We start from the raw sequence: 110,022 nt of genomic DNA, 5'->3' as shown, positions 1-110,022 counted from the left end.
GAACGTCGCGACCCGGCGTTCGGGGGCGTCGAACCCGCTGCACCTGACCCTGTGGTGGTCGATCGTGCCGCCGGTCCCGATGGCCGTGCTGTCGTTCGTCGTCGAGGGGCCGGACCGCATCGGGCAGGCGCTCGGCACCGCGTTCACCCGTGCGGCACTGCCGGCGGACCTCGGCCTGCTCTACATCGTGCTGGTGGCGACGCTCGTCGGGTACGGCATCTGGTCGCGGCTGATGGCCGCGTACCCGTCGAGCACCGTCGCGCCGTTCTCGATGCTCGTGCCCGTCGTCGGGGTGCTCGCGTCCTGGGTGGCGTTCGGCGAGGTCCCCGACCTGGTCGAGGTGATCGCGGGTGTGGTCGTCGTCGCGGCGGTGCTGTGGTCGTCGCGTCAGGCCCGGGCGGGTGCGGCGCTGCCAGCCGGCGAGCCCGGCGGCGAGTTCGGCGACGCTGTGCCCGTGCTCAGCCCCGGTGCTGGCGACGCTCGGCGATGATCCCGGCGAGCGCCCCGCGCAGGTGCGGGTACCGGAACTCGTAGCCCGCCTCGACCAGCCGCGTCGGCACCACCCACCGGCTCTTCAGCACGAGTTCCGTCTCGGTCCGGATCGCGAACGACCCGATCTCGAGCATCCACCGCCACGTGGGGATCCCGAACCGTCGGCCCACGGCGTCGCGGATCGTCGCCATCACGGTCCGGTTGTCCGACGGGTTCGGGCTCGACACGTTGACCGCGCCGTCGATGTCCTCGTGGTCGCGGACGAAGCGGATCGCCCCCAGGACGTCGGCGATGTGCACCCAGCTGAACTTCTGCCGCCCGCGGGTGTGCCGGTCGTGGTGGTGGGTCCCCGCCCGCAGCCGGGAGCGCGTCGGGAACCACGCGCCGTCGTACTGCGGCCCGCCGAGCCCCGCCTGCGCCAGTCGGAGGAGCGGCACCAGGGCACTGCCGTCGCCGAACACGATCGCCATCCGCAGCGCCACGCGACGGGTTCCGGGGAGGTCCACCGCGTTCAGGGCGTCCTCCCACGCCCTCGCCACCGAGACCGAGAACCCCTCGCCGAGCTCCCCCGTCGCCTCGTCCTGCGGACGGTCGTCGGCGTGCCGGTAGATCGTCGCCGTGGACGCGTTGATCCACAGCGGCGGCGGCTGCTCGCTCGTCCGGATCGCCTCGGCGAGTTCGAGGGTGGTGTCCACCCGGGAGCGGATGATCTCGGCGCGGTTGCGTCGCCCGTAGCGGCAGTTCACGCTCTTGCCGGCCATGTTCACGACCATCGCGGCGCCGTCCACGAGTTCGCGGATCCGCAGGGTGTTGCCCCACACGGCATCGCCCGTTCGCCCGACCGTGACGACCTCGTACCCCTCGTCGCGGAACGCGTCCTGGAGGTACTGTCCGACGAAACCGCTCGCTCCCGCGACCACGACGCGGCCCTTCTGGTCTCTCATCTCATCCCCGTTCTGTGTCCGGCGCGATCTCGTACCGGAACGCCCCCTCGTACCGGTACAGCGTGCCGATCACCGGCGCCGAGAGCACCAGGGACACGCGCTGCCGGTCGGCTTCGTCATCGAATCGTTCCACCAGCGTCACACGTGGTGCGATGCGAGCCTGGAGGCGCCACTCGCGTCCCAGCGCGCGGAACGTCACACGCGTGGAGACCAGGCGCAGGGCGCCCGCGTCCGGACCGTCCGCATCGACCTCCGTCCGCAGGAGCGCGCTGACGCGCCCACGCCGACCGAGGTGGTCGACGAGGCCGTCCGGTTCGGCGGTGATGGCGTCCGCCATCGTGCGGGCACCCGAGCGGAACCGGAAGGTGCGGTGCGCGCGGACGGCGACCCGCGCCTCCAGGCCGGCGGATCCGCGGCGGACGCGAGCCGGGCGGTTCTCGACGGTGAAGGGCACGTCCCGTTCCCACACCGGGAACATGACGGCGTCGCGCGCGAACCACGCGAGGACGGGCCAGAGCCACCGGCGGGGCGTGCCGACCACGGTGAAGACCCCCTCGCCGCGACCGACGTGACCGGGTGGGATCGGGCCGAAGTACGTGCGGAGCCGCGGGTGCAGGCGGGCCAGCACGTCCGGCGGCGTGCTCAGCTCGTAGGGCGACCGGGTCACGCTCCCGATCCTGGCATGTCGACCCGCCGGAAACCTACGATGGACCGCATGGGACACGACCACGGAGCGGTGCACGCGCACGGACACGCGTCCGAGCGCGCGCTGCTCGTCGCGTTCTGCATCTCCGCGGGCATCCTGCTCGCCGAGGTCGTCGGCGCCGTCGTCACCGGGTCGCTCGCGCTGCTCGTCGACGCGGGGCACATGGTCGTCGACACCGGTGGGCTCGGCATCGGCCTCGTCGCCACACGCCTCGCCCGACGCAGTCCGACGGCGCAGCGCACGTGGGGGTTCCAGCGGGCCGAGGTGCTCGGGGCCACGGCGCAGGCGGCGATCCTCCTCGCGGTCGGCGTCTACGTCATCATCTCCGCGGTGCAGCGACTGATCGTGCCGGCCGAGATCCACTCGGGGCCGCTGCTCGTGTTCGGGATCATCGGGCTCGTCGGCAACCTCGTGGCGTACGGGGTGCTGCTGCGGGCGTCGGGTGAGACCTTCACCTCACGGGCCGCACGGCTCGAGGTCCTCAACGACACGCTCGGCTCCGTCGCGGTGATCGGCGCCGCGATCGTGCTCATGGTGACCGGGTGGGAGCGTGCCGACTCGGTCGCGGCGATCCTCATCGGGCTGCTCATCCTGCCTCGGGCGATCCGGCTGCTGCGCGAGACCGCGAACGTCCTGCTCGAATCGACGCCACCGGGGCTCGACCTCGACGCCGTGCGGGGGCACATCCTCGAGCTCGACCACGTCATCGCGGTGCACGACCTGCACGCGACGCTCGTGGCCACCGGGGTGCCGAACCTCACCGCGCACGTGGTCGTGGACGACCACTGCTTCTCGAGCGCGCACGCTCCGCGGATCCTCGACGAGCTGCAGCAGTGCGTGGCGGAGCACTTCGACGTGCCCGTGGAGCACTCGACGTTCCAGCTGGAGCCGGTGTCGCACCGCCGGCACGAGCACGAGGTGCACGCGTAGCGGAGCGGGCGGTGCGGTGCGGGCGCGGCGCCGGTCGGGTCGGGTCGGGTCGGGTCGGCCATGAGTACGTGGGCGCTCGGTGCGTGCGCATCTTCCGACATTGCGCCAGACGATCGACGCGTGGAACGTCGGAACATGTACACGCATCAGATGCGCGTGCAGGATTCGACACGGCACCAGTAGATCGACAGGTGGAACGTCGGAACGTGCACACGCATGCGTCACCCGAGACCGAGACCGGGCTGAGCGCGCGGGCGCGGGTCAGCAGCCGTCGTCGCGTGTGGGGTAGGCGGTGATGACGCGCTCCGTGGTGGCGGAGACGATGACCTTGACGAAGGGCTCCTCGGCGGGGCGGGATCCGTCGTCGAACCGCACGGGTGCGGCGTAGCAGACCTTGCCGTCGCCGGCGTCCTGCGGGTACCCGGTGCGAGGCGTCTCGAGGACGGTCCGCACGGCGGTGAGCATCGCGTCGTCCCAGTCCCGGGAGCCGTGACCCGTCACGACGTCGGTCCAGTCCTGGGTGTGGCGGACGCGGATGTGCTCGTAGCCCTGGCCGGAGTCGCCGCACTGCAGCACGACCTCGCCGAGCGCCGCCGTGTCGTAGCGCGCGACGCTCTCGCGACTGTTCGCACCGCACCGGTCGAGGACACCGCCGCCGGGCAGGTCGGGGCCGGCCACCGTGATCGTCACCGTGCCGTCCGCCGCGCTGCCGTCGCCCGCGGTCGCACTCGGGCTCACGGTCGCGGCTCCGCCGCCGATCACCGGGTCGTCGGCGCCGCGCTGTGCGGCGAGCGCGAGCCCTCCGGCGACGAGGCCGGCGGCCAGGACGGCCACGACCCCGGCGAGCACGGAACGGTTGCGCTTCTGGGACACGCGCCCAGTATGCCGGACGGGTGTCGCGCCTCCAGGCTCGCACGGTGCGCGGTGTCAGCGGCGCGGACGGGGTGCCGCAGCACGATCGTGAGGCGCGGGCGGCCCCGGCGCGTGAGGCGCGGGCGGTCCCGGCGCGTGAGGCGTGGGCGGCCCCGGCGCGCTACGCCCGCGCGGCCAAGCGCGTCCCGGCGACGAGCGCCAGCACCACCACGAACACCACGTACCCGAGGAGCACCGGGAGCGTCGGCAGCACGAGCAGCGCAGCACCCACGGCGACGACGGGCACGGTCAGGCCGGCGTAGGCGATGAGGAACGTCGCCGCGAGGACCCCACCACGGCGCTCCGGCTCGACCAGCGCCCCGGCGCTCGAGATCGACGCCTTGAAGAGCAGCCCGACACCGGCTCCCGCGACGACACCGCCCCCGATGAAGCCGGCGACCTGGAGCAGCACGGCGGCCACGGCCAGGACCACGAGCCCGACGACGAGCAGCACCAGGCCGAGCCGGATCTGCGCCCGCTGCGACAGCCGGGCGAACACGATCTGCGACACCGCGCTCGCGGCGAAGACGCCGAACGTGGTGGCTCCCGCTGCCAGGCGGTCGGTCACGTGGAAGGTCGTCCCGAGGAAGCTCGGCGCGACCGAGGTGAAGAGGCCCTGCACCGCGAGGGCGGCGAAGGCGGCGGTGCCGGCGACCCAGAACGCTCCGGCCTTGCCCTCCGGCGCCTGCAGGCGCTGCGGGCGGTAGGCGACCGGCGAGGACGGACGGTCGACGGTCTCCGGCGCGGCTAGGACGACCACGAACGCGACCGTCAGCGCGACGACGAACACGACGTACGGCACCATCAGCGGCTGCCCGACGAACTCGGCGAGTGCGCCGCCGACCAGGGCACCGAGCGACAGGCCGCCGAGGTTCACGGCACCGGCGGCGACGCTCGCACCGGCAGCGGAGGACTGCGAGCCCGTCGCCCGGACGCGGAGCTCCCCGAGGTGCGCGGTCGCCGTCGCCGTCAGCAGCCCGACGCCGAGGCCGGTCACGAGCCGCGCGACGATGAGGCCGCTGACGTCGTTCCAGAGCAGGAAGAGCACGGCGGCGACGAGCTCGAGGGCGATCGACACGAGGATGAGCGGGCGACGACCGTGCACGTCGCTGAGGTGTCCGGCCAGGAAGAGCGCCCCGACGACGCCCACGCCGTAGGCCGCGAAGATGACGGTGGTCGTGAACGTCGGGAAGCCGTCCCGTGCCTGGTAGATCACGTAGAGCGGTGCCGGCACGGTCGCGAAGGCCATCACCGAGAGGAACGCGAAGGCGACCGCCCAGAAGCCGAAGCCGTGACGACGCCGCGTGTGGGCACGGCGTCCGCGGGGAGCGACGACGCGGTCGCCCGCCGATGCGGGAGCAGCAACGGTGGCGGGGACGGTGCCCGTCGGGGTGTCGGTGACGGTTGACATGCTCCGATGATCCCGCCGCAGGGGCATCGAGTCCAACGGATGCTCTTGATGTCACCCATCGATCCGGTCGATACTCGGAGGATGGAGACCCGGCTGCTCGAACAGTTCGTCACCGTCGCCGCCGAGGGCAGCGTGACCCGCGCCGCGGAACGGCTGTGGGCCGCGCAGTCGACGGTGTCCGCGGGGATCGCCTCGCTCGAGCGGACACTCGGCGTCCGGCTCTTCGACCGCACCGGCCGGCACCTCGTCCTCACCGCCGCCGGCGAGGACGTGCTCCCGCACGCCCGCGCGGTGCTCGAGTCCCTCGACCAGATGCGCGACCTCGCGACGGTGGAGGACGCCGACCTCCGCGGACGGGTGCGGCTCGGCATCTTCACGAGCATGGACATCGTCGACCTGACCGGGGTCCTCCGCCGGTTCCGGCAGCGGCACCCCCTCGTCGCCGTCGAGCTGATGACCTCACCGTCCGGCACCACCGGCCTCGTGCAGGACCTGGTCGCCGGGCGGCTCGACATCGCCTACACGGGGCTGCCCGCCGTGCCGAGCGGAGTGGTCGTGCACCCGCTGCGGGAGATGCCGTTCCGGGTCTTCCTCGCCGCCGATCACCGGTTCGCCGGACGCACCTCCGTCTCGCTGGCGGAACTCGCCGACGAACCCTTCATCGACACCGCGCACGGCTTCGGCAACCGGATCATCCTCGACACCGCACTCGAACGGCTCGGGATCCGACGGCGCATCGTCGCGGAGATGAACGACATGCCCGCGGTGATCCGGTTCGCGTCCGCCGGCCTCGGCGTCGGGGTGGTCCCGGACTCCGGGGTGCGACACGACGGCGCAGTGCTCGAACTCGAGGACGAGGTCGAACCCCTCCGGATCGGCCTCGCGATGCGCACCAGCCCGGAGCCGAACCGCGCGGTGCGCGCGCTGGCGCGCGACATCGTGGCTGCTCGCGTCGTCGACTGACGGTCGCCCTGGGCGTGACCCACCGGCGGACTGGAGGCGCGGGTCGTCCCCGCCACGCGCCTCCAGGCCGTCAGTCCCCCCAGATCTCCCCGACCACGGCATCGAGCAGTCCGTTCGTCGGGAAGTTGGCCTGTCGGATCATGATGAAGGTGTCGTCGCGGATGAAGACCGTCGTCGTCTGGTCCACCGGGTACGGCTCGGCCTTGACGGTCAGCTGACACATCCGACCCCCCTCGCGGTCCTCGCAGTCCCACGGGCTGTCCGCGAGCCGCTCGGCCGCTCCCGGGCCAGCGGTCCCGATGTCCATCGTGAGGCCGCTCACGTCGGCGCGCGGGTCGGCCCACTGACACGTGATCGTCGCCGCACCACCCGTCCAGACGATGTCCGGGGAATCGGTTCCCGTCGACTCCGCCTGCTGGTCGATCTCCGTCAGCGGGGTGGCCCCGAAGAACCGGTCGTAGTCGCTCGCGGGCACGGTGCCCCGGCACGTCGTCGGCAGGGTGGCGGTGGTGTTCCGGGGCGGTGTGGGCCGCGGCGTCGGGCTCGCGGTGATCGGGGCAGACGTCGGCGTGGTGGCGGACGGAGCCGGTTCGGGCTCCTGGGTGTGCACGGGTGCGGCGACGGGCTCGTCCTGCTGCGCGAGCGTCAGCGCGACGGCACCCGTCGCGGTGCCCACGGCGAGGAGCGTGACGACACCGATCACGAGGCCGGAGCGACCACGACGTCGCCTCGGACGCGGTGCGGCACGGTCGAGGACGTTCCGCTTCATCGAGACGAGCATGCGCTGCAGCTCGTCTCCCTCGGGAGGTTCAGTGTTCATCGTGCATCACCGCCTTCTTGAGTCGACGTCGGTTGCGGGAGACCCGCTGGGTGACCGCTCCCACGCTCAGCCCGAGGATCTCGGCGGCCTCGGCGTAGGAGTGCCCCTCGAGGAGGCACAGTTCGCAGATGCGCCGGTCGGTCTCGGGAAGCGAGGCGATCTCGGCGCGGACCCAGCGGAGCCGTTCACGGGCTTCGTCGTGGCCCTCCGGGGCCGCGAGGTGTTCGGGGAGCTCGTCGTTCCGGTGCTTGGCACGCTTCCGCCCGGCGTTCAGGGCGTGGTTGCGGCACACGACGAGGAGCCACGGGAGCATCGTGTCGGCGGGGAGCTCGAGGGTCGCCGCACGCTGCCAGAGGGTCAGGAAGGAGTCCTGGACGATCTCCTCGACCTCCATCCGGTCGGCGGCGATGGCCCAGGCGTAGCGGGTGAGGGTGGCGGCGTACCGGTCGAACGCACGGGCGAGGGCGCCTTTGTCGCCCTGTGCCATCGCACGGACGATCGCTTCGTCCGACTCCGTCGTCACGTCCACGTCCCACCCCCTTCACCCAGAGATGTCGGCCGGACCGGCGATCATGACAGGAGCGTCGCCGAAACGTGACGACCGGGCGTGTCGGAGCGGATGCGGGGCTGTGGTTCGGGTTCGTCGCTTCGGCGAGACGCCGCCCGATGGGTCGAGACACCGTCGGAACGGGCGGTGTCTCGGGGGTGCGGCGGTGTCTCGTGGGCGCGGCGGTGTCTCGGGGGGCGGCGTCTGGTGGACGCCGTGGGTCAGTCGTCGAGCAGGTGGGCGATGCCCGCGACCGAACGCTTCGCCGCCGCGGAGCTCGACACGAAGCCGACGACGACGATGCCCGCACCGATGCCGAGGACGATCCACCACATCGGGTGCGTCGCCACGCCGAACCCGGCCCCGACGCTCGCGACGGCACTCGCTCCGGTCACGGTGCCGGCGAGTGCGACGCCGAGGGAGACCCCGGTCTGCCGGCTCGTCGACGCCACCGCCGCAGCGGAACCGGACTGGGCGCGCGGCATGCCGGAGACGGCGGTGTTCGTGATCGGGGCGTTCACCATGCCGAACCCGAAGCCGAAGAGCACGAAGGCGACGACGAGTACCCACATCGGGGTATCCGAATCGATCGTGGTCAGGATCGCGCCGGCACCGCCGACACCGATCCCCGCGAGGACGAGCGGCACCCGCGTCCCGATCGACCCGACGAGGCGTCCGGACAGCGGGGAGACCAGCATCGTCGCGACGGCGGCCGGCAGGGTCCAGAGGCCGGCCTCGAACGGCGACATGCCCCGGACCTCCTGCAGGTAGAGGGCGTTGAGGAACAGGAACGCACCGTTCGCCCCGAACGCGGCGATCGCCGTGACGACGGCGGACGAGAACGGGATGCTCCGGAAGAACCGGACGTCGACGAGCGGCTCCGCACGACGCCGTTCGACGGCGACGAACACGACGAGGGAGGCGGCCGCCAGGACGAACAGGCCGAGCGCCGCGGGCGAGGTCCAGCCGAGCCGGGGTCCCTCGATGAGCCCGCCGACCAGCGTCGCGAGGAGCACGATGACGAGCACCTGGCCGACCGGATCGAGGCGACGCGGCTTCGGGGACCTCGACTCCGGGACGAACAGGAACGTCAGGACGATCGCCGCGACGCCGATCGGCACGTTGATCCAGAAGATCGCCCGCCAGCCGACCGTGTCCGTCAGCGCTCCGCCGACGAGCGGCCCGAGGCCCATCGACACCCCGACGACGGCGCCCCAGACGCCGACCGCGCGGGCCCGCTCCTTCGCGTCGTCGAACGTGGCGGTGATGATCGACATCGCCACCGGGTTCATCATCGAGCCGCCGACCGCCTGCAGCATCCGGAAGACCACGAGCCACCCGACACTCGGCGCCATCGAGCAGAGCAGCGAGCCGATCGTGAAGAGCGCGAGGCCGATCTGGAAGGTCCTCCGCCGCCCGATGCGGTCGGCGGTGGAGCCGGAGAGCAGCAGCAGGCTGGCGAGGACGAGCGTGTACGCGTCGATCGTCCACTGCAGGCCGGAGATGGTGCTGCCGAGCTCACGACCGATCGACGGCAGCGCGACGTTCACCACCGTGGCGTCCATCGACACGATGAACAGGCTCATGCAGCAGACCGCGAGGATCAGGTACCGGTGGCGGTACCGCTGCGGGAGGTCCGGGTCGCCCTGGAAGGGACGACGTGACGGCAGCGTGCGGGTGATGCCCGACTCAGTGGAAGTCGTCGCCGTCTCCTTCGCCCGGGGTCTTGTGCCCGCCGAGCATGTCGTTGTCGTCCTGGTCGCTCGACGTCGCCAGCTGCAGCATCGCGAGGACGACCACGACGACGATGAACGCGACGCCGAGGAAGATCACCGCGAGCTGGAGTTCACGGGTCGAGAAGAGCACGACGAGCCCGGTGAAGACCGCGACGATCGCGGAGATCCCGAGGAGCTCGACCGGGCGCAGGCGGTCGCGACGGCTGGGGGTGGTCATGCGTGTGGTGCTCCGTTCGGGGCTGCGGCCGGTGCGGCCGTTCCCCATTTGTGCGAGAGGCCGGCGATCACGTGGAAGACCGCCGTGATGGCGAGGTACGCGCCGAGCAGGCCGACGAGGACGATCGAGGCGTCGAGGATGCCGGACACCCGTTCAACTCCGCCGAGCTGCTGCGAGTAGTCAGGGGGCGTCACGAGGAACGCGACGGCGAGCAGCAGCGTGAGGCCGCCGATCGTGGACCAGTCACGGGCGAAGGGCGAGCGACGCCGTGCGCGGAGGCCCTGCGTCAGTTCGAGCGCTCCGGTGAGGACGGCCCAGGCGACGATCACCGAGATGAACGCCGGCAGCCCGAAGCCGTTGAGCGCGAAGCCGGCGACCGCTGCGATCACCGTGATCACGGCCTGCACGAGGGTGGTCCGGCGCGAACGGTCGTCCGCGGTGAGCCGCGTGGCACCCGCCAGGAGCAGCACGAGTCCGTCGACGATCGCGAACCCGCCGAACAGCACCAGGCCGTAACCTGCGGCGTGGTTGGACGAGAAGGTGATGACGAGGGCCACGATCGCGGCTGGGACGGCCCGGAGGACGGGGATCGGCCAGTACCGCGCGCGCTGGCCGGAGTCGTCCACGGAGTCGGACACGAGACCTCTTTCGGGCATGCGGATCGTGGTTCGATCCTACCGCCGGAGTGCCGCGCGACCGACCGCGTGGGGCGCTCGGCCGCTGAGGATGCTCGAACCAGGGCCTCGCTGCGCGGCGGGACGGCGCGGTTCTCGCCGCCCCACCGCGCTCCGTGGCCAGCCGGTCGGGATCCGGCCGGGATCCGGCCGGGTCGTCGTGCGGGCCAGGCCGTCGGGCGGGGTCAGGTCCCCGTGGGGTCAGGTCCTCGACGGGTCAGGTCCTCGTCGGGTCAGGTCCCCGTCGGTCCGTGCTCCGCACCCGGGACGACGTCCCTCGGGCCACGACGTCGCCGCCGGGCGAGCCACCAGCAGGCCCCGCCCGCCGCGGCCGCGATGCCACCGACGGCCGCGAGGAGACCGAGGTCCGGAGCGCCGGTGTAGGCCAGCACCCCGGTCCGGTCCGGAGCGCGCCGCGGGTCCGCCCGGTCCACGTCCGGGTCACCGTCACCGCCGTCGCCGGGTCCGCCGTCATCCGGCCACCGTCCCCGGGTCCGTCGCCGGGTCCACCGTCATCCGGCCCGCCGTCGCCGGGCCCACCGTCGTCCGGTCCTCCGTCGTCCGGCACGCCCACCTCGATCCCGACGCCCGGCGACGGATCGCCGCCGTCCGGGTCGGTCGGCGAGGTCGCGGTGGCCACGTTCACGACGTCCGATCCGTCTCCCTCGTAGTCCGGGTCGAGCACGGCCCGGATCCGGAAGGACGTCGACTCCCCGGCGGCGAGGGACGACCCCGACGAGCACGTCACGACCTGCCCGGCGGCGGTGCACCCGTCCTCGGAACCGGCGAAGCGCATCGCCGTCGGCAGCTCGTCGACCGCCCCCACGTCGTCCGCGACGGCCGGACCGCGGTTGCGTGCCGTGACGAGGTACTCGACCTCGTCACCGGGTGCGACGTCGGTCGACGGTGCGACGGACTTGTCGGTCTCGACGTGTGCCTCGGGGTCCGGCCCCGGCACGACCTCGGAGCTGGCCGTCGAGACGTTGTCCGCCTCGTTGACGTCCGACATGGTGGGTGCCGGCGAGACGCGAGCGGTGCTGTCCAGCGTGCCGGACGCCCCCTCGGGGAGTCGCCCGGTGATCGTCACGGTCGCCGCGGCGTCGCGGGGCAGGTCGACCTGCGCCGCCACGTCGCCCGTGCCCGAGGAGGTCCCGCACGCAGCGCCGGGAGCGGCAGGCGTGCCGGTCGCGGGCGCGCAGGTCCAGGTGACGTCCTGCAGGGCATCCGGCACGTCGACCTCGAGCGCGCTCGGGGCCGACGCGTTCGGACCGACGTTCCGAGCGGTGACGGCGTACTCCACCGCGCCGCCGGCGGTCACCGTCGGCGGCAGGTCGTGCTCCACCGCGAGGTCGGCCGGCTGCCAGACCCGGAGCGAGTCGACCTCGTGCACGTTGACGTGCGAGCCGGTGGCGCCGGCGAACCCGAGGCGCAGGGTGCTCGGGAGCGGTGCCTGTCCGGGCCCGTGCAACGGCACGCGGTCGAGGACCGGACGGAGCCCCCCGCCGGCGTCGACGCGGACCGTGACGAAGAGCTCGCCGTCGTCGCCCGGAAGCAGCGTCACCCGGACCGTGCGCGTCTGCGGTCCATCGGTGGCGGTGCCACCGGGAGCGCTCGCCCCCTCGACGTACCGGTAGCCGGTGACGCCGTCGCCGGAGCCCCGCACCACGACGAACTCCTCCTGCGCGCCCGGGCCGGACTGGTTCAGCGGGAGCGAGAAGTTGCCGTAGTGGTCGAGTGCGATGCCCGCGAACCCGCCGGGCATGCCGGGGAGGTCGCACCGGACACTGCCGCCCTGGTTCTTGCTCGACCGGCACGAGTAGCCGAGCGCGGCACCGTAGGCACCGACACCCTGCGGTGCTGCACCGTCGGACAGGGAGAGCAGCAGCCCGTCTGCACCGGGGTCGGCGATGTCGTTGTGCATCGCGTACTCGAACTCGATCTCGAGCCCGCGATCCGAGGGGAACGTGTCGTCGGTCGACCACGACCCGGACTGGTTCCGGACGGCGTCGGTGAGACGCAGGCGACCGCCGGCCGTCACCGCGTCACCGCTCAGGGAGCCGCCGTCCGCCGAGTCGAACTGGTTGACGTACGGGAAGCCGAGTTCCGCCGCGGTCGACGCCGACGGGACGAGGGCGGGCGCGGCGAGGACGCCGAGTGCGGTGAGGACACTGGCGACCGCCGCCGTGCGCCGCACCCGGCGTGACCGGACGGACGGGCGGCCCGCTGCCGGGCCGGTGGAAGCCGAGTCGTCGGAGGTCGCGGCGTTGGGATACGTGCTGTTGGGATCTGGGCTGGTGGGCTCTCTCATGCCCCGATCGTCGCGATCGAGCGGCACCCATCAGGCGGGCGCGGGCCGATCTGTGGATCGATGCCACGCGCCTCCAGGCTGTGGAGGAGGGACCACCCGAGAACCGGACTCAGTCGAGCCAGACCGTCGTCTCGCCGGGCAGCATGCCGTCCTCGACCGGCCCGGAGGCGACGATGACCGTCCCGGACGGCAACGGGACCGGGTCGGCGCCGAAGTTCGTGACCGACCGCCACCCGTCGTGCCGGGCGAACGCGACGACACGGGAACCACCGCCGACACCGACGCCCGAGCCGTCGACGGCGTCGATCCAGGTGAGCGCCTCGCCCTGCTGCAGTCGGCGCCTTGCCGCGATCGCGGTGCGGTACAGCGACAGGGTCGACGCGGGGTCTCCGTCCTCGGCCTCGACCGACGACGCGCCGAAGTCCGCGGGCTGCGGGAGGTGCGGGGCCACCGAGCCGAAGCCGAACGACGGCCCCGAGGTGGTCCACGGGATCGGGACACGGCAGCCGTCCCGACCCTTCACGGTGTGCCCGGTCCGGATCCACTTCGGGTCCTGCAACCGGTCGCGCGGGATGGCAGCGGCCTCGTGCAGCCCGAGCTCCTCACCCTGGTACACGTACGACGAACCGGGGAGCGCGAGCACGAGCAGCGTCGCGGCGCGCGCCCGTCGGAGGCCCCGCGTTGCGTCGAGGGCCGGAGCGGTGCCGTCGGTCATGAGCCACGCATCGGTGTCGGCCCCGAGCGGCAGGCCGTAGCGGGTGGCGTGGCGGACGACGTCGTGGTTCGACAGCACCCAGGTGCTCGACGCCCCCGACTGCTCCGACATTGCGAGGTTCCGCTGGATGATCCCGCGGAAGGCGGCTGCGTCGAACGGCGCCTCGAGCAGGTCGAAGTTGAACGCCTGACCGAGCTCGGTGGGCCGGGCGTAGAGGGCACGGCGGGGCGCCGGAGCCCACGCTTCCGCGACCGCGGCACGGGGCGGGTCGTACTCGTTCAGGACGTCGCGCCACGTGGCGAAGATCTCGTGCACCTCGTCGCGGTCGTACAGCGGGTCGGAGCCGTCGAGCGGCAGCGCCTTCTCGTCCGAAGGTCGGTACGGCGTCGAGAGGTCCTTCGCGAGCCCGTGTGCGACGTCCACGCGGAACCCGTCGACGCCCCGGTCGGACCAGAAGCGGAGGGTCCGTTCGAAGTCCTCGCGGACCTCCGGGTTCTCCCAGTCGAGGTCCGGCTGCTCGGGAGCGAACAGGTGCAGGTACCACTGGCCGTCCGGCACCCGGGTCCAGGCGCTGCCGCCGAAGTTCGACACCCAGTCGCTCGGGGGCAGATCGCCGGCGGGACCGCTGCCGTCCCGGAACACGTACCGTGCGCGCTCCGGCGACCCCGGCGCCGAGGCCAGCGCCGCGCGGAACCACTCGTGCTCGTCCGAGGTGTGGTTCGGCACGACGTCGACGATCACCCGGATGTCGTGCTCGTGCGCCGTCCGGACGAGCGCGTCGAGGTCGTCCAGCGTGCCGAGCCTCGGGTCGACCGAGCGGTAGTCGGCGACGTCGTACCCACCGTCGGCGAGCGGCGAGGGGAAGAACGGGGAGAGCCACATCGCGTCGACGCCGAGCGACGCCAGGTACGGCACGCGGCTCGTGATCCCGGCGACGTCACCGAGGCCGTCGCCGTTCGTGTCGGCGAAGCTGCGCGGGTACACCTGGTAGACGACGGCGTTCCGCCACCAGTCCGGATCGGTGGTGCGGGGCGTGCTGGCGGGTGTGCGGAGCTGGCTCACGTCGTCAACCTACCGAGGGCCTCCTGAGTCGGGAATAGCCTGACGGCCGAACGCATTGGTTGTCGCTGACACCTTTCCGTCACAGAACAGAAGGATCCCCATGACGCACGTCCTCACCCTCGTCGGCAGCCTCCGCGCCGAGTCGATCAACCGCAAGCTCGCCGAAGCGGCCGAACACCACGCCCCGGAGGGCATCGAGCTCACCACGTTCGACGGCATCGTCGACCTGCCCTTCTACAACGAGGACATCGACGGCGACGCCCCGCCGGCCTCCGCCGTCGCGTTCCGTGCCGCGATCGACGCCGCCGACGCCCTGCTCCTCATCACGCCCGAGTACAACGGCACCATCCCCGCCGTCCTCAAGAACGCGCTGGACTGGGCGTCGCGTCCGTTCGGCGCCTCCCCCATCTCGGGCAAGCCGCTCGCCGTCATCGGCTCGGCGTTCGGCCAGTACGGCGGCGTCTGGGCGCACGACGACGCCCGCAAGGCCGCCGGGATCGCCGGCGCGAAGGTCCTCCAGGACGTCAAGGTCGCCATCCCGCAGTCGGTCGTGCGCTTCGCCGAGACCCACCCGCGCGAGGACGCCGAGGTCACGCAGCTCGTGCAGGGTGCGCTGACCGCGCTCGCCGAGGCAGCGTCGGGCGCGGAGTCGGAGTCGGAGTCGGTCGCGGCGTAGGTCGCCGCGTAGGTCGTTCCGCTCGTAGGGGGTCGGATCGCGCGTAGGCAGTCGGAAAGAACGACTCCCTACGCGCGATTCGGCACACCACGCGCGTTTCGACTCCCCACGCGCGGATCGGCACCCGCGCGCGCCTCCGCGCTCCCCCGGGTCCACCTCGACAGCCTGACAACCGGGCGGGCTACCCTGAACGCCATGTCCACGCAGGAGATCACGGAAGCGTCCGGGTACTGGTTCCCCGATGACGACGCGACCCAGCGCGGCGTCACCGTGCTCAACGCCCTGCGCCGGTACCGTGCCGCCGAGACGGCCATGCGTCGCCGCACGCGCGACTCGATGGGCATGGGCGAGACCGACCTGCTCGCCGTCCGCTTCCTGTTGCAGTCCCAGCGCTCGGGGCGGGCGGTCAGCCCGAAGGACCTCGCCGCCTACCTCAAGATCTCCTCGGCCTCCACGACGATCCTCATCGACCGGCTCGTGAAGTCGAACCACGTCCGACGCGAGCCGCACCCCACCGACCGCCGCGCGCTCGTCATCACGCCGACGATCGAGACCGACGACGAGGTCCGCGCCACGCTCGGCGTCATGCACCGCCGGATGATGTCGATCGCCGAGGGACTCTCCTCCGCGGACGCCAGGGTCGTCGCCGTGTTCCTCGAGCAGATGCGCAGCGCAGTCGACCAGGTCGACCCGGCGGCCCACGACCACGTCGCCCCCGCCGAGCCCTGAGCAGCCGCGGGGGACGGTCCTCTGAGCAGACGCCCTGCCGCACCGCGTAGACCGGGCTGGTACTGGTCACCAATGCGGAAGGAGCCGATCATGCACGCATCGGACAAGCTCGCCAAGAACCTCCAGGCGGTCCTCGTGGACCTCATCGACCTGCACCTGCAGGGCAAGCAGGCGCACTGGAACATCCTCGGGACCAACTTCCGGGACCTCCACCTCCAGCTCGACGAGATCGTCGACGCAGCGCGCGAGTTCGCCGACGACACCGCGGAGCGCATGCGTGCGCTCTACGCCGTGCCGGACGGCCGCTCCAGCACCGTCGCCGCGTCCAGTCACCTCGACCAGTTCCCCGAGGGCGAGGTCACCACGCACGACGCCATCGACCTCGTGACGCTCCGCCTCTACCAGGCGACCGGCACCATGCGTGACGTCCACGACGAGGTCGACGAGGAGGACCCGACGACCGCGGACCTGCTCCACGGCTTCATCGAGCGCCTCGAGCAGCTCGCGTGGATGGTCTCCGCCGAGAACCGCGCCCCCAGCACCCCGCTGGCATCGGCCACCACGCCCGCCGTCGCGGACGCTTCGGCGCACGCGTAGGCGGTCGCATGGACCTCGGCATCCAGGACAAGACCGCGCTGGTCTTCGGTGGTGACTCCGGCATCGGCTGGAACACGGCGCGCATCCTCCTCGCAGAGGGCGCGACGGTCGTCGTCACCGACATCGACCAGGCACGGCTCGACAACAGTGCGGACCAGCTCGAGGCGGCGCCGGGCAAGCTCCACGCGTTCGCGGCGGACGTCCGGAGCGCCTCGAGCCTCGCAGCCCTGCACGACCGGGTGCGCGACGCCGTCGGCGAGATCGACATCCTCGTGCAGTCCTCCGGCGTCACCGGCGCCCAGGGGATGTTCCACGAGATCGACGAGGACGGCTGGAAGGAGACGCTCGACGTCGACCTGATGGGCCCGGTCCGCATCACGCGCGAGTTCATCGCCGATCTGCGGTCGGGCGGCTGGGGTCGCATCGTGTACCTGGTCTCCGAGGACGCCTCGCAGCCGTACGACGACGAGCTCCCGTACTGCGCCGCCAAGGCCGGGGTCCTGTCGTTCGCGAAGGGGCTGTCGCGCTCGTACGCGTCCGAGGGGTTGCTGGTCAACACCGTGAGCCCCGCGTTCATCCACACGCCGATGACCGACGCGATGATGGACAAGCGCGCCGAGGAGACGAACCAGACCTTCGACGAGGCGATCGAGTCCTTCCTCGACGAGGAACGTCCGTACATGGAGCTCAAGCGTCGAGGCGAACCGGAAGAGGTCGCGAACGTCGTCGCGTTCCTCTGCTCCGAGCTCGCCAGCTTCGTGAACGGCTCGAACTACCGGGTCGACTCCGGCTCGGTCGCGACGATCTGATCGTGGCAGCACAGCACCGCCAGGAGGCGTCATGACCGACTTCCGCTACCTCATCGTCGGCGGCGGGATGGTCGCCGACGCCGCCGCCCGGGGCGTCCGCGAGCTCGACGCCGACGGCTCGATCGGCATCATCAGCGAGGACGTCGACCGGCCGTACGCCCGACCGGCGCTCTCGAAGAAGCTCTGGACCGACCCGGACTTCAGCTGGGACGAGAAGGTCGACCTGCACACCGAGGAGACCGGGGCGACGTTCGTCCTCGGCACCTCGGTGACGGGGATCGACCGTGCCGCGAAGACCGTCACGACGAGCGACGGCGCCACGCACGGCTACGAGCGGCTGCTCCTGGCGACCGGCGGCAAGCCACGCGGCCTGCCCGGGTTGGACCCGTCGCCGCGCGTGCTCGACTACCGCAGCGCGACGGACTACCGGCGACTCCGCGAGCTCGCCGAGGCCGGGGCCCACGTGGCCGTGGTCGGCGGCAGCTACATCGGCACCGAGATCGCCGCCGGCATCGTGCAGAACGGTGCACGGGTCACGTTGGTCGACCCGGACGACGTGGTCGGCGGGCGGATGTTCCCGGACGGACTGGCGCACGCGTTCCAGCAGCGGTTCGTCGACCACGGCGTGGACCTGCGGACCGGTCGCCGGGTCGAGTCGGGGACCCAGACCGAGGACGGCGTCACGCTGACCCTCGATGACGGCTCCACGGTCGAGGCCGACGCGGTCGTCGTCGGACTCGGTATCGAACCGGCGACACAGCTCGCCGCCGACGCCGGACTCACGGTGCGCGACGGGATCGTGGTCACCTCGACGCTCCTCACCGACGACGACTCGGTGTTCGCCGCCGGGGACGTCGCCGAGTACCCGGACCGGATCCTCGGCACCCGCCGGGTCGAGCACGTCGACAACGCGCAGCAGCAGGGCCGGCAGGCTGGCCGGAACCTCGCGGACGCCGACGAGACCTACGACCACACGCCGATGTTCTACTCGGACGTCTTCGACATGGGGTACGAGGCCGTCGGGCAGGTCACGACGAACCTCCGTCCCGTCGAGGACTGGCAGGAGCCGAACGTCACCGGCGTCGTGTACTACCTCGACGACGACGACCTCGTCCGCGGGGTGCTGCTCTGGAACGTGTGGGACAAGACTGACGAGGCCCGCAAGGTCCTCGCCGAGGCGAACGCCCTCACGCCCGACATGCTGCGGGGCCGCATCGCGCCCTGATGACGCACCGGTCGCCGTGGACGTGACTGCCTGGAGGCCCGGTGCCGGTTCCGAGAACCGGCACCGGGCCTCCAGTGCGTCACGTCCAGTGCGTCAGCTCAGCCCGCCCTGCGGGCTTCGGGTGCGACCTCGTCGACGACCGCCCTGCGGTCCGCGGGGTCGACCGGCAGGTCGTCGCCGTCCGCCATCGCGACCGCGTGCGCGGACTTGGCGGCCTCGAGGGTCTGGTCGTCGCCCCGCGCCATGCCGAACAGCTCGACGAACCGCGACTTCACCAGCAGCCACGCGTCCTTCGGACCCAGCCGTGCCAGGTCGGACGCCGTGGAGTCGTCACGGACGCGCTGCAGCGAGGACACTCCGCGGTCCGGCAGCTCGTGTCCGACGTGTGCGACGGCGAGCCGCGCGACCGCGTCGGCCTGCGCGTGCATGACCGAGTGCGCACCGTCGACGACCTCGCGGAGGACCGCGTAGGGGAACACCCGCGCGAGCCGGCGGACCCAGTCCCGCGGGACCATCGCGTCGTGCTCACCACGGACGATGAGCGTGCGCGCCTGCACGTGGGCGGCGCGTTCCTCGATCGGGAACGCGATCATCCGGGGCAGCACCTTCGAGAACCAGTGCCAGCCGCACAGCGCGTACGCCGTGATCCCGTGCCAGCGGACCGCCGACGGCTCGTGCAGCGTCGACCGGAGGAACCGGAACGCCGACTGCCGGACCGTGCGCGCCTTCGAGTCGACGACCGGGCTGATGAGCACCAGGTCGGAGATGTCCGGGCGCCGCGCGGCGACCTCGGTCACCACCTGCGTGCCCATCGAGTGCCCGACCAGCACCGGGTCCACGAGTCCGAGCTCGTCGATGACCTGCTCGACCGCGTCGGCGTACCGCTCGATCGAGACCTTGCCCCGGAACCGCGGCACGCCGGCGAACCCGGGCAGGTCGAGCGCGTGCACCGGGCCGTTCTCGTTGAGGTGCGGCGCGAGCCGCTCGTAGTAGGTGGCGGCGATCCCGAGGCCGGCGACCAGCAGGAACGCCCGCTCGCCGGGCTCGCCGATGGAGCTGACCCGGACGTAGGTGCCGTCGACCGCGATCCGGTCGACCTCCACCGTGACGTCGGCGTCCTCCGCCTCGGCGAGGTGGCTCGCCGGGTCCGGGGCGGCTGCCGTGTGCTCGTCGTTCACGTGGTCTCCTCGGGTCGGGCGATCGCCCAGGATACCCGCCGGCAGGACGGCCGCCCTGGCCCCGAGCCGTCAGCCGCTGAAGGTGTTCGCGGGGAATCCGTGCACCCGCGTCGGCACCGCGAGCACGGCGCCCGAGTGCGGGTACTGCTCGAGCTGCTCCTCGGTCGCGTTCTCGCGCGCCGACCCGACGAACAGCGTCGACATCTCCGGCCCCCCGAAGGCGACCGACGTCACGTTCGGCGCGGGCAGTTCGACCGTCTCGAGGTGCGACCCGTCCGGCCCGTACCGCTCGACACGGCCGCCGCCGTAGATCGCGCTCCAGAAGCACCCCTCGTCGTCGCGGACGAGGCCGTCGTGCGCGGCCCCGACGATGAACGGTTCGAGTTCGCCGAGCTCGCCGTCCGGTCCGTACGACGCGCGGTAGATCGTCGACGTGCTCGTGTCCGTGACGTACATGACCGACCCGTCGTCCGACCACTCCATGCCGTTCGTCACGCCGAAGCCGCCGCGGAGCACGCGGGTCGTGCCGTCGGCCTCGACGGAGTAGAGCGCCGCATCGGGCTCCCCCGACGACACGTTCATGCTGCCGACCAGGAAACGGCCGAACGGGTCGCACTTCCCCTCGTTGAACCGCATGCCGGCGACCGCGTGCTCGACCCGGGCGACCTCGCGCTCGACCACGCCGTCGGGGTCGGTGACGACGACGGTGTCCCCGAGCGCGGCGACGAAGCCGCCGTCGGCCCGGGGCTGGAAGCTCGCGAGCGGGGGTGGCAACGGGACGCTCGACTCGGCCGTGCCGTGCGCGTCGGAGGTGTTCAGGGTGCCGAGCGTGATGTCCGCCCACCGGAGCCGTTCGGTGGCCGGATCCCACACGATGCTCTCGACGAGGACGGCTCCGGCGTCGGAGAACACGGTCGCGGGTCCGGTGGTGGCGTTCGCGGTCATGGTCCTGGTCTACCGTTTCGCCGGTCCGCGTCCCCCCAGGCCGGGCGCGAGTTCACGGCGTGGGCGACACCTCACGGGTTGGCGGGGCCGTGAGGTGTCGCTCAGCACGAAACCCGCGCAGCCCGGAACCCCCCGCGCAGCCCGGAAGCACCCGCGCAGCACAAAACCCGCGCAGCCCCGGAAGCACCCGCTCAGAGGCGCGCGTACCGGGCGCGGAAGAAGCTGAAGACGCCGAAGGCGAGGAACCCGATGCCGATCGCGACGAGGACGAAGACCCCGCCGGGCATGCTCCGGAGCGCGTCGAAGGCTCCGTCGAGTCCGGTCGCCTGGTCGGGGTCGCTCCGGAAGCCGGCGACCGCGATGAGCACCCCGACGATCACGACCGCGATGCCCTTGAGCACGTAGCCGACGACGCCGAGCACGGTGACGGTGCGCTCGATCGGCTGGGGCGGGCGGACGAGCAGCTTCCAGAAGGTCCGTCGGCAGCCGATCACGACGAGGCCGATGCCGATGCCGACGGCGACGGCCGCGACGAGGAGCAGCAGGAACACGCCGCCCGGGGTCGCGAGCGCCTGCGCCGCGGCGCTCCGGCTCGATCCGCTGGAGCTCTTGCCGGCGCCGAGCGCGTACGAAGCCGCCGAGTACGCGATGATCCCGTAGACGACGGCCTTCGCGACGTTCTTCAGCCGGTTGCCCCAGCCGCGGGCGCTGTCGGTCCGACCACCCACGACGGCCTCGACGACGAGTCGGATGGTCAGGGCGGCCGTGCCGATCGCGACGAGCCAGAGCAGCACGACGCCCCCGGGGACCTCGGCGATCTGCTGCAGCGCGCCGGACTGGTCGGTCTCGCCGCCGGACGACGCGTTGCCGACGCCGAGCAGGATCGCCAGGTAGCCGATGAGCAGGTGCACGACGCCGCTGCCGACGAAGCCGGCGCGTGCCATCACCTCGAACCACCGACTGTCGGCGACCCGCTTCGCTTCGCGTCCGGTCTTCCGGGCCGCCTGTTCCGCCTGCTCACTCACCACACCGAGCGTGCCCGACGGCGCGCGCCCTGTCCGGCAGGGGCCCTGGGTCCCAGCCACCTGGCGGACTGGAGGCGCGGGGCGGGGCCCGCCCCGCGCCTCCCGTCAATCGCCCTTCACGTTGACGACCTGCCGCAGCGTGTGCTGGATCGACACGAGGTCCGCCGCGTCCGCCATCACCTGGTCGATCGGCTTGTACGCCGCGGGGATCTCGTCGAGGAACGCGTCCGTGTCGCGGTACTCGATGCCGACCATGGCCGCGCGGAGCTCGTCGTGCGTGAAGGTCCGCCGCGCCGCCGACCGCGAGTACAGCCGACCGGCCCCGTGCGGCGAGGACTCGAGCGACGGCTTGTTGCCGAGGCCCTCGACGACGTACGACGCCGTGCCCATCGAGCCCGGGATGAGTCCGGCCTGACCGGCCTTCGCCTGGATCGCGCCCTTCCGGGACACCCACACCGACTTCCCCCAGTGCGTCTCGCGCTGTGTGAAGTTGTGGTGGCAGTTGATCCGCTCGAGCTCGTCGACCGGTGCCCGCAGGACCTCGCTCAGCTGGCGGACGACCCGGTCCATCATCTCCTCGCGGTTGAGGAGCGCGAAGTGCTGGGCCCACCGCAGCTCGGCGATGTAGCGGTCGAACTCCGGCGTGCCCTCGACGAGGTAGGCGAGGTCGGGGTCCGGCAGCTCGATCCACCAGCGCTGCATCATCCGCTTGGCGACCTTGATGTGCCGCTGCGCGATCTTGTTGCCGACGCCCCGGGACCCGGAGTGCAGGAACAGCCAGACGCGGTCCTCCTCGTCGAGGGAGACCTCGATGAAGTGGTTGCCGGAGCCGAGCGTGCCGAGCTGGTTCCGCCAGTGACCGTGGACGCCGTCGGGGTCGAACCCGGCGGTGGCGGCCATCGCCTCGAGCTCCGCGACGCGGGGCTCGGCGGTGGCGACGATCTTCCGGTTCGCGGCGCCGGCGGACAGTGGGATCGCGCGCTCGATCTGCTCGCGGAGGGCCTGCAGGTCGTCCGGCAGGTCATCCTTCGAGAACTGTGTCCGGACGGCGATCATGCCGCAGCCGATGTCGACGCCGACCGCCGCGGGCATGACGGCGCCGAGGGTCGGGATGACCGAGCCCACGGTGGCGCCGAGGCCGAGGTGGGCATCCGGCATGAGGGCCAGGTGCGGGAACACGAACGGCATGCGAGCGGTCGTGCGGGCCTGCTGCTCGGTGTTCTCCTCGAGCATCGAGGCCCAGCTCAGCAGCCGGTCGGTGATCTTCTCCATGGTGGTGGTCTCGCTTTCGTGACGGTCGTCGGTGACGGTCCGAGACGGGTTCCGGCTGCACGCCCGCGTCGGCCGCCGTGCGTGGCGGGACGTGGAGGGACAGCGAGACGAACGCCCCGAGCCGGGTGGGCACGGGGCGTCGAGTGACGTCGCGTGCCTACGCGGGGTAGTGGAGGGACTGCTCTGCGTGCCGTGCAGGCGACACGGGCTGCCGTTCGGGCAGCACGGCGAGCACGGCGAGCTGGAGCTCGACGCGGTGTTCGCGGTGCTGCACGGCGCTCATGCGCGGTCCTTCCGAGGTGCCCGGGACGGGCGGTCTGCCGGTGGGCAGGAGGTCGACAGTAGTGGGACACGCCCGGGCTGCACAAGTCACCCCGGGCGTGTCGCGGCGTCGCGGTCCCGGTTGGTTCCTCCTCCACAGCCTGGAGGCCCGCCCCGCGTTCTCCACAGCGGGGTACGTCCGTCTGATGGTCCGGAGCAGATCCGGGGCAGGCTGGGAGCATGACCGAACGGACCCGAGACACCCCCGACGCGACCGAGAACGAGGAGCGCACCGACGGCTACGTGCCGCTGCGTTCCTACGGCGCGATCGGCGACGGACGGACGGTCGCCCTCATCGCGCTGGACGGCCGGATCGACTGGTTGCCGATCCCCTCGATGGACTCCCCGCCGGTCTTCGCGAGCATCGTCGACGCCGAGCACGGCGGGCACGTCGCGCTCCGGCCGGCTGACGGGGACGCCCGCGCGTCGCGGGAGTACCTGCCGGGCACGAACGTCCTCGTCACGACGTGGACGACCCCGTCGGGCACCGCCACCGTGACGGACGCGATGGTCACGGGCGTCGCCGGCCGGCTGCCGTGGGCGGAGATCGGTCGCTGCGTGCAGGGCGTCGAGGGCTCGGTGGAGATGGAGTGGGCCGTCGTGCCGGGCACGATCCTCAACACCGCCGAACCGCAACGGCTCGACACCGCGAACGGCACCGTGATCGGCGTCGACGGCGTCACGATCGGGATCGTCGAACAGGGTTTCCAGCCCGTCCACGACGACGGGCCTCGGTTCTCCGGCCGGTTCCGGACGCAGCCGGACACGAAGTCGATCCTGACGATCGTCGGGACGTACGACGAACCGATCTTCCTGCCCGAGCCGGAGCGCACGCTCGAGGGGGTCGACCGCACGATCGAGAACTGGTCGACCTGGTCGAAGGAGTTCAACTACGACGGCCCGTGGGCCGACGCGGTGCAGCGGAGCGCTCTCGCGCTGAAGCTCCTCATCTTCGCACCGACGGGGTCGATCGCCGCGGCACCGACCACGAGCCTGCCGGAGGACCGGACCGGCGGCAAGAACTGGGACTACCGGTTCGCCTGGGTCCGCGACCTGGCGTACACGGTGCACGCCCTCACCCGGTTCGGCCTGCGCGAGGAGACCCACGCCGCGGTGTCCTGGGTGATGCGCACCATCGCCGAGCACGACGAGACGATGCCGATCTTCTACGGCCTCGACGGCTCGAAGGCCGACGGTGTCGAGGAGCGCGACGTCCCGGGCTGGAACGGCATCGGCCCCGTCACCGTCGGCAACCGGGCCGGCAACCAGCTGCAGCTCGGTGTCTGGGGCGACGTCTTCGAGATCATGCGGCAGTACGTGCGCGCCGGCAACGTCCTCGACCGGAAGACCGCCTCCGTGCTGCACGACCTCGCCGACGACGCCTGCCACCGATGGGTGGAACCCGACTCCGGGATGTGGGAGCTGCAGGAGGCCCACCACTACACGACGAGCAAGATCGGCTGCTGGCAGGCCCTCGACGCGGCGGTGGAACTGCACGACGCCGGGATGATCGACGGCCCCCGCGACAAGTGGGTCGAGAACCGCGAACTCATCGAGGACTGGGTCGCCGAGCACGGCTGGAACGAGGAACTCGGCCACTACGTGATGCACCCGGACACCGACGCGCTGGACACGTCGATCCTGCTGCACGCGATGTCCGCGTTCGACCGGGGTCCCCGCATGGAGTCGACCATCCGCGCCATCGAAGCGCAGCTGCAGCACGGTCCGCTCGTCTACCGGTACTCCGGGGTGGAGGACGAGGAGTCCCCGTTCGTCGCCTGCTCGTTCTGGCTCGCCGCCGCGCTGGCGTGCGTCGGCCGGGTCGACGACGCCCGATCGCTGATGGACGACATGGTCGCCCAGGCGAACGACGTCGGACTGTTCAGCGAGATGCTCAGTGCGGTCGACGGCGACTTCATGGGCAACCTCCCGCAGGGCCTCTCGCACCTGGCGCTCATCCAGGCGGCACTGACGATCGAGGAGGTCGCTGAGGCGGCCTGAACGAGGACGTCGGACGCCGGGCGCATCATGGTCTGACGATGAACGACGTCGACGCACGGATGGACCGGCTCAGGAGGGCCGCCCGCTACCGCTACCAGCAGCTCGTGGAGAGCGAGATCGAACGCGGCTCCCTCGACCCGGACGAGGTCCGCGAGGAACGTCGGCTGCTCAAGGCCGCCGACGTCGCCGCGCACGCACGGGCGCGGATCGAGGAGGCCGAGCGGCGCGGGGTGTTCGAGGGGAACCCGTACCACGGCAAGCCCCTGCCCGGGAACGACGGGCAGCACGACCCGGACTGGTGGATCAAGTCGAAGATCGAGCGCGAGGACATCCGCGGCATCGCCCCGCCCGCCCTCGCGCTGCGCACCGAGGACGCGGGACTCGACGACGCACTCGACGCACTGCCGGTGGAGCAGGACGTCCGGGACGTCCTCGACGACTTCAACGCCCGCGTGAAGGAGGCCCGCCGGCAGCTCCTCGGCGGGCCGCCGGTGGTGACACCGCTCCGGGACGTCGACGACGAGGTCGCGCGGTGGCGGGACCGTCGGCAGGAGCGCTCCGCGGCGGATGCGCGGGCCGCGGCCGAGCGGGCAGCGGAGTCCGCGAACCGGCCACGTCGGTGGTGGCGTCGACGTCGGTGAGGTGAGCCGCGCCTCCAGGCCCGGTCCCCGAGCGCGAGAAGAGGACGGCACCACGCGGTCGCGTGGTGCCGTCCTCGTCCTTGGCGTGCTGGTTACTTGATCTTCGCCGTGATGGTCGCGACGCCCACGAGGAGGTTGGCCTTGACGGCGTCGGTCTTGAAGGTGCTGTTGAGCAGCTTCGCGGCGTCACCGGACACGTGCACCGTGGTGCCGGTCAGGATGGCGTTGTCACCCTCGAGCTGGAGCGCCTTGAGCGTCCCACCGTGCAGCGAGAACAGGTAGGCGTTGGCGACGGCGACCTTGCCGTTGACGAGCACGTCACCGTAGAGCTTCGAGGAGCCCGGGTTCACGACGAAGTTCTCGAGCGTGACGGTGGTGTCGCCGGCGCTGAGCGTCAGGCCGGAGTCGTCGTGGTTGAGCAGGCCCTGCACGTACGGGCGGTACTTGCCGTCCGGCGACCAGTAGGTGACCGAACCCGAGGTGATCGGGAAGGAGACCGAACCGTCGGCGAGCTTCGCGTTGCCGGAGACGCCCGGGGTGAGCTTGAGGGCGGTCAGCGCGTCGGTGAAGCCCGAGTCGAGCTTGACGGCGGTGTCGCCGCCGAGGACCTCGGGGACCGAGGCGACGGGGCCGGGGATCTTCGTCGAGCTGGAGGAGACGGTGTGGACGGAGCCGTCGGCCTGCGCGGCCGAGACACCGAACGCTGCGCCGCCGAGGACGAGCGCGCCGGTCGTGGCGAGAGTGATCGAGGTCTTGAGTGACTTGCGCATTGGTCTTCAGTCCTTTGCTGTGATGAGCATTCCGGCGGTTGGCCGTCAGCGCGCTTCTGTGCGAACGCTGAGTACCGGCCAAACATGACCGGAGAGTGCCCTGGGCGTTTGCCCTTGTGCATCTCATTCGGCACCCCCTCCCGAACGGTTTGGAACTCGGTGAGAAGTTTTTTCCGGCCGTGCCCGTGGGCCGCTCCCTGGGCCGCTCCCTGGGCTGCTCCGTAGCTGCTCCCTGGGATCGGTTCGACCACTCCTCCGTAGCGTGGGGGCATGTCCCCCGCACTCACCACGAGCACCGACCGGATCCGCGCGATCGACGCCTGGTGGCGCGCCGCGAACTACCTCACTGTCGGGCAGATCTACCTGCTCGACAACCCGCTGCTCACGCGCCCGATCGACCCCGACGACGTGAAGCCGCGACTCCTCGGCCACTGGGGGACGTCGCCCGCACTCAACCTCGTGTACGCGCACCTCAACGCCCTGATCGCCGAGACCGACCGCGACGTGCTCTACATCTGCGGTCCGGGCCACGGCGGCCCTGCGATGAACGCCAACGCCTGGCTCGAGGGCACGTGGGGCGAGCTCTACCCGTCCATCACACCCGACCCGGCCGGACTGCAGGAGTTCTTCAAGCAGTTCTCGTTCCCCGGCGGGATCCCCTCGCACGCGGCACCGAACACCCCCGGGTCGATCAACGAGGGCGGTGAGCTGGGGTACTCACTCGCCCACGCGTACGGTGCCGCGCTCGACAACCCGGACCTCGTCGTCGCGTGCGTCGTCGGCGACGGTGAGGCGGAATCGGGTCCCCTCGCCGGTTCCTGGCAGGCGCACACGTTCCTCGACCCGGTGCACGACGGCGCGGTGCTGCCGATCCTCAACCTCAACGGGTGGAAGATCGCGAACCCGACGATCCTCGCCCGCATCCCCGACGAGGACCTCACCGCGTACTTCCGGGGACTCGGGTACGAGCCCGTCGTCGTCGACTCCGCACGGGTCGACAACGACCCGTTCGCCGTGCACGCGCTGTTCGACGGCGCACTCCGCCGCGCCATGGCCACGATCGACGACATCCAGGCAGCGGCGCGCGGCCAGGCGCAGCGTGCGGCTGCCGGTCAGCCGGCCGGTGCCGCCGACCTCCGTCCGCGCTGGCCGATGATCGTGCTCCGGTCGCCCAAGGGGTGGACCGGGCCCAAGGAGGTCGACGGTCAGCAGGTCGAGGGCACCTTCCGTGCACACCAGGTCCCGCTGCCCGCGGTCCGCGAGGACGACGGCCACCGACGGCAGCTCGAGGAGTGGATGCGCTCCTACCGGCCGGAGGAGCTCTTCGACGAGGACGGCCAGCCGATCGGGATCCTGACGACCATCCGGCCCACGGGTGAGCGGCGCATGAGCGCGGCACCGCACGCGAACGGCGGCCGCATCCGCACGGCACTCGACCGTCCCGGACTCGCCGAGTTCGCGGCCGAGGTCGGCGACACCGCGAGCGCGACGGGCACCCTGGGGCCGTGGTTGGCGGCGCTCATCCAGCGGAACCCGTCGACGTTCCGGCTGTTCGGGCCGGACGAGACGATCTCGAACAAGCTCGACGCGGTGTTCGACGTGACCTCGCGCGTGTGGCGGGCGCAGCGCGGTCCCGGTGACGAGCACCTCGGGACGCACGGTCGCGTGACCGAGGTCCTCTCCGAGCACCTCCTCGAGGGCATGCTCGAGGGCTACGTCCTGAGCGGTCGGCACGGGGTCCTCAACACCTACGAGGCGTTCGCGCACATCATCGACTCGATGGTCGGGCAGTACGCCAAGTGGCTGGAGTCGTCGACCGACATCGACTGGCGGGCGCCGGTCTCGAACCTGTCGATCCTGCTGTCGTCGCACGTCTGGCGGCAGGACCACAACGGCTTCTCCCACCAGGACCCGGGGTTCCTCGACGTCGTCGCCTCGAAGCAGCAGGACCTCGTCCGCATCCAGCTGCCGGCGGACGCGAACACCCTGCTCGCCGTCGCCGCGCACGCGATGGAGACGACCGACCGCATCGAGGTCATCGTCGCAGGCAAGCACCCGGAGCCCGTGTTCCTGTCGCTGGACGACGCGGTCGCGCACGTCGACGCCGGTGCCGGCGTGTGGGGGTGGGCGGGCACCGAGGAGTCCGTCGGACGCGTCGACATCGTGCTCGCCTGCGCCGGGGACGTGCCGACCGTCGAGACCGTGGCAGCGGCGGACATCATCCGGAAGCACGCACCCGAGGTCGGCGTGCGCGTCGTGAACGTGGTCGACCTGCTCGCACTCGGCGACCCGCGGAAGCACGAGCACCCGATGCCGGACGAACGCTACGACGAGCTCTTCCTCCCGGGGACCCCGGCGGTCTTCGCCTTCCACGGCTACCCGTCGCTCGTGCACCAGCTCACCTACCGCCGACACGGACACGACGACCTGCACGTGCACGGTTTCCTCGAGCAGGGCACGACGACGTCGCCGTTCGACATGCTCATGCGCAACGAGATGGACCGGTTCGCGCTGGCGCACGACGCGCTCTCCCGCGTCGACGCCGCGGCGCACGCCGACCTGCTCACGAAACTCTCGGACGCACGGGACGCCGCTCGGACGTTCGCGTACATGAAGGGCGAGGACCACCCGTCGCTCGGCGGGTGGGAGTTCGCGGGGTGGCCGCAGGACGAGCCCGCGTCCGGTGGGACCGGCGGTGACCCCGGAGCGGGTGAGACCGAGGGGGCAGCGCCGGGGCGCTGACCGTCGGTGGGGTCCGGTCCCGGGTTCCTTCCTCCACAGCCGGGAGGCGCGTGGCGCCGTCCACAGGACCGGTCACGCTCGACGTGTGGCCGGTCCTGTCACGTCAGGGTGGAGGACATGGACGTCGGACTCATCAGCGCACTCGTGTCGGTCTCCGGCGCCGTCGTCGCCGTGGCCGCGCTGGTGGTGAACGTCGCGGACGGCCGGGCGGGGCGGCGAAATACCGAGTTCTTGGGGCACCGCGACATGTGGTGGCAGCGTTGGTCGTGGGTCGCCGACCGGGCGACCTCGGAGGACGAAACGCAGCGCGAAGCCGCTTCGGTGATGGCCACCGCACTCGTGACGCGCGGATGGACGACGGACGACGACACCTGGGTGTTCGAAGCCCTCGAACGGTCCCGCGCGCTGCAGAAGACCCAACGAGACGAGGAAGGCTCCCCCGATGATCTCCACGATGAGTGACCGATCCTTCAAACGCTGGCTCGACTGCCTCGAGTTCACCACACCGACCCTGCTCGCGAGTCCGCACTACGGTCCGATCGTCCGAGCACGAGGAGTCGAAGAAGAGCTCCGCCAGGCCCGGATCGAGTGGCGGGAACGGCAGGAGCGGGCCCGCGCGCGGAAGCTGCGGTACGAGGCGTCCTTCGCGGACTGAGCCAGCTGCGCCAGCCAACCCGCTGTGCCGACCGCTCGTGCGTCGTGCCACGCTGGACGGGTGCGCGACCTCGTGATCCCGGCCCCGGCCCTCCCGACCGTCCCGACGTCGACGGGCGGACGTTTCCCGGTCCGTCGCGTGTTCTGCGTGAGTCGGAACTACGCCGCCCACGCGCGGGAGATGGGGCATGACCCGGACCGCGAGCCGCCGTTCTTCTTCACGAAGCCCGCCGACGCGGTCGTGGTCGACGACGCCGACACCCCGTACCCGACGATGACGGACCGACTCGAGCACGAGGTGGAACTGGTCGTCGCGATCGGCACCGGCGGGAGTGACCTCGCGGTGGACGATGCCCTCGGGCACGTCTGGGGCTACGCCGTCGGACTCGACCTGACCCGGCGCGACCTGCAGGCCGAGGCGAAACGGCTGGGCCGGCCGTGGGACACCGCGAAGGGGTTCGACGCCTCGGCACCGATCGGGGCGCTCACCCCGGCGGCCGGGGTCGACCCGACGACCGGCACGATCGAGCTGCGTGTGAACGGGGACCTCCGGCAGTCCGGCGACCTGGCGGACCAGATCTGGTCGGTGGCCGAGACGATCGCGGAACTCTCGCGGTTCGTGACGCTCGCACCGGGCGACCTCCTCATGACCGGGACACCGGAGGGAGTCGGTGTCCTCGACCGCGGCGACGTCCTCGACGGCACGATCGCCGGCGTCGGCTCCGTCCGGACCCGGATCGTCTGATCGTCCGACCTCCTGATCGTCCGACCTCCTGATCTTCCGGGTTTCACGGGTTTGTCCCGGCCCTGGGAGCCCTCGCAGGCTCGACGGGTAGCAAGGGGTCGACGCTGCGGGGGGAACTGCGGCGTCTCCAACGGGACACACCGGGCGCGACGGGGCGCGCGGACGTGTCCGGACAACGGAGGTGCGCCGTGCAGGAACACGACCTGCTCGCGACGTCCTGGACCTGGGCCGGTGACGAACCCCTCGGCGAGCGCGTCCGCGCCGTCGGGGCAGCCGGCTTCGCGGGGCTCTCGCTCTCGCTCGGCGACCTCCACGAGGTCCGGGCGACCATCGGCTTCGCCGAACTCCGCCGGGTGCTCGACGGCTCCGGGATCGTCTGGGTCCAGCTCGGCCCCCTCGAACGCTGGTGGACGTGCTCGAGCCGGACGCCCGACCAGGAGGCCGACCGAGGTGTCGTCCTCGAGGCTGCCGCGATGCTCGGCGCCTGGCAAGTGGTCGCGCGAGCGGACACCACGCTGCCCGGCATCTCGCCGGCGGCCATGGTCGAGGACTGGGCCGACCTGGCGAGTCAGGCCGCGAAGGTCGGCGCACAGCTCGTCCTCGAGCCGGAACCGTGGTCGAACCTGCCCACGGTGGAGCGTGCGTCCCGGTTCGTGGCCGCGGCCGGTCACCCGAACGGTGGACTGCTCGTCGACGCGATGCACGCGCTCCGCGGCGGCTCCACGCTCGCGTCGATCCGGCAGGGGATCGCGCCGGACACGCTCGCGGCGGTGGAGCTCAGCGACGGGCTGCTGCACACCCCGGCCGGCATGACCCTGTCCGAGGAGTCGCGCGCGGCCCGGTACCTGCCGGGTGCGGGCGCCTGGGACCTGCCGGGGTTCATCCGTACCGTGCGGGACCTCGGCTTCGACGAGCCCTGGGGCGTCGAGGTGCGGACGGCAGCGCACCGGGCGATGCCGACGGCGGACGCGCTCCGCACCGCGGCCGCGGCGACCCGAGCCGTGCTCGACGCCGCCGACGCGTACGGCTCCCCCGCTGCCCCGGCGATGCCGACCACCCCGGCGCCGACCTCGGCGGTGGACTTCGAGCCACCCGCGCACGGGCAGCACGACCGGGCCCACCGCGCCCGTCGTCGTGATGCCGACACAGGCACCCCCGCGTAACGTCGGTGGCATGACGGACCACGCACCACACGACGACGACCTCCTCCGCCGCTCGCAGGAGTCCATCGACGAGGCGAAGGCCGCCGCGGCCGACGTGACGGAGCCGGAAGAGGACGAACTCATCGACGAGGACCTGCCCGTCGCCGACGGGTCCGCGCCGGCCGACGGGCCAGCACCCGCTCCGTGACCTGCGGCCCCGCACCCATTCGGTGACCCGGACGGGTCCGACCGCACCTCAGTCGATCTCGACGACCCGGACCGTCACGTCGGCGGGGCGCTGACCGAGCACCACGGTGGCGACCTCGGCGAGCCGGTCGCGAACGGCCCGCAGCAGCGCGACCGTCGGCACGGCCCGGTCCGAGGTGAGGACGACGCGGATCCGCGCTCCCTCGGGACGGTCCTGCACGAGCACCGCGCCGCCGTCGCGCGGCACGTCGAGCACCTTGCGGACGTCCCGCACCAGGGTGGCCAGCGCCGGTCCGGGAGGCAGCACCGACCGCACGCCCGGCACCCCGAGGACCGCCTGGGTCAGCTGCCGCGAGAGGTCCCGGGTGTCGCGCGTCATGCGGTCCCTCCGTCGATGAGGTCGGCGACGCGCACCACGATCGACCGGACGGCGAACGGAGCGTGCGCGGCGAGTGCGGCCTCGACCCCGAGCCGCAACGCCTCCGCGCGCTCGTGCACGGGTCCGTCGGCGGTCACCGCGACCGAGACCTCGACGTCGACCGCCCCGCCGGGGACGGTGACGTCGCCGGTGAACCGTGTCCGTCGCACCACCAGGCCCGGGACCTCGTCGCCGAGTGCCCGCACGAGTCCGCGGAGCGCGCCCTCGGTCACGACGAGCGTCGACGCAGGGTCGTCGTCCGGCACCGGGATGTCGCGACCGGCGTGCGCCGTCGTCCGGATCGAGGTGAGCACGGCGGCGATCCAGGAGTCGTCGGCCGCGGCGACAGCGGCGGCGGAGACGTCCGTGGCGAGCAGGTCCCGCGACGCCGTCCGGAGCGCCTCGAGCCGCCCGAGCGCGGCGGCGGCCTCGGGGTCGCCCTCGATGTCCGGGCGCGCTGGTCGCCGGTCCGAGTCGAGGTAGTCGGAGAGCTCCTCGAGGGTGAAGGCACCGAAGCGTTCGTCGTCGGTCATCGCCACCCCTCCATCTGCTCGAGGACACGTCGTCGTGCCCGCGCGAGGACACCCCGGACGGTCGCCTGCGGCATCCCCGTCGCCTCGGCGATCTCGGCGTACGACGCCCCACCGATCTCGCGCATCACCCAGACCGCACGGGGTGCGTCGGGAAGTGCCTGCACGATACGCGCGAGTTCCTGGACCTGCAGCCGCGTGGCGACCACCTCGTCGACGGGACGGTCGTCGGCGGACTCCGCCACTGCCTCCAGATCGAGGTGGGGGTGACGGCGTCGGAGACGGTCGAGGGCCTTGTTGGCCGCGATCCGGAACAGCCAGTTGCGCACCCGGTCCGGGTCGTCGACCCGGTCGATGCGTTGCCAGGCCTGCAGGGCGGCTTCCTGCACGGCGTCGTCGGCCTCCCCGTCACCGTGCCCGAGGATGCGGGCGGCGTAGGCCCGCATGTGCGGACCGTACCGGCGGATGAGCACGCCGAAGGCGGCGGTGTCACCGTCGGCGCTGCGCTCGACGAGCGAGGCGTCCGACAGGGACGCCAGGGCATCAGCGTCGGTCAGGGTGCGCTCCTCGGGGAATTCCGGGTCCGGACGTGACGAACCTGCTGTTCGCCTCGTCTTCTGTACGGCGACCCGTGCGTTCCCTGATCCGGCGCACGGGTCGTCTCCACCAGGTCGAGCCGAGCTCGGTCGAGCCGACTTCGGTCGACCGGAGTTCGGTCGACCGGACCTCTCAGTCGTCGACCTCGTCGCCGAGGAAGTCCGCGTAGGTGACCTCGGACTCCGGCAGGACCGTCCCCGGATCGACCGGCGTCCGTGCCGACCGGTCCGCGGCGACGGTGCCGCGCTCCTCCGTGGTGAACGGGGGCAGGTACTTGCTCGCGCTCATGCTCGCGCCCTTTCGTCCCGGCGAACGTAACAGCCGGCGACGGGATCGCGGATGACCGGCCCGGAATCGTCCCCCGATCGAGGGTGGGACGGGGGACGGAAGTTCGCCGTTGGCTGAGCCGATGCAGACGCATGCTCAACTCTCGCGGACCACGTCGTCCGGGTCCTTGTCGACCCGCCACCCGCGCCAGGACGGCTGTCGCAACCGCCCGTCCGAGGTCCACTCCGCGAACTCGACCTCACCGACGCGCTTCGGCGTCACCCAGTGCGCGTCGCGGGCGTCGGGCCGCGGGACGTCCCCGAACGGCGAGGTCTTCCGCTCGAGCGGCGCGAGTGCGGCGCCGATCTCGTCGAGGTCCCGGTCACGGAACCCGGTGCCGACCTTGCCGACGTACTCGAGCCCGTCCGGTCCCGGCACCCCGAGGAGCAGGGAGCCCACACCGCCGGCACGTCGACCGTTGCCGGGTTTCCACCCGCCGACGACCACCTCCTGCGTCGCGTGGTGCTTGAGCTTCAACCACGCTTCGGACCGCCGCCCCTCGGCGTACTTCGACGAGCGCTTCTTCGCGACGACCCCCTCGAGTCCCTGCTGCTTCGAGTCCGCCATCGCCCGCGGCAGGTCGCCCTGGTACGCCGGGGGGACGTCGATCACGCCGCCGGGGTCGACCACGGTCTCCAGCGCCTGCCGACGGGCGTCGTACGCGAGGCGCGTGAGTTCGTGCCCGTCCGCCTCGAGGACGTCGAAGAGCAGCAACCGCACCGGCGTCTGCGCCATCGCGGCGTCCACCTCGCGCTTCTTGGTCAGCCCCATCCGGTTCTGCAGGAGCTGGAACGAGGGCCGCCCGCGGTCGTCCAGCGCGACGATCTCCCCGTCGAACACACCGTCGACCCCGGCCCGATCGCCGAGCTCCTGCAGCTCCGGGTACTGGTCCGTCAGGTCGTTGTCGTTGCGGCTGCGGAGGGTCACCGAGCCGTTCCGCACGGTGCAGAGCGCCCGGATCCCGTCCCACTTCATCTCGAACGCCCAGTCCGACGGGTCCAGCACCGGCTCACCCTTCGCCAGCGACGCCTGCATCGTCCGACGGTCCGAGGGCGCGGTGTCCGACTCGGCAGCCCCGTCGATACGGGTCTGTCCGTCACGGTCGTGACCGTCTGCCGTCCGTCCGCCACGGGGTGCGGTCGTCGGCCTGGAGGCGCGGCTCGTCCCCGCCGCGTCGCCGCCGTCCGCCAGGCGGTCCGGCTGGTCCTTGGTGCGGTGGATGAGCCAGTTCTTCTCGTCGCCCTCGCGCCCCCGACCCCGCCCCCGTGTGTGCAGCAGGGCGAGCCGTCGAGCGCCGCCGGTCCGACCGTGCAGCGTGACGATGACCTCCTCGCCCTCGCGCCACTTCTCGAGCTCGTAGGTGCCGTCGTCCCAGATGGTCACCGTGCCGCCGCCGTACTCGTCCTTCGGGATCGTGCCCTCGAAGGCGCCGTACTCGAGCGGGTGGTCCTCCGTCTGCACCGCGAGGTGGTTCTTCCCCGGGTCGCTCGGTTCGCCCTTCGGCAGGGCCCAGCTGACGAGCACCCCCTCGTGCTCGAGCCGGAAGTCGTAGTGGTCGCGGGTGGCGTGGTGTTCCTGGATGACGAACGTCGGGGTGCCGTCCTTCCGGACGGTGGGTGCGTCCTCGGGGACCGGCTCCGGCGTCTTCGAGGCGTCGCGCTTCGCGCGGTAGGCGGCGAGGCGGTCCCGGCCCGGTTGCTCCGCGTCGTTCGCCTGCTGGGTCCGGTCGCTGTCCCAGTGACCGTGGTCGTGTCTGCCGACGGCCAACGAGGCGGACGCGACCGGGTGCAGGTGGTCGCCACGGGCCTCCAGGCGCTCGAGCACCTCGTCCAGCGTGAGCTGGGCGAGCCCGCGCTCCTCCAGTTCCTTCCAGGTGCGGGGCGCCGCGACCGTCGGCCGGTCCCGGCCGCGGAGCGAGTACGGGGCGATCGTCGTCTTGTTGCCGTTGTTCTGCGACCAGTCGACGAAGACCTTGCCCTTCCGCTCGGCTCGGCTCATCGAGGACAGCACCAGGTCCGGCAGGTCCTGTTCGAGCGACTTCGCGAGTTCGTGCGCGACGTCGGAAACCTGACCGGTGGTGGCACGGCCGTCCAGCGCCGCGTACAGGTGGATGCCCTTCGAGCCGGACGTCACCGGGTACGGGTCGAGGCCCATGCCGTGCAGGACCTCGCGTGCCGCGACGGCCACCTCGACGCACTCGGACAGCCCGACGCCCTCGCCCGGGTCGAGGTCGAGCACGAGCCGGTCCGGGTTCTGCTGCGCCCCGCGGGGACCGAACCGCCACTGCGGGACGTGCAGCTCGAGCGCGGCCTGCTGCGCCATCCACACCAGGGTCGGCAGGTCGTCGACGATCGGGTACTCGTTGTCGTGCTCGGAGTGGTGGATGGTGTGGTGCCGGACCCAGTCCGGGGCGGAGTCCGGCAGGTTCTTCTCGAAGAACACCTTGCCGTCGACGCCGTTCGCCCAGCGCTTCCGGGTCACCGGACGGTCCTTCACGTGCGGGATCATCCACGGCGCCACGCGCTCGTAGTACTCGATCACGCGCCCCTTGGTCGTGCCGGTCTCGGGGTAGAGCACCTTGTCGGTGTTCGTCAGCGCGAGCCGCCGGTCGCCGACCAGGACGACCGTCTTGCGGGAGGTCGGGCTCACAGCGCCACCCCGGTCGCTCCCGCCACGGTGAGGGTCGACCCGGAGGTGTAGGACGACTCCGGTCCCGCCAGGTAGACGTAGGCGCTGCCGAGCTCGACCGGCTGCGCGGGACGGCCGAAGGGCGTGTCCTGCCCGTACGCGGCGATCTCGTCGCCGGGGTAGCTGATCGGCTGGAGCGGCGTCCACACGGGTCCGGGCACGACGGTGTTCGCCCGGATGCCCTTCGCCGCGAGCTGGCGGGCGAGCCCGTTCGTGTACGTGATGATCGCGGCCTTCGTCGCCGCGTAGTCGATCATCCGGTCCTGCGGCTGGTACGCCGACACCGAGCTGGTGGTGACGATCGCGCTGCCCGGCGCCATGTGCGGCACCGCGGCACGGACCAGCCAGAACAACGAGTAGAGGTTGACCTTCATCGTGCGGTCGAAGTCCTCGGTGCTCTGCCGGGTGATGTCCTCGTGCACCTGCTGGTGCCCTGCCACCAGGACGAGCGCGTCGAGGCCGCCGAGCTCGCTGACAGCGTCACGCACCAGCACGTCGCAGAACGCCTCGTCGGTGAGGTCGCCGGGCAGCAGCACGGCCTTCCGTCCGAGGTCGCCGACCACGTCGCGGACGGCTTCGAGGTCCTCACGCTCCTCGGGGAGCGCGTTCAGGGCGACGTCCGCGCCCTCCTTCGCCATCGCGATCGCCGCCGCGCGACCGATGCCCGAGTCCGCTCCCGTGACGAGCACCCGGTACCCGCGCATCCGGCCCGTGCCGAGGTAGCTCGTCTCGCCGTGGTCGGGCGCGGGGTCCATCGCACTCGCCAGTCCGGACCCCTGCTGGGTCTGCGCGGGGAACGGCGGACGGGGGAACTGGTCGCGCGGGTCCTGCTTGTCGAGCTGGCTCATGCGACCATCGTGCTCCCTGGCAACTCCGGGCACTCCAGCCTCCACACGGGCATCATGAGCGCATGAGGTCGATCTGGAAGGGCTCCATCGCGTTCGGGCTGGTCAACGTGCCGATCAAGGTCTACGCCGCGACCGAGACCCACGACGTCTCGCTGCACCAGGTCCACGACGAGGACAAGGGCCGCATCCGGTACAAGCGGGTGTGCGAGTTCGGCCACGAGGTCGAGTACGCCGACATCCAGCGCGCCTACGACGACGGCGACAAGACGGTGATCCTCACGGCCGACGACTTCAAGAAGCTCCCCGAGGAGCAGTCGCACGAGATCGAGGTCCTCGAGTTCGTGCCCGTCGAGCAGGTCGACCCGATGATGTTCGAGAAGTCGTACTACCTCGAACCGGACTCCCGCTCCCCGAAGGCGTACGTGCTGCTGCGGGAGACACTGGCGAAGACCGACCGTCTCGCGATCGTGCAGTTCACCCTCCGGCAGAAGACCCGACTCGGCGTGCTCCGGGTGAACGACGACGTCATCCTGCTGCAGGGGTTGCTCTGGGGCGACGAGGTGCGCGCCGCGGACTTCAAGGCGCTCGATGCCTCGGTCAAGGTGAGCGCGAACGAGCTGAAGATGTCGTCGTCGCTCGTCGACAGCATGGCCACCGACTTCGATCCCGACCGCTACACGGACGAGTACCAGGCGGAGCTGCAGCAGCTCATCGACGCGAAGCTCGAGGCCGGCGACGACGTCGACACCGAGAAGACCTTCGGCGACCGCGCTGAGGACGACGACGAGGGGGAGGGCGGCGACGTCATCGACCTCATGGCCGCGCTGCGGGCGTCGGTGGACAAGAAGCGGTCGCGGTCGTCGTCCGGGTCGCGGTCGTCCGGGTCGCGGTCGGCGTCGACGTCGACGTCGACGTCGTCCGACGAGAAGCCGGCGGAGAAGAAGCCCGCTACGAAGAAGGCCGCCGAGAAGAAGGCACCGGCGAAGAAGGCCCCCGCCAAGAAGCCCGCCGCGAAGAAGCAGGCCAGCTAGCCGTCCCGGTGCGACCGCCGGAGCGCGAGGGGGATCGACACCCAGAGCACCGCGGTCCCGACGAACACGGCAATGCCGCCGATGAGCCCGCCGACGTCACCGATCACCACGTCGAACACGAACAGCACCGTCCCGGAGAACAGCAGCGCGCTGGCGATGAGCGTCGCGAGCAGGATGCGGTTGCCGACCCGCACGAGGTCGTGCTTCTGCCGCTGCCGGAAGACGAGCCGGTGCGAGGACACCGCGGACAGCGCCACGATCGTCACGGCGGCGGCGAGCACGACCAGCACGAGGTACAGCCCTTCCTCGAGGTCGCTGAGCATCGTGAACCGCTGCTGGAACGGCAGCGTCAGCAGGAACCCGCCGAGGATCTGGGTTCCCGTCTGCACGATGCGCAGCTCCTGCTGGATGTCGGACCAGTTCCGGTCCCAGCGTTCGGTCGGGGTCTCGTGCCGACCGCGTTCGGTCTCACTCATACCGCGAACCTACCCACCGACGGCCGCGGGGTCGGCGAGGTCCGACACGAGCCGGTAACACGCCTGCGCGACACTGGACGCATGACTCCAGAAGAGCCTGGGGCCGTGTCGTCGACACCCGCGACCGATGGCCCACCCGTCACCGTCTCCATCACCCGCCTGGTCGAACCGGACCGCATCCCCGACGCCACCCGCTGGGTCCAGTCTGGTGTGAACCTGGCGAACCGCTACCCGGGGTTCCTCGGGTCGGGGTGGGTGCGCTCGCACGCGACGAGCCGCGAGTGGCACATGCTGTACCGGTTCGCCGACCACGACTCCCTCGCGACGTGGGAGAACTCCGACGACCGGCTGCGCTGGCTCGACCTGGGCCGCGACCTCGTCGTGGACGCCCGTGTCGAGAAGCGCACCGGCATCGAGGGCTGGTTCGACGTCCCGCAGGACGCTCCGGCGTCGAGCGCTCCCCCGCGGTGGAAGCAGGCGGTGAGCATCTGGCTCGGGTTCTTCCCGGTGAACCTGGCGTTCACGTACCTGGTCGGCTGGCTCGTCCCGGCGTTCGGCGCGCTGCCGGTGCTGCCGCGGGTGCTCATCACCACGCTCGTGCTCACGCCGATCATGACGTTCTGGGTGCTGCCGTTCGTCACGAAGCTCATCCGGCCGTGGCTCCTCGCCCCGCCGCGCGCGAACCGCGACGCGGCGCCGGCGCCGGCGCCGCCACCCGGCCGCTAGGGCGTCCCGAGCACCGACAGCTGGTCGAGCCGCTCGAGGATCACACCCTCGCGGAGCGCCCAGGGGCAGATCTCCAGCGCGGGCAGGTCGAAGATGTCGAGACACGCCTCGGCGACGAGCGCCCCGGGGACGATCTGGTGCGCCCGGCTCGCCGAGACACCCGGCAGCTCGGCGAGTTCGTCCACCGTCATCGCGAGCAACGACGGCAACTTCGCCCGCAGGACGGCTCCGTCGAGCGCCCGCGGGACGAGCGCCCCGGCCCCGGACGGCGCCGCTCCGCAGATGCGGGCGATGGAGCGGAACGTCTTCGAGGTCGCCACCGCACGGTCGGGTCGTCCGGCGCGGAGCAGGAGTCCGGCGTCACGGGCGATCTCGACGCGGATCTCGTGCCGGATCCGGCGGACGTCGTCCTCGCTGGGGGTCCCGGAGGCGAAGTGGGTGCGGGCCAGGCGCGCGGCGCCGATGGGCATGGACCACGCGACGTCCGGTGCTTCGTCCCCGCCGCCGGCGATCTCGAGCGAGCCGCCGCCGATGTCGAACACGGCGAGCCGCCCCGCCGACCAACCGAACCAGCGGCGGACGGCCAGGAACGTCAGCCGCGCTTCGTCGGAGCCGGACAGGACGGCGAGTTCGACGCCGGTCGAGGCCTCGACGTGGGCGAGGACCGCCTCGGAGTTCACTGCGTCGCGGACGGCTGAGGTCGCGAACGCGAGCATGTCCTCGCACCCGCGCTCCTCGGCGACGCGGACGGCGTCGGCCACGAAGGCGGTGAGGGCGTCGACCCCGGCCTCGGTCACCGCGCCGGCGTCGTCGAGGTGCTCGGCGAGCCGGAGCGGCTGCTTGAACGACGAGGCCGGCAGCGGCGCGGCGCCGCCGTGGGCGTCCACCACGAGCAGGTGGCCGGTGTTGGACCCGATGTCGAGGACTCCCACGCGCATGCGTCAACGCTAGTGGCCGTCTCGTGACAGCAGGGGCGGGCCTGGAGGCGCGGGTCAGGCCCGCAGGAACTGCTCCAGTTCCGCGGTGGTCGGGTACGAGGCCTGTGCGCCCACTCCGGTCGCGGCGTACGCCCCGACCCCCACGGCGAACCGGGCGGCGTCGACGAGGGAGTCCCCCGCCGCCAACCGGAGCGCCACGGCACCCATGAAGGCGTCGCCGCAGCCCGTGGTGTCGACGGGCTCCACCCGCACGGCGTCGATCGACACCGCATCGTCGGCACCGTCGTGCACGGTGCACCCGGCGCCGCCCCGGGTCACGATCGAGCGGGCGACGCCGTGGTCGCCCAGCTCGGCGGCCTCGTGCTCGTTCACCAGCAGGACGTCGGTGAGGTCGAGGAGCTCGGCCGGCACGGCGCCGAACGGGGACAGGTTCGTCAGCACCGTGACACCGGCCGCACGAGCGGTCCGGGCCGCGGCGAGGACGACGTCCATCGACACCTCGAGGCAGAGTCCGAGCACCCCGGCACCGTCGAAGGCGTCGGCGGGGACGTCGTCCGGGGTCAGCGTGGCGTTCGCGCCGCCGGAGATCACGATGGTGTTCTCGCCGGCGGCGTCGACCGTGATGACGGCGGTGCCGGTGGCCACGCCCTCCCGGACGGCGACGTGCGTCGTGTCGACACCGGCAGCCGCGACGGAGTCGCGGAGCAGTGCACCGTTCCCGTCGTCGCCGACCGCGCCGATCATGCGCACCGTGCCCCCGAGCCTCCCGGCAGCCACCGCCTGGTTGGCGGACTTGCCGCCGGGCAGGGTCCGGAGATCCGACCCCTGGAGGGTCTCACCGGGCTTCGGGAAGCGCTCGGTGCGGACCACCAGGTCCGCGTTGAGCGAGCCGACGACGACGATGGTGTTCAACGGACGGACTCCTTCTGCGGGGCGACGGACGTCGTCTCGGCGCTCGACGGACGCGGGATGAGGAACGACATCGCGAGGGCACCGATCGTGATCGCGGCTCCGAGGAGCATGCCACCGGAGTACCCGGCGGTGCCCGCGGACCCGCCGACCCCGAGGGCGATCTGCAGCGCCGGCAGGACGGCGAAGCTGACGCCCGCACCCAGGTTGAACGCACCGGCGTTGAGGCCCGGCAGGAACCCGGGGTTGGAGTCCGGCGAGAGCACGATGCCGAGGCCGTTGAGGATGATGTTCGCGATGCCGGCGTAGGTGATGCCGATGAGCACGGTGGCCACCACGAGGACGGGCAGCGAGTGCACGCCGACGATCGCCATGAGCAGCGTCGCGACGATGCTGCCGATCAGGCCGACCCGGAGGATCGCGCGGTAGCCGAGCGTCGGGGCGAGGCGGCCCGCGAACGGTCCGACGATCCAGCCGACGAGGGCGTAGGGCGTGAGGAACACCAGCGAGGCGAGGTCCGCCTCCATGCCGAAGCCGACGTCGTGGTTCTGCGCGAGCGAGGTCACGAGGCCGTTCACGACCGCGAAGACGCCGGTCATCGTGAGGAACGTCGTGGCGAGGAGCGCCCAGGTCCCCCGCCGCTTGAGGAACCGGGTCTCGACCAGGGGTTCCTTCACGCGGGACTCGACCGCCCAGAACACGGCGAACGCAGCCAGGGCGACGACGATCCCGCCGATGACGAGGACGGGTTTCGCCGCCCCGAGCTTGCCGGCCTCGTTGAACGCCGTGAGCAGCGCACCGACGGAGACGACGAGCGGGACGACCCCGATCCAGTCCATCCGGGTGCCCGCCGACGGCTTCGACTCGACGCCCCACACGGCGACGAGCGCCAGGGCGACGACGGTGACGACGGCGATGACCCAGAAGATGCCGCGGAACCCGAAGTTCGTGGCGATCCAGCCGCCGGCCAGCGAGTCGATGCCGGCGATGCCGCCGTTCACCGCGGTGAGCAGGCCGAGCGCGGCGCCGTAGCGCTTCGGGTCGCTGATCTCGTTGCGGAGCACGAGCAGGCAGATCGGGACGACCGGGCCGGTCACGCCCTGGATGATGCGACCGGTGAAGAGCATCGGCAGGTTGACCGCGAGCGCGGCGACGATGCTGCCGACGAGCATCACGGCGAGCATGCCGAGCAGGACGCGCTTGCGGCCGACGATGTCGGACAGGCGCGGCAGGAACAGCGAGAACAGCGCCGCGAGCGTGAAGTAGAGCGTCTGCGACAGGCCGATCGTCGCGTCGTCGGTGTTGAGCTCCCGCGCCATCGTGACGAGTGCGGGGCTGAGCATGCTCGCGTTGAGCTGGAACGCGATGCAGGCGGCGAGGAGCGCGGCGGTGAGGGCGCCGATCGACTTCTTCGTCGATGTGGTGGTCATGGTGTTCAGATCTCCGGGGTCGTGGTGGTGCCGGCTTCGACGGCGGTGGCGGCGGCACGGGGTGTCCAGCCGGTGTCGGGGGTCTCGCCGATGCGCTCGAGGGCGTCGACGACGAGGTCCCAGAAGCGGCCGTGGTCGAGCTCCATCGCGGCGCTCGTGCGGCAGTCCTCCGGGGCAGGGGCACGGAAGTCGGCGACGGTCATGCCGAGGGTCAGGGTGCCCTGCGTCTCGACGTGGATCGGGACCTTCACGGCGCGGACGATCGTGGGGTCGATGACGTACGCGACGGCGCAGGGGTCGTGCACGGGCGGGGCGTCGAAGCCCTGCGCGTCCTTGTAGGTCTGGCCGAAGAAGTCGAGCAGCTCACCGACGAACGCGGCGGGGGCGGTGCCGACGGCGGCGATGCGCTGGGCGACCTCCGGCGTGGCGAGGGCCTGGTGGGTGAGGTCGAGGCCGACCATCACGACGTCCCAGCCGGCGTCGAACACGATGGACGCGGCCTCGGGGTCGATGACGATGTTGAACTCGGCGACCGGGCTCCAGTTGCCGACGTGCACGCCGCCGCCCATGAGCACGACCTGCTTGACCCGCTCGACGATGCGGGGCTCCTTGCGTGCGGCGAGGGCGATGTTCGTCAGGCCGCCGGTCGGCACGAGGGTGACCGTGCCGGGCTCGTGCGCCATCACGGTCTCGATGATGAGGTCGACCGCGTGGCGCCGGTCGAGCTCGAAGGACGGCTCGGGGAGCATCGGGCCGTCGAGGCCGCTCTCGCCGTGGATGTCACCGGCGACCTCGATCTCGCGGAGCAGCGGACGGTCGGCGCCGGCGGCGAACGGCACCCCGGTGATCCCGGCGATGCGTGCGACGGCGAGGGCGTTGCGGGTGACCTTCGGCAGTGTCTGGTTGCCGACGACGGTGGTCACGGCGAGGAGCTCGATGTCCGGGTTGCCGTGCGCCAGCAGGAGGGCGACGGCGTCGTCGTGGCCGGGGTCGCAGTCGAGGATGATCTTCGCTGGCTGGTTCGCTTCGGACACGCGAGGTGCTCCACTTCGTCGGGGATGAGGTCTGGGCCTGACGTGGTGGGGGTCCGCACCGACGGAGGATCGGTCCCGGCGCGGCACGTCAAGCGTTTGACATCAGAACACGTCAAACGCTTGACGTCAAGTCGCTCGGTCCGGTCCACCTGCCCGGCGAGTCCGGGTCGGTAGCATCGGACCGTGCCATCCTCCGCCGTCCCCGGCCGCCGTGTGACCGCCGCGATGGTGGCCGACCGCGCGGGCACGAGCATCGCCACGGTGTCGCTCGTCGTGAACGGCAAGGAACGCGGCCGGGTCTCCGCGCCGATCGCCTCCCGGGTGCGCGACGCCGTCGAGGAACTCGGGTACGTCGTCGACCACGCCGCGAGCACCCTGGCGCGGGGCAGCGGCGACCTCGTCGTGCTCATCGCCCCGGACCTGTCGAACCCGTTCTTCGCCGAGGTGATCCGCGGCGTCCGGGACACCATCGGCGACCGCTTCCAGCTCGTGCTCTCCGTCACCGAGCGGGGCGCGCAGCCCGTCGCCGCCGACGTCCGGCGGTTCGAACGCCTCCGGCCGGCCGGGATCCTCGTCGACGCACCATCCGCCGGCGAGGCCATGACCGCCTCGGTCCCGGTCGTGCTCCTCGACGCCCCGGGTGGCGAAGCAGCCGTCAACTACGACCTCTCCCCCGGTGTGCACGACCTCGTGGCACACCTGCGCGATCGCGGGCACCGCCGGGTGGGGTACCTCGACGGGACCTCTCGTGCCACGACGTTCGGCGTCCGCCGGGAGCTCTTCGAGCAGGAGTGCGCAGCCGCCGGCATCACCGTGTCCGAGGTCACCGCGCGTGCGGACCTCACCGTGGACGCCGCGGCGTCCGCGACCGAGCACGTCATCGAGGCCTGGCAGGAGGACGACGTCACCGCCGTCGTCGCAGCCGCGGACACCCTGGCGTACGGGGTGCTCCGGACCGCCGGGCGGCTCGGGATCGCGGTCCCCGGGGACCTCGCCGTCGCCGGCTTCGACGACCTGCCGTCGTCGTCCGTCACGGCGCCGGCCCTGACGAGCGTGGCGCTGCCGGGAGCCGACCTCGGCCGGGCCGCGGCCCTGCGCCTCCTCGCGACGCTGGACGGCACCGAGATCGACTCGGTATCGCTCCCGACCCGGCTCGTGCCGCGGGCCAGCACCGGCGCGTAGCGCGCGTCGTGACGGACGACGAACTGGAGGCGCGGTGCCAGCCGGCACCGCGCCTCCAGTCCGTCGCCACGTCACCTCGCAAGACGCCGCTCGCCGGTCGAGACGCCGCCCGATCCGGCGGCGTCTCGACTCCCTGCCGGTGTCTCGGCTACCTGCCGGCGTCTCCCGGCGGCACGGATGCGTCAGGAACTGATGCATCTTCGGCCGCTGGGGCCACGCGACCCTCGCGCTGTGCACGCTCGAGCTCGTCGGCCTCCGCGCCCCCGACGGCCTCGCCGCGGGCGACCATGCCGGCTGTGTCGGAGAGCGTGATCTGCGGCAGGAACAACGCGAGGAGGAACGCCACCGCGATGAACGGCAGCAGGTACCAGAACACCGGCGCCAGGGAGTCGGCGTACGCGTTCACGATGCCGTCCTGCACCGCCTCGGGCAGCTTCGCCACCGTCGCGGGGTCGATGCTGCCCGCCGACGACGCCGCGTCGGTCGCCGAGCCGCCGGCCCCGCGGAACACGTCGGTGAGCGACGTCGTGAGCCGTGCGGTGAAGAGCGCACCGAACACGGCGGTGCCGAGCGAGGCGCCGACCTCGCGGAAGTAGTTGTTCGTCGAGGTCGCGGTCCCGACCTGGTCCGCGGGCACGGCGTTCTGCGCGACCAGGACGACCACCTGCATGATCAGGCCGAGCCCGGCGCCGAAGACGAACAGGTACGCGCAGATCAACCAGATCGGGGTGTCCGCGGCGAGCTGGGTCATCGCGAGCATCGCGATGGCGACCAGGACAGTGCCGATGATCGGGAACATCCGGTAGCGACCGGTCTTGGTGATCAGGTTGCCGGACGCGATCGAGGTCCCGATCAGACCGACCATCATCGGCAGCATCAGCAGACCGGAGACGGCGGCCGAGGTACCGGAGGCCATCTGCAGGAAGGTCGGGACGAACCCGATCGCCGCGAACATGCCGATGCCGAGCACCAGGCCGATGCCGGTGGCCAGCAGGAACGTGCGGTTCCGGAAGAACGCCAGCGGGAGGACCGGGTCCTGCGCCCGCGACTCGACCAGCACGAGGAGCGCAGCGGACACGACGAGCCCGGCGAACCAGGCCCAGGTCTCGAGGGCGTCCCAGCCGTGGTCCTTGCTGCCGCCGAACTCCGAGAAGAAGACCAGGCACGTGGTCGCCGCGGACATGAAGACCACGCCGAGCACGTCGATGCGCTTCGTCGCCTTCTTGTTCGGCAGGGTCAGTGCGAACCACGCGACGAAGAACGCCGCGATGCCGACCGGGATGTTGATGTAGAACGCCCAGTTCCAGGTGAGGTGGTCGACGAAGAACCCGCCGAGCAGCGGGCCGCCGATCGCCGACAGGCCGAAGATCGCGCCGAGCGGGCCGAGGTACTTGCCGCGCTGCGAGGCCGGCACGATGTCGGCGATGATCGCCTGCGACAGGATCATCAGACCGCCGCCGCCGAGCCCCTGCATGGCGCGGAACACCACGAGCTGGGTGAAGTCCCCGGCGAAGGCGCACCCGGCCGACGCGATGGTGAACAGCGCGATCGCGATGAGGAACAGGTTGCGACGGCCGAGGACGTCGCCGAACTTGCCGTAGACGGGCATCACGATCGTCGAGGCGAGCAGGTACCCGGTCGTCAACCAGGCCTGGTGCGCAACGCCGCCGAGCTCGCCCACGATGGTGGGCATCGCCGTCGACACGATGGTCTGGTCGAGGCTGGAGAGCAGCATCCCCGCGATGAGCGCGGAGAAGATGATCCAGATCCGGCGCTGCGTGAGGAGCAGCGGTCCGTCGGAGCCTGGGCGGGCACGCTTGGTCGTGCCCGGCGCGGTTGCGCTCATGGGGTGTGTTCCTGTCCGGTCGTGATGGCCGCTCGCATGAGGCGGAGGTTCTGGGTGAGCAGTTCGTCGAACGACGGCCCGGTGGTCTCGTCGAAGGCGTCGTCGAAGTAGGTCTCCGCCGTCACCTTCGCCAACGCCGCCGCCGCCTCGGTCACCAGACGCGCGCGGCGGTCGGACGGGTCCGACCAGCCGAACCGCTGTCGGAGCGCCGCGGTGATCCGGGCGAGCTGCACGTCGGTCGCCGACAGGAACCGTGCGACGAGGGCCGGCTCCCGTTCGAAGACCCGGCGCACCAGGACCTCGTCCGAACGGTCGATGCCGTAGCGGCGGAGCTGGTCGATCGCCAGCGCGACGATCGAGTCGAGCGGGTCGAGGTCGGCCGCGACGATCCCGCCCGCGGCGTACTCGTCGATCGCTTCGACGTCCGCGTGCAGTTCGACGCCGAGCACGGCGTCGTCCTTCGAGGCGAAGTGGTTGAAGAACGTGCGCCGGGACACCCCGACGGTCTCGCAGAGCTGTTCGATCGTGAACCCGTGCAGCCCGTGCTCGACGGTCGCCCGACGCGCCTCGACGATCATGCGTCGGCGCAGTGCGCGGGTGCGTTCGGTCGTGCTCACCAAGCAAGAATTGCACTATCAGGCTGAAAGTGCAATGAGCGTTCGGACTACAGCGCCTTCTCGAAGCAGAACGACCAGGGCATCGTGGCGATGTACGGCTCGTAGACCGGGATCCGGTCCCAGCCGGTCTTCTCGTAGAGCGCGACGGCGTCGGGCTGCTTGTCGCCGGTCTGCAGGATCAGTCGTGCGGCGCCGACCTCGCGGCCGACCCGCTCGCACTCGTCGAGGAGCGCCGTGGCCGCACCCTTGCCGCGTGCCGACGTGAGCACGATGAGGCGCTTGAGCTCGACCTCGTCGCCGAGACGACGGATCGCGATGTGCCCGACGGCCTCACCGGACTCGTCGATCGCCAGGACGGAGGTGATGACGGTCGACGGATCGACGGCGAGCGCGCGGTTCCGTTCGGCCGAGATCGCCGGGTCCTCGTCGCCGTTCGACGAGCCGTAGCGTTCGTGCATCTCGTCGTCCATGCGGGCGCGGAGCACCACACCTCGGGGGTCGTCCCAGGACACGCGTTCGATCGTGATCACGATCGACGATCCTGTCACGGATGCGACCGCCCGTGCGGCAGGCGTCAGGCCCGGAGCGCGGCGATCGGTCCCTCGCCCGCACGCAGCGCGGCGAGCACGGCCGCGGCGTCGTCGTAGACCTCGGCAGCGCCCGCTCCGCGGAGCTCGTCGCCCCCGATGCCACCGGTCATCACCGCGATGCACGTCACACCGACCCGGCCGGCGGACTCGACGTCCCACATGGCGTCGCCGATCATCACGGCGGCGTCGGCGGCGACACCGGCCTTGTCGAGCGCCACCCGGATGATGCCGGGGTCGGGCTTCGCCTGCTCGACGTCCTCCGAGCTCGTGATCGCGGTGAGCCACTCCTCGGCGTCGAGCAGTTCGCGGAGCCGTGCGAGTTCGTTCTCCGGCGCACTCGTCGCGAGCACCACGGCGTGCCCGGCCTCGGCGACCGCCCGGAGCAGGTCACGTGCACCGGGCAGCAGCCGGAGACGGGGCATCTGCTCGGCGTAGTAGGCGGAGTGGTACTGCTTGGCGGTGTCGCGCGTCTCGTCCGAGGCGTCCGGCAGCAGTTCCTCGAGCAGCTTCGCGGAGTCCATGCCGATGGCACGGTGGATCCGCCAGGCGTCGACGGACTCCCCCGCCGCCAGGAACGCGCGCCACCACGCGTCGATGTGCGCGTAGTTCGAGTCGGCGAGGGTGCCGTCGATGTCGAAGAGGACTGCGGTCGTGGGCGCGTCGGACATCACCCCATGGTGCCCGGGAGGCGCGGATCGCCTCCCAGGCACACGGTCACGTCGTCAGACGGCGATCGACTCGCCCGCCGGCAGGATCAGGACGGGCACCGGCCCGAGCCCGTCCGACCCGAGGAAGCGCGCGGTGGACTGCTGACCGACCTCGCTGAGCATCGCCTCGTGGATCTGCACGGCACGCTCCGGTGCGACGGCGCGGACGAAGTCCACGGCATCCGCCGTGTTCGTCCACGGGCCGCTGGTGGGCAGGAGCAGCGTCTGCACCGGCACGCCGGGCTCGAGGTACGCGTCGCCCGGGTGGAAGACGGCGCCGTTCACCAGGTAGCCGACGTTCGCGACGGTGGGGATGTCGCGGTGGATGACCGCGTGCTCCTCGCCGAAGACCTGCACCGAGAACGGACCCACCTCGAAGGCGTCACCGGCACGGACGGCAGCGACCCGGCCGTCGTGTGCGCCGAGCTGCTCGACGATCGCCTCGGGTCCACGGACCACGAGGGACTCGTTCGCGCCGAGCGCCGCGCGGACGGCTTCGACGTCGACGTGGTCGAAGTGCTCGTGGGTGACGAGCACCGCGACGGCAGCGCGGGCGAGGTCGGCGGCCTCGGGCGTGAACGTGCCCGGGTCGATGACGAGGGTGGCGCCGTCCTGCTCGAGGACGACCGTGGCGTGGTTGTACTTCGTCAACTCCATGTCGACAACACTACAACCGTGTTGTAGTTCCTCCGTGACGCCCCAGGTGAGGAACCGCTCAGTCGGCACGCCGGGCGACACGCTCGAACAGCTCCGGCAGCCGGGTCAGCAGGGCCCGTTCCTCGTCGTCGAGCTCCTCGCGGATGCCCGCGGCGAGCCAGTCGGTCCGTGCGTCCATGTCCTGCTGCAGCGCCTCCGACCCGGCGGCGGAGATGCGGATCACCGAGACGCGCCGATCGGCGTCGGAGACGGTCCGCTCCACGTACCCCAGGGCCGCGAGCTCGCCGACGGTGCGCGACTGCCCCTGGTGCTTCACGCCACGGCGGCGGGCGAGGTCCGCGATCGTCATCGGACCCTCACGGTGCAGGAACCCGAGCGTCGTCGTGTGCGTGGCGGGGAGCGCGTCCGCCTCGCGGCGCGCTGCGCGGACCACCCGCCCGATGGACTGCCGCAGCTCCGCGGCGAGCTCGTCGATCGGGTCCATGCCCGGAACGCTACCGCCTGACGGACTGGAGGCGCGGTGCCAGCCGGCACCGCGCCTCCAGTCCGTTGCTGGGTCACCTCAACTGCTGCGAACGTCTCCCGCTGCACCCTGCGCGTGGTCGCGGACGTCGGACGCGGCGCCCTGCGCCTCGTCCTTGACGGTCTGCGCCGCGTCCTGCGCGGTGCCCTTCAGGTCCTGCGCGTGCTCCTTCGCCACGTCGCCGAGCTGCGAACCGACGTCCTTCGCCTGCTCCTTGACCTCCTCGACGAGGGGTGCCGCCTTGTCCTTCAGCTCCCCGGCGAGTTCTTCCTCCTGCTCGGTCGTCGGCAGGAGCGAGGACACCAGCCAGCCGGCACCGAACGCGATGAGTCCGACGGCCAGCGGGTTGCCCTTGGCCTTCTCGACGCCACGCTGCGCGACGTCCTTCGCCTGCCCGGTCGCGCCGGACGCCGAACCCGAGGCACTCGAGCGTGCCGAGTCGGCCGCGCCCATCACGGACTCGCGGACACCCGCGAACCGGCTCTTCACCTTCTCGGTCTGACGGTGCGCGATCGCGGACGGGCTGACCTTGTCGGCGAGTGCGTCGACGTCGGAGCCGAGTTCGCCGCGGGTGCGTTCGATGTCGGCACGGATCTCGTCTGGGGTGCTCATGGCTTCCTCCCGGTGTTCGGCTTGAGGGTCTCGGGGACTTCCTTGGCGGTCGCGACCGTCTGCGGGGCGCCGGTGATCTCCTTGATCTCCTTGCGTCCACGCACGGCGAGGATCGCGGCGACGATCGCGTAGATGACGGCGATGATGAGTGCCGACCACGCGTTGCCGATGAGGTACCCGAGGCCCCACCACGCGGCGATCGACAGGAACAGCAGGGCGAAGACCGCGGTGAGTCCGGCGCCGCCGAACATCCCGCCGGCCTTGCCGGCCTTCTTCGCGGAGTCGGTGAGCTCGGCCTTCGCGAGTGCGACCTCCTGCCGGAAGAGGCTCGACAGGTCCTTCGACACCTCGGACAGCAGCTCACCGAGGGGCGTGGTCGCGGCCCGCTCCTCGGGGCTCGGCTCGCCGGGGGCCTGGGCGCCCGGGAACGTCTGACTCATACGCCGCTCCCGGTGCCGGTGGTGCCGGTGGTGCCGAAGTCGGTCTCGCCGAAGCCGGCCGCACCGGTCCCGGTGGTGCCGGTGCCGGTCACGTCGTCGATGGCGTCGGCTTCCTTCTCGTGCTTGACCTCGGTGGCGAGCGCCTTCGTCAGGCGGCCCGCGAGGAGCCCCGCGCCGGCGGCGATCGCGATGAACGTGCCCGGACGCTTCGCGGCGAAGGACTTCACCTCACCGAGGAGGGAGCCGGGATCGCGGCCCTCGAGGTACCCGGCGACGGAGGTCGCACGGTTCGACAGGTCGCGCACGACCTTCGACGCGACGCCCTGCTCGTCGTCGTTCTCGGCCATCCGGCCGAGCTGCTCGCCGATGCTGCGGAGGCCTCCGGCAGCGCGCTGCTGCTGGTCGGCCGCCTGGTCCTTGAGCGTGTCGGACGCCTGCCCGAAGAGCTGCTTGGCGTGGTCGGTCACCTCGGAGGCGACGTTCGACGCCTGCTCCTTCGCGGTGCCGGTGACGTTCTGGGCCTTCTCCTTGGCGTCGCCGGCGACGTCCTGGGCGGCACCCTTCGCCGCGTCGGCCTTGCCGCCGCCGGTGCTGTCGCTGCCGGCGCTGCCGGTGCCGGTGCTGCCGGTGCTGCCGGTGCTGCCACCGAGCGGTCCGCCGGTGCTGCCGATGCCGCCACCGACGCCGGCTCCGCCCGTGCCGGTGCCGATGCCCGCCGCTCCGGCCGCTGAGGGCACTGCGGGGAGCTGCTCGTCGGCGGGGATCGCGTCGAGCGGCGGGTCGTCCGGACGTGCCGCGGGGGTGGCGCTCGCGTACGAGGGGACCGTCACGCCGGGGTGGATCTCGTGCCCCTCGGCAGCGGCCGTGCGGTCGTGGATGGGCGTCCCGGCGTCGTTCCCGGGTGGGTTCGTGGTCATGGTCGGCCTTCCGGTAGTCGTCGCCACCGGTCCTGCACCGGCGGCGTGCAATCCGAACGTGCGCTTCGATCTCTGGAGCGGGTCACAGGAACTCCGGGATGCGCGGACCGGAGATCCGTTCAGCGCGGGTCCGGTTGGATCGGGGGATGCCCACCGTCTCCGTCGTCGTCCCCGTGCTGGACGATGCCGTGCACCTCCGCCGGTGCCTCGACGCCCTGGCGGCCCAGTCGGTGATCCCCGACGAGGTGATCGTCGTCGACAACGGCAGCCGCGACGACAGCGCCGAGGTGGCCTCCGCGGCGGGCGCGATCGTCCTCACCGAGCGCGTGCGCGGCATCGCCCGGGCCTCGGCTCGCGGCTACGACCGCGCTTCCGGTGACGTCATCGTCCGGCTCGACGCCGACTCCGTCCCGCCGCCCGGGTGGATCGCCGACGCACTCCGGCTCCTCGCCGACCCCGAGGTCGTCGCCGTGACCGGCCCCGGACGTCCTCGCGAGGGTGGCCCGGTCGTGCACCGGGTCTGGAACGCGGTCTACATGCGCCCGTACTTCGTCCTCATGTGGGCAGCGCTCGGCCGGCCGCCACTGTTCGGGTCGGCGATGGCGATGCGCCGCGAGACCTGGCTCGTGATCCGCTCGCGCGCGAACCGCGACGACGCCGAGGTCCACGACGACGTCGACCTGAGCATGCAGCTCGACCCGGGGTGGCGCGTGGTGGCCGACCGTGCCCTCACGGTGCAGGTGTCCGCGCGACCGCTGTCGAGCCTGTCGTCGGCCCTGACCCGGACGCGCCGCGCGTTCCACACGTTCCGCGTCAACGGGCGGCGTGCGAACCCGGTGCGGCGGTGGGCTCGTCGGTACCGGGTCACGGCACGCCAGCAGGCAGCTGCGCGCTGGACCCGGCGCTGACCGCGGCGCATCCTGCCCATCACGCGCGCAAATCCTGCCCATCACCCGCGCAATGGGAAGCCGAATCGCTCGTAGGAGGTCGGAAAGAACGACCTCCTACGAGCGGAACTGCCTCCTACGCGCGGAACGACCTCCTACGCGCGGAACGACCCCGACCCCGGCCCTGCCGCCGGCCGTGACCGCACGTGCGCCCGCTCCCCCTGCGGCCCGTACAGGCACAGCACCTCGGTGACCTCGTCCGTGACGTTGCCGATCCAGTGCGGGGTGTGGGTGTCGAACTCCACGACCTCACCCGGCCCGAGGTCGAGGTCACGCTCGCCGAGCAGGAGCCGTAACCGCCCGGACAGGACGTAGAGCCACTCGTAGCCCTCGTGGGTCGCGAGTGTCGGCTCGCCCCCGGGCGACCGCGGCGGGAACAGCTGCTTGAACGACCGCACGCCACCGGTCCGCCGGGTGAGCGGGACGACCACGCGGCCGCCGTGCATCTCCGGCTTGAGGTGCACACGCGGGTCCCCGGTCGGAGGCGCTCCCACGAGGTCGTCGAGCGGCACCTGGTACGCCCGGGCCAGCGGCAACAGGAGCTCGAGCGTCGGCTTCCTCTGCCCTGACTCCAACCGTGAGAGCGTGGACACCGAGATGCCGGTCTCCTCCGCGAGCGCGGCGAGCGTGACGTCGCGACGGGCGCGGAGCGCACGCAGTCGGGGGCCGACCGCGCCGACGACCTCAGCGGTCGTGCGCGGGGTGATCCGTTCCTCCCGGCCACGGTCGTGTGCTGCGCTGCCCATGACGGTCATGTTGCCAGACCAGCAAGGAAGTTTGCCAGTCCTGCTGGGTCATCCGCAGGATGCTCGCATGCGTGATCACTACGACGTCATCGTCATCGGCGGAGCAGCCGCCGGCCTGTCAGCAGCACTCATCCTCGGTCGTTCCAGGCGGTCGGTCCTCGTGGTCGACGCCGGCGAACCCCGCAACGCACCCGCCGAGGGCGTGCACAACTACCTCGGACGCGAGGGTGCCGCACCGCACGACCTGGCGAGGATCGGTCGCGGGGAAGTTGCCGCCTACGGCGTCGAGGTGACCGCCGGGAGGATCGTGGCCGCGTCCGCCACGTCCGGCGACGGCATCGACCCGGTCGGCTTCTCGGTCACCACCGACTCGGGCGCGGTCGTCACGGCGCGCAGGCTGGTCGTCGCCTCCGGCGCCGTGGACGTCCTGCCGGAGGTCCCGGGGCTCGCCGAGCAGTGGGGGCGCGGTGTGGTGCACTGCCCGTTCTGCCACGGATGGGAGGTCCGGGACCGGCGCATCGGCGTGCTCGTGACCACACCGTTCGGCGCTCACCACGCGCTCATGTTCCGGGCGCTCAGTGACGACGTGACGGCGTTCGTCACCGATCCGGGACTCGTTGACGACACCGCCCGTGCTGGTTTCGCGGCCCGGAGCATCACGGTGCTGGACGGTCCGGTGGCCCGGGTGCTGTCCGGGCAGTCGGGCGCACCGTCCGGGGTGCTGTCGGGAGTGGAGCTCGGCTCGGGCGAGGTCGTCGAACTCGATGCCCTCGCGGCGGCGAGCACCGCGGAGGCCCGGGTCTCGTTCTTGTCCGGGCTGGGACTCGTCGCCGAGGACCAGCTGATGGGCGACTTCCGGGTCGCGAGTGCGCTGGCGGTCGACGCCGTCGGGCAGACCTCGGTGCGCGGGGTGTACGCGGCGGGGAACGTGGCGTCGCCGATGGCCACGGTCATCGCGTCGGCCGCCGCCGGGACGCAGGCGGGGGCCGCGGTGCACGGCGACCTCGTGCAGGCGGACCTGGCGGCGGCGCTGGCGGGCGCGGGCGCTGCGGCGCGCTCGGGCGCTGCGGCGGGCTCCCGCGCGTGACGTGCGAGGTTCCGTACTCGGTGCGACTCCCGTGGCGTCTCACCGAGTACGGAACCTCGCACCACTCGCGCGGACCCTCGCACGGTGCGAGGGTCGGTCGCACCGCAGCGCGCGGCGGACCTCGCACGGTGCGAGGGTCAGTCGACGCGGTAGCCGGCCTGCGCCGCCAGGAGCGGCGCGAGCGTGTACAGCTGGTCGGCGCCGATCGTCGCTCCGCGGAAGCCCTCGAGCCGCTCGACCCGGTCGAGGTCGGCGCCGCGCAGGTCCACGTGGTCGATCCGGGTGTTCGAGCCCTCGGCCGCACGGATCCGCGTCCCGTCGAACGACACCCGGAGCAGTCGGGCATCGGCGATGTCCAGCTCGTCGATGACGCAGTCACGGAACACGACGTCGGTGAGGGTCGACCCGCGGAGGTTCACGAACCCGAGCTTCATCCCGATGAACTCGACGCCGTTGAGCCCGGCGTCGTAGAGCTCCGCGGAGCCCACGCGCCCGCCGGCGATCCGGACCTCGCGCCAGGAGCTGCTGGACGCCTTGAGCACCGGGGCGTCGAGCGTCTCGACGACCGAGTCGCGCACCCGCAGTCCGCGCAGGTCGGCGGCGTCGACGCGGAGCGTGCCGATGACGCTCTCCTCGATCTCGAGGTCTGGCAACCGCCCACCCGCGAGGTCGAACGTGCCGATGCGCTTGCCCTCGATGCGGTCCCCGGTGAGGACGTCGCCGGGGCCGGGCGCCCAGTCCTCGAGGTCGACGGGTTCGGTCAGGGTGATGCGCGGAGCGTCGGTACCGGAGGAACGTGCCATGCGTTCAGTCTGCCGGTCCGGTCCGACGTCGGAGTTCGCTGACGAGCACGTAGTCCTTCGCGGGGCCGTGCGCCTCCCACCGCACCGTCCAGTGCTCGGCGTCGCCGTCGAGCACGCCCGTGTAGGCATCGGGCGCGCAGGCGTGGTCGACCCGTTCGCCCCAGACCCAGTCGTGGAACACCCGGCCGTCGGCGAAGTGCACGGCCCAGCGGCCGTCGGGGTTCCGGCGCACGACGAGGGTCCGGGAGACCGGGGTCTCGCGGTCGGCGAAGCGCATCGTGCCCGCTTCGTCCCAGCGGACCTCGTCCGGTCCGGCGGCCGCCAGCGTGGTCGTGCCGACGACGGTGCCCGCCGCCCCTGCGCGCCGGTCGTCGACCGTCCGTCGGAGCTCCCACTCCCCCAGCAGGTCCGTCGGCAGCAGCACCGGCCCAGGCTACCCGCGGAGGGCCTCCGCCCGGGCTGACCGGTGCTCGTCGTCCGTGATGACACCCCGCCGGTGCAGGTCGTCGAGCTCGGCGAGCCGCTGCTCGAGTGGCTGCGCCGGTGCGAGCGTGTTGCTCTGCATCGCCTTGTACGCCAGGTCCTCCTGCAACGTCAGGGGGTTCTGCCCGCGGTTCGCCATCCGGGTCCCGCGGTAGATCGCGAGGGCGATCACCACGACGAAGCCGATCCCGATGACCACGGCGCCGAGCGTGATCATCGATCCGGCGATGTCGTACCCGACAGGTATCAGCGGGTTGTTGGTCTCCTCGAACGCCATTCGCGCCCCCTCGTGCTCGTGCGGTGACGAGAGCGTAGCGCGGCTCGGGTGCGCGAAGGAGCCCATCACGCGTGCAATGGGAAGCACTTTCGCGCATGGGGTGCAGGAACTTCCTGCCTCCTACGAGCGATTCCGCTTCCCACGCGCGGTTCCGCCACCCACGCGCGGAACGGCACCCGAGACCCTCACCCGCGCAGCGGCCCCGACGCGGGCACGTTCGCGCCGTCGGCGAACCCGGCGACGAGCTCGCGCAGGGCCTCCTCGGCGGTGTGCCGCGGCTCCCACCCGAGCTCCGTCCGTGCCCGATCGGTCCGCATGATCGGGACCCCCGCGGCGATGTCCACCCAGCCGGCGTCCGTCGCCTGCAGGCGGAGCCGCCAGGTCAGCGTGACGATGCCGCAGATGAGCCACAGCGGCACCCGGACGGCGCCGAGCATCCCGAACGCCCGCGCCAACCGCGGCGGGTTGAGGACGGGCGCCGCGGCGATGTTGAAGGGACCTCCGGCCCGCCGGTCGATCGCGCGCCAGTAGGCGTCGGCGACGTCGTCGGCGTGCACGGCCTGGAACACGAACGGCAGCGGCAACGGCAGGACCGCCCACCGGATCCACCGGACGATCGACATCGGCACGAACGGCCCGAGGAAGATGCCACGGATCTCGGCCGCCGCACCCCGCTGGAAGATCAGCCCGGGGCGGAGACGAGTGACGACGACGGACGGGTGCTCGGACTCGAACGCGTCCATCGCGGCCTCGTTCGCGGCCTTGTGGATCGCGTAGGTCGCGGTGGGGATGCCCGTCGCCGGCCAGGACTCGTCGACCGGGGTGCGCTTGCCGTCGACGTCGACTCCGCGGTACGCGCCGACGGAGGACGCGACGACGACCTGCGGGACACCGGCTCGGGCGACGGCCTCGAGGACGTTGTCCGTCCCGGTGACGTTCGTCCGGTACTGCGCGGGGATGTCGTGCGTCGGCTGGAGCGCCCACGCCAGGTGCACGACGGCGTCGGCGCCCTGGAACACCCGCACGAGTTCGTCCACGGCGGACCGGCCGCCGACGTCGACGGCGTGCCAGCTGGCGACGTCGTACGGCGCGACCCGGGCGTCAGGCAGCCGTCGCGCGACACCGACCACCTCGAGCCCCGCGTCGGTGCCCGCAAGACCGGCGCCCGCACGACCGTCCCCGCGCAACCGCGCCTCGGCGAGCCGCCGGAGCACGGCCGTCCCGACGTTGCCCGTCGCGCCGACGACGACGATCCGCATCAGGCGGCGGCCAGTGCGGGGTCGAGGACCACCTTCACGCAGCCGTCCTGCTTCTTCTGGAACACCTCGTACATGTGCGGGGCGTCCTCGAGGGACACCCGGTGCGTCGTGAGGTCGAGCGCGCCGAGCGGGTCCGACGGGTCCTGCACCAGCGGCATGATGTCGTCGATCCAGTGCTTCACGTTGCACTGCCCCTCGCGGATGGTGATCTGCTTGTCGAACAGCGTCATCATCGGCATCGGGTCGGCCATCCCGCCGTAGACGCCGCTCAGCGAGACGGTGCCGCCGCGACGGACGAGGTCGATCGCGGTGTGCACGGCGGCGAGCCGGTCCACCCCCGCGGTCTCGATCGCCTTCTGCGCGAGCGCGTCCGGCAGCAGTCCGGCGGCGCGCTGCGCGAACCCGGCGAACGGGTTGCCGTGGGCCTCCATGCCGACCGCGTCGACGACGCCGTCGGGGCCGCGTCCGTCGGTCAGGTCGACGAGCTGGGACACGAGGTCCTTCGACAGGTCGAACACCTCGGCCCCGTGCTTCGCGCCGAGGTCGCGGCGGACCTGCTCCGGGTCGACGGCGAGGACGCGGTAGCCGAGGTGTGCGCCGATCCGTGCGGCGAACTGCCCGACCGGGCCGAGGCCGAGCACCGCGAGCGTGCCGCCGTCGGGGACGTTCGCGTACTGCACGGCCTGCCAGGCGGTGGGCAGGATGTCGCTGAGGAACAACCAGCGGTCGTCGGGCGTCCCGTCGTCGGGCACGACGATGGGGCCGTAGTCGGCGTGCGGCACGCGGAGGTACTCGGCCTGCCCACCGGGGACCTGGCCGTACATCTTCGTGTAGCCGAACAGGGACGCCCCGGTGCCGTACTCCGTCACCTGGGTCGTCTCGCACTGCGACTGCAGGCCGTGCTGGCACATCCAGCAGTGGCCGCAGGAGATGTTGAAGGGGATGACGACACGGTCACCGACCTTGAGGTTCGTGATGCCGCTGCCGACCTCCTCGACGATGCCCATCGGCTCGTGCCCGAGGACGTCCCCCTTGTCGATGTACGGGCCGAGCACCCGGTAGAGGTGCAGGTCGGAGCCGCAGATCGCCGTCGAGGTGATCCGCACGATCGCGTCGGTCGGCTCCTGGATGGTCGGGTCTGGGACGGTCTCGACGGACACCTTCTCGGTGCCCTGCCAGGTCAGTGCGCGCACGTCGCGTTCCTCTCGTGGTCGCTTCGAGCCGGCCTGGAGGCGCGACTCACGTCACCCTCGTCGGTACGCCCCCGCCCCGTGGTGCGTTCCCAGCCGCGCCGGTCCGGTGCGTTCCTTGGCGGACGCGATCCGCGCCTCCAGGCCCGCCCGTCCGGTTCAGACGACCGGATCCGCGAGGACGGAGGCGAGCACCTGTTCGTGTTCCGCCCGGTCGCCGGGGCCGGCGCTGCCGGCCAGCATGATGAGGGACTTCCACAGCGCCCAGCCGCGCGCTCGCGACCAGGCGTCGGCGTCGAGCCCGGCGGCCTCGCGGAGGACCTGCCGTGCGTCCCCCTCGAGGAACGTCCACGCGAGCACCAGGTCGCAGGCGGGGTCACCGACCCCGCACGTGCCGAAGTCGATCAGGGCGCTGAGGCGGCCGTCCCCGTCGACGAGCAGGTTGCCCGGTGCGACGTCCCCGTGGAACCAGACCGCCGGGTGTTCCCAGCTGGTCGCGGTGGCGGCGGCCCAGACCCGTTCGCAGGCGGCACGGTCGACCGCGTTCCCGAGTGCGTCGAGTGCCGTGACGACCTCGTCGGAGTAGGCCGACGGATGCGCTCCCCGGTGGAACGAGTGCTCCCCGGCTGCCGGTCCACCGGCCGCGGGGATGCTCCGCAGCTGCCGGAGCACGGCGCCGACCTCGGCGGCGAACCGCTCCGTGTCGAGGCCGTCGGCGTGCTCAACCACGGTCCCGTCGAGCCAGCGTCGGACCGACCACGGGAACGGGTAGCCCGCACCCGGTGCACCCAGCGCGACGGGCTCGGGCACGGCGATGTCGAGCCGACCGGCGAGGTACGGCAGCACGTCCTGCTCCTTCTCGACCGCGGGGACGTACCCGGCGGCACTCGGCAGGCGGACGGCGAGGTCGTCGCCGAGCCGGAAGGTGCGGTTGTCCCACCCCTGGTGGTCGACCTCGCGCACCGGCAACCCGTCCCAGTCGGGGAACTGCGCGGCGACGAGCCGGCGGACCAGCGTCTCGTCGATGGAGGGCACCTCGGTGTGCATGCGCCCAGGTTAGGCTCCGGCCATGGCCACCGTCTCCGAGCTCCTCTCCGCGAACCTCCACGACGTCTTCGGCAACGACGACGTCGCTTCCCGCCGTGCTGCGATCGAGCGCGTCTACTCCACCGACGTGGCGTTCACCGACCCGGAGGGTGTCGTCGTCGGCTGGGACGCCCTCGAGCAGAAGGCCGCCGGGCTCCTCGAGTCGGCGCCGGCCGGGTTCCAGTTCGTCGAGGAGGGACGCCGCTACGTCTCCGAGACCCACGGGGCACTCGCGTGGGGATTCGGTCCGGTCGGGGCTCCCGCGGTCCGGGGCATCGACGTGATCGAGGTCCGCGAGGGCGTCATCGTCGCACTGACGACGGTGCTGGCGGAGCCGGACGCGGTCTAGTCCCACCGGGGTCGGGGTCAGCCGCGCAGTCGGGCCCGTTCGGACGGCGGCAGGTGCTCGGTCGCCGTGAGACGGGCAGCGGGCGTCAGGAACCGTCCGCTCCGCTCGAGGAACGCGATCAGCGCGGGCTCCGAGGCACGCTTGCCGGTCTCGCGCAGCACCCACCCGAGCGCCGACTGCACGGTGTCGCTGCGCTCCCGGACGAGTCTGCCCGCGATGCCGAGCGGCACGTCCGCGTCGCCCTGCTTCGCGAAGGCCAACGTCGCCACGACCGCGACCCGACGGACCATCGCCACGTCCGACTTCACGAGCGCGAACAGCGGGCCGGTCGAGCCGCCCACCATCGGTGCACCCACGAGCTCCTCCGCCACCAGGTCGACGAGCACGGTGTCCTCGAAGCGCTCGGCCTTCGCCGCCGACAGGTACTCCTCGGTCAGCTCCGGGTCGGACCGTTCGCGCATCGCCTGCACGAGCAGCAGCACCGCGACGAGCTGCGCGCCCGCGTCCTCGCTCCACAGCAGTGCCGAGCGTTCCCCCTCGTCGAGGTCGGCGAACTGCCGCGCGACCCTGCGGGCCGCCGGCACGTCACCGGACGTCCGCGCGAACGCCGACAGGACGGCCTCCGCATCCGCGTGGTTGCTCCCACGACCGGCCTGGAGGCGCGTCACGCGACCTCGCCGGCCGTCGCCACGTTCCGGAGTGCGGCCCGGCGACCACGCACCAGGACGATGACCGCCACGACCACCAGGAACGCGGCGAAGAGCCAGGTGCCCACCTGCGGGTCGACGAGCCGGGCGATCCACGCACCCGCCGGCGAGCACACCGCAGCGGTGATGCCGACCGTCAGTCCGATGCGCAGCTCGACCGCGCGCCGCCGGAGGTTCGCGACCGTGCCGGACAGCGACGTCGGCACCATCGTGAGGAGCGACGTCCCCTTCGCGAGCAGGTCACCAGCGCCGAGGACGACCTCGAGCCCGGGCACGATGACGACCCCGCCGCCCACGCCGACCAGCCCGGAGAGCACGCCGGACAACAGGCCGAGCAGCAGGAGCACGAGCGCTTCGACGATCCCGAAGTGCACGTCACCGCCCCGGGTCGGGACGGTGGTGAACAGGGACACCAGGACGACGGCGATGAAGCCGACGAAGATCCACGGCAGGACCCGCAGCGGGAGCGCCCGCAGGAGCCGCGCGCCGATCGGTGCGCCGACGACGCTGCCGATCGCCAGGGTCAGCGCGGCGAGCCAGTGCACCTCACCCTGCACGGCGTAGGTGATGGCGCCGACGACGGCCGCGGGGGCGATCGCCACGAGGGACGTCGCCGATGCCCGGCGCTGGTCGAGGTGCAGGAACGCCATCAGTGCAGGCACGACGACCACGCCGCCGCCGACGCCGAACAGGCCGGAGAGCACGCCGGCGACGATCCCGATCGCCACCAGCACGAGGACCCGTGCGCCGCGCTGCTCCATCCCGCCAGGGTATCCGGGCGCGACTGCGGCGGCGGGAGGGTCAGACCGCGTAGCGCTGGGTGGCCTCACGGATGGCGGCCGCGTGGAGGTAGATGTCGTCGAGGTTCTCGATGGGGTGCTTCGTCTCGACCTTTCCCTCGTCGAACAGACCGAGGTACTTCTGCTTCTTCCCGTTGAACCACAACCGGGCGATGGGCTTCCGGTTGTTGTCATCGAGCAGGACGGCGAAGTAGGACTTCTGGTCGCGGTGCGCGATGCGGTCGGGCTTGACCTCACTGCACGCGATCGCCTTGACGATCTGGTAGCCCTCGAGCTCCTCGAGGGTCGTCTCGATCTCAGTGTCACGGTCGAGGTCGTCCTCGGCGACAGCTGCACTCGTGACGGTCTCTGCTGGCGCCTCAGCTCCGACCGGTGCACTGTACGACGCACCGAGTGCCGTCTTGAGCCGGTCGTTGACCTGCTCGTTGAGGAACTGCTTCGACGCCTTCGCGACCAACGTCGTGAACTGAGTCCGTGCCTCTTGTGTGAAGCGACCGTCGTAGACGCGGGACGTGAAGAGACGGACGAAGTCCTCTTCCGGCTCGCGGAACTGTGCGGCGATGGCACGTTTGATCGAGCCGACGTACTTGAGTTCCTCGGCCGCGCTGATGACCGAGTCGAGGTCGAACACGTCCTTCGTCAGCTTGCTGAGTTCGGGGAGGAGGGTCTCGTCGATGGCGGCGAGGTCCAGTACCAGGAACGGTCGATCGTCCATCTTGTTCGGTGCGTCGAGGTCCGTGTAGAAGTTGTAGACCTCGCCGTTGGTCAGGACGGCGATGCGTGCGTTCGTGACCGAGAAGTACCGGAACAGCTGCGATGCGTGCTCGATCTTCAGCGGCTCGGTCGACTTCTTGCACTCGATGAGGATCTGCACCTCACCGTCGCGCATGATCGCGTAGTCGACCTTCTCGCCACGCTTCACACCCACATCGGCAGTGAACTCAGGCACGACCTCGAGCGGGTTGAAGACGTCGTAGCCGAGGATCGTCGAGATGAACGGCATGACGAACGCGTTCTTGGTCGCTTCCTCCGTCTGGATGGCCTCGCGCTGGTTCTGCACCTTGGTCGCCAACGCGGCGAGCCGCTCTTCGAACTCCATTGTTCCTCCCCTGGGTCACTGCAACCGTAATTGATGACCCGTCAGCATTCACGAGGGGCCGCCACCCCATTCGGGGTGACAGCACCCCAACCTATGGCATGTAGAACATCAGCGTTCAGTGATGCCGTCAGGAGCAGTAGTCGTCCTCCGGCTCGCTCGTGCTGCCGACGTACACCGTCGCCACCCGGTCACCCTCGTACGGCACCTGAAAGACGATGTACCGCTCGCCGGAGTGGACAGCCCAGAACGTGTCGCGGGTGCCGCCGACGGGGTCCTTCCGCGTCTGCACCAGGTCCGGGTAGGCGGCCTTGACCTCGTCGAGCGTGCTGCCCAGGCCGATGCCGTCGAACGTCCTCGGTCCGACGAGCTGACCAGGGGGACCGTTCTCCTGCCCGATGATGACCGAGCCGACAGCGTCTCCGGCGACGATCTCGACCACGTTCTCGCCTCCGGGCCCGTCCCAGATCCGCGCGTTCGGGTTGGGGCACCCGTACGGGTAGATCACGGCCCCCTTGTCGTCGACCCGCGGAGGCGCCGGCGCGAACCCTGCGCGGAGGGCGGCGTCGTCGGCGCCGGTCAGGCTCCCGAGCGTCGCCGGACCGACGGCGTCGGCCGAGATCGTCCACGTCGACCAGTCCGCCGCCGAGTACGGCGGCGCGGTCACAGTCGGCGTCGGGGTGAGGACCGGCGTCGGAGCGTCGACGACCGGTGCCGAGGACGGCGTGACGGCACTCGTCGGTTCACGGGTCGCGCTCGGGCTGGATTCCGGTGCTGCCGTGGGCGAGGTCGGGATCAGGCCGAGGGCCACTCCACCGCCGGCGGTACCGACGGCGAGCAGGGCGATGACCGCGATCACGATGCCGGTCCGACGTCCGCGATGCCTTCGCGATTCGGCGCGCTTCAGCACGTTCTGCTTCATCGAGACGAGCATGCGCTGCAGGTCGTCTCCGATCGGGGGTTCAGAGTTCATCGCTGCACCTCCTTCGTCGCTCGGGACCCTCGCCGTGGTGCGGGCCCTCCGGGACGGAGACCGAGCAGCTGTGCGGCCTCCGCCCATGTCCGACCGTCGACGAGGCAGAGCTCGACGAGTCGGCGGTCGGTGTCGGGGAGCGCGGCCAGGTCGTCCTGGACCCAGCGCAGCGGCTCCCCTCCGGCGACGTCGGCACCGCGCGGCCCGGCGTGCGATCGGCAGACCGCGAGGAGCCACGGCAGCAGCAGTCCGGTGGGCAGGTACAGCCCGTCGGCGTGCTTCCAGAGCGACAGCAACGACTCCTGCACGACGTGCTCGACGTCGGCGGAGGTGGCGGTGACCGCCCACGCGTAGCGCGTCAGCACCGGTGCGAACCGGTCGAACGCCGTCGCGAGCGCTGTCTTGTCCCCGGACACCATCCGGCGCACGAGGACCGAGTCGTCGTCTCTCACGGAACCCCCTTCACTTCAGGAGTGTCGGGAGAACGACGATCCTGACGAACTTCGCGGAACTTCGTGAGCAGAAATGGTCGGGTGCCCTCGAGCGACCCGACCATTTCTGCTCACGAAGCGGGCGCGGCGACGAAGCGCCTGCGCGGCGACGCCCGGCGACGCGCGAACCTCAGCGGAAGTGCAGCACCTTCAGCGGGTCGACGAGCGTCCCGCCCTGACGGACCTCGACGTGCACGTGCGGCCCCGTCGACTGCCCGGTGTTGCCGGACCGCGCGATCTCGTTGCCCTTCGTCACGATCTGCCCCGTCTTCACCTCGATCTTGCTGAGGTGCGCGGTGAGCACCGTGGTCATGCCGTAGGTCACGACGACGTAGTTGCCGTACGAGGCGTTGTTCGCGACGGCGCTCGTGACCGTCCCGGTGCCCGAGGCGTACACGGCGGTGCCGATGCCGACGGCGGAGTCGGTGCCCTGGTGGTAGCGCGGGACGTGTCCGGCGCCGCGGTCGTCGCCGTACTTGCCGGAGATCTTGGTGCTCGCGACGGGCCAGAGCAGCCCGGTGACTGATCGGGTCGACCACACGCGGGTGTCGGTCTTGCCGTAGAGGACCACGTTGCCGTCGACCTGCACGAGCAGCTGCCCGGTGCCGGCGCGGCTCGTGGCACTGGCCCACAGCGCCTTCTTCGCCGCGCTGTAGACGACGAGGTTCCCGTCCGCCTGCACGGCGGCGTACGCGTTCTTGTTGCCGGTGGTCTTCGTGGCCCAGACCTGCTTGCCGTCGACGACCTGCACGAGGACGCCGTCGGCGCGCATCGTCAGGGTGCGGGAGTTGGTGCGGTCGGATCGCAGCACGGTACCGGGCAGGATGACGTTCCCGGCGGCGATGCTGTCCTGGTAGGTCGGGAACTCGACGACGCTGTGGTTCGCCGTGTTGATCATCCGCATGGTGCCGTCGGGACGGACGCCGAAGTTCCGGCCGACCTGGCCGGCGCCGCCCCAGAGGGCGATGCGCACGTTGTTGTACACGATCGCGAGGGTGCCGTTCGCGCGGATCTGGGCGAACGCGCCGGACTTGCCGGACGTGTTCGAGGACCAGAGGACCTTGCGCCCGATCCCGTACTCGACGAGGTTGCCGTCACCCTGCATGACGAGCTGGAACTGCCCGTTGTTCGAGGTGACGGAGTCTCCGGGCCAGAGCGTCGCGCCGGCGGGGACGGTGCCCGTGTAGACGGCTGGAGCGGCGGTGGCCGGAGCGGCGGTGCCCACGAGCCCCGCGGCGACGGCGGCGAGTGCGACGACGGTCGCGAGGACCCGAGCGCGGACTGGGCGTGGGCGTGCCGTGGACGACGAGGTGCTGCGCATGATTCCCCTGGGCTGGGATCGCAGGGAGGCGATCCGGGTGGCGGTCACGCCCCTGCGCGACCGTTCGGCGACACGCCCGATACGCGCCGCCGAACGATGTTCACCTTTTCAGGGAGGAGAAACAACCCCCTTGACACCGCCTGGTGAACCCCAGTTCCGGGGGTACGGCGGCGTGTCACGGCATCTGGAAGAACTCCTTCGGGGCACCGAGGAGCGCCTCGAGCTTGTGGAACGACTGCGTCCAGCCGGCGATGTTCATGTCGCGCATCATCTCGGGGAACGGGCCCTGGGTCAGCGTGACGATCGTGCCGTCGCCGTCCTCGGCGAACTCGAGCGTGAGCGACAGCGGCGTGCCGTCCTCGATCCCGGGGATGCCGTTCGCGACCTGGGTGCCGACGATGACCCGGTTCTCCTCGATCTCCTGCAGCGTCGACGTCACGGGCGAGGTCCACTCGGGGTTGTCGTTGCTGACCATCGTGAGGTTCCAGGCGCCACCGACGCGAGCGTCGACCTCGACGGTCGCGGCGGGGACGTGGAAACCGAGCGGGCCGAACCACAGGGCGAGGAGTGCCGGGTCGACGAAGGCGCGGTAGACGTCGGTGACGGGGTACGAGAACCGGTGGGTCGCGTGGGCGGTGAACTGTTCGGTCATGACTGCTCCTGGATGTGGTGGTGGTGCGTGACGGGGGTGACGTCCGTGCGGGCGGCGAGCACTGCCTCCAGGCTGTCGAAGCGGCTGTCCCAGACGGGCTGCAGCCCGCCCAGCCACGCGCCGAGGTCGACGACGGCCTCGGGCCGGAGGCGGCACGTGCGCCAGGTGCCGTGGCGCTCACGGGTGATGAGGCCGGCGCGCTCGAGGATCCCGAGGTGCCGGGAGATCGCCGGGCCGCTGACGTCGAACGGGGCGGAGAGGTCGGTGACCGTGGCCTCGCCCTTCCCGAGTCGTTCGACGATGCGCCGGCGGATCGGGTCGGCCAGCGCGGACAGGACGTCGTCGATGCGGTCGGTGTCCACGCGGGCCTCCTTGCTGAACCTGCCGGTTAATTAACTGACGTGTTCAGTATGGGCGTCCTCCCGGCAGCGCGCAAGATGGAGTCATGCCGACGCCGAACTCCGCCTTCGTCCCGCCCGCCACCCACACCACCCGCCCCGACCTCGGCGGCACCTTCGGGATGGCCGCCTCGACCCACTGGATCGCCACGGCCACGGCGCAGTCCGTCCTCGAACGCGGCGGCAACGCGTTCGACGCCGCGGTCGCGGGCGCGTTCGTGCTGCACGTGGTGGAACCGCACCTCAACGGCCCCGGCGGGGACCTCACCGCGGTCTTCGCCACGGCCGACGACCCCACGCCGATCGTGCTCTCCGGCCAGGGCCCGGCACCGGCAGCGGCCACGCCGGAGCACTACCGCGCCGAGGGCCTCGACCTCGTCCCCGGCTCCGGCGCCCTCGCCGCGGCCGTCCCCGGAGCGGTCGACGCGTGGCTCCTCCTGCTCCGCGACCACGGCACGTGGGACCTCGCCGACGTGCTCGCCCCGGCGATCGACTACGCACGCGACGGACACCCGGTCGCGCCCGCCGTGGTGCGCACGATCACCGCCGTCGCCGGCCTGTTCCGTGACCACTGGCCCACCTCTGCCACGCAGTGGCTGCCTGGAGGCGCGGTGCCGGTCCCCGGGGACCTGGTGCGCAACGAGGCACTCGCGTCGGTCCTCGACCGGCTCGTCGCCGCCGGCGACGGCGCCGGCAGCCGCACCGCCCGCATCGACGCCGCGCGGAGCGAGTGGGCCGACGGCTTCGTCGCCGCCACGATCGACCGCTTCGTCCGGCAGCCGCACCGGCACTCGTCCGGCTCCGACCACGCCGGGGTCATCCGGGCCTCCGACCTCGCCGCGTTCCGGGCGTCCTACGAGCCCGCGACGACCGCCGAGTTCCGCGGGTGCACGATCGCGAAGACCGGCGCGTGGGGGCAGGGTCCCGCGCTCCTGCAGACCCTCCGGCTGCTCGAACCGCTCGACGACGCCCTGCTCGACCCGTCCACCGAGATCGGCGCCCACACGGTGGTCGAGGCGCAGAAGCTCGCGCTCGCCGACCGCGAGGCGTTCTACGGCGACGGTGACGTCCCCCTCGACGTGCTGCTCTCCGACGCGTACTCCGACGAGCGCCGCGCGCTGATCGGCGAGCGGGCGTCCGCGGAGCTCCGGCCCGGCTCCGTCGGCGGCGTCGCGCACGCGCTGCCCCCGGTCCGCACGCAGCACGAGGCCGAGGCAGCCGGTGCCGTCGCCGGCAGCGGCGTCGGGGAGCCGACCGTGCAGGTCGCCCGCGCCGCCGAGGTCCCGCCGGCCGCTCCCGTCGAGGACCGCGGCGAGCCGTTCGTCGCGCCGGACGGCGAGACGCGCGGCGACACGGTCCACATCGACGTCGTCGACCGCTGGGGCAACATCGTCAGCGCGACCCCGTCCGGCGGCTGGCTGCAGTCGTCGCCCACCATCCCGGAGCTCGGGTTCTGCCTCGGCACGCGCCTGCAGATGACCTGGCTCGAGGAGGGCACGGCGTCCACGCTCCGACCCGGCGAGCGCCCCCGCACGACCCTGACGCCGACGCTCGTCCTGCGCGACGGCGTCCCCGTGGCCGCCCTCGGTTCCCCGGGCGGTGACCAGCAGGACCAGTGGCAGCTGCTGTTCCTGCTGCGGTGGATCGTCGGCGGGTACTCGCCGCAGCAGGCGATCGATGCGCCGTCGCTGCACACCACGTCGTTCCCGGGGTCGTTCTGGCCGCGCACGTGGGAGCCGGCGGGGCTCGTGGTCGAGGACCGACTCGGCGACGAGGTGATCGCTGGCCTCGAGGCACGCGGGCACGTCGTCACGCGTGCCGGCGACTGGTCCCTCGGTCGGATCTCCTGCGTGACCCGCGATCCGGAGACCGGCGTGCTCGGAGCCGCGGCGAACTCCCGCGGCGGGCAGGGCTACGCGGCGGGCCGCTGACCCCTGCGACGCACTGCGCGGACCCACCGCACGACGTTCACGACCGGGTAGGCGAGCGTCAGCAGGGCGACGACGGCCATGCCGAGCGCGGCGACCCACGCCGCCTCGGGCTGGACGAGGATCCGGACGATCTGGACGACGGCGTTGATGCCGACGGCGGCGAGCACGAGTGACGCGGCGATCCGCCACACCAGGCCGAGCCGGGTGACGGGTGCCTCGGGCTCGGCGCCGCCTTCGGGCGCGGTGTACGCGAAGCCGATGTTGCCGGGGCTGGCGTTGGCGATGCTCCTCCGGAGCGTTGCCTCGTCGCGTTCCGGTGCCCGGCTCGGCTCCCGATTCACCGGCGTGCGCGGACCCACCGCACGACGTTCACGACCGGGTAGGCGAGGAAGAGTGCAGCCAGGACGAGCAGTCCGAGCGCCCCGACCCACGCGCCGCTCCCGGGATCGGTGTTGGCGTCCTGGAGCAGCGGGACCATCCGGACGAGCGCGTTCACTCCGAGCACGGCGAGCACCAGCGAGGCGACGACCCGCCAGACGAGCCCGGCCCGGGTGACGGGAGCGGCGACGGACGCACCGGCGCCTCGCTCCGGGGGGTCGTAGGGGATCCCCATCGTGACCTGCGTGCCGCTCTCGTTGCGCGGCCGCGCCACGGCCTCGGTGTGGTCGGCGTTCCCGGTCATGGCCCCCTCCTGCCCGGTGCCGGTGCGGCCCCGTGGGCTCACGATAACCACACGGGGCCGGGTCGTGCCGGAATCGTTACCGAAGCGGTCTCAGGCGGTGGGGACGACGACCGCACGTCCGGAGAGCTCGCCGGCCTCGAGCTTCCGGTACGCCTCGAGCGCGTCCGCCAGCGCGTACCGCTCGACGTCGGGCACGATCTGGCCGGCTCGGTACATCGCGACGACCTCGTGCAGGTCCGCGATGGTGCCCCAGTAGGTGTTCGTGATCGTCGACTCGTACGGCGTCGAGAAGAAGTTCCACTCGGTGGTCCCGCCGGCGATGCCGACGACCGTGAACCGCCCCCCGATGGCCATCGACGCCTGGGCGGTCGTGATCGTCGGGGTCGCGCCGACGAAGTCGAACGCGGCGTCGACGCCGCGTCCGCCGGTGATCGCACGGATGGCGGCGACCTGGTCGGGCCCACCGGGGACGGTGATCGCGCCGCGTTCGGCGGCGCGGTCCATGGCATCCTGCTTCATGTCCGTCGCGATGACGGTGGCGCCGGTGAGGGCGGTGAGGATCTGGACGGCGATCTGCCCGAGGCCGCCGAGTCCGACGACGAGGGCGTACTTGCCCCCGCCGGCGAGGTTCGGCAGCGCGTTCTTGATCGCGTGGTACGGCGTGAGTGCGGCGTCGCTGAGCGGCGCGGCGGCGATCGGGTCGGCGTCGCCGAGCGGCACGAGGTTCCGGGCGGGGACGGTGACGTACTCCGCCATGCCGCCGTCGCGACCGAGGCCGATGCCCATGTACGGGTTCGTCGCGGCGTTCTCGCAGTAGGTGTCCTGCCCCTTGGAGCAGTACGAGCAGTGGCCGCAGCCGACCGGTCCGTAGACGAGGTACGCGTCGCCCTCCGTGAAGCCGGTGACGCCGTCGCCGACCGACTCGACCCAGCCGGAGTTCTCGTGGCCGAGGACGAACGGGGGCTGCTGGGCGCCAGGGGCGCCGGCGGCGAACTCGCGGTACACGGCGACGTCGGAGTGGCAGGCGCCGGCACCGGCGACCTTGAGGAGCACCTCCCCCGGCCCGGGAGTGGGCTTCGGGACCTCCGTCAGGGACGGGAAGGTCTGGTACTGCTCGAACACGACGGCGCGCATGCGTCTCTCCTTTGATTGCCACTCACGCTACACCTGTCGTTTAAAACGCCCGATCGGATCCTGCGTCTTCCCCGAGAGCGCGTTGCGAGAACGTTCGTTCTCCGATTGACTCGGGTGCGACGGTCCCACCCGGGACCCATCCCCCACACGAAAGGAGCGGCCATGCCCACGCGCACCGCACGTACCGCCTGGAACGGCGGCCTCGAGGACGGCTCCGGCCAGGTCGAACTCTCCAGCTCGAAGGTCGGCACCTACGACGTCTCGTTCCCGAAGCGCGCAGCCGACGACGCCGGCGGCACCACCAGCCCCGAAGAACTCATCGCCGCAGCGCACTCCGCCTGCTACGCCATGCAGTTCTCCGCCGTCCTCGGCGAGGCCGGCGGCACGGTCGAGGCCCTCGACGTCAAGGCCGACGTCTCGCTCGGCCCGGACCCGGCCGGCGGCTTCCGCCTCACTGGGATCGTCCTCACCGTCAGCGGCGAGGTCGCCGGCATCGACGAGGCGACCTTCCTCAAGGCCGCCGAGGACGCCAAGGCGACCTGCCCCGTCAGCAAGGCGCTGACCGGTGTCGAGATCACGCTGCACGCGACGTTCGAACAGTAGCGAGCAGGCGCAGGAGCCGGGACCACCCGGCGGACTGGAGGCGCGGTGCCAGCTGGCACCGCGCCTCCAGTCCGTCATCCACCTACGCTGGGTGCCGTGCCCCGTCGCCTCCTCGCCACCCGGACCCACGCCACCCTCTGGCTCGGTCTGCTGGCCGTCGTCATCGGCGCCGTGCTCGTGCTCACCGCACCGCCGTCGTCGTCCGGGTGGTTCGCGTTCGCGCCGCAGTCGGACTACGCGTTCGTCGCCGGGACGCGACCCTGGCAGCTGACGGCCGGGCCGGTGCTCGTGCTCGTCGGCGTGATCGCGGCGGCGTTCACCCTCGGCCGGCTCAGTGTCCGACGGAGCCGCTGACCCGTCCAGCTGACGTTCGGACTCGCGCGCCCGCGACTGGCACCATGGCGGGATGGCCGAGCAGTTCCTCCCCGGCGTGCCGCGACCGGGGCGACCACCCCGGCCCCGCGTGCGCAACCTCGCACAGCACGACATCCGCGACGCCCGCGCACGGCTCCGCGGCACCATCTACGAGGACGTCGCGCCTGACACCCGGCCCCGCGAGCAGTACTCGCCGGTGCAGATCGTCGACTTCTGCCTCGACCTCGCCGAGGTGATGCTCGCCTCCGGTGCCGACACCCGGAGCGTCGAGACCGCCGTCGTCGCCGTGTCGACGAAGTGGAACCTGGCACCGCTCGACCTCGACTTCTCCGGCAGCTCGGTGACGATCCAGTACGCCCCGTCCGACACCCCGCCCCTGCTGAAGGTCCGGACCGTGCAGTCCGACGGCTCCGACCTCGACCGGCTGGCGCGGGCGAACCAGATCGTCGACGACCTCGTCCACGACGAGCGCGACATGACCTCGGCGGTGAGCGCCCTCGTCGCCGTGCTCCGGATGCCGCCGAGGTGGCCGACGTGGCTCGCGGACGTCGGTCTGTCGATCCTCGGCATCTCGATCGCGATGCAGGCCGGTGGCGGGTGGCGTGCCGGCCTGGGGGCGTTCGTCCTGATGCTCGGGATCATCGTGTCCGGCCGCTGGCTGACCGGGCGGGGGTTCCCGCAGTTCTTCGTGTCCGGCGCGCAGGGAGCGGTCGCGTCGGCGATCGGCACGCTGGCGATCTGGGCCGACGTCCTGCACCCCGGCCAGGCGGCGACGATGGTGGCCGCGCTCGTGGTGCTCCTCTTGCCGCACCCGTCGCTGGTGACCTGGGCGCAGGACGCGATCTCCGGGTTCCGGGCCATGGCCGTCGCGCGGGCGTTCTACATCGGGCTCGTCATCGCGGCCATCGTGGTGGGGGTGCCGGCCGGCATCGCCGTGACGAAGTGGCTGCACATCGAGGTGGACCCATCCGGCATCGTCCTGCCGGTGCTGTCGCTCTGGGCCTCCCTCGCGCTGACGGTGGTGTCGGCCGCGGCGAACTGCTTCGTGCAGCAGGCGAGCGCGCGGGTGATCCCCGTCGCCGTCGTGTTCTCGGTGGCCGCCGGCGCGGCGCTCCGCGGCCTGCGGGACCTCGGGCTGCCGCTGCTCGGGGCGACGTTCCTCGCCGCGGTGCTCCTCGGCGTGCTGTCGACGATCGCGGCGGCGCGGATGCGGACGGCGGTCGCGGCGATCTCGGTGCCGGCGTTCTGCGGTGCACTCCTGCCCGGCGTCGCGGTGTCGAACGCGCTCCTCAACTTCATGTCGGGGTCGTCGAGTGCCGCGCTGGACTTCGTCGCGGCGGTGTCCGTGGCGCTCGGGATCGGGGCGGGCCTCGTGCTCGGCGGGCTCGTGGCCACGCCGGGGGCACGACGTGCCCTGCGCCGGTCGCGGCGGGTCGTCGTGCACTCGGTGCACAACGACACCACCGCGATCCCGGTCATCCGCGACTCGGGCTACGACCCGGGCAACGGTTCGACGCCGAGGGGCCCGCGGCCGCGCTGACGCGCAGCGGCGCTGCGCGGGCGGCACGCAAGCGCGTGCACGGGCGCGGGCACGGGCGCGCGCATGCACGGGCGCGCGCGCAGACCGCCGGTCAGCCGGCGTCGGAGACGGCGCTCGACACCGCGGTGGGGGCGTCGTACTCGCCGTCGGGGATGTTCTTCAGGGCCTCGAGGATCTCCCCCTCGGCCCCCTCCTTCTCGGCCGTGGCGACGATGTCGTCCTTCGAGGCCGGGTAGTCGATGCCGCTGAGGTACTTCTGGACCTGGATCGGGTTCGCTGATGCCATGTCGGCTCCTTCCGTCGGAGACCCAACGAGTACGCCGACGCTCCTGCGAGCCGATCCGGTCACCGCGCGGAACGGCTCAGAGTTCCCAGCCGCCGTCGCTCCACGTGGAGAGCCGCCTGGCCGCCTGCGGCTCGTACCGTTCCATCCAGCCGCGCTCGAGCCGGGCGACGGCACGGTCGAACGCCGGCACGAGGTCGAGGTCCGAGCGCAGGAGCGCCTGCAGCTGCAGCCCTTCGTAGAGGGCGATGAGCTGCTCCGCGCCGCGGCGGGGGTCCATCGTGTGCGGAGCCCGTCCGACCGCGACGTCGTGCTCCAGGCCGCGCTTGATCTGCGCGAAGAACAGCTGGTACCGGGACCGCAGGTACGTCGCCATCGGGTGCTGCGGGTTCCCCGCGACGGAGAGCAGCGCCACCATGAGCCGCATGAGCGCCGGGTCCTCGGCGTTGGAGGCGACGATCGAGCGGAGGAGCTGGACGGTCGAGCCGTTCCCGACCTCACGGGTCACGTCGTCCATCCGGTTCCCGTTCCACCGGTCGACGGCGGCGAGCACGAGGCCGTCCCACGACGGGAAGTGCTGGCGGAGTTCCTCGACGGAGATGCCGATGCGCTCGGCCACCTGGCCGGCGTGGGCTTCGTGGAACGGGACGTCCCGGAGCAGGTCGACGGTCGCACCGACGATCGTGATGCGCAGGTGCAGGGTGGCGGCCGCGGCGGCTGCCGCGTGCGTGTCCGCGCTGGTGTGTTCGAGCATCGTGCCCTCCGTCGGTCCCGGACGTCCTGTCCGCGTCGCCCCGCTCGGGGGCATGTCCATCCAAACGGAGATCGGGGGACAGCAGCATCCCCGGTCCGGGTGTCGGCATGTCGGGGGACAAGCAGCGTTCGCAGCGCGTTCGCGGCGATCCGTGTGACGATGCCGGGATGACCCCGAACGACTCCACCGCACAGGGACTGGCGACCATGGCCTCGGCCGGTTTCGAGTTCGGCGGCGACCCGGACCAGGTCGCGCACGACGTCCGGACGATGTGGGAGCAACTCGGCCGACCGGTCGGTGCGTTCGACGCCGCTGCGCGGGCCATCGCCGTGCTGCCCCAGCGACCCGAGGTCCCGATCGCCGACCAGGCCCGACGTCGCGAGTTCGAACGGGCGGTCGGCATCAACCCCGTCGAGGTCGAGCTGGCAGCGGCACTCTCCGCCCGCGAGCTGCTCGAGGGGCTCGCGCGGAGCTGCAGCGCTCCCTGCTGACCGCCGACCCGCCCGACCCGCCCGCCCGTGTCCGATCCGGACCCGCTACGGCGTCGGCATGCCCCCGTCGACGTGCAGGGTCTCGCCGATGACGAACGACGACTCGCCGCTGGCCAGGAACACGTACGCCGGTGCGAGCTCGGCCGGTTGGCCCCAGCGACCGAGGTAGGTCTCCTCACCCGCGGACGGCAGCGCCTCGGGCGGCTGTCCACCGGCGGGCTGCAGGGGCGTCCAGATCGGTCCCGGTGCGACGGCGTTCACCCGGATGCCCTTCGGGGCGAGCTGCGCCGCGAGGCCCTTCGCCAGGTTGTTCACGGTGGCCTTCGTGGCCGCGTAGTGCACCAGGTGCGGTGACGGCGCGTAGGCCTGGATCGAGGTGGTGTTGATGATCGCGGACCCCGGCGGCAGGTGCGGCACGGCGGCCTTCGTGATCCGGAACGTCGCGTAGGCGTTCGTCTTGAAGGTCTCGTCGAACTCCTCGTCGGAGATGTCCTCGATCGCGGAGACGTTCTGCTGCTTGCCTGCGTTGTTCACGAGGATGTCGAGTCCGCCGAGCTGCTCGACGGCGTCCGCGACGAGCTGCTCGCAGAACGCGAGCGACGTGATGTCCCCGGGGAGCGTGACGGCCTTGCGGCCGGCGGCCTCGATGAGGCCGACGATGCGGTCGGCGTCCTCCTGCTCCTCGGGCAGGTACGAGATCGCGACGTCGGCGCCCTCGCGTGCGTAGGCGATGGCGACGGCCGCACCGATGCCCGAGTCCCCGCCGGTGATGAGCGCCTTGCGGCCCTGGAGTCGCCCGGAGCCCCGGTAGGTGTCCTCGCCGTGGTCGGCGGGGACGTTCTCCGCCATCTCGGCGTCGGTGCCGGATCCGCCGAGGTACTGCTCGTCGGGCTTCTTGTCGGCGTACATCTTCGTCGGGTCCTGCATCACGTACTGGTCAGGTCCGGTCTGGTCGTTCTGCTGGTCCGTCATGTCGCCGACGGTACGCAGGCGCGCACTCCGGTCCGCCCAGGAGTGCGTCCCCCGCCGCGCACAGCGGCCTGCGTCGACTCCGGGCAGGCACCGGGCCTGGAGGCGCGACCCACCCGACCGCGGAGGTCACGAACCGGGACCGGGCGGCTCCACCGCCGGCGTGACACGTCACCGACGAATGTCACGGTCCGGTGACGACCAGGCTCCGATTCGGTAACACCCGTCGTCCAACCAGGGTCGACGTCGTACCGTCGTCTGGTGACCTCCCGGACCGTGCTGGCGTTGAGCGCCGCCGTACTGGCCTTCTCGGCCGGTGCGTTCGCCGTCGGCGGCACCCCTGGTTCCACGCCCGCGAGCGCCGCTGCGGCCGAGATCTCGTCCGATGCGGCGGTCCACGACCAGCCCGCCCGGGTCAGCACCGCGAAGCTCAAGCGCGTCGACGCGATCGAGCTCGACGCCGAGTCGCTGGTGTTCCGCCGCGGCTCCAAGACCGTGGTCGAGGCCTCGATGCGCGACTCCGTCACGACGGTGTCGCTGCTCAACCGCCTGCTCGGCACGCCGTCGCGCACGCAGACGGCCGAGGGGGACGGCGGAGCCTGCTTCCCGTCCGGCACCACCTACACCTGGGGCGGTGCGGTCCGGGTGGCCGCACTGTCGACGCCCGCGAAGGCCGGAAACGCCGTCGAGATCCGTGTCCTCCGCGACACCGTGCGGACGCGCGCCGGGGCCGACGTCGAGCTGAGCGGGCCGGACGGCGTGCAGGTCGGCGACGACATCCACGACGCCATCGTCGACGCCCCGAAGTCGGAGCGGGTCTCGTACGGCTCGGACGACGCGCGGGCCTGGCAACTCCTGCTCGAAGCGGGCTGGTCGACCGACGACAACGCGGCAGACGACGAGACGACGGACTCGGCGGGCGGCACCAGCGGCGTCTCGGCCCTGACCGACGACACGACGGTCACGGTGCTCGGCTCCCCGATGCCGGTGCACGCCCAGCGCAGCTGCTGACCGCCCCCGCTCGCCGACGCCCGACCGTCAGACCGCCCGACCGTCAGACGCGCAGCGTCGCGACCACCGGGAAGTGGTCGCTCGCGAACCACGACTCCGGCCCGTCGTGGTCGATCACGACGCGGTCCACGCCGGTGATCCCCCGCGTGAACACCCAGTCGATGCGCTCGCCCGAGTCGACCGGCGGCTGCCAGTCGTTGAACGTCGCGGTGTGGTCGTCGGGATCGCCCGCGAGCACCCAGGCGTCGTCGTAGCCGGCGTCCGCGAACACCTGCGAGGCCGCCCCCGCCCCGGCCGGCTCGTTGCAGTCCCCCGCGACGATCACCGGCCCCTCGGTGCCGCGCAGCCGTTCGGCGATGAGGGCGGCGCTCTTCGCCCGGACCTCGTCACCGTGCGACCCCAACTCGTGATCGAAGTGGGTGGTCAGCAGCGTGAAGTCCGCGCCGTCGACGTCGAGGAAGCGGGCGTGGTTCGCCACCCGGGGGAACACGCTGTCCCAGGTGTTCGACACCGGCTCGTCCGGGGTGTCCGACAGCCAGAACGTGCCCTCGTCGGCCGGCCGCAACCGGCTCCGGCGGAAGAACACGGCGGCGTGCTCGCCCGCGGTGCCGCCCTCGCGCCCCTGACCGACGTCGCCGTGGTCCGGCAGGCCGGCGCGGAGGTCGTCCATCTGGTGGGCGAACGCCTCCTGCACGCAGAGCAGGTCGGGGTCGTGCCGACGGATGACGTCGAGGAGCACCGGGAGCCGGGCCGGCCAGTCGTGCGCGGGGTCCGGGTTCTTGATGTTGTACGTCATGAGGGTGATCGACCGCGCTGCGTTGCTCACCCCTCGACCGTACAAGGCCCCGGCACCGGGCGTCAGTTGATGCAGACGCCTTCCTTGCCGTAGGCCTTCACGTCGGTGGACGACGGCTTCGGCTCGGAGGACGCCGACTTCGACGGCTTCGCGGCGGCGGACCCGGAGCCGGACGCCGAGCTGTCCGCGGGCGTGGACGCCGCACCGCCGGCCACGGGGACCGGGGTGACCGTCTTGCCGTCGGAGCCGAGCACGAGCGTGACACCGGTGACCGCGGTGGTCCGCACGGCGACGGCACCGGGCACGACGGCGGCGACCGCCTTGGCCTGTGCCTCCATGCCCGCCGGGTACTGCACCTGGGTGGCCTTCGTCGTGTCGGACGAGCCGGGGGTGCCGACCTGGAAGCCACGGGCGGTGAGCACCTGGCCCGCGGCGCCGGCCGCACCGGTGACCCCGCTGCCGTTCAGCACGGTGACGGTCGTGGCGGCGGGCTGCGCGGCCGTCGCCTTGGTGTACTCCTCGGGCTCGCCGACGAGGTTCTGCACGAACGCGGGGAGCCCCACGGTGTCGACCTCGACGATGGACAGCGCGGAACCGTTCACGGTGATGGTCGGGGTGCCGAGCGTCGGGATCGTCGCGGACTGGATGTTGCCCGGCCGCAGGTTCCGCATCTGGCTCGCGAGGTTGACGAGGTTGGTGTCGGTCTGGATCGACCCACCGACGGCCCCGAGGATGTTGCCCATCTTCACCGGGTTGAGCAGGGTCCCAGCGGAGAGCACCTTGCGGGCCTCCTGCGAGAGGAAGTACTGCTGGCGGACGTTGCGGTCGAGGTCGCCGTTCGGCAGGCCGTGGCGCTGACGGACGAACGAGAGCGCCTGCTTGGCGTCGAGGGTGGACTTGCCCGCGGGCAGGTCGACCCCGGAGTACCGGTCCTTCGTGGCCTGGTTGAGGCAGACCTCGACCGGGCCGAGCTCCTTGACGACCTGGTAGAAGCCGAGGAGCGAGACCCGCACGTAGTGGTCGATCGACAGCCCGCTGAGGTTCTGGATCGTCTGGATGAGCAGCTTCGCCCCGCCGGTGTCGCCCCCGCCGTTGAGGGTGCCGAAGTAGAAGGCGCTGTTGAGCTTGCCCTTGCCGACGCCGGGGATGTCCACGTAGGAGTCGCGCGGGAACGAGATCATCGTCGCCTGCGAGCCGTCCTCGTTGATGTGCAGCACGATCATCGTGTCGGTGTTCGTCGCGCCGCCGTCGGACTGCGTGCTCAGTTCCGCCATCTGCTCCGGCGTCGCGTTGTCCGGCCGGTGGTCGTCGCCGACGAGCAGGATGTTCTGCGCCTTGCCGTCGACGTCGTCCTTCTTCTCGGTGGTGCCGCCGATCGCGTCGATCTTGGTGACGTTGTTCGACAGCCGTCCGTACGCGTACGCCGCGTACCCGCCGCTGAGCAGCAGGGCCATCGTGAGCACGCCGGCGACGGCGGGGAAGACCACCCCGGCCCGTCGCTTCTGGCGGCCGTGGCGCGGCGGCACGAAGCCGCGGCTACCGCGGCGCGTCGTCTGCTCGGGTTCGTTGCTCACCCCGAAACCATAACCGGAGCGCGCGAGGTGGACATGGCACCGCCCTGGAAGGTCGCCGCGATTCCGCCGACACGCGCGATGGTCTCGACGTCACCACGGGACGGCCTGGAGGCGCGGTGCCAGCCGGCACCGCGCCTCCAGGCCGTCGTCCGGTGGCGTCTCAGGACGTCAGCCGCGCGACGGGAGCAGGTGGATCGCCTCCATGGCGAGTTCTGCCGCGATCGGGTCCTTCGTCTGGACGGCGGCCTTGAGCTTGGTGAGCTCGGGCAGGATCACCTCGGCGGGGACGAGCTCGGCGAGCTCCGGCACGCGCAGCTTGAACGCGAGGCCGTCGGTGGTCGACTTGCAGAGCTGCTCGAGCGACGCGTTGCCGCAGTGGCCCGCCCAGATCGCGTAGATGTCGGCGCCGTTCTGCGCGACCTCGCCCTGGTGCTGCTTCTCGACCTGCGCGGTCACGTCGTCGAGCATCTTGACGACCTTCTTGCGCTGCGCATCGGTGAAGCGCGGGGTGGCGAGGCGTGCGACCCCGCCGTAGATGACGCCCAGCGTGCGGTACGCGTCGAGCAGTTCGTCCTTCGTGGGCGCCGCGACCCGGGTGTACCGGTTCGGGGCCATCTCGATCAGACCGGCGCGGGCGAGCTCGGCGAGTGCCTCGCGGATCGGTGTCCGTGAGACGCCGAGCCAGGCGATGAGGTCGTCGTCGTTCAGACGCTCACCCGGTTCGAGGGTCCCGTCCATGATCGCGTCGCGGATCTTGTCCTGGACGGTGTCTCGGAGGAGCTTCCGCTCGGCTGCGGGCTGCGTCGAAGGAACTGGCATACGCCCAGCGTGTCACATGTGATGGGTCGGACGCGACAGGCGCGACGGCCACCAGACGCGCCGGCCGAGGTCGTACGTCAGGGCCGGCACGAGCAGGGACCGGACGACGATGGTGTCGAGCAGGACGCCGAACGCGACGACGAACGCGATCTGCACGAGGAACAGGATCGGGATCACGCCGAGCGCTGCGAACGTCGCCGCGAGGACGACGCCCGCCGAGGTGATGACCCCGCCGGTGACACCGAGTCCGCGGAGGACGCCCTCGCGTGGACCGTGCCGCAGTGCCTCTTCGCGGACCCGTGTCATGAGGAAGATGTTGTAGTCCACCCCGAGCGCCACGAGGAACACGAACGAGTACAGCGGCACGGAGGGGTCGGCTCCGGGGAAGTGGAACACGTGGTCGAACACCAGCGCCCCCACGCCGAGCGCCGCGGCGAACGAGACGATCACGCTGCCGATGAGGACGAGCGGCGCAACGATGCTCCGGAGCAGCAGCATCAGGATGAGCAGGATGACGACGAGCACCACGGGGATGATGACCGACCGGTCCCGGATGCCGGTGTCGTTCGTGTCCACGGCCGTCGCGGTCACCCCGCCCACGATCGCATCCGGGTCGACCCGTTCGACGGCGGTTCGGATGTCGCGCACGGTCTGCTCGGCCGCGTCGGAGTCGGCGGGATCGGACAGGGTGGCCTCGAGCAGGACGTCACCCCGCGAGACCGTCGGCTCCCAGGTCGCGGCCCCTGCGCTCGCACCGGTCCCGGTCCCGCCCACCGGGGTGGTGCCGGACGGCGAGTCCTTCGACGCCGCGACGACGCCGTCCACCCCGTCGACCGCCGTGATCGCCCGCACGAGTTCGTCGATGCGCCCCTCGGCGCCGATGACCTGCGCCGGGCTGCCGGAACCGCCGGCGAAGTGGTCGGCGAGCACGTCCTGACCGTCGCGTGCCTGCGAGCTCCCGATGACGAGGTCGCTCTGCGGGACCCCGTCGGCCTTGAGCCCGACGAGACCGGTCCCCATCGCGAGGAGCGCCACCGTGCAGACGATCCAGACGGTGCGCGAGCGCCGGGCGACGAGGCGACCGACCCCCGCCCAGACGCCACGGGCCCCGGGGCCGGTCACGACGGGGTGGTCGCTGCCGTACGCGGGGCGGAGCGGCCAGAACGCGGCGCGACGGAACGCGAGCAGCAGCGCCGGCAGCAGGGTGAGGGCGGCGAGCAGGCTGAAGGCGATGCCGATCGCCGCGACGGGTCCGAGCGCCTTGTTCGAGTTGAGGTCGGACAGCAGCAGGCAGAGCACCCCGACGATGACCGTCCCGCCCGAGGCGAGGATCGGCTCGAGGCTCCCCCGGAGCGCGGCCTTCGTGGCGTCCCAGCCGGTGCGGTGGTCGCGGAGGGCCTCACGGAAACGTGACGTGTAGAGGAGTGCGTAATCGGTCGCGGCCCCGATGACGAGGATCGACAGGATGCCCTGCACCTGGCCGTTCACGGTGACGATCTCGGCCTTCGCGAGCCACCACACCACGAGGATCGACGCGCACAGGGCGAACGTCGCGGTGCCGAGCACGAGGATCGGCAGGAGCGGTGATCGGTACACGATGATGAGGATCACGAACACCGCGGCGAGCGCCACCCCGAGCAGCAGCCCGTCGATGCCGGCGAACGCCTCGGTGAGGTCGGCGGTGAACCCGGCCGGTCCGGTGACGTACCCCTGCAGTCCGGACGGCAGCGCGTCGTCGACGTCTGCCCGGATCGCCTCGACGGCGTCCCCGGTCTCCGCCGTCTGGGTGAGCGTCGCGACGATCTCGACCGCGTCGCCGTCCTCGCTCGGGATCACCGGGCTGACGCCCTGCACGTCGTCACGGTCGCCGAGCTGCGTGGCGAGCGTGTCCGCCGCGGCGCTGTCCGCCGCGGTCAGTCCGGTGTCGCGGGAGAGCACGATGATCGCGGGTGCACCCGAGGCCTGCCGGAACTCGGACGAGCGCTCCTGCACCTTCGTCGCGTCGGCCGATGCGGGCAGGAACGAGGTCTGGTCGTTCGTCGAGACCTCGGAGATCTTCCCGAAGTACGGGCCGCCGACGGAGGCGATCGCGAGCCAGGCGACGATGACGAGCGCGGGGAGGACGATGCGGAGGAAGCGGGACACGACCGTGAGCGTACTCCAGTAGTCAGCATGCTGACTACCCGACGAACGGGTGGAACTGCGCCCGTAGACTCAGCCCCATGGACGACGCCCCCGACGGCTGGCCCCTCGGCCGCCTCCTCTCGGCAGCGGCGCGGGCCGTCGAACGGGACTGGGACGAGCGACTCCGGGCGATCGGGCTGCCCCACGCCGCACTCATCGCCATCGACATCCTCATCCGCACCGGCCCCACGGGCGCCGACACCCTCGCCCGGGCGGCGCGCGTGCAACCGCAGACCATGTCGCGCACCCTCGAGCGGATGGAACGCGACGGCCTGGTCGAGCGGTCCCCGCACCCCGAGGACCGACGACGACGGATCGTCACGGTGACCGAGCACGGTCGTCAGGCGTGGGAGACCGCCCGGCACATCGAGCGCGACGTGCTGCCCGACGACGCAGCCCTCCGGGATGCGCTCACCACGCTGCTCGAACGGAGCGGGTCATCGCGTAGCCGATCCACTGGCGTGTGATATTCCGCATGCGGTAGGCTGACCTGGTCGGTACCAGGACCGACCCGACCCGCAGGAGCCCCGATGTCTGAGCGCCGAGCCGCCCGCCGAGCCGCCGAAACAGCCGAGGGGACCGCAGCCGTCCCCGCCCCCGGAGGACCGTCCCGGAAGCGGAAGCGCCCCTTCCTCGTCGCGGTCGTCGCGACGCTCGGCTCGCTCGTCGGCATCGCCGCCGTGATCGCCGTGGTCGCCAGCGTCTTCGTCGGCGGCCTCGCCCGCAGCTACGACGCCGGCAAGGACGTCATCGCGGACCCGTTCCCGAGCGGCTCCCGGCCCGCCGCCTCGAAGGGTGCCGAGAACATCCTGCTCATCGGCTCGGACTCGCGCGGGACCCGCGGTGCGGACGGGGAGCGCGCCCCTGACGGTCGCTCCGACGCCCTGATGCTCGCGCACGTCCCCGCGGACCGGAAGGGCGTGTACCTCATGTCGATCATGCGCGACTCGTGGGTGGACGTCCCCGGACACGGCAACGCGAAGATCAACGCCGCGTACTCCTGGGGCGGCGTGCCGTTGACAGTGCAGACCGTCGAGCAGCTCCTCGACGTCCGCATCGACCACGTCGCCGAGATCGACTTCGAGGGGTTCAAGGGAATGACCGACGCGCTCGGCGGGGTCACGGTGAACTCGCCGACGGCCTTCTCCGCGCAGGGGCACGAGTACACGGCGGGCGCGAACCGCCTCGACGGCGACTCGGCCCTGGCGTTCGTCCGCGAGCGACACGCCTTCGCCGACGCCGACCACACGCGCGTGCGGAACCAGCAGGCGTTCATGCGCGGGGTGCTCGACGGTGTGCTGTCACGGGGGACCATCACGAACCCCGGTCGCATCCAGGACTTCGTCACCGCCACGAGCGAGCACCTCGCCGTCGACGCCGGCCTGGACTTCCCGACCCTGATCGGTCTCGGTTGGTCCCTCCGCGACGCACGCACGGACGACCTGCACACGTTCACGATGCCGACTGCCGGCGGTGGGACGTCCCCGGACGGGCAGTCCTACGTCTCCGTGAACACGCTCGCCGTGCAGTCGCTCTCCCAGGCGCTGCGCTCCGACGACGTGCCGGCCTGGCTCGCCGACAACCCGCAGTAGCGACGACCCGCAGGAGCGCGGCCACGCAGCACGACGCCCCCGCGACCGATCGGTCGTGGGGGCGTCGTCCTGTGAGATCGGCGGAGCGATCAGGCCGGGAGCTGCAGCTTCTGGCCGGCGTACACGAGGTTCGCGTCGTCGATCGTCGACGTGTTCGCGGCCCAGAGGTGGTTCCAGCCGCCGTCGATCCGGAGCTTCGTCGCGATGCTGTCGAGCGTCTCGCCCGACACGATCGTGTACGTCTTGCCGCTCGTCTTGACCGGGGCCGGCTTGGCGGGGGCCGCCGGAGCAGCCGGAGCAGCCGAGGCCGCCGGGGCGGCGGGGGTCGCCTGCTGCGGGGTGGTGGCCGGTGCGGCCTGCTGCGGTGCAGCGGCCGGCGGCGCCGCCTGCTGCGTCGCGGGCGCCGGTGCCGGCGCTGCGGCCTGCGGTGCGGCACCCGCGGTGCCGCTCAGGCCGAGCTTCGCGGAGCACGCGGGCCAGGCGCCCCAGCCCTGCGAGGCGAGGACGCGCTCGGCGACGGCGATCTGGGCGGAACGGCTCGCGGAGGCCGGGTTGCCCGCGCCGCCGTTCGCCTGCCAGGTGCCGAGGTTGAACTGCAGACCGCCGTAGTAGCCGTTGCCGGTGTTGATCGCCCAGTTGCCGCCGGACTCGCACTGTGCGAGGGCGTCCCAGGTCGAGCCGGCTGCCGCGTTCGCGGGTGCTGCCGCGAGGCCGACGCCGGTCGCGGCGATGCCGGCGAACGCCAGGCCACCGACGATGGTTCGGGTACGAGAAAGCTTCTTCATGTTGATTGCTCCACCGGGACCACGGACCGGGCGTCGTGTCACCGACGGTCGGTCGCCACTGCCCGTCCCGACCGATCGCGGTCGAGTCGTGGGGTGCGCCTCCGGGGGCAGTGGTCTCGTGCCGGCGGCGCCTCGGTCGGCCACCATAGGAAACTCTTGACTGTTATCAAACCGAGACAAACGGTTCTACCCATCAGTGCTATGTCCCCCGACGCTGATCCTGTACGCGCCGATCCCCATGCGCGAGGCGATCACGGCGTACCCGGGTACGTCACCTTGGCAATTCCCTGGCAATGACGGACTGGAGGCACGTGGCGGCGGTGATCCGCGCCTCCCGTCCGCCTCTCGGTCACCCCCGCGACAGGAGCGTGACGGCTTCCAGGTGGCCCGTCTGCGGGAACATGTCGAGCACCCGCGCGCGCCGGAGGCGCAGCGACGGCATGCGTGCGAGGTCCTTCGCCAGCGTCACCGGGTTGCAGCTGGAGTAGACGACGTGCTGGACCTCGGACTCCTCGAGCCAGGTCGACAGCGTCTCGCCGATGCCGCGTCGGGGTGGGTTGACCACGACGAGCTCCGGGACCGCGTCGGGTCGTGCACGGAGCGCGTGCTCGGTGGCGTCGTCAGCGGCGAACCGGAGACCCTCGAGGCCGGCCTCGCGCGCCGACTGCTTCGCGGAGCGGATCGCCTCGCGACTGGTCTCGATGCCCGTCACCGCACGGTCCGGGCGCGCGGCGTGCAGGGCGAACCCGCCGACGCCGCAGTACAGGTCCCACATCGACGCCGGAGCCACCTCGTCGATCCACGCCGACGCCTGCGCGTACAGCTCGCCGGCGACGCGGGTGTTCGTCTGGAAGAAGCTCTGCGGGCGGAGGTGCATCGTGACGTCGCCGAGCCGCATCGACAGGGTCTCCTGCGCGGTGAGCGGGATCTCGCGGTCGCCCTCGGTCACGGCCTTGTGCTCGGACAGCAGGTTCGCGGTGATGACGACCGCGTTCGGCAGGACCCGGCGCAGCGCGTCGAGGTGTTGCCGGAGCCGCGGCAGCTGTCCCTCCGAGCGCAGGACGAAGCGCACCATGAGCTCCCCGTCGGGCGACTCGGTGACGAGCACGTACTTCAGCTCACCCCGGCGGGACGTGACGTCGTACGGGATGAGCCCCGCGTCCGCGATGAAGTCCGCCAGGATCGGCAGCGCGTGCTGGATGCCCGGCGTGCAGATCCCGCAGTGACGCAGGTCGACGCCCCGCTGTCGGTGGTCGAGGATCCCCACCGTCGGTTGCTGCACGGTCCCGCCGACGACCATCTTCGCCTTGTTGCGGTACGCCGACTCCGGGCTGGTGATCGCGGGGAGCCACTCGACGGCGGTACCCGTCACGTCGAGGGCCGCATCGCTCGCGGCGCGGAGCAGTTCGCGCGTGCGGAGTTCCTTGTCGAGGACCTGATCGGCGTACGGCTGCCCCATGAGCGTGCACGAGCGGCACACCCCGCGGTCGAAGTAGTCGCACTGCATGGCCGAGTCAGGATACGGCAGCGGTGCGCCTGGTCGTCAGTCGGCTGCGGCGTCCCGTGTGGTCGTGGCGATCCGGTACACCGACGTCGTCGCCGCGAGGAAGAGCGTCGTGCCGTCGTCCCCGCCGAAGCAGAGGTTCGCCACCGTCTCCGGCACGGCGATCTCCGCCACGCGGGCACCGCTCGGGTCGAACACGACCACACCGCGGTGCGACGACGACCAGACGTTGCCGTGCACGTCCACGCGGATGCCGTCGGGGGCGCCCTCGCCCGGCTCGAGGCGTGCGAACACGCGCCCGTTCTTCAGTCGTGCACCGTCGCGGTCGTACGCGCGGATGACGGGCTCCTCGGCGGAGGAGCTGGCGATGTGGAGGACCCGTTCGGACGGGTCGAAGGCCAGCCCGTTCGGCTCGTCCAGGTCGACCGCCACCGGCCGGAGGTCCTCGCCGTCCGGGCCGCACACGAAGACCCAGTGGTCGCCGTACTCCCGCTCGCCCGGGTGGCCCTCGCGTGGCTGGGTGATGCCGTAGGCCGGGTCGGTGAACCAGACGCTGCCGTCCCGCGACACGACGACGTCGTTCGGGGAGTTCAGCCGGACGCCGTTCCACGCGTCGACGATCGGCGTCACGGTACCGTCGCGGTCTCGCTCGACGCGTCGGAGTCCGTGCGAGCACTGCACGACGCTGCCGTCCCGGTCGAGGGTGCGCCCGTTCGTGAACTCGACCCCCTCGGCGTACGCGTCGACCGCACCGGTGTCGGCGTGCCACTGCAGGATCCGGTCGCCGGGGATGTCCGACCACCGCAGGGTCCGGCTGGCCGGGATCCAGCACGGGCCCTCGGCCCAGGTGCTGCCGGTGGCGATCCGCTCGAGCGCGGTCGGATCGGGGACGAGGTCGGTGGGACCCATGTGCACTCCTTCGGACGCCAGCAGCCTATCCACGGTCCGGCGCGGTCCGGTCGATGATCTCCAGCATCGCCGACGCGGCACCCTCGGCATCGCCGTCCGCCACGGCGTGGGCCAGCCGGACGTGCAGTCCGACGTCGTGCACGTCCGGACGGATGCTCGCTCGTTCGTCGAGCGCGCGGGTGGTGACCCGTCCCAGTCGGATGAAGAACGCGTTGCCGGACAGCGTCAGCACGCTCCGGTGCAGCTGACGGTCGGCCTGGAGGAACGTGGCCGCGTCGTCGACGGCCGTCCACTCGGCCATGGTGGTCGCGCTCGCGAGCAGCTCCGTCACCGGGTCGGGCAGGAACAGGTCCGACAGGGAGCCGGGCTCGTGACGCCGGACTGCACGCCCCGCGGCGACGGCCTCCGCGGCCGCCGCGGCGGCCGCGGGTTCCACGGCACGCCGCACGGCCCGCACTTCGGTGAGGACGCGCGCCCGGTCCGGTCCGTCGAGCCGCCAGCCCAGCACGAGCGGATCGGTGACGTCCCACGACCCGGCGGGCTGGACGACGAGTCCCGTCCGGCGTCGTGCGGACAGGAGGCCGCACCCGACGAGCACGCGGACCGCCTCGCGGACGATGCTCCGGCTGGCACCCGTCCGGACGACGAACCCGTCGATGCTGTCCCGGTGGCCGACCGGCAGGACGCCGGCGACGATGGCGCTGCCGAGCTCGTCCCGCACCCGGTCGAACGTGCTCGTCATCCCTGGGACACAGGGCGTCCCTGGGACACAGGGCTGACCACGAGCTCGTCGACGCGCATGTACGGCGGCGCCTCGAGGACGAACGACACCGTGCGGGCGATGTCCTCCGGCTGCAGCATCACCTGGCGCGCAGCGGCGTCCGGCACCGACGGTCGCTGGTCGAGGAAGTCGGTGGCGACGTCGCCGGGGCAGAGGTGGGTCGCACGCACCCCGTTCGGCGCCTCCTGCTGGTTGAGCGTCCGGACGACCGAACCGAGCGCGGTCTTGCTCGCCGAGTACGCGACGCCGGCGCCGGGCTGGAAGGACCACCCCGCGTAGGACGAGACCACGACGACCACGCCGCCGGACTCGCGCAGTGCGGGCAGTGCGGCATCGACGACGGTGACGACGGCGGTGAGGTTGGTCTCGACGATCGCGCGGAAGTCCGGCAGCGACTGGTCGTCCCACCGGCGCCGCGGTGTGTTCAGCCCGGCGGCGAGGACGAGCCCGTCGAGCCGCCCGTGTCGTCGTGCCACGGCGTCGCGGGCATCGGCGACCGCATCGGGGTCTCCCGCGTCGAGGGGGAGGACGTCGGCCGTGCCGCCTGCCGCCCGGATGGCCGTCGCCACCTGCTCCAGCCGGTCGGCGCGGCGCCCGCTGAGCACCACCGTCCAGCCGTCACGGGCCGCGGCTCGGGCCACCGCCGCTCCCATCCCGCTGCCCCCACCGGTGATCCACAGCACTCGCTGATCTGCCATGCTCGAATGGTATGCCTATTCAAGGCCGCACCGTGGTGGCCTCGACGACGGGAGCACCGATGCACCTCGACCTGACCGACCGCGTGGTGATCGTCACCGGCGCCGCGCGTGGGATCGGCCACCGGATCGCCGAACGCTTCGTGGCGGAGGGGTGCCGGGTCGTGGCGTTCGACCTCGCCTTCGACGACGCGGTGGCCCCCGAGTCCGGCGACGACGGGGCGCCGGCCGTCGAACAGATCGTCTGCAACGTCGCCGACCCGGCCTCCGTCCGTGCGGCGGTGGACGAGGTCGTCGCCCGCCACGGGACGATCGACATCCTGGTGAACAACGCCGGCATCAACGTCGAGGGCACCGTCGCCGACCTGCAGTGGGACGCCTGGCGTCGCTGCATGGACGTCAACCTGGGCGGCACCTTCCTCATGAGCCAGGCGGTCGCACCCGTCATGCAGGCCGCCGGACGGGGCCGGATCATCAACGCTGCGTCCTTCGCCGCGATCGTGCCGAGCGTCGGCAGCGCCGCCTACGCGGCCTCGAAGTCCGCCGTCGTGGCCTTCACCCGGGTGCTCGCGTCGGAGCTCGGGCCGTGGGACATCACCGTGAACGCGTACGCGCCCGGCATGGTCCCGACGGCGATGAACGGCTTCGCGACCATGCCGACCGAGGCGCAGGACCGACTGCTCGACACCCTGTCGCTCCGCCGGTGGGAGACACCGGACGACGTCGCCGACCTGCTCGTGTTCGTGGCGAGCGACGCTGCGGGCTACGTGACGGGGACGCTCCTCGACGTGTCCGGTGGCAAGCTGGCGACGCAGATCCCGGCGCGGGCGCACGGCCGCTGACGAACCGTCGCCTGCGCCGCCGTCAGCGCAGCATCCGTTCCAGCAGCACCCGCAGTTCCCGCCGGTCCGTGACGGGCAGCCGCTCGGTGAGCGGGAGCAGCGCACCGCGCATCGCCGCCTCGAGCGTCCGGGCGACCTCGTGGCCGGCATCGGTCAGGACGACGTCCACGGCGCGGGCGTCCTCGGCGTTCGGCTCCCGGGCGAGCAACCCCTTGGCCGACGCACGTGCCACGAGTCCGGTCATCGTCGACTTCTCGAGCCCGAGGTAGTCCGCCAGGTCGCCGATCCGCAACCGCCGGTCGCGCAGACGAACCAAAGGAGCCACCATGCACGCAGCAGTCGTCACCGCCTTCGGCCACCCGCCCACCTGGCACGAGTTCACCGAGCCGACCCCGGGGGACGGCGAGGTGCTCGTCGACGTGGTCGCCGCCGGCCTCCACCCGCGCGTCCGGTCCCAGGCCGACGGCTCGCACTACACGAGCGAGGGCGCCCTCCCCCTCGTGCCCGGCGTCGACGGCGTCGGGCGGTTCCCGGACGGCACGCTCCGCTACTTCGCCGTGACGAGCGACACCCGCGGCACGATGGCCGAACGCGTCGCCGTCGATCCCCGCGCGAGCGTGGAACTGTCTGCCGGCGCGGACCCCGTCGCGATCGCCGCCGGGGCCAACCCCGTCATGTCGTCCTGGGTCGCACTCCGCCGCCGGATCACGTTCGAGCCCGGCAGTCGCGTGCTGGTCCTCGGCGCGACCGGGGCGTCCGGCCGGGCCGCCGTGCAGGTCGCGAAGCACCTCGGGGCGTCCCACGTCGTCGCCAGCGGTCGCGATGCGGCTCGGCTCGCGACCCTCACCGACCTGGGCGCGGACGTCGTCGTCCCGCTCGGCGACCCCGACGCGGTCGGCACGGCAGCGGCCGAGGCGGACGTCGTCATCGACTACGTCTGGGGGCAGCCCGCCGCCGACGTGGTGCGCGCAGTCGTCACGGCCCGCACCGACCGCGGTCGCCGGCTCGACTGGGTGGCGATCGGTTCGACGGCCGGCCAGGACGCCCCGATCCCGTCCGCCGCACTCCGAGCGTCCGGGCTCACGATCGTCGGCAGCGGTCAGGGATCGGTGGGCCGCGCGGCGTTCGTCGCGGAGCTGCCGCACATCGTGGCCGCGATCGCCGACGGCACGATCCGCGTCGACGCGACGGCGATGCGGATGGCGGACGTCGAGCGGGCGTGGGGCGGACAGGGGCACGACGGCGCGGGCAGAGTGGTGCTCGTGTCCTGAAGCGCGATCGGGCAACCTGTCCGGCCACTCAGGTTCTCCACACCGGCCGCTCCGTAGGCTGTGAGGGCCCAGTGAGCCGGACTGCAGCCCGACCCCGAGGAGGTGCCCGATGGTCACCGTCCTCGTCGCGTTCGCGGTCGTCGCCCTGATCGTCCCCGCCCTGACCCCCGTCCTCGGCCGCCGCGTGTTCTTCGTGGCGGCCCTCGCACCAGCTGCGGCGGCGGTCCTCACCGTCGCCCAGACCGGTCCGGCGTTGCACGGCGGCGTGACCGAGCGGTTCGGGTGGGTGCCGCAGCTCGACCTCGCGATCGCCCTGCGGATGGACGCCCTGTCGTGGGTGCTCGCGCTCGTGGTCTCCGTGGTCGGCGCACTCGTGCTCGTCTACTGCGCGTCGTACTTCGAGCCGCACGAACCCGCACTCGGCCGGTTCGCCGGCGTCCTGACCGCCTTCGCCGGGTCGATGTACGGCCTCGTGGTCGCGGACGACGTCATCGTGCTCTTCGTCCTGTGGGAGGCCACGACGGTCTTCTCCTACCTGCTCATCGGCCACGACGCCGCGAAGCGGGCGAGCCGTGCGGCCGCGATGCAGGCGCTCGTCGTCACCACCGCCGGCGGCCTGGCGATGCTCGCCGGACTCGTCGTGCTCTCGGTCACGGCCGGCACGACCTCGCTCTCCGGGATCATCGCGGACCCGCCCTCGGGCACGGTCGTCTCGGTGTCGGTGGTGCTCGTGCTCCTCGGCGCGCTCACGAAGTCCGCGATCGTCCCGTTCCACTTCTGGCTCCCCGCCGCGATGGCCGCGCCCACCCCGGTCAGCGCGTACCTGCACGCCGCGGCGATGGTGAAGGCCGGCATCTACCTCGTCGCACGGCTCGCCCCCGCCTTCGCGCTGCTCGAGGGTTGGCGCGAGACGATCACCCTGCTCGGCGTGCTCGGCATGCTCATCGGCGGGTACCGCGCGCTCCGGCAGACCGACCTCAAGCTGCTGCTGGCGTACGGCACGGTCGCCCAGCTCGGGTTCCTCGTGCTCGCCGCCGGCTGGGGAGCCCCGGCCGTCGCCCTCGGCGGAGTGGCCCTGCTCGTGGCGCACGCGGCGTTCAAGTCGACGCTGTTCCTCGTCGTCGGGGCGATCGACCACGTGACCGGCACCCGTGACCTCGCGCGCCTGAGCGGCCTCGGTCGGAAGAAGCCCTGGCTCGCCGTGGTGGCCGTCCTCGCACTCCTCTCGATGGCCGGGATCCCACCGACGTTCGGCTTCGTCGCGAAGGAGGCCGTCCTCACCGGGTTCCTCGAGTCCCTGCACGGCTCGGACGCCGGATGGGCCTGGTTCGCCCTCGTCGGCGTGACGGTGGGGTCGGTCCTCACCGTGGCGTACTCGCTCCGGTTCCTCTGGGGCGCGTTCGCCCGCAAGCCGGGTGTCGCCCAGACGGAGCCGCACGGGCTGCACGGCCTCGGCGTCGTCCCGTCCGTCCTGGCGCTGACCGGGCTCGCCCTCGGCCTGCTGACCCCGCTCGTCGCGCACGGCATCGAACCCGCGGCGAGCGCCGCCGCCCTGCCGGGTGAGGAGGTCCCGCACCTCGCGCTCTGGCACGGTCTCGAGCCGGCGCTCGGCCTCTCCGCCGTCACCCTGGTGGGCGGACTGGCGCTGTTCGCCCTGCGCCGTCCGGTCGAAGCGCTGCAGCACCGGTTGGCCGGCTTCCCCAGCGCGTCGGGCATCTACCGGCACACCATGCGGGCGCTCGACCGGGTGGCCACGGGGCTGACCGCCGGCGTCCAGCGCGGTTCGCTCCCCTACTACCTGACGGTGATCCTGTCGGTCTTCGTCGCCGGTGCCCTGGTCAACCTGATCGTCGGCGGTCCGTGGGCGTTCCACGTCCGGTTCGCCGACTCGTGGGGTCAGATCCCGGTCGTGATCGTGATGTCGATCGCCGCGATCGCCGTCTTGACCGCGAAGACCCGGTTCGCCGCCGCCGTCCTGGTCGGTGTGACCGGGTACGGCATGTCCGTGCTGTTCGTGCTGCACGGCGCGGTCGACCTCGCGCTGACCCAGATGGTGGTCGAGACGGTGACGCTCATCGCGTTCGTGCTCGTGCTCCGACGGCTGCCCCCACGGATCGCCACGACGAACCCGTCGCGCTTCCGGGTCGTCCGGGCACTGTTCGCCGGACTCGCCGGGGTGACCCTCGCGATCGTCGTGGTCGTCGCGGCCTCGGCGCGCACCGCGGAGCCGCTCTGGCCGGACCTGCCGGCGCTGACGAGCTCGTTCGGGCACGGCCTCAACGTGGTGAACGTCGCACTGGTCGACCTGCGCGGCTGGGACACGCTCGGCGAACTGACCGTCGTGGTCGCCGCCGCCACCGGTGTGGCGAGCCTGATCTTCGTGAACTCGCGAGAGGACACGCTGCCCCGCCTCCGGGACCTGCCGTCGATGGTGGCGGGCGACAAGCACCGCCCGGACGGCGAACCGCGCGCCTGGCTCCCGACGAGCGCCGCGATCCCGACCGGTCGCTCGGCCCTCCTCGACGTGGTCGTCCGGCTGCTCTTCCACGGGCTCATCGTGCTGTCGGTGTACCTGTTGTTCGCCGGGCACAACGCGGCCGGGGGCGGCTTCGCCGGCGGCCTGGTCGCGGGCATCGCGCTCGCCGCCCGGTACCTGGCGGGCGGTCCGGCCGAGCTCGGCGCGGCGGCCCCGGTCCGTGCGGGGCGCCTGCTCGGGCTCGGGGTGGCGACCGCGGCCGTCACGGCGATCGTGCCGATGTTCTTCGGCAAGGACGCCCTGTACTCCGAGTTCTTCGAGGCCACCGTCCCGGTCCTCGGGCACGTGGAGTTCGTCACCGCGACGTTCTTCGACATCGGCGTCTACCTCGTGGTCATCGGCCTCGTGCTCGACGTCCTCCGGAGTCTCGGCGCCGAGGTCGACCGCCAGCGACTCGAGGACGCCGGGGCCCCGACCGGGGACACCACCGAGGCATCGCCGCACGACAACACCCGGGCAGCCACTCCGGAGGGGAGCGCCACATGACCGTCACCCTGGTCCTCGTCATCGCGATGGCGGTGCTGTTCTCCTGCGGGGTCTACCTGCTCCTCGAACGCTCCCTGACCCGGATGCTGCTCGGCTTCCTGCTGCTCGGCAACGCCCTCAACCTGCTGCTCCTCACGATGTCGGGTGCCGCGGGCAACCCGCCGATCGGCTCGACGTCGGAGGGCATCACCGACCCGCTGCCACAGGCGTTCGCCCTCACCGCGATCGTCATCACCTTCGCGGTCAGTGCGTTCCTGCTGGCGCTCATCCACCGCTCGTGGAAGCTGTCCCGCGCCGACGAGGTCGAGGTCGACGAGGCCGACGTCGCGATCGGCCGGGAGCGCGACGAGCCGGCCGACGAGGACCCGGAGACCACCACCGACGCCGAACAGGAGGCGACCCGATGACCTGGCTCGTCCCACTCCTCGTCCTCGTCCCGCTGCTCGGCGCCGCGGTCGCACTCGGACTCCTCCGACACCAGAAGCTGCAGCGGGCGATCACCGTCGTGGTGCTCGTCGTGGCGCTGGCCGTCGCCGCGACCCTGATGGTGCTCGTCGACCAGCACGGCACCATCGTGGTGCAGGTCGGCGGGTGGCAGGCGCCGTACGGCATCTCGCTCGTGGTGGACCGTCTCAGCGCGCTGCTCCTCACCGTGAGCGCGAGCGTGCTCCTCATCGTCCTGCTGTTCTCGATCGGGCAGGGGCTCGCGGCGGACGACGGCGAAGCGCCGGTGACGATCTTCTACCCGACGTACCTCGTGCTCGCGGCCGGGGTGCTCGACTCGTTCATCGCAGGAGACCTCTTCAACCTGTACGTCGCGTTCGAGATGCTGCTCGTCGCGAGCTACGTGCTCATCACCCTCGGCGGCAGCGAGCAACGCGTCCGGGCGGGCACGACGTACATCGTGACGAGCCTCATCGCGTCGGCGATCTTCCTCGCGGCGATCGGCCTGGTGTACGGCGCGACCGGCACCGTGAACATCGCGCAGATCAGCGAGCGGGTCGCGGGCCTGCCGGAGCACGTGCAGCTGCTGCTCCACACGATGCTGCTCATCGGGTTCGGCATCAAGGCGGCGGTGTTCCCGCTGGCGTTCTGGTTGCCGGACTCGTACCCGACCGCGCCGGCTCCGGTGACGGCGGTGTTCGCGGGGCTGCTGACGAAGGTCGGCATCTACGCGATCATCCGGCTCGAGACGATCATCTTCCCGAGGCCCCAGCTCAACACCGTGCTCCTCATCGTGGCGGTGCTGACGATGGTGGTCGGCGTGCTCGGTGCGGTGTCGCAGACCGACGTGAAACGACTGCTGTCCTTCACCCTGATCAGCCACATCGGCTTCATGGTGATGGGCGTCGGCCTCGGCACCGTCGCGGGGACCGCGGCCGCGGTCTTCTACACGGTGCACCACATCGTCGTGCAGACCACCTTGTTCCTGGTGTCGGGGTTGATGGAACGGGTCGGCGGGACCACCTCGACGAGGTCGCTCGGCGGGCTCCTCAAGGCCGCACCGCTCCTCGCGGCGCTGTACCTCGTCCCCGCGTTCAACTTGGGGGGCATCCCACCGTTCTCCGGCTTCATCGGCAAGCTCGGCCTGTTCCGCGCCGCCGCCGAGGACGGCTCGCCGCTGGCGTACGTGACCATCGGCGCGGGTGTCGTGACGAGCCTCCTCACCCTCTACGCGCTCATGCGCGTCTGGGACGCGGCCTTCTGGCGGCCGAAGCCGGCCGCCGAAGCGGCGGCGCCGCACGCGTCCGTCGCCGAGCCGCACGCGCACCTGCGGTCGCCGGAACCGGCCCCGTTGACGGTCTCCGAGGAGAGCGGCGAGGCCTTCCACCCTGGAGGCTCGACGACCGTCACCGACGCTGCGCACGCGAGCCGCGCCTCCAGTCCGACCACCGCGGCCACGGACACGCAGGCCGGTCTCGGTGAGGCGCCCACCCGCGTCCGCCTGCCGCGCATGCTGGTCGGCGTGACGACCGTCGCGGTCCTCGGGTCCGTCGCCCTCACCATCGTCGCCGGGCCGCTGTACGGCTACGCGACCCGAGCGGCCGAGTCCCTGGAGTCGCCGGACCGCTACGTGCAGGCCGTCCTCGGGGGGACACGGTGAACACCGACAGCACGCGGCGGATCACGAACGCCCGCCGGATCGCCGTCGCGTGGCGGTACGACGTGCCGCTGGTGGCCGGGCTGACCGTGCTGTGGGCGCTGCTGTGGGGGTCGTGGACACCCCTGACGCTGCTCTCGGGGATCGTCGTCGCGCTGCTCGTGACGCAGGCGCTCCCGCTGCCGCCGGTCCCGCTGTCCGCACGGTTCTCGATCCCGCACTTCAGCTGGTTCCTGCTGGTGTGGGCAGGGCTCGTGGTGGTCGCGTCGTTCCGGGTCGCCTGGGTCGCACTGCGTCCGCGCGGCGTGCGGCGCAGCTCGATCTCGCTCGTGCAGCTGCACACGACGTCCGAGATGACCTTCACCCTGGCGACGCTCGCGATCTCGCTCGTGCCGGGGTCGTACGTCGCCGACGTCGACCTGCGCCGCCGGCGACTGCTGTTGCACGTGCTCGACACGGAGCGTGCCGAGCAGGTCGAGGCGGCCCGGCGCGAGGCACTCGGCATCGAGACCCTGGTGATCCGTGCGCTCGGCTCGAAGCAGGACGTCTCCGAGTTGTCCGGACCCCTGCCGGAGGTGACCCGGTGAACGCCGCGGTCGTCGTCATGGGGGTCGGCATCGCCCTCGTGCTCGCCCTCCTCGGGGTCGCGCTCGCGCTCGCGGTGTTCCGGATCGTGCGCGGTCCGACGATCCTCGACCGCATGATCGGCTCGGACATGGTCCTGACCACCGCGCTGATCGTCATCGGGGCGGCCATGGTCATCCGGCAGGACCTGACCGGGATCCCCGTCCTCGTGGTGATCGCCGCGACGAGCGTGTTCGCGACGATCGCCGTCGCCCGCGCCGTCACCCCGTCGTCGGACCCGTCCGACGACGGCCTGACCGCCACCAGGCCGGAGGAGCGCTCGTGATCGACACCATCCAGGCCTTCATCGACGGCGCCGGGGTCCGGGCGTGGATCGCGCTCGGCCTGCTGCTCGTGGCGGCCGTGCTGTCGCTCGGCGCCGGCGTCGGCATCGTCCGGTTCCCCGACCCGCTCGTCCGCCTGCACGCGATGGCGAAGCCGCAGGTCCTCGGGCTGGCGTTCGCGCTGGCCGCGATCGTCGTCGCGGTCTGGACGTGGACGGCGCTGTGGGTGGTGCTGCCGATCATGGTGTTCCAGCTGTTCCTGGTGCCGGTGTCGACGCACATGATCGCCCGCGCGGGGCTGCGGTCGGACGACCTGCGGCACGAGGACCTGCTGGTCGACGACACCGAGTCGTAGCGCCGACGACCACGGCGCACGCTCCGTGGATAGGCTCACGGGCACCGACGCCGACCAGGGAACGGCGTCACGTCTCGTGAGGGGTCACGAATGGACGTCGCGCTGTTCATCGTCGAACTGCTGGTCGTGCTCGGGTGCATCGTCATGGGCACCCGGTCGAGCGGTGTCGGGTTGGGGCTCTGGGGCGGCTTCGGCGTGGCGGTCCTCGTCTTCGTCTTCCGTCTGCCACCCGGCTCGCCGCCGATCGACGCGCTCCTCATCGTCATCTCGGTCGTGGTCGCGTCGTCGATCATGCAGGTCGCCGGCGGCATCGACTGGATGGTGTCGGTCGCGGCGAGGATCATCTCGCGCTTCCCGAAGCAGATCACGCTCATCGCGCCGCTCGTGGCGTTCCTGTTCTCGGTCGGCGCCGGGACCTCGAACATCCTCTACCCGCTGTTGCCCGTGATCCAGGACCTCTCGTACCGGAACGGCATCCGTCCCTCGCGGCCGCTGTCCCTGTCGGTCGTCGCCACCGGCGTCGCGCTCGCGTGCAGCCCGGTGTCGGCTGCCATGGCGGCGATGGTGACCCTGACCGAGGTGCAGCCGTACGGGTTCGAGCTCGTGGACATCCTCAAGGTGACCCTGCCCGCCGCGGTGGCCGGCATCGTGGTGTCGTCGTTCGTCGTCAGCCGCCTCGGCAAGGAGATCACCGCGGACGCCGACATCCAGGCGAAGATCGCGGCCGGGACGATCCCGCCGCCGGGTTCGGCCGCCGCGGACGCCGCGAAGGCCGAGGTCACGGTGACGTCGGGTGGTCGTCGCGCCGCCGTCGTGTTCCTGCTCGGCGTGGTCGCGATCGTCGTCTTCGGGCTCTTCAGCGGTCTCCGGCCGCTCGATGCCGAGGGGGTGCCCGTGAGCATGACGCCGATCATCGAGATCGTGATGTTCGTCGTCGGCACGCTCATCATCCTGATCAGCCGGCCGAAGGCGTCCGAGGTCCCGACGGCGACGGTGTTCCGCGCCGGCATGGTGTCCGCGGTGGCGCTCTTCGGGCTCGCGTGGCTGACCGACACGTTCCTGGCGCACTACACGGAGGAGATCTCGACGTCGATCGGCGGCCTCGTCACGGCCGCGCCCTGGATCTTCGCGCTCGGCGTCTTCCTGGTCTGCGTCCTGACGACGAGCCAGTCGACGGCCACCAGGACCATCGTGCCGATCGGGCTCGCGGCGGGCATCCCGCTCGGGCTGCTGTCCGGGATGTGGGCCGGTGCGTTCGCGGGCATCTACCTGCTGCCGACGAACGGCTCGCAGATCGCGGCGGCGAACTTCGACACGACGGGGTCGACGAAGCTCGGGACGAAGCTGATCGACCACTCGTTCTTCGTGCCGACCCTCGTGCTGGCCGCGTCGACGATCGTCTTCGGTGCGGTGTTCGGCCTGCTCTGGGGCTGAGCGCGGCCCGCTGGTCGTCGTCCCGCCCGCGGACCGTCACTGCGCCCGGTGCGCCTCCCACGCGGCAGCGCACGCCCGCGCGATCCCGTCGATGTGCGCCTCGTCCGGCGTGACCCAGCCCGTGCCGGGCTGCCGGAGCACCGCGGTGTTCGCCGGGCCGAGCAGGAACTCACGGAGGAACTCGGCCTGCACGGCGTCGAAGTGCGCACCGTGCACGCGGGCGTCGTTCGCCACCTGCGCGAACCGGGCACCCGCGCGGATGATCTCCTGGCTGCCGAGGTACGGCTGGTTGAGCAGGACCGCGTCGTCCGGCACGCCGAACGCCACGCGGTGCGCGGACGCCAGGGACCGCAGCCGGGCCGGGTCCATCGTGACGGCGTCGTCACCGCGCCGCTCCCCGTGCGCGTCGCCGCGGTTCGACAGCGCCACCACGTCGGGCAGCCGGTCCGCCGCGTTCCGCGGGGCGTCGACGGCTCCGTCGATCCTCGTGGTCGTGTTCATGGTGTCGTGGAACGACAGCGCGGTGAACGTCCCGCCGGTGCCGAGGGTCTTCGCGATGAACCGTTCGACGAGGTCGTCTCGGGTCCGTTCGTACACGCCGAGTCCCCGGTCGCCGACCGCTTCGAACGCCGCGGCGAGCGACACCAGCGCGGCGTCGGAGGTCGGCGGCTCGATGAGCGGGAAGAACGAGAACGTGACCGGCCGGATCGCGTCGACGCCGGTGAGGTCCACCCGCTGCCCCCGACCAGCCGCACGCACCCGGTCGAACGCCTCGCGCAGGTCGTCCACCAGGCTCGCCGGGCGCGCACGGTTCGGGTCGCGCACCATCCGGGGATGCGGGTTCTCGACGACGACGACGCGGGGGTCGAGCTCCGCCCACCGCCGGACGACGGCGCTCGTCGACACGTCGGTGTAGTCGTACTGCAGTCGGCGGGTGAACTCGGGCGCGAGGAAGCCGTCGAGTTCCGCGGGGATCGCCGCTCCCGCGTGCGGTGCGCTGACGAGCAGGTCGGCCTCGGCGATGGCCTGCTCGAGCGGCCGGTCCCCCTTGCCCGCCCAGAACGTGACGTCGTCGGCCGTGAACGCGGTGCCGGCGGGGATGAGTACGCGACTCGCTTCGTCCATGCCCCGAACGTATCCCCCGGGCGCGGCGCGCGGCCTGGAGGCGCGGGGCGGGCCCGCACCGTGCCTCCCGCCCGTCAGGTGGTCAGACCAGGGCGCGGCGCGGCAGCAGCAGGTTCGCCACCGCGGCGAGCACCACGACCGCCGCGGAGGCGGCGGGCAGCAGCATCGCCACGGCTGCGCCGTGCTGTTCGGCGAGGTCACCGGTGACGGCCGACGCGATCGACTGCCCGACGATCACCGCGGACCCGAGGATCGTCATCGTCGTCGCCGAGCGCCCGACCGGGGAACGGTCCGACCCGAGGCTGTACTGCGCGACCAGGGTCGGGCCGATCCCGATGCCCATCACGGCGAGCACCACGCCGACGGCGAGCACCGAACCGGCCTGCGAGAACGCGATCGCCCCGCCGAGCAGGACGACGCCGAACACCAGCCAGCGCCAGCCGAGGGCGAACCCGCGGGGGAACGCCGCCGAACCGAGCGCCAGACCGGCCGACCCGATGCCCATCAGGCCGTAGAGCAGCCCGGCCTGCGAGGACTCGCCGTGGATCTCCATGAACGCGGTCAGCGAGGTCAGCGTCGACCCGAAGAACAGGCCCACGCCGAGGATCCCGAGCACGACGACGACGAGCCGCGGGCGGAGGAGTTCCCGGGCGGGTGCCTGCACGAGTTCCTCGTGGTGCCCGAGTGCGAGCCTGCCGGTCGGGTGCAGGGCGAACGCGGTGACGAACACGAAGGTCAGCGCGGACGCCCCGGCGACGGCGACCCACGGCGCGATCGCACTCGCGAGGATGCCGACCAGGAACGGCCCGATGATGAAGACGGTCTCGTCGGCAGCGGACTCGTACGCCATGGTGCCGCTGGTGACCGCGTCACGACGGCCCGGTGCCATGCGCTGCCGGATGATGGCGACGAGCCGCGTCCGGGACATCGGCGCGACCTGGGGCGCGGACGCACCGATGCAGAACGCCATCGCGAGGACGGCGAGGTCCGGCGCGGAGCCGTTCACGACGAACGGGAAGACGCCGAGCAGCGCGGCGTTCACCAGGCCGACGGGCACGAGCACGGTGCGCTGGCCGAAGCGGTCCGCCGCGGCGCCGATCATCGGGCCGAAGACCGCCGCGCCGATGCCGACGGAGGCCGAGTTGACGCCGCCGAGGGCGACCGAGTCCCGCGCGGAGACGACGAGCGTGAGGACGCCGACGACCATCATCGCGAAGGGCAGCCGGGCGACGAACGCGATCGGGAAGTACCAGCGTCCAGCGAGGGCGACGAGCGAACGGTCGGCGGCCTGCACAGCCGGTGCGGTCGTAGCGGCGGCCGGCGGAGTGGGCGCGGAGGTGCTGTGGAGCATGAGGTGTGCCTTCTCGGCCCGCCGGACTGGAGGGGGCGGACCCATCGGGTGCCGCCGTTGTCCGCCGGGGAGCCGGCGGCCGGTAGATACACACTGCGTGTTGGTGGTGCCCGACCAGGCTAACAGGGGTAACGGTTCGTCACCCGGGCCCGTGGGCGTCGCGGTCCTCCTATCGTGGCGCGCATGGAACAGCGCCGCATGGGGAGGACGGGTGCCCCCGTCAGCGCGCTGACCCTCGGCACCCGAGCGGTCACCACCGTCGCGGAGCGGGACGTCGACGACGCGGTCCGGCTCGTGCACGAGGCGCTCGGTCGCGGCGTGACGGCCGTGGACGTGTCCGACGCGGACGGTGCGGGCCTCGCGGAGAGCGTCGTCGGGGCGGCACTCGGCGAGCGGCGTGAGGACGTCTTCCTGTCGGTCCGGTTCGGCGACCCCGTCGATCGGGACCCGGGACGGCACGGAAACGGCCGCCGGTGGATGTTCCGGGCGGTCGAGCGGAGCCTGGAACGGCTCGGCACGGACGTCATCGACCTGTACCAGCCCGCCCACCCCGACCCGACGACGTCGCTCGACGAGACCCTGGACGCGCTGGCGGACCTGGTCACGCAGGGCAAGATCCGGGCGTTCGGGCTCCCCGGGTTCCCGGCCGAGGAACTCGTCGAGGCCCAGTGGCTGCGGTCCGGCGGCAAGAGCGCGACCGCGACGCACGCGCCGTACTCGATCACCACGCGGACGGCGGAGCGCACGACCTTCCCGGTCGCCCGCCGCTTCGGCCTCGGCGTGCTCGCGGCCGCACCCCTGGCCGGTGGGTGGCTCGCCGGCGCGTACCGGAACGGGACCGTGCAACCGCGCTCGCCGCGGGTGCTCGAGGCGCCGCACACGTACGACATCGGCGCCCCTGCGAACCGTCGCAAGCTCGACGTCGCCGACCGGCTGGGACGGCTGGCGGACGAGTCCGGGCTGACGTTGCTCGAACTCGCGGTGGGCTTCGCGTTGACGCACCCGGACGTGTCCTCGGTCGTGGTCGGTCCGCGGACCCTCTCGCACGTCGACGCCTACGTGCAGGCGTCCGAGGTGGCGCTCGACGACGAGTTGCTCGACGCCATCGACGCGGTGGTGCCGCCCGGGACCCACGTGCTCGAGGGCGACACCGGGGTGGCGTTGCCGGGGCTCAGTCGGGAGCGGCTGCGCGGGCGGGTGCTGCAGCAGCGCTAGCCGCCGTGTCGGCCGGGCGGTCGGGGCCGGACAAGCGATCAGGACCGGACAAGCGATCAGGATCGGAGAAGCGCTGGCGTCGACCGCGACGGCACGATGGGACCACCCGGCCGACAGGCCGCACCCAGCCGGAAGGAACGACGCGATGACCACGACGAAGAAGACCGAGGCCGCCTTCACCGACGAGGAGCGTGCGGCGATGCAGGAGCACGCCGCCGAGGTGAAGCGGGCCCGCAGCACGACGGGGACGAAGGCCGAGAAGGCCGCGGCGGAGGCAGCGGCGGTCGTCGCCAAGATCGCCGAGATGGCCGAGCCGGACCGCGGACTCGCCGAACGCGTCCACCGGATCGCCCTCGAGGCCGCCCCGGAACTGGCACCCCGCCTCTGGTACGGCATGCCCGCCTACGCGAAGGACGGCAAGGTGGTGTTCTTCTTCCAGGACGCCGCGAAGTTCAAGGCCCGCTACTCGACGCTCGGCTTCCAGGACCCGGCCCAGCTCGACGACGGGTCGTTCTGGCCGACGTCGTGGGCGATCACGCCGGAGTTCTCGGCGGAGGACGAGGTCACCGTCGCCGCCCTCGTCCGCCGCGCGGTCGCCTGACGGCAGGACGCGCGCGGGTGCCTGACTGCAGGACACGCACGGTCGTAGGATCTCGACGATGGTCGAGATCCCGCAGCCGAAACCGACCGACCTGCTCACCATCGGCGAGGTGGTCGACCGCACCGGCGTCGCAGCGTCCGCGCTGCACTTCTACGAGCGCAAGGGACTCATCCACCCGGAGCGCACGGCCGGCGGCACGCGCCTGTACCCGCGGCACGTCGAACGGCGCATCGCGATCATCCAGGTCGCGAAACGGCTCGGCATCCCGCTCAGCGAGGTCGCCGAGCAGTTCGAGGCCCTGCCGTCCGATCGGATGCCGTCGCTGCGCGACTGGGAACGGCTCAACGAGCGGTGGCGTGCACGGCTGCGCGCCCGGCAGCTCGAGCTGGAGCGCCTGCAGCGCGAGATGGGTCAGTGCATCGGCTGCGGGTGCGTCTCGCTGAACGCGTGCCTGGTGATGAACCCGGGAGACCAGCTGGGTGCCGAGGGGCACGGGGCCCGACGGTTGCTGCCGATCGAGGACGAGGCGCCGGACGCGGCGGGCTGACGGCCTGGAGGCGCGTGGCGGGGCCGCCACGCGCCTCCAGGCCGTCACCTGGTCGCGTCGTGCAGACGCTCGTCGATGCGGGTCAGCGTCGCGAACGTCGCTACCACGTCGCGATCGTCGTCGCCGAGTGCCTGCCGGAGCATGCCGGCCCAGTGCGCGTGCAGTCGTTCGATGCTCTGCTCGGCGAGGGCGGTCGAGAAGAGACGGACCGTCCTGGCGTCGTCCGGGTCCGGTCGGCGCTCGACCATCCCCTTGGCGACGAGGGACCCGAGCGCGACGCTGAGGTTGCTCCGCTTGAGCGCGGTCGCCCCGGCCGCAGCGCTGGGCGTCGACCCGGGGTTCCGGTCGACCCACCGCATCACGAGTGCCTCGGTGCCGGTGAGCGGCACGATGTCGATCGCCAGGGCGCCGCTCGGGTCGATCTCGCGGGAGATCCGGAGCACCACGTCGGCGAGTTCGGCGAGGAGGTCGTCCGTCACCGCTCGGTCCATGCCGTCACTGTACCGGCGGGACCGGCGTCGCCCTCACGCCGCGGGATCGCCCACACGCAGGAACGGGAACCGCGGCATGCACCAGTCGACCCACACCACCCGCACACCCGGCGCGACGGCCAGGGACCACGCGATCGATGCCAACGCATCCGTCGGGTAGTGCACGGCGTCGATCGTGACCGAGAAGAACACCACGACGATCGCGACGACCCCGAGCCACTGCGCCAGCCGGTGCCAGCGGGTGTCGCGGAGGACCCACACCAGGGCGATCACGAACGCCGTCATGTACACGGTGTGCCCGCTCGGGTACCCCGGGTCCGGCTGGACCGGGTACGGGTGCGGCAGCAGGGCGACGTCGGGCCGGGCGCGGTGCACGATCTCCTTGATCACCGCGGACGGCAGCCACGTCACCGCGATCGTGCCGATGAACGCCGCGGCCGGTCGGACGTCGCGGCCCCGCCACCAGATCACCGCCGTCACCACGACGGTGATGCCGACCGCCGGCACCGGACTGATCACGTGGTAGACCGCCGTGGTGAACGAGCCGAGCGCACCGGTGTGCAGGGTGTTGAGCGCCTTCGAGAGCCCGATGTCGACGCTGCCGAGCGTGAACCCGACGATCGTGATCACGATGACGGCGGCCAGGGCGATGGCGATCGACGCGAGCGGGTACGGACTCGGGACGAGGATGCCGTTGACGTCGGACACTCGTCGACGGGGGCGGAGCGCTGCGTCGGACATCCGCTCATCGTCGCAGGTGGTCGGGGTCCCGCGGCCCGGAGTTCCGTGACGATCGATCAGAGGTCGTTCAGTGAGCGGCGGGAGGTCAGCCGCTCCGACTAGACACGGATGCATGACAACCGTTGCCGAGAACATCGTCGCCACCCTCCGTGAGAACCACGTCCGACGGGTCTACGGCCTCCCCGGCGACTCCCTCAACGGGTTCACCGACGCCCTCCGGAAGGACGGCACGATCCGGTGGGAGCACGTCCGCCACGAGGAGGCCGCCGCGTTCGCCGCCTCCGCCGAGGCCGAGCTCACCGGGGACCTCGCCGTGTGCGCCGGCAGCTGCGGCCCGGGGAACCTGCACCTGATCAACGGTCTCTACGACGCCAACCGGTCGCGGGTGCCGGTCCTGGCGATCGCCGCGCACATCCCGACGGCCGAGATCGGGTCCGGGTACTTCCAGGAGACCCACCCGCAGGAGCTGTTCCGCGAGTGCTCCGTCTACGTCGAGTACGTCGCCGACCCGACGCAGATGCCGCGCCTGCTCGAGATCGCGATGCGCGAGGCGATCGAGAAGCGCGGCGTCGCGGTGCTCGTCATCCCCGGCGACGTGCTGCTGGCCGAGGCCGTCGCACCCCGGGTCACCCGCATCGAGCGGACCGAGCCGCGCATCGTCCCGAGCGACGCCGAGCTCCGACGGACCGCCGAGCTGCTGAACGGTGCGGACAAGGTCACGATCCTCGCCGGCGCGGGCGTGGCCGGTGCCCACGACGAGGTCGTCGCCCTCGCCGAACGCCTGCAGGCCCCGATCGTGCACGCCCTGCGCGGCAAGGAGCACATCGAGTGGGACAACCCGTACGACGTCGGCATGACCGGACTGCTCGGCTTCGCGTCCGGCTACCGCGCGATGGAGGACGCCGACGTGGTCCTCATGCTCGGCACCGACTTCCCGTACCAGCAGTTCTTCCCCGCGAAGGCGAAGCACGTGCAGGTCGACATCCGCGGCTCGCAGCTCGGGCGGCGGCACCCGGTCGACATCGGCCTCGTCGGCACCGTCAAGGACACCGCACTCGCCCTCATCCCGCTGCTGACCGGGTCGCACCCCACGAAGCACCTCGAGGACGCCCGGAAGCACTACGGGAAGACCCGCGCGAAGCTCGACGAGCTGGCGGTGCCGGCGGGGAAGCACAAGGCGCTGCACCCGCAGTACGTCGCACGCGTGCTCGACCGGCTGGCCGACCGGGACGCCGTGTTCATCCCGGACGTCGGCTCCCCCGTGGTCTGGGCGTCGCGGTACCTCACCATGAACGGCGACCGGCGCCTCATCGGGTCGTTCGTGCACGGCACGATGGCGAACGCCGTCCCGCAGGCGATCGGCGCCCAGGCGGCGTTCCCGGACCGGCAGGTCATCGCGCTCGCGGGCGACGGCGGTCTGACGATGCTGCTCGGGGAGCTCATCACGATCGTGCAGAACAAGCTGCCGGTGAAGATCGTCGTGTTCGACAACTCGTCGCTGAACTTCGTCGAGCTCGAGATGAAGGCGGCGGGGTTCGTGACGTACGGCACCGAGCTGCAGAACCCGGACTTCGCGAAGGTGGCGGAGGCGATCGGCATCGCGGGGTTCCGCGTCGACGAGTCGGACCAGCTCGAGGACGCCGTCGCGGCTGCCCTCGCGCACGACGGGCCGGCGCTCGTCTCGGTCAAGGCCGACCGCCAGGAGCTGTCGATGCCCCCGGCGGTCACCCTCGAGCAGGCGAAGGGCTTCACGCTCTACGCGATCCGCACGGTGCTGTCCGGCCGCGGCGACGAGCTGCTCGACCTGGCGTCGACGAACTTCCGCCAGTTCATCTGACGCGGGTCGGGTCGCGGGGCGCGGATCGACCGCTCAGACGAGCGCCCCGGCGGCGTCCTCCGCGACCTCGGCCGGGGCGTGGTGCCCGCGGTCGCGGACGAAGACCGCGGCGAGCACCCCGACGACGATCGCGACGACCGCCGCGACCACGAAGGCCGTGTGCATGCCGCTGAGGAACGCGTCCCGCGCCGTCGCAGCCGCGGTGACACCGAGGCCGCTCGGCACGATCCCCTGCACGAGCCCCTGCCGCGCAGCCGTCCCGAGCCCGAGCCCCGCGGTGCCGGACAGCACGCCCGCGCTGACGACCGCCGACAGCACCGACGTGCCGAGTGCGCCACCGAGCTGGAGCGCGGTCGCCTGGAACCCTCCGGCGACCCCGGCGAGCTGCACGGGGGCGCCGCCGACGACGGCCTCGGCGCCCGCGGTCATCGTGAACCCGGCACCGAGCGCGAAGACGACGAACGGGATCGCCATGCCGATGTACGGCGAGTCCTGCGTCGTGGTGGTCAGCGCGAGCAGGGAGACGCCGACGAGCAGCAGCCCGAGGGTGAGTGTCCGACGGACCCCGAACCGGCCGACGAGGGCGGCACCGATCGGCGAGGCGATGATCGAGACGCCGCTGAGGGGCAGCTGCATGAGGCCCGCCTCGAGGCCGGTCGCCCCGCGCAGGTTGAGCATGTAGAGCGACAGGAAGAACGTCACACCGAGCATCGCGAAGAAGTTCGCCCCGACACCGAGTCCGCCGATCGACAGCGACGACGACCGGAACAGCGACATCGGCAGCAGCGGATCGGTGACCCGGAGCTCGACGACGACGAACACGACGAGGAGCGCGACGCCGGCGACGAGCACACCGAGGGTGAGCGGGCTCCCCCAGCCCCACGACTCGGACTGCACGACGGCGAGCACGATGGCGAACAGGCCTGCGGCGAGGAGCACCACGCCGGCGACGTCGAAGCGTCCACGGTGCGGGGCGGTGGACTCGCGGAGGACGAGCCCGCCGATGACGAGCCCGATGGCGGCGATCGGGGCGTTCACGAAGAAGACCGACTCCCAGCCGAGCGATGCCACCAGGATCCCGGCGACGATCGGACCGGCCGCGATGGCGACCGACGAGGCCCCGCCCCAGACGCCGACGGCCACGCCGAACTTCTCGCGCGGGAAGGTCGCCCGGAGCAGCGCGAGGGTCTGCGGCATGAGGAGGGCGGCGCTGAGGCCCTGCACGGCACGGAAGGCGATGACCCCCGTGGCCGAGCCGACCAGACCGATCGCGACCGACGACAGCGCGAACGCGACGACCCCGATGAGGTACATCCGGCGACGGCCGAACCGGTCGCCGAGCTTGCCGCCGAGGATGAGGAACACGGCGAGCGCGAGCAGGTACGCGTTCGTGATCCACTGCAGCTCGGTGAACGTGGTCCCGAGGTCGGCGGCGATCGCCGGGTTCGCGATCGAGACGACGGTGGCGTCGAGTCCGACCATGAACAGGCCGAAGCAGACGGCGACGAGCGTGGCGATCGGGTTGCCGCGGAGTCGTCCGCGGCGGGTCTCGGGCATGACGGTGGACAAGGGGGCTCCTTCGGTGGGCACGGATCGTGCTCCGGCGGCGGCGCCGCACGGCGAGAGGCACGAGGGTGCGAACCGAAGGACACGCGGGTGGCACCGCCTCGGCGGTACACGAGCCGATCAGCGTTCCCGCGCGCCGACCAGCCCCCTTGGTTCTGATTTCATAACTGTATCAGGACTCGGCGCCACCCTGCTCGACGACGTCCGCCGACGGGTCGATCGACGCCCGGACGACGGCGTCGAGCGCCGTGACGATCTGCTCCAGCTCGAGCGACGGGCCGTCCCCGGCGATGTCCGGCGTGGCCGGCACGTGCACGAACCCGGCGCGGAACCCGTCGCGCTCCGCGAACGACATCAACTCGTAGAACACCTGGTTGCAGGTGAAGGTGCCGGCGGTGTTCGACACGGCCGCGGGCACTCCGGCGGCGCGGACGTCCCGCACGATGCGCTTGATCGGCAACCCGGAGAACGCCGCGGGAGCGCCGCACGGGTCGATCGGTTCGTCGACCGGCTGGGCGCCCGCGTTGTCCGGGATCCGGGCGTCCATCACGTTGATCGCGACGCGCTCCGGCGTGACCGCGGCGCGTCCGGCCGCCAGCCCGGTCGCGATCACGACGGTGGGCCGGTGGTGCGCGAGGAGGGCGGCCAGCCGCGCGCGCTCCTCGGCGAAGACCACGGGCAGCTGCTCGACGACCAGCGTCGCGGGCCCGTCCCACGTCGCGGCCAGGCGCTGCGCCGCATCCCACGACGGGTTCCGTGCGTCACCCCCGAACGGTTCGAACGCGGTCAGCAGGACGGTCGGTTCGGTCGCGTCAGCCACGGTCCCATCGTACGGAGATGCGGGCCTGGAGGCGCGTGGCGGGCCCGCCACGCGCCTCCAGGCCCGCGATCGGTCACCGACCGGACATCCGGGTCATGCGCCGGCACCACCGTCGACCGGCACGATCGCGCCGGTGACCATCGAAGCGCGGTCGCTCAGCAGCCAGGCCGCGACCTCGGCCACCTCGCTCGGTTCCGCCATGCGCCCGAGCGGGACCGACGCGTTGATCTGCTCGGTGATGCCGGGGGTGGCGGCCTCCCAGGCCTCGATCATCTCGGTGGCGGTGCCACCCGGGGTGATGCCGTTCACCCGGATCCGCTCCGGAGCCCAGGTCACGGCCGCCGTCTCGGTGATGCTGTTGAGCGCCCGCTTCATCGCGCCGTACGCGGGCAGGGCCGGGTTGGCCCGGCGGCTGCCGATGCTCGACGTGTTCACGATCGCGCCGGAGCCGGTCCGTCGCATGAGCGCCGCCTCCGCCGTCATCGCGACCCAGTGCCCGCGGAAGTTCACCGCGAACTGCGTCTCGATGTCCTCGTCGGTCGTGGTGTCGAGCGGTCCGGGCTGCTGGATCGCCGCACCGTTGTTGAAGGCGCCGTCGAGTCGGCCGTGCAGCTCGTCGACCCGCTCCACCGCGGCGCGGATGCTCGACGGGTCCGCGAGGTCGAGGGCGACCGCGTCGGCGGTGCCACCCGCGGCACGGACGTCGGCGACGACGCCGTCGAGCGCCTCGGCACTGCGCGCGGCGAGGACGACCGCTGCTCCCTCGCGGGCGAAGAGCCGCGCGGCCGCGGCGCCGATGCCCCGGCTCGCGCCGGTGATGAACACGACCTTGCCGGTGAGCAGGCCGATCGGGGTGGTGGTGATGGTGGTCTCGTTGGTCATGTCGCCAGCGTCGCCCCCACCGGAGCACGGCAGCCAGGTACACCCGGTACCAGGGTCCGGCGGCCTCGACGGGGCAGACTCGGCGCATGGACAAGCAGGAGCTCGCCGCGTTCCTCCGCTCACGACGCGAACGCGTGCGACCGGAGGACGTCGGCCTGCCGTCGGGGTCGCGTCGCCGGACACCGGGACTCCGACGCGAGGAAGTGGCGGTCCTCGCGCACATCTCGACCGAGTACTACGTCCGACTCGAGCAGGGTCGAGCGCCCCGACCGTCCGCCGAGGTCCTGGCCGGGATCGCCGGGGCACTCCGGCTGACGGAGGCCGAGTCCGAGCACCTGCACCTGCTCGCCGGCACCGCCGCGCTGCACCTCGGGACGGTCCGGCGGGACGTCCGACCGAGCATCCTCGCGGTGGTCGACCGGCTCCCCCAGACGGCGGCGATCGTGCTCTCCGCGACGTTCGAGGTCCTCGCCTGGAACGACCTCGCGGCCGCACTGATGGAGGACTTCGACGCGCAGGACGAGGCCGGGCGGAACCTCGCACGACGGGCGTTCCCGACCGGTGCCGCCGCGGCCGCGGCGGAACCGCCGTACGGGATCTCGGACGGCGCCGAGTTCCAGCGGCACGTCGTGATGCAGCTCCGCACGACCCTGGCCCGGTACCCGTCGGACCCGACC

The 110,022-nt window shown here is 71.9% G+C and carries 119 protein-coding genes (2 of these 119 running past the window's edge); 44 read left to right on the top strand and 75 right to left on the bottom strand.

Features of this window, described 5'->3' with window-relative positions:
- Positions 1 to 490, top strand: the 3' portion of a protein-coding gene (locus DEJ28_RS01920; RefSeq protein ID WP_111114290.1) for an EamA family transporter. It extends 467 nt beyond the left edge of the window; 490 of the gene's 957 nt are visible here — the last part of the coding sequence; its start codon lies off the left edge, out of view; its stop codon occupies positions 488 to 490.
- Here the strand turns inward: DEJ28_RS01920 and DEJ28_RS01915 are convergent.
- Positions 459 to 1,436, bottom strand: coding sequence for an epimerase (locus tag DEJ28_RS01915; protein ID WP_111114289.1), 978 nt, complete (start codon positions 1,434 to 1,436; stop codon positions 459 to 461). The two genes, DEJ28_RS01920 and DEJ28_RS01915, sit on opposite strands and share 32 nt — an antisense overlap.
- A 1-nt stretch (position 1,437) precedes the next feature.
- On the bottom strand, positions 1,438 to 2,103 hold the full coding sequence (locus DEJ28_RS01910) for a DUF4166 domain-containing protein (RefSeq protein WP_111114288.1): 666 nt from the start codon (positions 2,101 to 2,103) through the stop codon (positions 1,438 to 1,440).
- 48 nt (positions 2,104 to 2,151) lie between these two features.
- Here DEJ28_RS01910 and DEJ28_RS01905 point away from each other — a divergent pair, with 48 nt between their 5' ends.
- Positions 2,152 to 3,072 (top strand): cation diffusion facilitator family transporter, encoded by a 921-nt coding sequence (locus tag DEJ28_RS01905; RefSeq protein ID WP_111114385.1) that lies wholly within the window; start codon positions 2,152 to 2,154, stop codon positions 3,070 to 3,072.
- 261 nt (positions 3,073 to 3,333) lie between these two features.
- On the opposite strand, the gene DEJ28_RS01900 is transcribed toward DEJ28_RS01905, so the two are convergent.
- Both DEJ28_RS01900 and DEJ28_RS01895 read right to left on the bottom strand, forming a co-directional pair.
- Complete coding sequence (locus DEJ28_RS01900; protein WP_111114287.1) at positions 3,334 to 3,945, bottom strand: hypothetical protein; 612 nt, start codon at positions 3,943 to 3,945, stop codon at positions 3,334 to 3,336.
- Positions 3,946 to 4,105: 160 nt separating this feature from the next.
- Positions 4,106 to 5,395: an MFS transporter gene (locus DEJ28_RS01895; protein ID WP_111114286.1), complete on the bottom strand. Its 1,290-nt coding sequence runs from the start codon at positions 5,393 to 5,395 to the stop codon at positions 4,106 to 4,108.
- 81 nt (positions 5,396 to 5,476) lie between these two features.
- Between DEJ28_RS01895 and DEJ28_RS01890 the strand changes: the two genes are divergently transcribed.
- Complete coding sequence (locus tag DEJ28_RS01890) at positions 5,477 to 6,358, top strand: LysR family transcriptional regulator (protein ID WP_181433590.1); 882 nt, start codon at positions 5,477 to 5,479, stop codon at positions 6,356 to 6,358.
- A gap of 70 nt (positions 6,359 to 6,428) precedes the next feature.
- Here the strand turns inward: DEJ28_RS01890 and DEJ28_RS01885 are convergent, their stop codons facing one another.
- The 7 genes from DEJ28_RS01885 to DEJ28_RS01855 all read right to left on the bottom strand — a co-directional run bounded on the left by DEJ28_RS01885 (position 6,429) and on the right by DEJ28_RS01855 (position 14,437).
- On the bottom strand, positions 6,429 to 7,178 hold the full coding sequence (locus DEJ28_RS01885) for a hypothetical protein (RefSeq protein ID WP_146248783.1): 750 nt from the start codon (positions 7,176 to 7,178) through the stop codon (positions 6,429 to 6,431).
- Positions 7,168 to 7,707: an RNA polymerase sigma factor gene (locus tag DEJ28_RS01880; RefSeq protein ID WP_111114283.1), complete on the bottom strand. Its 540-nt coding sequence runs from the start codon at positions 7,705 to 7,707 to the stop codon at positions 7,168 to 7,170. The genes DEJ28_RS01885 and DEJ28_RS01880 overlap by 11 nt, the downstream gene beginning before the upstream one ends.
- Before the next feature lie 239 nt (positions 7,708 to 7,946).
- On the bottom strand, positions 7,947 to 9,395 hold the full coding sequence (locus DEJ28_RS01875) for a DHA2 family efflux MFS transporter permease subunit (protein WP_258367892.1): 1,449 nt from the start codon (positions 9,393 to 9,395) through the stop codon (positions 7,947 to 7,949).
- 19 nt (positions 9,396 to 9,414) lie between these two features.
- A complete protein-coding gene (locus DEJ28_RS01870) occupies positions 9,415 to 9,678 on the bottom strand; it encodes a hypothetical protein (protein WP_111114281.1) in 264 nt (87 codons plus the stop codon).
- Positions 9,675 to 10,334, bottom strand: a complete 660-nt coding sequence (locus DEJ28_RS01865; protein WP_111114280.1) for a DUF308 domain-containing protein — start codon at positions 10,332 to 10,334, stop codon at positions 9,675 to 9,677. The genes DEJ28_RS01870 and DEJ28_RS01865 overlap by 4 nt, the downstream gene beginning before the upstream one ends.
- A gap of 235 nt (positions 10,335 to 10,569) precedes the next feature.
- Positions 10,570 to 12,660 (bottom strand): lectin-like domain-containing protein, encoded by a 2,091-nt coding sequence (locus tag DEJ28_RS01860; protein WP_146248781.1) that lies wholly within the window; start codon positions 12,658 to 12,660, stop codon positions 10,570 to 10,572.
- Positions 12,661 to 12,769: 109 nt separating this feature from the next.
- A complete protein-coding gene (locus DEJ28_RS01855; RefSeq protein ID WP_111114278.1) occupies positions 12,770 to 14,437 on the bottom strand; it encodes a glycoside hydrolase family 13 protein in 1,668 nt (555 codons plus the stop codon).
- A 100-nt stretch (positions 14,438 to 14,537) separates the two neighbouring features.
- Here DEJ28_RS01855 and DEJ28_RS01850 point away from each other — a divergent pair, with 100 nt between their 5' ends.
- The 5 genes from DEJ28_RS01850 (at position 14,538) to DEJ28_RS01830 (ending at position 18,473) form a co-directional block, all read left to right on the top strand.
- Positions 14,538 to 15,113: an NADPH-dependent FMN reductase gene (locus tag DEJ28_RS01850; protein WP_111114277.1), complete on the top strand. Its 576-nt coding sequence runs from the start codon at positions 14,538 to 14,540 to the stop codon at positions 15,111 to 15,113.
- 195 nt (positions 15,114 to 15,308) lie between these two features.
- A complete protein-coding gene (locus tag DEJ28_RS01845) occupies positions 15,309 to 15,842 on the top strand; it encodes a MarR family winged helix-turn-helix transcriptional regulator (protein WP_111114276.1) in 534 nt (177 codons plus the stop codon).
- Between the two features lie 90 nt (positions 15,843 to 15,932).
- Complete coding sequence (locus DEJ28_RS01840; RefSeq protein WP_111114384.1) at positions 15,933 to 16,439, top strand: Dps family protein; 507 nt, start codon at positions 15,933 to 15,935, stop codon at positions 16,437 to 16,439.
- A gap of 8 nt (positions 16,440 to 16,447) precedes the next feature.
- Positions 16,448 to 17,248, top strand: coding sequence for an SDR family NAD(P)-dependent oxidoreductase (locus tag DEJ28_RS01835; protein WP_111114275.1), 801 nt, complete (start codon positions 16,448 to 16,450; stop codon positions 17,246 to 17,248).
- 31 nt (positions 17,249 to 17,279) lie between these two features.
- Entirely contained in the window at positions 17,280 to 18,473 is a 1,194-nt protein-coding gene (locus DEJ28_RS01830; RefSeq protein WP_111114274.1) for an NAD(P)/FAD-dependent oxidoreductase, read from the top strand.
- Positions 18,474 to 18,571: 98 nt separating this feature from the next.
- Here the strand turns inward: DEJ28_RS01830 and DEJ28_RS01825 are convergent, their stop codons facing one another.
- The 5 genes from DEJ28_RS01825 to DEJ28_RS01805 all read right to left on the bottom strand — a co-directional run bounded on the left by DEJ28_RS01825 (position 18,572) and on the right by DEJ28_RS01805 (position 23,176).
- Positions 18,572 to 19,651 carry an alpha/beta fold hydrolase gene (locus DEJ28_RS01825; protein ID WP_111114273.1) on the bottom strand — a complete coding sequence of 360 codons (1,080 nt, stop codon included), beginning with the start codon at positions 19,649 to 19,651 and terminating at the stop codon, positions 18,572 to 18,574.
- Positions 19,652 to 19,720: 69 nt separating this feature from the next.
- The gene (locus DEJ28_RS01820) at positions 19,721 to 20,596 is read right to left on the bottom strand and encodes an SMP-30/gluconolactonase/LRE family protein (RefSeq protein WP_111114272.1); all 876 of its coding nucleotides are present in this window, start codon (positions 20,594 to 20,596) and stop codon (positions 19,721 to 19,723) included.
- A gap of 191 nt (positions 20,597 to 20,787) precedes the next feature.
- Positions 20,788 to 21,621 (bottom strand): DUF1206 domain-containing protein, encoded by an 834-nt coding sequence (locus tag DEJ28_RS01815; RefSeq protein WP_146248779.1) that lies wholly within the window; start codon positions 21,619 to 21,621, stop codon positions 20,788 to 20,790.
- Between the two features lie 105 nt (positions 21,622 to 21,726).
- Entirely contained in the window at positions 21,727 to 22,893 is a 1,167-nt protein-coding gene (locus DEJ28_RS01810) for an RtcB family protein (RefSeq protein WP_111114270.1), read from the bottom strand.
- 157 nt (positions 22,894 to 23,050) lie between these two features.
- Positions 23,051 to 23,176 (bottom strand): hypothetical protein, encoded by a 126-nt coding sequence (locus tag DEJ28_RS01805; RefSeq protein WP_258367869.1) that lies wholly within the window; start codon positions 23,174 to 23,176, stop codon positions 23,051 to 23,053.
- A gap of 218 nt (positions 23,177 to 23,394) precedes the next feature.
- Between DEJ28_RS01805 and DEJ28_RS01800 the strand changes: the two genes are divergently transcribed.
- Both DEJ28_RS01800 and DEJ28_RS01795 read left to right on the top strand, forming a co-directional pair.
- Positions 23,395 to 25,215: a glycoside hydrolase family 15 protein gene (locus DEJ28_RS01800; protein WP_111114269.1), complete on the top strand. Its 1,821-nt coding sequence runs from the start codon at positions 23,395 to 23,397 to the stop codon at positions 25,213 to 25,215.
- Positions 25,216 to 25,253: 38 nt separating this feature from the next.
- A complete protein-coding gene (locus DEJ28_RS01795) occupies positions 25,254 to 25,856 on the top strand; it encodes a DnaJ family domain-containing protein (protein WP_111114268.1) in 603 nt (200 codons plus the stop codon).
- A 92-nt stretch (positions 25,857 to 25,948) separates the two neighbouring features.
- Here the strand turns inward: DEJ28_RS01795 and DEJ28_RS01790 are convergent, their stop codons facing one another.
- The gene (locus tag DEJ28_RS01790) at positions 25,949 to 26,626 is read right to left on the bottom strand and encodes a hypothetical protein (RefSeq protein ID WP_111114267.1); all 678 of its coding nucleotides are present in this window, start codon (positions 26,624 to 26,626) and stop codon (positions 25,949 to 25,951) included.
- A gap of 270 nt (positions 26,627 to 26,896) precedes the next feature.
- On the opposite strand from DEJ28_RS01790, the gene DEJ28_RS01785 reads away from it, so the two are divergent.
- The 6 genes from DEJ28_RS01785 (at position 26,897) to DEJ28_RS01760 (ending at position 32,117) form a co-directional block, all read left to right on the top strand.
- A complete protein-coding gene (locus DEJ28_RS01785; RefSeq protein WP_111114266.1) occupies positions 26,897 to 29,368 on the top strand; it encodes a phosphoketolase family protein in 2,472 nt (823 codons plus the stop codon).
- A 117-nt stretch (positions 29,369 to 29,485) separates the two neighbouring features.
- Complete coding sequence (locus DEJ28_RS01780; protein ID WP_146248778.1) at positions 29,486 to 29,830, top strand: hypothetical protein; 345 nt, start codon at positions 29,486 to 29,488, stop codon at positions 29,828 to 29,830.
- A complete protein-coding gene (locus DEJ28_RS01775) occupies positions 29,823 to 30,023 on the top strand; it encodes a hypothetical protein (protein ID WP_111114264.1) in 201 nt (66 codons plus the stop codon). Before DEJ28_RS01780 ends, DEJ28_RS01775 begins: the two co-directional genes overlap by 8 nt.
- A gap of 60 nt (positions 30,024 to 30,083) precedes the next feature.
- On the top strand, positions 30,084 to 30,767 hold the full coding sequence (locus DEJ28_RS01770) for a fumarylacetoacetate hydrolase family protein (protein WP_111114263.1): 684 nt from the start codon (positions 30,084 to 30,086) through the stop codon (positions 30,765 to 30,767).
- Between the two features lie 188 nt (positions 30,768 to 30,955).
- A complete protein-coding gene (locus tag DEJ28_RS01765; protein WP_146248777.1) occupies positions 30,956 to 31,930 on the top strand; it encodes a sugar phosphate isomerase/epimerase family protein in 975 nt (324 codons plus the stop codon).
- Positions 31,931 to 31,940: 10 nt separating this feature from the next.
- Positions 31,941 to 32,117 carry a hypothetical protein gene (locus tag DEJ28_RS01760; RefSeq protein ID WP_181433589.1) on the top strand — a complete coding sequence of 59 codons (177 nt, stop codon included), beginning with the start codon at positions 31,941 to 31,943 and terminating at the stop codon, positions 32,115 to 32,117.
- Positions 32,118 to 32,165: 48 nt separating this feature from the next.
- Here the strand turns inward: DEJ28_RS01760 and DEJ28_RS01755 are convergent, their stop codons facing one another.
- The 6 genes from DEJ28_RS01755 to DEJ28_RS01730 form a co-directional block, all read right to left on the bottom strand.
- Positions 32,166 to 32,495: a hypothetical protein gene (locus tag DEJ28_RS01755; RefSeq protein ID WP_111114261.1), complete on the bottom strand. Its 330-nt coding sequence runs from the start codon at positions 32,493 to 32,495 to the stop codon at positions 32,166 to 32,168.
- On the bottom strand, positions 32,492 to 33,067 hold the full coding sequence (locus DEJ28_RS01750) for a hypothetical protein (protein ID WP_146248776.1): 576 nt from the start codon (positions 33,065 to 33,067) through the stop codon (positions 32,492 to 32,494). The genes DEJ28_RS01755 and DEJ28_RS01750 overlap by 4 nt, the downstream gene beginning before the upstream one ends.
- Positions 33,064 to 33,594, bottom strand: coding sequence for an RNA polymerase sigma factor (locus tag DEJ28_RS01745; RefSeq protein WP_258367891.1), 531 nt, complete (start codon positions 33,592 to 33,594; stop codon positions 33,064 to 33,066). The genes DEJ28_RS01750 and DEJ28_RS01745 overlap by 4 nt, the downstream gene beginning before the upstream one ends.
- 199 nt (positions 33,595 to 33,793) lie before the next feature.
- Entirely contained in the window at positions 33,794 to 33,949 is a 156-nt protein-coding gene (locus tag DEJ28_RS01740) for a hypothetical protein (protein WP_181433588.1), read from the bottom strand.
- A 135-nt stretch (positions 33,950 to 34,084) separates the two neighbouring features.
- Entirely contained in the window at positions 34,085 to 36,637 is a 2,553-nt protein-coding gene (locus tag DEJ28_RS01735; protein WP_111114258.1) for an ATP-dependent DNA ligase, read from the bottom strand.
- Positions 36,634 to 37,524, bottom strand: coding sequence for an SDR family oxidoreductase (locus DEJ28_RS01730; protein WP_111114257.1), 891 nt, complete (start codon positions 37,522 to 37,524; stop codon positions 36,634 to 36,636). The genes DEJ28_RS01735 and DEJ28_RS01730 overlap by 4 nt, the downstream gene beginning before the upstream one ends.
- 62 nt (positions 37,525 to 37,586) lie before the next feature.
- Between DEJ28_RS01730 and ku the strand changes: the two genes are divergently transcribed.
- Complete coding sequence (gene ku / locus DEJ28_RS01725; RefSeq protein ID WP_111114256.1) at positions 37,587 to 38,555, top strand: non-homologous end joining protein Ku; 969 nt, start codon at positions 37,587 to 37,589, stop codon at positions 38,553 to 38,555.
- Here ku and DEJ28_RS01720 read toward each other — a convergent pair.
- Positions 38,552 to 39,031, bottom strand: coding sequence for a DUF6328 family protein (locus tag DEJ28_RS01720; RefSeq protein WP_111114255.1), 480 nt, complete (start codon positions 39,029 to 39,031; stop codon positions 38,552 to 38,554). The genes ku and DEJ28_RS01720 overlap by 4 nt on opposite strands.
- Before the next feature lie 81 nt (positions 39,032 to 39,112).
- Here DEJ28_RS01720 and DEJ28_RS01715 point away from each other — a divergent pair, with 81 nt between their 5' ends.
- Positions 39,113 to 39,757: a putative antibiotic biosynthesis monooxygenase gene (locus tag DEJ28_RS01715; protein ID WP_111114254.1), complete on the top strand. Its 645-nt coding sequence runs from the start codon at positions 39,113 to 39,115 to the stop codon at positions 39,755 to 39,757.
- Here DEJ28_RS01715 and DEJ28_RS01710 read toward each other — a convergent pair.
- Genes DEJ28_RS01710 through uriH form a run of 4 tightly spaced genes read right to left on the bottom strand, consistent with a single transcriptional unit; the run spans position 39,754 to position 44,068 of the window.
- On the bottom strand, positions 39,754 to 40,695 hold the full coding sequence (locus DEJ28_RS01710; protein WP_111114253.1) for a Ppx/GppA family phosphatase: 942 nt from the start codon (positions 40,693 to 40,695) through the stop codon (positions 39,754 to 39,756). The two genes, DEJ28_RS01715 and DEJ28_RS01710, sit on opposite strands and share 4 nt — an antisense overlap.
- A 54-nt stretch (positions 40,696 to 40,749) precedes the next feature.
- The gene (locus DEJ28_RS01705) at positions 40,750 to 41,607 is read right to left on the bottom strand and encodes a ribokinase (RefSeq protein ID WP_111114252.1); all 858 of its coding nucleotides are present in this window, start codon (positions 41,605 to 41,607) and stop codon (positions 40,750 to 40,752) included.
- Positions 41,604 to 43,034 carry a uridine transporter UriT gene (gene uriT / locus DEJ28_RS01700; protein WP_111114251.1) on the bottom strand — a complete coding sequence of 477 codons (1,431 nt, stop codon included), beginning with the start codon at positions 43,032 to 43,034 and terminating at the stop codon, positions 41,604 to 41,606. The genes DEJ28_RS01705 and uriT overlap by 4 nt, the downstream gene beginning before the upstream one ends.
- 5 nt (positions 43,035 to 43,039) lie before the next feature.
- Positions 43,040 to 44,068 (bottom strand): uridine-preferring nucleoside hydrolase UriH, encoded by a 1,029-nt coding sequence (gene uriH, locus DEJ28_RS01695; protein WP_111114250.1) that lies wholly within the window; start codon positions 44,066 to 44,068, stop codon positions 43,040 to 43,042.
- Positions 44,069 to 44,251: 183 nt separating this feature from the next.
- Between uriH and DEJ28_RS01690 the strand changes: the two genes are divergently transcribed.
- A complete protein-coding gene (locus DEJ28_RS01690; protein WP_349774943.1) occupies positions 44,252 to 45,250 on the top strand; it encodes a LacI family DNA-binding transcriptional regulator in 999 nt (332 codons plus the stop codon).
- A 148-nt stretch (positions 45,251 to 45,398) separates the two neighbouring features.
- Here DEJ28_RS01690 and DEJ28_RS01685 read toward each other — a convergent pair whose 3' ends face one another.
- The 9 genes from DEJ28_RS01685 to DEJ28_RS01645 all read right to left on the bottom strand — a co-directional run bounded on the left by DEJ28_RS01685 (position 45,399) and on the right by DEJ28_RS01645 (position 52,159).
- The gene (locus tag DEJ28_RS01685) at positions 45,399 to 47,096 is read right to left on the bottom strand and encodes an MDR family MFS transporter (RefSeq protein ID WP_111114249.1); all 1,698 of its coding nucleotides are present in this window, start codon (positions 47,094 to 47,096) and stop codon (positions 45,399 to 45,401) included.
- Positions 47,093 to 47,713: a TetR/AcrR family transcriptional regulator gene (locus tag DEJ28_RS01680; RefSeq protein ID WP_258367866.1), complete on the bottom strand. Its 621-nt coding sequence runs from the start codon at positions 47,711 to 47,713 to the stop codon at positions 47,093 to 47,095. The genes DEJ28_RS01685 and DEJ28_RS01680 overlap by 4 nt, the downstream gene beginning before the upstream one ends.
- Before the next feature lie 47 nt (positions 47,714 to 47,760).
- Positions 47,761 to 48,243, bottom strand: a complete 483-nt coding sequence (locus tag DEJ28_RS01675; protein WP_258367865.1) for a GNAT family N-acetyltransferase — start codon at positions 48,241 to 48,243, stop codon at positions 47,761 to 47,763.
- A gap of 44 nt (positions 48,244 to 48,287) precedes the next feature.
- Complete coding sequence (locus DEJ28_RS01670; protein WP_111114247.1) at positions 48,288 to 48,971, bottom strand: HAD family hydrolase; 684 nt, start codon at positions 48,969 to 48,971, stop codon at positions 48,288 to 48,290.
- Between the two features lie 54 nt (positions 48,972 to 49,025).
- Entirely contained in the window at positions 49,026 to 49,667 is a 642-nt protein-coding gene (locus DEJ28_RS01665; protein WP_111114246.1) for an MBL fold metallo-hydrolase, read from the bottom strand.
- Between the two features lie 58 nt (positions 49,668 to 49,725).
- The gene (locus DEJ28_RS01660) at positions 49,726 to 50,151 is read right to left on the bottom strand and encodes a MarR family winged helix-turn-helix transcriptional regulator (RefSeq protein ID WP_111114245.1); all 426 of its coding nucleotides are present in this window, start codon (positions 50,149 to 50,151) and stop codon (positions 49,726 to 49,728) included.
- A gap of 78 nt (positions 50,152 to 50,229) precedes the next feature.
- Entirely contained in the window at positions 50,230 to 50,802 is a 573-nt protein-coding gene (locus DEJ28_RS01655; protein WP_111114244.1) for a DUF3618 domain-containing protein, read from the bottom strand.
- Positions 50,799 to 51,242 carry a phage holin family protein gene (locus DEJ28_RS01650; RefSeq protein ID WP_111114243.1) on the bottom strand — a complete coding sequence of 148 codons (444 nt, stop codon included), beginning with the start codon at positions 51,240 to 51,242 and terminating at the stop codon, positions 50,799 to 50,801. Before DEJ28_RS01650 ends, DEJ28_RS01655 begins: the two co-directional genes overlap by 4 nt.
- Entirely contained in the window at positions 51,239 to 52,159 is a 921-nt protein-coding gene (locus DEJ28_RS01645) for a hypothetical protein (RefSeq protein WP_111114242.1), read from the bottom strand. Before DEJ28_RS01645 ends, DEJ28_RS01650 begins: the two co-directional genes overlap by 4 nt.
- 146 nt (positions 52,160 to 52,305) lie before the next feature.
- Between DEJ28_RS01645 and DEJ28_RS01640 the strand changes: the two genes are divergently transcribed.
- Complete coding sequence (locus DEJ28_RS01640) at positions 52,306 to 53,067, top strand: glycosyltransferase family 2 protein (protein ID WP_111114241.1); 762 nt, start codon at positions 52,306 to 52,308, stop codon at positions 53,065 to 53,067.
- Positions 53,068 to 53,201: 134 nt separating this feature from the next.
- Here the strand turns inward: DEJ28_RS01640 and DEJ28_RS01635 are convergent, their stop codons facing one another.
- Complete coding sequence (locus DEJ28_RS01635; protein ID WP_111114381.1) at positions 53,202 to 53,852, bottom strand: helix-turn-helix domain-containing protein; 651 nt, start codon at positions 53,850 to 53,852, stop codon at positions 53,202 to 53,204.
- A gap of 67 nt (positions 53,853 to 53,919) precedes the next feature.
- Between DEJ28_RS01635 and DEJ28_RS01630 the strand changes: the two genes are divergently transcribed.
- Complete coding sequence (locus DEJ28_RS01630) at positions 53,920 to 54,939, top strand: NAD(P)/FAD-dependent oxidoreductase (RefSeq protein WP_111114240.1); 1,020 nt, start codon at positions 53,920 to 53,922, stop codon at positions 54,937 to 54,939.
- A gap of 137 nt (positions 54,940 to 55,076) precedes the next feature.
- Here DEJ28_RS01630 and DEJ28_RS01625 read toward each other — a convergent pair whose 3' ends face one another.
- The 6 genes from DEJ28_RS01625 to DEJ28_RS01600 all read right to left on the bottom strand — a co-directional run bounded on the left by DEJ28_RS01625 (position 55,077) and on the right by DEJ28_RS01600 (position 59,998).
- Positions 55,077 to 55,742 (bottom strand): pentapeptide repeat-containing protein, encoded by a 666-nt coding sequence (locus DEJ28_RS01625; RefSeq protein ID WP_111114239.1) that lies wholly within the window; start codon positions 55,740 to 55,742, stop codon positions 55,077 to 55,079.
- Between the two features lie 4 nt (positions 55,743 to 55,746).
- A complete protein-coding gene (locus DEJ28_RS01620; protein WP_111114238.1) occupies positions 55,747 to 56,166 on the bottom strand; it encodes a DUF6314 family protein in 420 nt (139 codons plus the stop codon).
- 9 nt (positions 56,167 to 56,175) lie between these two features.
- Positions 56,176 to 56,502, bottom strand: a complete 327-nt coding sequence (locus DEJ28_RS01615) for an SHOCT domain-containing protein (protein WP_111114237.1) — start codon at positions 56,500 to 56,502, stop codon at positions 56,176 to 56,178.
- 185 nt (positions 56,503 to 56,687) lie between these two features.
- Positions 56,688 to 57,761, bottom strand: a complete 1,074-nt coding sequence (locus DEJ28_RS01610) for an NAD-dependent epimerase/dehydratase family protein (RefSeq protein ID WP_111114236.1) — start codon at positions 57,759 to 57,761, stop codon at positions 56,688 to 56,690.
- The gene (locus DEJ28_RS01605; RefSeq protein WP_111114235.1) at positions 57,761 to 58,954 is read right to left on the bottom strand and encodes a zinc-dependent alcohol dehydrogenase; all 1,194 of its coding nucleotides are present in this window, start codon (positions 58,952 to 58,954) and stop codon (positions 57,761 to 57,763) included. Before DEJ28_RS01605 ends, DEJ28_RS01610 begins: the two co-directional genes overlap by 1 nt.
- Before the next feature lie 156 nt (positions 58,955 to 59,110).
- The gene (locus tag DEJ28_RS01600) at positions 59,111 to 59,998 is read right to left on the bottom strand and encodes an aminoglycoside phosphotransferase family protein (RefSeq protein ID WP_111114234.1); all 888 of its coding nucleotides are present in this window, start codon (positions 59,996 to 59,998) and stop codon (positions 59,111 to 59,113) included.
- A gap of 22 nt (positions 59,999 to 60,020) precedes the next feature.
- On the opposite strand from DEJ28_RS01600, the gene DEJ28_RS01595 reads away from it, so the two are divergent.
- On the top strand, positions 60,021 to 60,386 hold the full coding sequence (locus tag DEJ28_RS01595) for a nuclear transport factor 2 family protein (protein ID WP_111114233.1): 366 nt from the start codon (positions 60,021 to 60,023) through the stop codon (positions 60,384 to 60,386).
- A 17-nt stretch (positions 60,387 to 60,403) separates the two neighbouring features.
- Here the strand turns inward: DEJ28_RS01595 and DEJ28_RS01590 are convergent, their stop codons facing one another.
- From DEJ28_RS01590 to DEJ28_RS01555, 8 genes are all read right to left on the bottom strand, one after another.
- Positions 60,404 to 61,054: a DNA alkylation repair protein gene (locus tag DEJ28_RS01590; protein ID WP_181433587.1), complete on the bottom strand. Its 651-nt coding sequence runs from the start codon at positions 61,052 to 61,054 to the stop codon at positions 60,404 to 60,406.
- On the bottom strand, positions 61,051 to 61,854 hold the full coding sequence (locus tag DEJ28_RS01585) for a sulfite exporter TauE/SafE family protein (protein WP_111114231.1): 804 nt from the start codon (positions 61,852 to 61,854) through the stop codon (positions 61,051 to 61,053). The genes DEJ28_RS01590 and DEJ28_RS01585 overlap by 4 nt, the downstream gene beginning before the upstream one ends.
- A gap of 40 nt (positions 61,855 to 61,894) precedes the next feature.
- Positions 61,895 to 62,992 carry a type I restriction endonuclease gene (locus DEJ28_RS01580; protein WP_111114230.1) on the bottom strand — a complete coding sequence of 366 codons (1,098 nt, stop codon included), beginning with the start codon at positions 62,990 to 62,992 and terminating at the stop codon, positions 61,895 to 61,897.
- Positions 62,993 to 63,119: 127 nt separating this feature from the next.
- Positions 63,120 to 63,962, bottom strand: coding sequence for a hypothetical protein (locus DEJ28_RS01575; protein ID WP_111114229.1), 843 nt, complete (start codon positions 63,960 to 63,962; stop codon positions 63,120 to 63,122).
- Complete coding sequence (locus tag DEJ28_RS01570; protein WP_146248775.1) at positions 63,959 to 64,414, bottom strand: RNA polymerase sigma factor; 456 nt, start codon at positions 64,412 to 64,414, stop codon at positions 63,959 to 63,961. Before DEJ28_RS01570 ends, DEJ28_RS01575 begins: the two co-directional genes overlap by 4 nt.
- Before the next feature lie 169 nt (positions 64,415 to 64,583).
- Positions 64,584 to 65,774 (bottom strand): peptidoglycan DD-metalloendopeptidase family protein, encoded by a 1,191-nt coding sequence (locus tag DEJ28_RS01565; RefSeq protein ID WP_111114227.1) that lies wholly within the window; start codon positions 65,772 to 65,774, stop codon positions 64,584 to 64,586.
- Between the two features lie 175 nt (positions 65,775 to 65,949).
- Positions 65,950 to 66,426, bottom strand: coding sequence for an SRPBCC family protein (locus tag DEJ28_RS01560; RefSeq protein WP_111114226.1), 477 nt, complete (start codon positions 66,424 to 66,426; stop codon positions 65,950 to 65,952).
- Entirely contained in the window at positions 66,423 to 66,788 is a 366-nt protein-coding gene (locus tag DEJ28_RS01555; protein ID WP_111114225.1) for an ArsR/SmtB family transcription factor, read from the bottom strand. The genes DEJ28_RS01560 and DEJ28_RS01555 overlap by 4 nt, the downstream gene beginning before the upstream one ends.
- 83 nt (positions 66,789 to 66,871) lie before the next feature.
- Here DEJ28_RS01555 and DEJ28_RS01550 point away from each other — a divergent pair, with 83 nt between their 5' ends.
- Entirely contained in the window at positions 66,872 to 68,755 is a 1,884-nt protein-coding gene (locus tag DEJ28_RS01550; protein ID WP_111114224.1) for a gamma-glutamyltransferase family protein, read from the top strand.
- Here DEJ28_RS01550 and DEJ28_RS01545 read toward each other — a convergent pair.
- From DEJ28_RS01545 to DEJ28_RS01535, 3 genes are all read right to left on the bottom strand, one after another.
- Positions 68,737 to 69,114: a hypothetical protein gene (locus DEJ28_RS01545; protein WP_111114223.1), complete on the bottom strand. Its 378-nt coding sequence runs from the start codon at positions 69,112 to 69,114 to the stop codon at positions 68,737 to 68,739. The two genes, DEJ28_RS01550 and DEJ28_RS01545, sit on opposite strands and share 19 nt — an antisense overlap.
- Positions 69,093 to 69,437, bottom strand: coding sequence for a hypothetical protein (locus DEJ28_RS01540; RefSeq protein WP_111114222.1), 345 nt, complete (start codon positions 69,435 to 69,437; stop codon positions 69,093 to 69,095). The genes DEJ28_RS01545 and DEJ28_RS01540 overlap by 22 nt, the downstream gene beginning before the upstream one ends.
- Positions 69,438 to 69,527: 90 nt before the next feature.
- Positions 69,528 to 70,571 (bottom strand): NAD(P)-dependent alcohol dehydrogenase, encoded by a 1,044-nt coding sequence (locus DEJ28_RS01535; RefSeq protein WP_111114221.1) that lies wholly within the window; start codon positions 70,569 to 70,571, stop codon positions 69,528 to 69,530.
- Positions 70,572 to 70,733: 162 nt separating this feature from the next.
- Between DEJ28_RS01535 and DEJ28_RS01530 the strand changes: the two genes are divergently transcribed.
- From DEJ28_RS01530 to DEJ28_RS01520, 3 genes are all read left to right on the top strand, one after another.
- Positions 70,734 to 71,174 carry an OsmC family peroxiredoxin gene (locus tag DEJ28_RS01530; RefSeq protein WP_111114220.1) on the top strand — a complete coding sequence of 147 codons (441 nt, stop codon included), beginning with the start codon at positions 70,734 to 70,736 and terminating at the stop codon, positions 71,172 to 71,174.
- 96 nt (positions 71,175 to 71,270) lie between these two features.
- Positions 71,271 to 71,528 (top strand): hypothetical protein, encoded by a 258-nt coding sequence (locus tag DEJ28_RS01525; protein ID WP_111114219.1) that lies wholly within the window; start codon positions 71,271 to 71,273, stop codon positions 71,526 to 71,528.
- A gap of 52 nt (positions 71,529 to 71,580) precedes the next feature.
- Positions 71,581 to 73,089: a threonine/serine exporter family protein gene (locus DEJ28_RS01520; RefSeq protein WP_111114218.1), complete on the top strand. Its 1,509-nt coding sequence runs from the start codon at positions 71,581 to 71,583 to the stop codon at positions 73,087 to 73,089.
- A 91-nt stretch (positions 73,090 to 73,180) separates the two neighbouring features.
- Here DEJ28_RS01520 and DEJ28_RS01515 read toward each other — a convergent pair whose 3' ends face one another.
- Positions 73,181 to 73,375, bottom strand: coding sequence for a DUF2795 domain-containing protein (locus DEJ28_RS01515; RefSeq protein WP_111114217.1), 195 nt, complete (start codon positions 73,373 to 73,375; stop codon positions 73,181 to 73,183).
- Positions 73,376 to 73,451: 76 nt separating this feature from the next.
- A complete protein-coding gene (locus tag DEJ28_RS01510) occupies positions 73,452 to 74,126 on the bottom strand; it encodes a TetR/AcrR family transcriptional regulator (protein WP_111114216.1) in 675 nt (224 codons plus the stop codon).
- 167 nt (positions 74,127 to 74,293) lie between these two features.
- Between DEJ28_RS01510 and DEJ28_RS01505 the strand changes: the two genes are divergently transcribed.
- Positions 74,294 to 74,617, top strand: a complete 324-nt coding sequence (locus DEJ28_RS01505) for a hypothetical protein (protein WP_111114215.1) — start codon at positions 74,294 to 74,296, stop codon at positions 74,615 to 74,617.
- Between the two features lie 45 nt (positions 74,618 to 74,662).
- Here DEJ28_RS01505 and DEJ28_RS01500 read toward each other — a convergent pair whose 3' ends face one another.
- Positions 74,663 to 75,589, bottom strand: coding sequence for an SDR family oxidoreductase (locus tag DEJ28_RS01500; protein WP_111114214.1), 927 nt, complete (start codon positions 75,587 to 75,589; stop codon positions 74,663 to 74,665).
- A gap of 258 nt (positions 75,590 to 75,847) precedes the next feature.
- On the opposite strand from DEJ28_RS01500, the gene DEJ28_RS01495 reads away from it, so the two are divergent.
- On the top strand, positions 75,848 to 76,597 hold the full coding sequence (locus DEJ28_RS01495; protein WP_111114213.1) for a hypothetical protein: 750 nt from the start codon (positions 75,848 to 75,850) through the stop codon (positions 76,595 to 76,597).
- Positions 76,598 to 76,640: 43 nt separating this feature from the next.
- On the opposite strand, the gene DEJ28_RS01490 is transcribed toward DEJ28_RS01495, so the two are convergent.
- From DEJ28_RS01490 to DEJ28_RS01475, 4 genes are all read right to left on the bottom strand, one after another.
- Positions 76,641 to 77,423 carry an endonuclease/exonuclease/phosphatase family protein gene (locus tag DEJ28_RS01490; protein ID WP_111114212.1) on the bottom strand — a complete coding sequence of 261 codons (783 nt, stop codon included), beginning with the start codon at positions 77,421 to 77,423 and terminating at the stop codon, positions 76,641 to 76,643.
- Between the two features lie 32 nt (positions 77,424 to 77,455).
- Entirely contained in the window at positions 77,456 to 78,967 is a 1,512-nt protein-coding gene (locus DEJ28_RS01485) for an LCP family protein (RefSeq protein ID WP_111114211.1), read from the bottom strand.
- A gap of 168 nt (positions 78,968 to 79,135) precedes the next feature.
- Entirely contained in the window at positions 79,136 to 79,786 is a 651-nt protein-coding gene (locus DEJ28_RS01480) for a GntR family transcriptional regulator (RefSeq protein ID WP_111114210.1), read from the bottom strand.
- 12 nt (positions 79,787 to 79,798) lie between these two features.
- Entirely contained in the window at positions 79,799 to 81,931 is a 2,133-nt protein-coding gene (locus tag DEJ28_RS01475; RefSeq protein ID WP_111114209.1) for an MMPL family transporter, read from the bottom strand.
- 77 nt (positions 81,932 to 82,008) lie between these two features.
- Here DEJ28_RS01475 and DEJ28_RS01470 point away from each other — a divergent pair, with 77 nt between their 5' ends.
- A complete protein-coding gene (locus DEJ28_RS01470) occupies positions 82,009 to 82,437 on the top strand; it encodes a MarR family winged helix-turn-helix transcriptional regulator (protein ID WP_111114208.1) in 429 nt (142 codons plus the stop codon).
- A 63-nt stretch (positions 82,438 to 82,500) separates the two neighbouring features.
- A complete protein-coding gene (locus tag DEJ28_RS01465; protein ID WP_111114207.1) occupies positions 82,501 to 83,562 on the top strand; it encodes an LCP family protein in 1,062 nt (353 codons plus the stop codon).
- An 89-nt stretch (positions 83,563 to 83,651) separates the two neighbouring features.
- Here DEJ28_RS01465 and DEJ28_RS01460 read toward each other — a convergent pair whose 3' ends face one another.
- The 5 genes from DEJ28_RS01460 to DEJ28_RS01440 form a co-directional block, all read right to left on the bottom strand.
- Positions 83,652 to 84,347: a LysM peptidoglycan-binding domain-containing protein gene (locus DEJ28_RS01460; protein WP_111114206.1), complete on the bottom strand. Its 696-nt coding sequence runs from the start codon at positions 84,345 to 84,347 to the stop codon at positions 83,652 to 83,654.
- 349 nt (positions 84,348 to 84,696) lie between these two features.
- Positions 84,697 to 85,854, bottom strand: coding sequence for a 23S rRNA (uracil(747)-C(5))-methyltransferase RlmC (rlmC, locus tag DEJ28_RS01455; protein ID WP_111114205.1), 1,158 nt, complete (start codon positions 85,852 to 85,854; stop codon positions 84,697 to 84,699).
- 36 nt (positions 85,855 to 85,890) lie between these two features.
- The gene (locus DEJ28_RS01450; RefSeq protein ID WP_111114204.1) at positions 85,891 to 86,760 is read right to left on the bottom strand and encodes an SMP-30/gluconolactonase/LRE family protein; all 870 of its coding nucleotides are present in this window, start codon (positions 86,758 to 86,760) and stop codon (positions 85,891 to 85,893) included.
- Positions 86,761 to 86,785: 25 nt separating this feature from the next.
- Positions 86,786 to 87,502: a FadR/GntR family transcriptional regulator gene (locus DEJ28_RS01445; RefSeq protein WP_111114203.1), complete on the bottom strand. Its 717-nt coding sequence runs from the start codon at positions 87,500 to 87,502 to the stop codon at positions 86,786 to 86,788.
- The gene (locus tag DEJ28_RS01440) at positions 87,499 to 88,239 is read right to left on the bottom strand and encodes an SDR family oxidoreductase (RefSeq protein WP_111114202.1); all 741 of its coding nucleotides are present in this window, start codon (positions 88,237 to 88,239) and stop codon (positions 87,499 to 87,501) included. Before DEJ28_RS01440 ends, DEJ28_RS01445 begins: the two co-directional genes overlap by 4 nt.
- A 59-nt stretch (positions 88,240 to 88,298) precedes the next feature.
- On the opposite strand from DEJ28_RS01440, the gene DEJ28_RS01435 reads away from it, so the two are divergent.
- Complete coding sequence (locus DEJ28_RS01435; protein ID WP_111114380.1) at positions 88,299 to 89,078, top strand: SDR family NAD(P)-dependent oxidoreductase; 780 nt, start codon at positions 88,299 to 88,301, stop codon at positions 89,076 to 89,078.
- A 22-nt stretch (positions 89,079 to 89,100) separates the two neighbouring features.
- Here the strand turns inward: DEJ28_RS01435 and DEJ28_RS01430 are convergent, their stop codons facing one another.
- A complete protein-coding gene (locus DEJ28_RS01430) occupies positions 89,101 to 89,394 on the bottom strand; it encodes a MarR family winged helix-turn-helix transcriptional regulator (protein ID WP_220034582.1) in 294 nt (97 codons plus the stop codon).
- Positions 89,395 to 89,404: 10 nt separating this feature from the next.
- On the opposite strand from DEJ28_RS01430, the gene DEJ28_RS01425 reads away from it, so the two are divergent.
- The 8 genes from DEJ28_RS01425 (at position 89,405) to DEJ28_RS01390 (ending at position 98,169) form a co-directional block, all read left to right on the top strand.
- A complete protein-coding gene (locus DEJ28_RS01425; protein ID WP_111114200.1) occupies positions 89,405 to 90,349 on the top strand; it encodes a quinone oxidoreductase family protein in 945 nt (314 codons plus the stop codon).
- Between the two features lie 109 nt (positions 90,350 to 90,458).
- Positions 90,459 to 93,371, top strand: coding sequence for a Na+/H+ antiporter subunit A (locus DEJ28_RS01420; protein WP_111114199.1), 2,913 nt, complete (start codon positions 90,459 to 90,461; stop codon positions 93,369 to 93,371).
- Complete coding sequence (locus tag DEJ28_RS01415; protein WP_111114198.1) at positions 93,368 to 93,778, top strand: Na(+)/H(+) antiporter subunit C; 411 nt, start codon at positions 93,368 to 93,370, stop codon at positions 93,776 to 93,778. The genes DEJ28_RS01420 and DEJ28_RS01415 overlap by 4 nt, the downstream gene beginning before the upstream one ends.
- Entirely contained in the window at positions 93,775 to 95,475 is a 1,701-nt protein-coding gene (locus DEJ28_RS01410; protein ID WP_111114197.1) for a Na+/H+ antiporter subunit D, read from the top strand. Before DEJ28_RS01415 ends, DEJ28_RS01410 begins: the two co-directional genes overlap by 4 nt.
- Positions 95,472 to 96,059, top strand: coding sequence for a Na+/H+ antiporter subunit E (locus DEJ28_RS01405; RefSeq protein ID WP_111114196.1), 588 nt, complete (start codon positions 95,472 to 95,474; stop codon positions 96,057 to 96,059). Before DEJ28_RS01410 ends, DEJ28_RS01405 begins: the two co-directional genes overlap by 4 nt.
- Positions 96,056 to 96,382, top strand: coding sequence for an MrpF/PhaF family protein (locus DEJ28_RS01400; protein WP_181433585.1), 327 nt, complete (start codon positions 96,056 to 96,058; stop codon positions 96,380 to 96,382). Before DEJ28_RS01405 ends, DEJ28_RS01400 begins: the two co-directional genes overlap by 4 nt.
- Complete coding sequence (locus tag DEJ28_RS01395; protein WP_111114195.1) at positions 96,379 to 96,735, top strand: cation:proton antiporter; 357 nt, start codon at positions 96,379 to 96,381, stop codon at positions 96,733 to 96,735. Before DEJ28_RS01400 ends, DEJ28_RS01395 begins: the two co-directional genes overlap by 4 nt.
- A gap of 90 nt (positions 96,736 to 96,825) precedes the next feature.
- Positions 96,826 to 98,169, top strand: coding sequence for an anaerobic C4-dicarboxylate transporter family protein (locus DEJ28_RS01390; RefSeq protein WP_111114194.1), 1,344 nt, complete (start codon positions 96,826 to 96,828; stop codon positions 98,167 to 98,169).
- Between the two features lie 36 nt (positions 98,170 to 98,205).
- Here DEJ28_RS01390 and DEJ28_RS01385 read toward each other — a convergent pair whose 3' ends face one another.
- Together DEJ28_RS01385 and DEJ28_RS01380 are read right to left on the bottom strand one after the other, a co-directional pair.
- Entirely contained in the window at positions 98,206 to 99,294 is a 1,089-nt protein-coding gene (locus DEJ28_RS01385) for an N-formylglutamate amidohydrolase (RefSeq protein WP_111114193.1), read from the bottom strand.
- An 82-nt stretch (positions 99,295 to 99,376) separates the two neighbouring features.
- Positions 99,377 to 100,645: an MFS transporter gene (locus tag DEJ28_RS01380; protein WP_111114192.1), complete on the bottom strand. Its 1,269-nt coding sequence runs from the start codon at positions 100,643 to 100,645 to the stop codon at positions 99,377 to 99,379.
- 183 nt (positions 100,646 to 100,828) lie between these two features.
- On the opposite strand from DEJ28_RS01380, the gene DEJ28_RS01375 reads away from it, so the two are divergent.
- The 3 genes from DEJ28_RS01375 (at position 100,829) to soxR (ending at position 103,008) form a co-directional block, all read left to right on the top strand.
- The gene (locus DEJ28_RS01375) at positions 100,829 to 101,860 is read left to right on the top strand and encodes an aldo/keto reductase (protein ID WP_111114191.1); all 1,032 of its coding nucleotides are present in this window, start codon (positions 100,829 to 100,831) and stop codon (positions 101,858 to 101,860) included.
- A 145-nt stretch (positions 101,861 to 102,005) separates the two neighbouring features.
- Complete coding sequence (locus DEJ28_RS01370; protein ID WP_111114190.1) at positions 102,006 to 102,461, top strand: iron chaperone; 456 nt, start codon at positions 102,006 to 102,008, stop codon at positions 102,459 to 102,461.
- A gap of 58 nt (positions 102,462 to 102,519) precedes the next feature.
- Positions 102,520 to 103,008 (top strand): redox-sensitive transcriptional activator SoxR, encoded by a 489-nt coding sequence (gene soxR / locus DEJ28_RS01365; RefSeq protein WP_111114189.1) that lies wholly within the window; start codon positions 102,520 to 102,522, stop codon positions 103,006 to 103,008.
- A gap of 44 nt (positions 103,009 to 103,052) precedes the next feature.
- Here the strand turns inward: soxR and DEJ28_RS01360 are convergent, their stop codons facing one another.
- Positions 103,053 to 103,499, bottom strand: coding sequence for a MarR family winged helix-turn-helix transcriptional regulator (locus tag DEJ28_RS01360; RefSeq protein ID WP_258367861.1), 447 nt, complete (start codon positions 103,497 to 103,499; stop codon positions 103,053 to 103,055).
- 33 nt (positions 103,500 to 103,532) lie between these two features.
- Complete coding sequence (locus DEJ28_RS01355; protein ID WP_181433584.1) at positions 103,533 to 104,240, bottom strand: phosphatase PAP2 family protein; 708 nt, start codon at positions 104,238 to 104,240, stop codon at positions 103,533 to 103,535.
- A gap of 112 nt (positions 104,241 to 104,352) precedes the next feature.
- Here DEJ28_RS01355 and poxB point away from each other — a divergent pair, with 112 nt between their 5' ends.
- Entirely contained in the window at positions 104,353 to 106,077 is a 1,725-nt protein-coding gene (gene poxB / locus DEJ28_RS01350) for a ubiquinone-dependent pyruvate dehydrogenase (RefSeq protein WP_111114187.1), read from the top strand.
- A 33-nt stretch (positions 106,078 to 106,110) separates the two neighbouring features.
- On the opposite strand, the gene DEJ28_RS01345 is transcribed toward poxB, so the two are convergent.
- From DEJ28_RS01345 to DEJ28_RS01335, 3 genes are all read right to left on the bottom strand, one after another.
- A complete protein-coding gene (locus DEJ28_RS01345; protein WP_220034581.1) occupies positions 106,111 to 107,646 on the bottom strand; it encodes an MFS transporter in 1,536 nt (511 codons plus the stop codon).
- Positions 107,647 to 107,815: 169 nt separating this feature from the next.
- Positions 107,816 to 108,463, bottom strand: coding sequence for a pyroglutamyl-peptidase I (gene pcp, locus DEJ28_RS01340; protein ID WP_111114186.1), 648 nt, complete (start codon positions 108,461 to 108,463; stop codon positions 107,816 to 107,818).
- A 93-nt stretch (positions 108,464 to 108,556) separates the two neighbouring features.
- Entirely contained in the window at positions 108,557 to 109,345 is a 789-nt protein-coding gene (locus DEJ28_RS01335; RefSeq protein WP_111114185.1) for an SDR family NAD(P)-dependent oxidoreductase, read from the bottom strand.
- Between the two features lie 86 nt (positions 109,346 to 109,431).
- On the opposite strand from DEJ28_RS01335, the gene DEJ28_RS01330 reads away from it, so the two are divergent.
- Positions 109,432 to 110,022, top strand: the 5' portion of a protein-coding gene (locus tag DEJ28_RS01330; RefSeq protein ID WP_111114184.1) for a helix-turn-helix transcriptional regulator. Its footprint extends 264 nt past the window's final position; the window shows 591 of its 855 coding nt (coding positions 1–591); it begins with the start codon at positions 109,432 to 109,434; its stop codon lies off the right edge, out of view.

Origin of the sequence: Curtobacterium sp. MCPF17_002 (assembly GCF_003234115.2) — a bacterium.
Taxonomy (GTDB): Bacteria; Actinomycetota; Actinomycetes; order Actinomycetales; family Microbacteriaceae; genus Curtobacterium.
This window is presented reverse-complemented; position numbering and strand designations above follow the sequence as displayed.

Bases quoted from the DNA above. Each gene is read 5' to 3' on its own strand.
- DEJ28_RS01885 (WP_146248783.1), bottom strand. From the start codon at position 7,178: ATGAACACTGAACCTCCCGAGGGAGACGAGCTGCAGCGCATGCTCGTC.
- DEJ28_RS01470 (WP_111114208.1), top strand. From the start codon at position 82,009: ATGGACGACGCCCCCGACGGCTGGCCCCTCGGCCGCCTCCTCTCGGCA.
- DEJ28_RS01510 (WP_111114216.1), bottom strand. From the start codon at position 74,126: ATGCTCGAACACACCAGCGCGGACACGCACGCGGCAGCCGCCGCGGCC.
- DEJ28_RS01775 (WP_111114264.1), top strand. From the start codon at position 29,823: ATGAGTGACCGATCCTTCAAACGCTGGCTCGACTGCCTCGAGTTCACC.
- DEJ28_RS01505 (WP_111114215.1), top strand. From the start codon at position 74,294: ATGACCCCGAACGACTCCACCGCACAGGGACTGGCGACCATGGCCTCG.
- DEJ28_RS01360 (WP_258367861.1), bottom strand. From the start codon at position 103,499: ATGGACCGAGCGGTGACGGACGACCTCCTCGCCGAACTCGCCGACGTG.
- DEJ28_RS01710 (WP_111114253.1), bottom strand. From the start codon at position 40,695: ATGCGCGTGGGAGTCCTCGACATCGGGTCCAACACCGGCCACCTGCTC.
- DEJ28_RS01870 (WP_111114281.1), bottom strand. From the start codon at position 9,678: ATGACCACCCCCAGCCGTCGCGACCGCCTGCGCCCGGTCGAGCTCCTC.
- DEJ28_RS01635 (WP_111114381.1), bottom strand. From the start codon at position 53,852: ATGGGCAGCGCAGCACACGACCGTGGCCGGGAGGAACGGATCACCCCG.
- poxB (WP_111114187.1), top strand. From the start codon at position 104,353: ATGACAACCGTTGCCGAGAACATCGTCGCCACCCTCCGTGAGAACCAC.
- DEJ28_RS01840 (WP_111114384.1), top strand. From the start codon at position 15,933: ATGCACGCATCGGACAAGCTCGCCAAGAACCTCCAGGCGGTCCTCGTG.
- DEJ28_RS01385 (WP_111114193.1), bottom strand. From the start codon at position 99,294: ATGGACGAAGCGAGTCGCGTACTCATCCCCGCCGGCACCGCGTTCACG.
- DEJ28_RS01420 (WP_111114199.1), top strand. From the start codon at position 90,459: ATGGTCACCGTCCTCGTCGCGTTCGCGGTCGTCGCCCTGATCGTCCCC.
- DEJ28_RS01660 (WP_111114245.1), bottom strand. From the start codon at position 50,151: ATGGACCCGATCGACGAGCTCGCCGCGGAGCTGCGGCAGTCCATCGGG.
- DEJ28_RS01740 (WP_181433588.1), bottom strand. From the start codon at position 33,949: ATGAGCGCGAGCAAGTACCTGCCCCCGTTCACCACGGAGGAGCGCGGC.
- DEJ28_RS01440 (WP_111114202.1), bottom strand. From the start codon at position 88,239: ATGGCAGATCAGCGAGTGCTGTGGATCACCGGTGGGGGCAGCGGGATG.
- rlmC (WP_111114205.1), bottom strand. From the start codon at position 85,854: ATGCAGTGCGACTACTTCGACCGCGGGGTGTGCCGCTCGTGCACGCTC.
- DEJ28_RS01640 (WP_111114241.1), top strand. From the start codon at position 52,306: ATGCCCACCGTCTCCGTCGTCGTCCCCGTGCTGGACGATGCCGTGCAC.
- DEJ28_RS01895 (WP_111114286.1), bottom strand. From the start codon at position 5,395: ATGTCAACCGTCACCGACACCCCGACGGGCACCGTCCCCGCCACCGTT.
- DEJ28_RS01585 (WP_111114231.1), bottom strand. From the start codon at position 61,854: ATGGAGCAGCGCGGCGCACGGGTCCTCGTGCTGGTGGCGATCGGGATC.
- DEJ28_RS01790 (WP_111114267.1), bottom strand. From the start codon at position 26,626: ATGCGCAAGTCACTCAAGACCTCGATCACTCTCGCCACGACCGGCGCG.
- DEJ28_RS01715 (WP_111114254.1), top strand. From the start codon at position 39,113: ATGACTCCAGAAGAGCCTGGGGCCGTGTCGTCGACACCCGCGACCGAT.
- DEJ28_RS01370 (WP_111114190.1), top strand. From the start codon at position 102,006: ATGACCACGACGAAGAAGACCGAGGCCGCCTTCACCGACGAGGAGCGT.
- DEJ28_RS01810 (WP_111114270.1), bottom strand. From the start codon at position 22,893: ATGGAGAAGATCACCGACCGGCTGCTGAGCTGGGCCTCGATGCTCGAG.
- DEJ28_RS01600 (WP_111114234.1), bottom strand. From the start codon at position 59,998: ATGCACACCGAGGTGCCCTCCATCGACGAGACGCTGGTCCGCCGGCTC.
- DEJ28_RS01625 (WP_111114239.1), bottom strand. From the start codon at position 55,742: ATGGCACGTTCCTCCGGTACCGACGCTCCGCGCATCACCCTGACCGAA.
- DEJ28_RS01670 (WP_111114247.1), bottom strand. From the start codon at position 48,971: ATGTCCGACGCGCCCACGACCGCAGTCCTCTTCGACATCGACGGCACC.
- DEJ28_RS01575 (WP_111114229.1), bottom strand. From the start codon at position 63,962: ATGAACTCTGAACCCCCGATCGGAGACGACCTGCAGCGCATGCTCGTC.
- DEJ28_RS01860 (WP_146248781.1), bottom strand. From the start codon at position 12,660: ATGAGAGAGCCCACCAGCCCAGATCCCAACAGCACGTATCCCAACGCC.
- DEJ28_RS01730 (WP_111114257.1), bottom strand. From the start codon at position 37,524: ATGAGCCAGCTCGACAAGCAGGACCCGCGCGACCAGTTCCCCCGTCCG.
- DEJ28_RS01915 (WP_111114289.1), bottom strand. From the start codon at position 1,436: ATGAGAGACCAGAAGGGCCGCGTCGTGGTCGCGGGAGCGAGCGGTTTC.
- DEJ28_RS01355 (WP_181433584.1), bottom strand. From the start codon at position 104,240: ATGTCCGACGCAGCGCTCCGCCCCCGTCGACGAGTGTCCGACGTCAAC.
- DEJ28_RS01535 (WP_111114221.1), bottom strand. From the start codon at position 70,571: ATGCGCGCCGTCGTGTTCGAGCAGTACCAGACCTTCCCGTCCCTGACG.
- DEJ28_RS01750 (WP_146248776.1), bottom strand. From the start codon at position 33,067: ATGACCGACGACGAACGCTTCGGTGCCTTCACCCTCGAGGAGCTCTCC.
- DEJ28_RS01445 (WP_111114203.1), bottom strand. From the start codon at position 87,502: ATGACGAGCACGTTCGACCGGGTGCGGGACGAGCTCGGCAGCGCCATC.
- DEJ28_RS01450 (WP_111114204.1), bottom strand. From the start codon at position 86,760: ATGGGTCCCACCGACCTCGTCCCCGATCCGACCGCGCTCGAGCGGATC.
- DEJ28_RS01595 (WP_111114233.1), top strand. From the start codon at position 60,021: ATGGCCACCGTCTCCGAGCTCCTCTCCGCGAACCTCCACGACGTCTTC.
- DEJ28_RS01375 (WP_111114191.1), top strand. From the start codon at position 100,829: ATGGAACAGCGCCGCATGGGGAGGACGGGTGCCCCCGTCAGCGCGCTG.
- DEJ28_RS01630 (WP_111114240.1), top strand. From the start codon at position 53,920: ATGCGTGATCACTACGACGTCATCGTCATCGGCGGAGCAGCCGCCGGC.
- DEJ28_RS01480 (WP_111114210.1), bottom strand. From the start codon at position 79,786: ATGCCAGTTCCTTCGACGCAGCCCGCAGCCGAGCGGAAGCTCCTCCGA.
- DEJ28_RS01520 (WP_111114218.1), top strand. From the start codon at position 71,581: ATGGCCGAGCAGTTCCTCCCCGGCGTGCCGCGACCGGGGCGACCACCC.
- DEJ28_RS01850 (WP_111114277.1), top strand. From the start codon at position 14,538: ATGACGCACGTCCTCACCCTCGTCGGCAGCCTCCGCGCCGAGTCGATC.
- DEJ28_RS01415 (WP_111114198.1), top strand. From the start codon at position 93,368: ATGACCGTCACCCTGGTCCTCGTCATCGCGATGGCGGTGCTGTTCTCC.
- DEJ28_RS01610 (WP_111114236.1), bottom strand. From the start codon at position 57,761: ATGCGGATCGTCGTCGTCGGCGCGACGGGCAACGTCGGGACGGCCGTG.
- DEJ28_RS01580 (WP_111114230.1), bottom strand. From the start codon at position 62,992: ATGGAGTTCGAAGAGCGGCTCGCCGCGTTGGCGACCAAGGTGCAGAAC.
- DEJ28_RS01655 (WP_111114244.1), bottom strand. From the start codon at position 50,802: ATGAGCACCCCAGACGAGATCCGTGCCGACATCGAACGCACCCGCGGC.
- DEJ28_RS01465 (WP_111114207.1), top strand. From the start codon at position 82,501: ATGTCTGAGCGCCGAGCCGCCCGCCGAGCCGCCGAAACAGCCGAGGGG.
- DEJ28_RS01550 (WP_111114224.1), top strand. From the start codon at position 66,872: ATGCCGACGCCGAACTCCGCCTTCGTCCCGCCCGCCACCCACACCACC.
- DEJ28_RS01425 (WP_111114200.1), top strand. From the start codon at position 89,405: ATGCACGCAGCAGTCGTCACCGCCTTCGGCCACCCGCCCACCTGGCAC.
- DEJ28_RS01380 (WP_111114192.1), bottom strand. From the start codon at position 100,645: ATGCTCCACAGCACCTCCGCGCCCACTCCGCCGGCCGCCGCTACGACC.
- DEJ28_RS01665 (WP_111114246.1), bottom strand. From the start codon at position 49,667: ATGGAGTTGACGAAGTACAACCACGCCACGGTCGTCCTCGAGCAGGAC.
- DEJ28_RS01560 (WP_111114226.1), bottom strand. From the start codon at position 66,426: ATGACCGAACAGTTCACCGCCCACGCGACCCACCGGTTCTCGTACCCC.
- DEJ28_RS01905 (WP_111114385.1), top strand. From the start codon at position 2,152: ATGGGACACGACCACGGAGCGGTGCACGCGCACGGACACGCGTCCGAG.
- DEJ28_RS01720 (WP_111114255.1), bottom strand. From the start codon at position 39,031: ATGAGTGAGACCGAACGCGGTCGGCACGAGACCCCGACCGAACGCTGG.
- DEJ28_RS01845 (WP_111114276.1), top strand. From the start codon at position 15,309: ATGTCCACGCAGGAGATCACGGAAGCGTCCGGGTACTGGTTCCCCGAT.
- DEJ28_RS01435 (WP_111114380.1), top strand. From the start codon at position 88,299: ATGCACCTCGACCTGACCGACCGCGTGGTGATCGTCACCGGCGCCGCG.
- DEJ28_RS01795 (WP_111114268.1), top strand. From the start codon at position 25,254: ATGAACGACGTCGACGCACGGATGGACCGGCTCAGGAGGGCCGCCCGC.
- DEJ28_RS01565 (WP_111114227.1), bottom strand. From the start codon at position 65,774: ATGCGCAGCACCTCGTCGTCCACGGCACGCCCACGCCCAGTCCGCGCT.
- DEJ28_RS01800 (WP_111114269.1), top strand. From the start codon at position 23,395: ATGACCGAACGGACCCGAGACACCCCCGACGCGACCGAGAACGAGGAG.
- DEJ28_RS01835 (WP_111114275.1), top strand. From the start codon at position 16,448: ATGGACCTCGGCATCCAGGACAAGACCGCGCTGGTCTTCGGTGGTGAC.
- ku (WP_111114256.1), top strand. From the start codon at position 37,587: ATGAGGTCGATCTGGAAGGGCTCCATCGCGTTCGGGCTGGTCAACGTG.
- DEJ28_RS01755 (WP_111114261.1), bottom strand. From the start codon at position 32,495: ATGACGCGCGACACCCGGGACCTCTCGCGGCAGCTGACCCAGGCGGTC.
- soxR (WP_111114189.1), top strand. From the start codon at position 102,520: ATGGTCGAGATCCCGCAGCCGAAACCGACCGACCTGCTCACCATCGGC.
- DEJ28_RS01780 (WP_146248778.1), top strand. From the start codon at position 29,486: ATGGACGTCGGACTCATCAGCGCACTCGTGTCGGTCTCCGGCGCCGTC.
- DEJ28_RS01335 (WP_111114185.1), bottom strand. From the start codon at position 109,345: ATGACCAACGAGACCACCATCACCACCACCCCGATCGGCCTGCTCACC.
- DEJ28_RS01865 (WP_111114280.1), bottom strand. From the start codon at position 10,334: ATGCCCGAAAGAGGTCTCGTGTCCGACTCCGTGGACGACTCCGGCCAG.
- uriT (WP_111114251.1), bottom strand. From the start codon at position 43,034: ATGACCACCACATCGACGAAGAAGTCGATCGGCGCCCTCACCGCCGCG.
- DEJ28_RS01645 (WP_111114242.1), bottom strand. From the start codon at position 52,159: ATGACCACGAACCCACCCGGGAACGACGCCGGGACGCCCATCCACGAC.
- DEJ28_RS01540 (WP_111114222.1), bottom strand. From the start codon at position 69,437: ATGACCGGGAACGCCGACCACACCGAGGCCGTGGCGCGGCCGCGCAAC.
- DEJ28_RS01615 (WP_111114237.1), bottom strand. From the start codon at position 56,502: ATGGCGTTCGAGGAGACCAACAACCCGCTGATACCTGTCGGGTACGAC.
- DEJ28_RS01685 (WP_111114249.1), bottom strand. From the start codon at position 47,096: ATGAGCGCAACCGCGCCGGGCACGACCAAGCGTGCCCGCCCAGGCTCC.
- DEJ28_RS01500 (WP_111114214.1), bottom strand. From the start codon at position 75,589: ATGACGGACCAGCAGAACGACCAGACCGGACCTGACCAGTACGTGATG.
- DEJ28_RS01760 (WP_181433589.1), top strand. From the start codon at position 31,941: ATGACGGACCACGCACCACACGACGACGACCTCCTCCGCCGCTCGCAG.
- DEJ28_RS01785 (WP_111114266.1), top strand. From the start codon at position 26,897: ATGTCCCCCGCACTCACCACGAGCACCGACCGGATCCGCGCGATCGAC.
- DEJ28_RS01830 (WP_111114274.1), top strand. From the start codon at position 17,280: ATGACCGACTTCCGCTACCTCATCGTCGGCGGCGGGATGGTCGCCGAC.
- DEJ28_RS01890 (WP_181433590.1), top strand. From the start codon at position 5,477: ATGGAGACCCGGCTGCTCGAACAGTTCGTCACCGTCGCCGCCGAGGGC.
- DEJ28_RS01390 (WP_111114194.1), top strand. From the start codon at position 96,826: ATGGACGTCGCGCTGTTCATCGTCGAACTGCTGGTCGTGCTCGGGTGC.
- DEJ28_RS01805 (WP_258367869.1), bottom strand. From the start codon at position 23,176: ATGAGCGCCGTGCAGCACCGCGAACACCGCGTCGAGCTCCAGCTCGCC.
- DEJ28_RS01515 (WP_111114217.1), bottom strand. From the start codon at position 73,375: ATGGCATCAGCGAACCCGATCCAGGTCCAGAAGTACCTCAGCGGCATC.
- DEJ28_RS01650 (WP_111114243.1), bottom strand. From the start codon at position 51,242: ATGAGTCAGACGTTCCCGGGCGCCCAGGCCCCCGGCGAGCCGAGCCCC.
- DEJ28_RS01460 (WP_111114206.1), bottom strand. From the start codon at position 84,347: ATGAAGAAGCTTTCTCGTACCCGAACCATCGTCGGTGGCCTGGCGTTC.
- DEJ28_RS01530 (WP_111114220.1), top strand. From the start codon at position 70,734: ATGCCCACGCGCACCGCACGTACCGCCTGGAACGGCGGCCTCGAGGAC.
- DEJ28_RS01410 (WP_111114197.1), top strand. From the start codon at position 93,775: ATGACCTGGCTCGTCCCACTCCTCGTCCTCGTCCCGCTGCTCGGCGCC.
- DEJ28_RS01820 (WP_111114272.1), bottom strand. From the start codon at position 20,596: ATGACCGCGAACGCCACCACCGGACCCGCGACCGTGTTCTCCGACGCC.